Source organism: Sphingomonas sp. UYAg733 (assembly GCF_054057355.1).
The window spans coordinates 221,296-333,372 of the sequence record NZ_JBSRZE010000001.1 but is presented as its reverse complement, the minus strand read 5'-3'; the positions used below and the strand labels follow the sequence as shown (position 1 = coordinate 333,372).

The following is a 112,077-nucleotide window of genomic DNA, read 5'->3' as shown; positions in this document are numbered from 1 at the left end:
TAAAGCATGCCGAAGAACAGGTAGAACAACGGGCTTGCCGGCACCATGCGGCTCAGCCCGGCCAGCCCCGACCCGAACAATTCGCGGCCCAGCCCGACGACCATCGCAACCGTCAGGACCGCGCCGATGATCGTCGGCCAGCGACTCTTGATCGTCTTGAGCGGCTCGAGCCCCGCCAGATCGGGGGCGAGCGGCAAGGAAGCCTCGGCCATGCTCGTGCTCATCGAAGCTCCGCGTGTTGAATTCGCCATCAGGAAACGTCCGCCGTTGCCGCACAGTTCCGAGACGTTGCCGCGCGCACTTAGCCGTAAGCTTACCGCGCTGCAACATTGTGCGCGACAAAGCGAATTCAAGAGGAGGCAAAGCCAACACGAGGCGAGATCGAGACGCGTCAGGCTTCGAATTCCTTTGACGCCTGTCAGGGTCTCGGGGATTTGTCGCATCCGATGTCCGCCGCTCCGCCCCCCAACGCCCGACATATCCTGACTTATGCCCAATCCTGGCGCGGCGGCGGGGTCGAACGCGTGCAATTGCGGCTGGCGCACGACTGGATCGCGGCGGGCCGGCGCGTCACGCTGGTGATCGGCGACTCCAGCGGGCCGCTCGCGACCGAATTGCCCGATGGCGTGACAGTGATCGCGACCGGGTCGGCCGACTATCGCCAGTTGCTGAGCGCCATGCCCGCTCTGGTCGACCGGGTTAAGCCGGACCTGATCTTCTGTCCCGGCAACCATTATACCAGCATCGCCGCCTGGGTCCGGTTGCGGCTCGGCCGTGCCTGTCCACCGATCGTCGCCAAGGTATCGAATGCGCTGGTCCGGCCCGACCAGTCCTTTCCGGTCGCGCAGGGTTATCGCCTGTGGCTGCGCCTGCATCCGCGGTTCATCGCCCATGTCGTGGCGATGACCCCGGCGATGGCGGTCGAAGCCGCCGCCGCGATGGCGATGGCGGCCAACCGGATCAGCGTCATCGCCAATCCGCCGGCGCGGTCCATTGCCGGGGCGCCCCTGCCCGACCTGCCGCAAGGACGCTTCATCCTTGGGGTCGGCCGGCTCGTACCGCAGAAACGCTGGGGCCGGCTGATCGACGCGCTGGCGCGCCTGGCCGATCCGGCGATCAATCTCGTCATCCTTGGCGAAGGCGAAGGACGTGCGGCGCTGGAAGCGCAGATCGCTTCGCTCGGCTTGGGCGCTCGGGTCCGGCTACCCGGCCATGTCGCGGACCCGCTGCCGGTGATCGGACGCGCGGCGCTGGTCGCCCTGGTTTCCGATTTCGAAGGCGTGCCGGGCGTGCTGCGCGAGGCGCTGGCGCTGGGCACGCCGGTCGTGACGACCGAATCGAGCGTCGCGGTGCGCGAGATCGTCACCGAACCGGCACTCGGCATGATCGTCCCGGCGGGCGATCCGGCGGCACTGGTCGGGGCGCTCGATCATTGGCTCGTCCCCGGCCGGATCCGTCCCGAGCCGGTGCCGCAGCCGGGCGAAAATGCCAGTGATGACTATCTGGCGCTATTCGACGGGCTGTTGGAACGGGCGAGTTTCAGGCCGCCGGCTTGAACCGATCGGGATGTGCCGCCGCAATCTCGGCCACAGCCGCCGCCGCCGCGTCCGCCGCGACCAGTTTCGGATAGGCTGCGAGATCCATCTCCAGCCGTCGCGCATTGTACATCTGCGGCACTAGGCAGACATCGGCAAGATCGGGGGCATTACCGCCGAGGAATGGCCCGTCGCCCGCCATTTGCTCCAGCGCGACAAAACCCTCGTGGATCCAGTGCCGGTACCAGTCATCACGCGCGGCCTGGTCGGCACCGAACTGGCTCTGCAGCCGCTTCAACACGCGCAGATTGTCGATTGGGTGGATGTCCGCGGCGATAACCAGCGCCTGGGCGAGCACGCGTGATCGTGCCAGCGCGTCATGCGGCACCATTGGCGGGTCGGGATATTTCGCGTCGAGATAGTCGATGATCGCCAGGCTCTGCGTCAGCATCGCACCGTCGATCTCGAGCGTCGGCACGAACCCTTGCGGATTGCGCGCCAGATTGTCTGGCGCGCGGTGCAGTCCTTCGAGCAGCGCGATGTCATGCCGCTCATAGGCGATATGCTTCAGATTGAGCGCGATGCGCACCCGGTACGACGTCGAGGAACGCCAATAGTCATGCAACCGGATCATATCGCCGCCTCCGCCGCATCCTCTTCATCGGAGCGTTCCGAACTGCGTTCGAGCGCGACCTTGATCATCGCGGTCATCGGATCGGCCAGCGCCAGCCCCATCACGCCGAACAGCGCGCTTGCCAGGATCTGCGCGCCCAAGGTCAGGGCCGGCGGCAGATCGACGGTGCGCTTGGCGACCATGGGAATGACGACATACCCATCGAACGTCTGCACCGCAAAATAGGTGAAGATCGCCCATAGGCCGGTATCCACCCCGGCGCTGAAGCCGACCGCGACCATCAGCACGCCGCTGACGAAGGCGCCGATATTGGGGATGAAGGCAAGAATGCCGGTGATGATACCGAGCAGCAGTGCCATCGGCACGCCGCCGACCGCCAGCACGATCCAGGTCAGCACGCCTTCGAACGCCATGCCCGCGAGCCGCCCGGCGAGCAGGCGCCGCATCGTCACGCCCATGCGCTGCAGCGTGATCGCGAATTCGCGCCGGTTATCCATCGGGATCATCCACTGGACGCCGCGTTCATAGACCTTGGGATCCATCGCCAGGAACAGGCCGATGATCAGCACCATGAACAGGCTGGTCAGCGCGCCCGCCGCGGTACCGACGAATGAGGTGAGCCGGCCGACCGAGCCCATCGCCTGCTGCAATATGCTGTTGAGATCAGACCGACCGGGCATTACGCCCATTTGCGACAGCCACGCCGTGGCGCGATTGAATTGTTCGATCAGAGTCGATTGCAACTGCGTGACCTGCTGCACGACCTGGACTCCGGTCATATAGAATGTGCTCGCCAGGAAGGTAATGACCAGGATAACAACGATCATCAATCGCCAGCCGCGTCCGATCTTGAGGATCCGGCCGAGCAGGCGGACGCCGCCGTCGAGCATCGCGGCGAATACCAGCCCGGCGAAAATGATCAGCAAGGGCTGGATCAGCAGCACGACCAGTGCCATCGCCGCGGCGAGGCCGAGCCACACGCTGGCGCGCTTGAATTCGGCGCGAACCAGCGGGTCGCGAACTTCATGCGGGCTCGCTCCCTGGACGACGTCGACGCTGTCGTCGTTCATTTCTTTTCTTCCCGGGGGTGCAACGAGGTACCCGCCCGGCCGGACCGGAACGAACCCCACCAGGTGAGCGGATTCCAGGTCGCGTCACCGTCCAATGAGAAGGTGATGAATTCGGCACGCCCGCCGAGATATTCCCACGGCACCGAGCCACCCAGGCCCTGCGCGTCCAGGCTGAACCGGCTATCCGAACTACGATCGCGATTATCGCCCATCAGGAAGACATGTTTCTCCGGGATGGAGATGGGACCATAATTATCGCCCTGGCTGTGCGGCTCCAGGTCGACGGTGTCATAGCTGCGGCCGTTGGGCAGTGTTTCGGTGACCAATGGCAGCCGGCAATAGCTTTTCCCGTCAGCGCCGTCTTCGCGGGCATCGGGATATTGCTGGGGGTCGCACGTCGCATTGGTATCGATGGGAATGCGTATGTCGTGTAACGGTCCGCGCTTCACCGCAACGTCGTTGAGGAACACTACGCCGTCTCTCACCTCCAACCGATCACCGGGCAGACCGATGATCCGCTTGATATAATCGGTCTTGGTGCCGGGCGGCGTCACGATGACGACGTCGCCACGCTCCGGCAAACGACCGAACAGCCGCCCGTGGAAGAAGGGCAGCAAATGGAAGGTCGGCGACACGAACGACCAGCCATAGGGATATTTGGTGACCACCAGCCGATCACCGACGAGCAGGCCCGGCAGCATCGATTCGGATGGGATATAGAAGGGCTTGGCGATGAAGCTGTGAAAGCCGAGCACAGCAAGGACGAGCCAGACGATGCCCTTTATTTCTTCCCACCAATTGGTGCGCGGCTTGGGCTTCGGCCCGGCTTCAGCTGCCACCGGCTCATTTGCGTTCAACGCCAACTCCTCGGCCGCCATAATCGTCCTTGCCATTACTCGTCGTTAACGGGGATAGCCTCAATGATCACAAAGGCCTGCGCCCAGGGATGATCGTCGGTCATCGTCAAATGTACCGCCGCGACGTGGCCCGCAGGGGTTAACGCGTCAAGTCTCGCCTTCGCTCCGCCGGTCAGCGCCAGGGTCGGCGCGCCCGACCGGGCATTGACCACGCCGATGTCCTTCATGAACACGCCAGCCTTGAATCCGGTACCGACTGCCTTGGAATACGCTTCCTTGGCGGCGAAGCGCTTGGCCAGCGTGCCCGCCTTGGTGAACGGCCGCCGTGCCGCCTTGGCGCGCTCGACCTCGGTAAAAACGCGTTGTTCGAACCGCTCGCCGAACCGGTCCAGTGACGCCTGGATGCGCTCGATGCTGCACAGGTCGGAGCCGAGCCCGATGATCACGTTCCAGCTCCTCCCCGGCACGGGGAGGGGGACCAGCGAAGCTGGTGGAGGGGGTGGGCCGGTGGCGTTTCGCTTGCGGAGCGCGCCCTCCACCACCCACTTGAAGAAAGCGGGCGGTCCCCCTCCCCGTGTCGGGGAGGATTAAGTTGCCCGCTCATCGCGCCGCGTCTATCGCCGCGCGCATCCGGCGAACCGCTTCGCCGAGGCCGACGAACATCGCCTCACCGACTAGGAAATGCCCGATATTCAGCTCGCGTATCTGCGGAATCGCCGCCACGGGCGCGACATTGTCATAGGTCAGACCATGCCCGGCATGGACCTCGATCCCGTTCTTCGCCGCCAGCGCCGCCGCATCGGCCAGGCGGCGTAACTCCTCGGCCTGCGCCTCGCCCTCCAGCTCGGCATAGCGGCCGGTGTGCAATTCGACGACCGGCGCACCAAGACGAATCGCGGCCTCGATCTGGCGCGCATCGGGTTCGACGAACAGGCTGACCCGGATATTGGCCCCCTTGAGACTGGTCACCAGCGGGGCGAGATGATTGTGCTGCCCCGCCGCGTCGAGCCCACCCTCGGTGGTGCGCTCCTCGCGCTTCTCGGGCACGATGCACGCGGCATGCGGACGATGACGCAGTGCGATCGCCAGCATCTCGTCGGTCGCCGCCATTTCGAGATTGAGCGGAATGGTCAGCTGTTCGGCAAGCCGCGCGATATCATCGTCGGTGATGTGGCGACGATCTTCGCGCAGATGCGCGGTGATACCGTCCGCGCCAGCCTCTGCCGCGAGCAGCGCCGCGCGTACCGGGTCGGGATACCCCGCGCCGCGCGCATTCCTGACCGTTGCGACATGGTCGATATTGACGCCCAGACGGAGATGATCGCTCACGCCGCGCGACTCCCTGGCTTGATCGCCGGGATCGCTGCAAGTTCAGACGGCAGCGCGTCAGCGGCATATGTTGGTACCTCGAGCCGGATCAGCGGAAAAAAGGGCACGCCGAGATCGGCAGCACCGTTCGAACGGTCGACCAAAGCCGCCGCGGCAATTGTTTTACCCCCGGCGCGGTCGATCGCGGCGATCGCCTCACGCGACGACAGACCGGTGGTCACCACATCCTCCATCATCAGCACGCGCGTGCCTGGCGTTAGGCGGAAACCACGGCGCAGTTCGAAAACACCCTCGGGCCGTTCGAGGAACATCGCCTCGACCCGCAATGCGCGCGCCATCTCATGCCCGGCGATCACCCCGCCCATCGCCGGCGACACCACCGCCTGCACCGATTCGCGAAGTTCGTCAGGCAGTTGCGCGGCGAGCGCTTCGGCCAGCCGCGCGCCGCGTGCCGGATCCATCAGAACCCGCGCGCATTGCAGGTAGCGCGACGAGCGCAGGCCCGACGACAGAATGAAATGCCCCTCGAGCAGCGCCTCGGCAGCGCGGAATTCGGCGAGAACCTGATCTTCGGTCATGGCTGATGCCCTTTCGTCGCGGCTCAAATAGGGGGGAGGACACCCCGAGCGCAACGCTATGGTCAAAAAAGCCTCTCACAAGCTTGAGACACGCGAGGGTCGCGCGTATAGGCCCGTCACAAACGGGCGTATTCTCGCCCAGCGTCACCTTTCCAACAGGGGGTGGCGTGTTCGTCCGGTCAAGATTTTTGGGCCAAGATTTTGGGGATGACGACACTGATGCGTATGACGGGGTTGAAATCAATCGTACTGGCGGCAGGCTTGCTGCTGGCAGGTGCCGGCCATGCCGCACCGCCGACCGTAACGGCGCCAGTCGCCCCGGCAGTGACCGCGCCGGCAGCGGGCCCCGCGACTGCCAAGCCGACCGATCCGGCCCTCGCGCAGGACGGCGCGCCGATCATGGCCCCGACCGCAGGCATCGGCCAGCCGGTCGATGGCCATTGGGGCATCCAGCCGCAGGTTACCAAGAATGGCCAAACCGCGCATTGGTTTCACGATGCGATTCTGGTCCCGGTGATCACCGTGATCTCGCTGTTCGTGCTCGGCCTGCTGTTCTGGGTGATGTATCGCTACCGCGCGGCGGCCAGCCCGGTGGCCTCCAAGACCTCGCACAACACCTTTATCGAGATCGTCTGGACATTGTTGCCGGTGGTCATCCTGGTGCTGCTCGCGGTGCCGTCGATCGGCTTGCTCCAGGCACAATATAAACCGGCGCCGACCAACGCGATCACGCTCAAGGCAATCGGCAACCAATGGTATTGGTCGTACCAGTATCCCGACAATGGCGGATTCGAAGTGACCGCCAACATGCTCAAGGAAAAGGGCGATGCCGCCGCAGGCGAGCGTTTTCGCACCGATGCCGATGGTCCCCGCCTGCTTGCCGCGGACAATCGCGTGGTTCTGCCGGTTGGTGTGCCGATCCGCCTGATAACCACCGCCAACGACGTGATCCATAGCTGGGCGGTCCCCGCCTTCTGGATCAAGCTCGACGCGGTTCCCGGCCGCCTGAACGAGACCAGTTTCACGATCGACAAGCCCGGCGTTTATTTCGGCCAATGTTCGGAACTGTGCGGGGCGCGTCACGGCTATATGCCGATCGCGGTCGAGGCGGTGACCCCGGAACAGTTCGCGGCCTGGGTCAAGGCCAAGGGCGGCACGCCCAAGGGTGCCAAGCCCATTGCTGCGGCACCGACCGCAGCCCCAGCCGCAACCGACGCAGCGGCAGTCGCCAACACCACGGGTCCGGTCGAGAATGCGAGCCTGCCCGCTCCCACCACCACTCAGGGCGCGACGGCTAACCCCGCCGGCGCCGGCACCGGACGCTAAGACATGACCGATACCGCCATTCATTCGTCCGCGTTCGACGCGCACGGCCACAGCCACGATCACGCGCATGACGCTGATCACAAGCCCGGTTTCTTTGCGCGCTGGTTCATGTCGACCAACCACAAGGACATCGGAACGCTCTATCTGATCTTCGCGATCACCGCGGGGATCATCGGCGGCTCGATCTCGGGGCTGATGCGCGCCGAGCTGATGCATCCGGGCATCCAGTATCTCAGCACCTGGGTACATTATCTGCCTGGTGGCGAAGCGGGTCTCGATCACTCGCTGCATCTGTGGAACGTGCTGGTCACCGCCCACGGTCTGATCATGGTGTTCTTCATGGTCATGCCGGCAATGATCGGCGGCTTCGGCAACTGGTTCGTGCCGATCATGATCGGCGCGCCGGACATGGCCTTCCCGCGCATGAACAATATCTCGTTCTGGCTGCTGGTGCCTGCCTTCACGCTGCTGCTCGCATCGCCCTTCTTTGGCGGTGCCGGCAATGGCTGGACGCTTTATGCGCCGCTTTCCACCTATGGCGAGCCCGGGCCATCGACCGACATGGCGATCCTGTCGCTCCATCTCGCCGGCGCCAGCTCGATCCTCGGCGCGATCAACTTCATCACTACCATCTTCAACATGCGCGCGCCGGGCATGACCCTACACAAGATGCCGCTGTTCGTGTGGTCGGTGCTGGTCACCGCCTTCCTGCTGCTGCTGGCACTTCCGGTGCTCGCGGCCGCGATCACCATGCTGCTGACCGATCGCAATTTCGGCACGACCTTTTTCGATCCGGCGGGCGGCGGCGATCCGATCCTGTATCAGCATCTGTTCTGGTTCTTCGGTCACCCCGAAGTGTACATCATGATCCTGCCGGGCTTCGGCATCGTCAGCCAGGTCATCGCGACCTTTTCGAAAAAGCCCGTCTTTGGTTATCTCGGCATGGCCTATGCCATGGTCGCGATCGGCGTGGTCGGCTTCGTCGTGTGGGCGCACCACATGTTTACCACCGGCCTCAGCGTGAATACCAAAATGTATTTCACCGCCGCGACGATGGTCATCGCGGTGCCGACCGGGATCAAGATCTTCTCCTGGATCGCGACGATGTGGGGCGGCTCGCTCAGCTTCAAGACACCGATGCTGTGGGCGATCGGCTTCATCTTCATGTTCACCGTCGGCGGCGTGACCGGCGTCGTGCTCGCCAATGGCGGCGTCGATGATTACATGCAGGACACCTATTATGTGGTGGCGCATTTCCACTATGTGCTGAGCCTCGGCGCGGTGTTCAGCCTGTTCGCGGGCTTCTATTACTGGTTCGCAAAAATGTGGGGCAAGAACTATAACGAGTTCCTCGGCCAGCTGCATTTCTGGGTGTTCTTTATCGGCGTGAACGTGATGTTCTTCCCGATGCACTTCCTCGGCCTGCAGGGCATGCCGCGCCGCATGCCCGACTATACCGACGGCCTTGCCCATTGGAACTACATCGCGACGGTCGGCTACATGATCATGGGCGCCTCGATGATCATCTTCTTCATCAACCTGTTCTGGTCGCTGGCCAAGGGCAGCAAGGCGGCGGACAACACCTGGGGCGAAGGCGCGACGACGCTGGAATGGACGCTGTCCAGCCCGCCGCCATATCACCAGTTCGAGACGCTTCCGGTGATCGACGACGGCGGTCATCACTGAGACCGACGACCCTTCGAACAGTGAAACGCCCCGGTGATGAGCCGGGGCGTTTGCTTTTGGGGCATTGCGGAGACGGGCCGGGCAAGGAAGTCGCTGACCAGATTGCACTGGCCGCGGAGGGTGTACGGCGCCTCGAGCGCTAGGACATGTCGTCGTCCGGGAGACCAGCGGAAGAGAAAGGCATTTGAACGGTCCAGCCCAGTGCCATGTAGAGCGCCCGCCCCTCATCGGTCGCGACGAGAATCTGGCGCGAATGGCGTGATCGCCGCTCTCCGCTCAGTGCCGCCATGACGATTCGGCCAAGGCCGAGGCGGCGATGCGCGGCATCGGTGATGATCCGGTCGTACACGAACACCCCGTCCCATTCAGCGGCAAAGCCACTCGCCGCGAGGTCGCCGGAATCAGCCAGGATGCGAACTTCGATGATCGGGCCGCTCGCATCGATCTCGATCCGGTAGCCGGGTGGCAACGACGTGGTGTGGGGCGTAGGCGCCGCGTCGCAGGTCATCACATAGCCGACGGGAAGAAGCCGCCAGTGCGGCGGGAGTATCGCTGCGAGTTCTTCCGGCGACCGGCACAACTTCAGGAAGATACGCGGACAGGTGATCGACCGGCCTAGGTCCACCAACCCTGGACCAGGCCGCGCGAAGACATATCGCGTTAATTCCGCGGGCAGATTGGTATCGAGTCTCAGGCCACCGCGATCGGGGACCGGTTGCGGCAGCCCCCTCCCGACGGATCGGGCGCGCAGCCAGGAATCGATCAGCTCCGGATTCGGTGCATTAGGGTTAGATGGCATGCCGGAAAACTAGGATCGCGCGTCATCCGATGCAATCGCCGTGCTGGCCAGGACGACTGAACCGAGACGCGAACGCAGCACTTTCCCAAGTTCGTCCGGCGGCCTATAGGCGCAGGCAATCATGACCGCCGCGACGACTCTCCCCCCGCCCGCCGACTGGCGCGACTTCCTGGCATTGACCAAGCCCCGGGTGATGAGCCTGGTGGTGTTCACCGGCCTGTGCGGCATGCTCGCCGCGCCGGTGACGATCGATCCGGTGCTCGGTTTCACCGCCATCCTATGCATCGCGCTCGGCGCGGGCGCGGCGGGCGCGCTCAACCAATGGTATGAGGCGGATATCGACGGGGTGATGAAGCGCACTGCGGGCCGGCCCCTGCCTGCCGGGCGTATGGACCGCCAGTCGGCGCTGCATTTCGGCGTCGGGCTCGCGGCCTTCTCGGTGATCCTGATGGGGCTGGCGCTCAACCTCGTTGCCGCCGCGATCCTGAGCGCATCGATCCTTTTCTATGTTTTCATCTACACCATCTGGTTGAAGCGCCGCACGCCGCAGAACATCGTCATCGGCGGCGCTGCCGGCGCCTTCCCGCCGCTGATCGGCTGGGCCGCCGCGACCGGCAACATCGCGATCTTGCCGATGCTGTTGTTCGCGCTGATCTTCCTGTGGACGCCGCCGCATTTCTGGGCGCTCGCGCTGTTCATGAAGACCGATTACGCCGCCGCCGGCGTGCCGATGTTGCCGGTCGTCGCGGGCGAGCGCACCACGCGCGTGCAGATCGGGCTTTACACTTTGCCGATGGCGGCCGCGGCGATCGCGCCCTGGCCATTCGGCCAGGCGGGCGCGCTCTACGGCATCGTCGCGATCGTCACGACCGCGGCGTTTGGCGCGATGGCATTGCAGGTCGCTCTCCGCACCACCGGTGCCGGCGACACAATGCGTCCCGAAAAGCGCCTCTTCGCTTATTCGATCCTCTATCTCTTCATTCTCTTTGGCGCGCTTGTCGTCGATCATTGGATTTGATCCATGCCTGAACAGATTCCCCCGACCGACAAGCTGATCCGCGCGCGCCAACGCTCACGCGCGACGGTCATGGGTCTGATCCTTGGCGCGCTCGTCATCCTGGTATTCGCGATCACCATTGTGAAGATAAAGGCGGGGATGCCGCATTGACACCCCCGGTCCGCACCGCGTTGCTCGCCGTGCTCGGTGTGTGCTTCATGACCGGGCTCGGCTTCGCCGCCGTGCCGCTGTACAGCATGTTCTGCGCCGCGACCGGACTGAACGGCACCACGCAGCGCGGGCTGGTCGCGCCGGGCGCGGTGACCGGTGCAGGCGCGGGCCGCATCCAGATCGACTTCGACGCCAATGTCAGCCCCAAGCTGCCGTGGAAATTCTCACCCGAGCATCCATCCGAAACGGTCGATGTCGGCGCGCGCGACATGGCGTTCTTCACCGCGACCAACACTTCGAACAAGCCGATCACCGGCACCGCGACCTACAATGTCACCCCGGCGCAGGCAGGCAAATATTTCACCAAGATACAGTGCTTCTGCTTCACCCAGCAGACTCTGAAGCCAGGTGAGACGACGCGCATGCCGGTGATCTTCTTCGTCGATCCGAAAATACTCGATGATCCCGACGCGAAGGACATCAAGACGATCACGCTCAGCTACACGTTTTACGCGGTGGATTCCGGCGACGCGTCGAGCTAGAGCAATCCGAAATCAACTGACAACCGCCTGACAGGGGACCGACGCATGGCCGGCGCCAAGAACCACGATTACCACATCCTCGCACCGGATATCTGGCCGATTGCCGGCGCCTTCTCCGCGCTCGCCATGGCGGCAGGCGGCATCATGTGGATGCATGGCGGCCATGTCGGCAAGCCCAATGGCGGCGGCATCCTGTTTTTTCTCGGCGTGGCCGGCGTGCTGACCACGATGTTCAGCTGGTGGGCCAATGTCATCAAGGAAGCGCATCAGGGCGATCATACGCCGGTCGTGCAGCTTCACCTGCGCTACGGCATGATCCTGTTCATCGCCTCGGAGGTGATGTTCTTCGTCGGCTGGTTCTGGGCCTTTTTCGACTTTTCGCTCTTTCCCGCAGCGGTGCAATATGCCGATGGCGCGACGAGCGTGATCGCCGACGCCGCCGCTGGTGCCGCGCATTGGCCGCCCAAGGGCATCGAAGTGATCAACGCGTTCCAATTCCCGTTGCTCAATACCCTGATCCTGCTTCTGTCGGGCACGACGGTGACCTGGGCACATCACGCGCTGATCCAAGGTCAGCGCGGCGGCGAGAAGACCGGCCTATGGGGTCTGATCGGCGTCGGCAATCGCGATGGCGTGCTCAAGGGCCTGTGGATCACCATTGTCCTCGGCCTGCTATTCTCTTCGATCCAGGCTTATGAATATTCCGAAGCGCCCTTCCCTTTCAAGGGAATCAACTATGGCGCGTCGTTCTTCATGGCGACGGGTTTCCATGGTTTCCACGTCCTGATCGGCACGATCTTCCTGATCGTCTGCCTGGTCCGCGCCTATAAGGGCGACTTCACCCCCCGCCAGCATTTCGGCTTCGAGGCCGCCGCCTGGTACTGGCACTTCGTCGACGTGGTGTGGCTGTTCCTGTTCGTCACCATCTATGTGTGGGGCGGCTGGGGCGCACCGATCCACGGCGGATGAGGGAGAGCTGGCACCTTGCGCAGGTCAATGTCGGGCGGTTCGTAGCGCCGCCCGGCGACCCGCGCGTCGAGCCTTTCATGGCAGCACTCGACCGGGTCAACGCCATCGCCGACGCGTCGCCGGGTTTCATCTGGCGGCTGCAGGACGATAGCGGCAACGCTACCGCGATCCGCCCGACATCCGACCCGCTGTTCGCCGTCAACATGTCGGTATGGCGCGATGCCGATGCGCTGTTCGACTATGTCTATCGCAGCGCACACACGCCGATCATGGCGCGGCGGCGCGAATTCTTCGATCGTTTCGACGGCGCCTATCAGGCGCTGTGGTGGATCTCCGCCGGCCATATTCCAACCATAGACGAGGCATTGGGGCGACTTTGGCGGCTTGATCGCTATGGCCCGACCGAACAGGCCTTCACCTTCAAGGCCCGCTTTCCCGTACCGGGCGAAACTGGCGTGCCGATCGATCACCAACCCGATCCCTGGTGTGTCGGTCGCGCCTGACCTCGCCTCGGCGCCGACGCCCGCTCAGGTCGCGGTCAAGGGATTGTGCCCGCGCTGCGGTGCCAAAACACTGTACGCCGGCCTCGCCGCCTTCGCGCCCAATTGCCCGAACTGCGGACTCGACTTCGACAGCTTCAATGTCGGCGATGGGCCGGCGGCGTTCCTCACGCTGATCCTCGGTGCGCTGGTCGTCGCGATGGCGATCACGACCGAATTGACGCTGCATCCGCCGCTCTGGCTGCATATGCTGATCTGGATCCCGATCACCGCGGCGGGCGTGGTTGGATCACTGCGCGTCGCCAAGGGCGCGCTGATCGCGCTGGAATATCGTAACGCCGCGCGCGAAGGTCGCATCAAGGGCGATGATTCATGAAGCAGATCCCGATCGTCGCGACGATCGTCGTCGGCCTGGCCATCGCGGTCATGATCGCGCTCGGCATCTGGCAGCTGCAACGTAAGACCGAGAAGGAAGCACTGATCGCGCAATATGCGACGAACAGCACGCTGCCGCCGATCGCTTTCCCCAATATCCCGGTCAACGATGCGCTGCTGTTCCGCAAGGCGGGCGCCTTCTGCCTGCAACCGGTCGGCTGGACCAACCGCGCGGGCCGCAATGCCAAAGGCGGCACTGGCTGGCGCCAGATCGCGCGGTGCCGCACTGGCGCCGAGGGGCCAGGTCTGACGGTCCAGATCGGTCTTGCGCGCAAACCCGATGCCAAGCCGACCTGGACCGGCGGCGAAGTGCATGGCTACATCACCCATGCGCCGGACGATCAGCCGCTGATCCTTTCGCTGTTGGGCCCATTGATCGGCGGGGCGCACCCCAAGACCCTGATGCTAGTCAGCGACACGCCGCTCGCCGGGCTTGATGCGAATCCCGAACCGGACTTGTCGGCGGTGCCCAACAACCATCTCGCTTATGCGGTGCAATGGTTCCTGTTCGCCGGAATCGCCGGCGTGATCTATGCGCTGGCACTCAGGCGGCGGATGCGTGGTGACAAGAGCGCCTTGTGAGTCGTCGCACACGCCGCTAGTCGCCAAGCCATGCGCTATATCAGCACCCGGGGTGCGGCACCCATTCTCGATTTCCAGCAAGTGACGCTGGCCGGTCTCGCCAGCGATGGCGGGCTCTATCTCCCCGAAAGCTGGCCGACACTGTCGCGCGAGGCGATCTCGGCGATGCGCGGCATGTCCTATGTCGACACCGCCGTGACCGTGATGGCGCCGTTCGTCGCCGGTGTGCTCAGCGACGAGGAACTGCGCGACCTGTGCACCCAGGCCTATGGCCGCTTCTCGCATGCCGCCGTCACGCCCTTGGTCCAGCTCGACCAGCGCCACTGGCTGCTCGAGCTGTTCCACGGCCCCACGCTCGCCTTCAAGGATGTCGCACTGCAGCTGCTCGGACTGTTGTTCGAACGCTTTCTCAGTGGCTCCGACAAGCACATCACCATCGTTGGCGCGACCTCGGGCGATACCGGCTCGGCGGCGATCGATGCGCTGGCCGGGCGCGAAGGTGTCGATGTCTTCATGCTCCACCCCAAGGGGCGCGTGTCCGATGTGCAGCGGCGCCAGATGACCGCGGTGCTCGCGCCCAACATCCACAATATCGCGATCGACGGCAGCTTCGACGACGCCCAGGCGCTGGTGAAGGCGATGTTCAACTCGCCCGACTTCTCCGGCCGCTTCGCACTGTCGGCAGTCAATTCGATCAACTGGGCGCGCTTGATGGCGCAAATCGTATATTATTTCTACGCGGCCGTCCGGCTCGGCGCGCCCGAGAATCCGGTCGCCTTCTCCGTGCCGACGGGCAATTTCGGCGATGTGTTCGCCGGTTATGTCGCAGCGAAGATGGGCCTGCCGGTCGCCAGACTGATCGTCGCGACCAACGTCAACGACATCCTCCACCGCGCGTTGGCCGATGGCGATTATTCGCAAGGGACCGTCGTGCCGACGCCGAGCCCGTCGATGGACATCCAGGTGTCGAGCAATTTCGAACGCTTGCTGTTCGATCTCGGAGGTCGCGATGGCACCGCGCTTGCTGCGCAGATGGCGGGTTTTGAAGCGACCAAAGCGATGCGCCTGACCAATGCGCAGCGTGAAAGTGGTGCGGGCCTGTTCGCCAGCGACCGCATCGATCTCGACGACATGTCGCTGGCGATGCGCTGGGCATGCGAGAAGTCGGGCGAGGTGATCGACCCGCACACCGCGATCGGCCTTGCCGCCGCGCGCCGCGCCGACCTCGGCAACATTCCGGTGGTGACGCTGGCTACCGCGCATCCGGCCAAGTTCGGCGACGCGGTCGAGCGCGCGACCGGCTTGCGGCCTGTCCTGCCGGCCCGAATCGGCGACCTGTTCGAACGGCAGGAACGCTATGACAGCCTGCCCGGCACGTTCGACGCGGTCACCGCCTATATCGCCGAGCGGGCCGTGGCTGTTTAGGCATGAACCTCACGACCCTGATCGGCGAGCCCTGGGCGGATTATGGCCTGATCGATTCAGGGCATGGCCGCAAGCTCGAGCGTTATGGCCGGTTCCGCTTCATCCGCCCCGAGGGGCAGGCGCTATGGGCGCCGGCGAGCGACGACTGGCGCGCGCAGGGCGAGTTCGTCCCCGGATCCGATGAGGATGGCGGCGGGCGCTGGGAATATAATGAGCCCGTGCCGCGCGAAGGCTGGCCGCTCAAATGGGACGGCGTCACCTTCACCGCGCAGAACACGCCGTTCCGTCATCTCGGTTTCTTCCCCGATATGGCGCCAGTGTGGAGCTGGATGCGTGAACAGGTCGCGGGAATGGAGGCACCGGAATGCCTCAACCTGTTCGGTTATACCGGGGTCGGCACGCTGGCGATGGCCGACAAGGGTGTGAAGATGGTCCATGTCGATGCGTCGAAGAAATCGGTCGAGGCGGCACGCGCCAACGCCGCGCTGTCGGACATGAGCGACAAGCCGGTACGCTGGATGACCGACGACGCGACCAAGTTCGTCGCGCGCGAGGTACGGCGCGGGCGCCGTTACGATGGCATATTGCTCGACCCGCCCAAATATGGCCGTGGCCCCGAGGGCGAGGTCTGGAAGCTGGAAGACGGCCTGCCCGGGCTGATCGCCGATTGCCGCAAGCTGCTCGATGCCGATTCGCGCTTCCTGTTTCTCACCGTCTATGCGGTGCGCATGTCGGCGCTCGCGATCGGCGAGTTGCTGAGGCAGGCGTTTGCCGATCTGGGCGGGACGGTCGAGGCCGGCGAGCTGGTGGTGCGGGAAGAGGCGCGAGGCTTGTTGCTGCCGACGGCGATTTTCGCGCGGTGGAGCCGGTAGACCGTACTTCCCATCCCGCAAGCGGGAGGGGAGTAGAGTGTCGTCAATCCATTCCCGCCTTTATCGCCGCGCCCGCCACGAATGGCGCGCCGGCAAGCAACACCAAGCTGACCGCCGCGAGCAGCTTGACCGCGCCTTCGCCTCCTTCGATCGACCCTGCGCCGAAGATCAGCAGCGGCACGGCGAGGGGTAACATCACCAACCCCGCCACTGCACTCGCCCCGCGTACACCCGCCACCAGCGCCGAGGTCGTCACCGCCAGCGCTGCCAGCCCGGGCGTGCCGATCAGCAGCCCCAGTTCGACCGCTAGCAATGTCTCCGGCGACAGGCCGAGCAATCCGGCGGCCACGACCGAAGCGAGCATCAAAGGCGGGCCGAAGCTGAGCCAATGCGCGACTATCTTCGCCGTCGCGATGGTCGCCATACTCACCCCGCGCACCGCGAGCTGATCGAACATCCCGGCTTCGGCATCGGGTGCGACCAGTCGTTCGACCGGCAACAGCGCGGCAAGCAGTGCCGCCGCCCAGATCACCCCGCCGCCGACGCGTGCAAGCAGTGCCGCATCGGGGCCAATCGCGAACGGGAAGAGGATCGCGACGAGCAGGAAGAAAGCGACCACCAGGGTCACGCCGCCACCCGCCCAGGCACGGCGCAGATCGCGCAGGATCAGCGCGGCGATCATGCTACGCCGCCCAACATGATCGGCTGCGCATCCGGCACCGCGATCGGCAAATGAGTCGCGACGAGCACGATCCCGCCGCCGGCGCGGTGCGTCGCGATCGCCGTCTCGAGCAGGGTGATCGCCCCGCTATCCAGGCCATTGGCCGGCTCGTCGAGCAACCAGATCGCCGATCCACTCGCCGCAACCCGCGCCAGTGCGGCGCGGCGGCGCTGACCGGTAGAGAGCAGGCGGACCGGCACATCGGCAAGCGGCGCGAGATCGAACGCCGCGAGTGCTTCGGCCACCGCGTCAGATTGCCCGTCGATCGACGCCCAGAACCCGAGCGCCCGCGCCAGAGTCAGGTCGGGATCTAGCGCGCTCGCTTCAGTCAGCAAGGCCCGTTCGCCAGTGACTTCGACCCGGCCCGCCGCCGGTGGCAACAAGCCCGCGGCGACGCGCACCATGCTCGACTTGCCGACCCCGTTCGGGCCAGTGACCAGCGCCGCATCGCCCGCGTCAAGCGCGAACGACAGATGCTCGAACAGCATCCGCCCGCCGCGCCCGCACGTCACACCATCGAACGCGAGCGCGGCACTCAAGCCGCCGCTTCCTCCAGCGTGTGCATGTCCGCGTCGGACAAGCCGAAATGATGGCCGATCTCATGGATCATGACGTGCGATACCAGTTCGTCGAGCCCGACCCCGGTCTCGACCCATTCCTCCAGGATCGCACGGCGATAGAGATGAATGCGGTCGGGTGGCGAGCCCGATTCCATCGATGACTTCTCGCCCAGCGGCCGACCATGATAAAGGCCGGTCAGGTCGAGCGGATGTTCGATACCGAGCGCGTCGAGCGTCTCCTCATCGGCCAGATCCTCGACGATCAGCACGACATCGCCGAGATGCACGCGGAACGCCTCCGGCAGGCTTTCCAGCGTGCGCAGCGCAATGTCCTCGATCGCTTTCGCGTCGGGCGCCCGGAAATCCTTGGGGTTGGGTTGATCGGGTGTGGCCATCGGCTATGCCATAAGGCCAAGGCGCACGCGGCGCCAGCAGGAGGCAGACGTGACGATCGAACCGCTCAGCGAAGAGGACCGCGCCGAAGCGCTCGATGCGCTCGACGAGTGGGACTATGACGAAGCGCGCGACGCGATCACGCGCACCATCACCTTCGCCGATTTCAGCGAGGCGTTCGCGTTCATGACGCGCGTCGCGCTGCTCGCCGAAAAGGCCGATCATCACCCCGAATGGTCGAACGTATGGAACCGGGTCGAGATTTTGCTGACCACGCACGACGCCGGCGGCCTGTCGCATCGCGACGTCGATATGGCCGAAGCGATCGACGGGTTGGTTTCCTAGATCCTGCCTGCTGGGGAGGATTCATCGCCCCGCCATGCCCCGGCGCATCATCTTGCGCAGCTTGCCGGGCATCCAGCGTGCGGCAAACGCCATGCGGTGGGCGGTCTTGCCTACATAGGTATGGACCTTGTCGCCATGCACCGCATCCCAGGCGGCCTGCGCAACGGTGTCGGCGGAGGTCAGCTCGAGCCCGGCCCCGGTCACTGTTTCGCGGATCGAGCGGTTCGAACCGCCAGCGGGCGAGTTGAGCAGCGGCGTTTCGATAAAGGCCGGCACGATGGCGCGGACCTTGATCCCGTCGGCCGCCCATTCGCCGTCGAGTGCCTCGGTCAGCGCGCGCACGCCGAACTTGGTCGCCGAATAGGGCGCGAGGCCCGCCGAGCCATAGATTGCCGACGCGGAAGCGGTGTTGAGCAGGCAGGAGCCGGGCGTCTTGACGAGATAGGCATGACCGATCTTCGCGCCGTTCAACACCCCCATCAGGTTGATCGAGACGGTGCGGTCCATATCCTCGAAGCTCATCTGCGCGATCGGCCCGCCGGTGCCGATCCCGGCATTGTTGAACAGCACGTCGAGCCGACCGCCGGTGGTCGCGGTGAAGGCGTCAAGGCTGGCAACCCAGGCGTCACGATCGCGCACATCCATCGCATAGGTCGCTGCCGTGCCCCCCGGCAGCGACGCGGCGGTTTCGGCCAGGCCGGTCGCGTTGACGTCGGCCAGCCCGATCCGCCAGCCACGCGCGGCGAACAATTGCGCCGTGGCGCGACCGATGCCCGAACCGCCGCCGGTGATGAAGATCGCCTTTTGTACGCCCTCGGTCATCGTTTCCAGTTCCTCGCCAGATGCTTTCCGGCACCCACCGTGCCACAAGATCTCGGCCGCAAGGTATGCTGAACCATGCCCGCCGGAACAAGCGCCTTCGTTGACGCGCACGCCGTCCTCCCGCACACATACCCCATGTCAGCAACGCCCACGCCCGGTCCCTCGGTCAGCTTTGAAGGCATTGCCAAATCCTATCCCGGCGGCACGCTTGCGGTCGACAATGTCACGACCGAGATCGCGGCGGGCAGCTTCGTCGCGCTGGTCGGCGCATCGGGGTCGGGCAAATCGACCCTGCTCAAGATGATCAACCGGCTGGTCGAGCCGAGCGCCGGAAGTATCGCGATCGGCGGCGAAGCGGTCGGATCGATCGAGCCCTACGCGCTGCGCCGGCGGATCGGTTATGTGTTCCAGAATATCGGCCTGTTCCCGCACCTGGGCGTGGCGGAAAATATCGCGATCGGGCTGAAACTGTCCGGGCAGAACGACAAGGCGACCCATATCGCGCGGGTGACCGAGTTGCTCGATCTGGTCGACCTGCCCGCCGCGTTCGCCACGCGCATGCCCGACGAACTCTCCGGGGGGCAGCGCCAGCGCGTCGGCGTGGCGCGGGCGCTCGCAACCGCGCCGGGACTGATGCTGATGGACGAACCATTCGGCGCGCTCGATCCAGTCACGCGCGATCAGCTCGGCACGGCGATCCGCGCGCTGCACGACCGGCTTGGCCTGACCACGATCATGGTCACGCATGACATGGCTGAAGCCTTGCTGCTGGCTGACCGCGTCCTGGTGATGGAGGCGGGCAAGATCGTCGCCGACGCCACACCTCGTGAGCTGCTCGCCGGCAAGGGCGGCGCAGCGGCCGATGCGCTGGTCGCGGTGCCGCGCGAGCAGAGCCGCCGCCTGATCGCGCTGGAGCGTGGCGCATGAGCGATCCGTTCTTCGACGCCTTTGCGCGCGTGCCAGACTTGCTCGCCGCGCATCTGTTGCTCGCCGCCTCGGCATTGTTGCTGGGTCTGGTGATCAGCCTGCCGCTGGCGATCTGGTCGGCGCGCCGGCCCGCTGTCGCACGGATCGCGCTTGGTTTCGCGAGTCTGGTCCAGACGATCCCGTCGCTGGCGCTGCTCGCGCTCTTCTATCCGCTGCTGCTGTCACTCTCGGTGCTGGTCGGTGGCGGTATCCCCGCGCTCGGCTTCCTGCCCTCCTTGCTCGCGCTGACACTCTACGCATTGCTGCCGATCCTGCGGAACGGAGTGACGGGGCTGACCGGGCTCGACCCGGCGGTAATCGAAGCCGCAGACGGGGTCGGTATGACCGCCTGGCAAAAATTGCGGCTGGTCGAGGCTCCCCTGGTCGCGCCGGTGCTGATGGCCGGCATCCGCACCGCCGCGGTGTGGACGATCGGCGCGGCGACGCTCTCCACCACGGTCGGCCAGCCGAGCCTCGGCGACCTGATCTTTGCCGGACTGCAGACGCAGAACTGGGCGCTGGTCCTCGCCGGCTGCCTGACCGCGGCGGCGCTTGCGCTGGCGGTCGACGGACTGCTCGGGGTGATCGAGCACGGCATCGCGGCGCGCAAGCGGCGGCGCGTATGGATCGCTGCGGCGCTGCTCGGACTTGGCGTGCTCGCCGCGCTGGCGCCGATGTGGCCGCGCGGCGGCGACAGGGTTGTGGTCGGCGCCAAGGGTTTTTCGGAGCAATATATCCTCGCCCGGCTGATCGGGCATCGCCTGGAGAAGGCGGGCTATGCGGTCGAATATCGCGAAGGCCTGGGATCGGTCGTCGCGTTCAACGCTACGGCGGGCGGCGATGTCGATGTTTATGTCGATTATTCCGGCACGATCTGGACCAACGAGATGAAGCGCAGCGACGTGCCGCCGCGCGCGGCAATCGTCTCGGGGGTCGGGGCATGGACCGCGCAACAGCACGGCGTGCGCCTGCTCGGCAGCCTGGGCTTCGAGAACAGCTATGCGTTTGCGATGCGCAGCGACGACGCGGCGCGGCGCGGGGTGACGAGCATCGCCGATCTGACCGCGATCGCGACGACGCTCAAGCTCGCCACCGATATCGAATTTCTCGAACGGCCCGAATGGGCGGCGGTGCGCAAGGCATACGACCTGCGCTTCGCCTCCACGCAACCCTATCAGCCGACTTTCATGTACCGCGCACTGGCGAGCGGCACGGCGGATGTCATTCCGGCTTTCTCCTCCGACGGGCGGATCGCCGCGGACAAATTGACGGTACTGGCAGACCCCAAGGGTGCGATCCCCGGTTACGATGCGATTCTGCTGCTCGCACCTCGCCGCGCACAGGATTCGCGCTTTGCCGCCGCGCTGCAGCCCCTGGTCGGTCGCGTATCGGTCGATGCAATGCGCGAGGCGAATTACATGGTCGACCGTGATGCCGACAAGGCGTCGCCCGAAGCCGCGGCGCGTTGGCTGGAACGCAAGCTCGGGCTGTGATCAGTTGAAGCGCAGGCCGATCCAGAACGTCTGCGGCGTGCCGTAATCCATCGATCCGCCGGCGTTGCGGGTGACGACGGTCTCATCGAACAGATTCTCGACCCGCCCGACGATCGAGACATGCTTCATGATCGGCAGCCGCGCGGTCGCATCGACGGTCAGCGCGTCGTGCAGCACATCCGTCTCCAGATCATCCTCGAACTGCGCGCCGACATAACGCACCGTCGCCGACAGAGCCGGGCCGCTCGACGGCGACCAGCCAAGTGTCGCGCTGGCTGAATGGCGCGGGCTCTGCGCCGGGGCGAAGCCATCGAGTCCGGCCGAAATGCCCGACGCCTGCACCTTGCTGTCGCTGAACGCATAGGCAGCGTCGAAACGAACCGCCCCAAACCGCATGTCGGCGGTCAGCTCGATCCCCTTGGCGACGATCGCGTCCACATTGCGACGCTGACGCAGATTGGGCGCGATGGTGACATTGGCGATCGCATCGTCGAGCCGGTTGTAGAATGCGGTGAGCCCGATCGACACGCCATTTAGCGGCTTGAAATCGATCCCGGCCTCGACGCCCTTCAGCTTTTCCAGCCCGAGATTTTCGTTTGCCTTGGTGACGATCGGAAACACCACGAAGGGGCGATAGAGTTCGTTGAGTGTCGGCAAGCGGAAGCCGGTATAGCCCGCCGTGCGCAATGCCACCGCATCACCCGCGCGGAACAGCGCACCGACCCGGCCGGTGCCTTCGAAACCATCACGATCGGCAAAGCTGTTGTCGATGGTCGAAAGTCCGATAACACTCCGTTCGCGGAAGAAACCATCGGTAATGGTCCAGCGATCGCCACGCACGCCGCCGGTCAGCACCAGATTGCCGATCGACCAGTCGTCCTCGACGAACAGGCCCGTCGTGCTGGTCCTGCCGCCGGCATTGCGCCGCGTCGTAACGGTCACGCCGCTATAGGCATCCTCGAACAGCTCGCCCTCGGCCAGCCGCGCGTCGATGCCAATGCGCAGGACATGATCCAGCCCGACTGGCGGACGAATCTCGACCTTGCCGCCGATCCCGGTCGACGGCGTATTGCGTTGGTCGAGCGTCAGGCGGAAACTGGTCGCGCTGATCACCTTGTTGGAAAAGTTGCGCGCTTGGACATAGGCGAGCGCATCGACTTTCCAGGCACCGCGATGGACCAGTCTGATGCTCGCATCCTGACCCTGCGAGCTGCTGTCCGCGCCGGTGAAACGCAAGCTACGGTTGTCGCCGAACAGGAGCCCGCGGAATTGCAGATCGGTCTTGGTATCGAGCGGTGCGACGGTGCGTAAGCCAGCCGACCAGTCGCGATAGCGCGCCCGCGCGCTTGCCGCGACACGCTGCGCCGGCGGTGTGGTGAAGAAACCGTCGCCGCGCTCGAACCGGCCCGATAGTGTCGCGTAACCGCCATCGAGGTCGGGCGAGACATTGCCCGACACGCTCATCGCATTGTCGCTGCCGTAGAATGCATCGCCCGAGACAAAGGGCAAATCGCGCCGCGTCGCGCTGACCAGTTCGATCGTGCCGGCGACCGCGCCCGCGCCGAACGGGCCGGAGCCGCCGCCGCGCGTGATGCGCGCGCCACCGAGCCGGTCGCCGACCAGTGCGGTGAAGGGCACATAACCGAAGAACGGATCGGCGATCGGCACGCCGTCGAGCAGCACCAGGGTTCGGCTCGACGCATTGCCGCCGAGCGAGCGCAGGGTAATGCCTTGCGCCGACGGGTTGGCCGAACGGCTGTCGGAGCGGCGGAATTGCTGGAAACCGGCCACATCCTTCAACACATTCTCGACCCGGCCAGAAGCCTCGTCGGTCAACCGATCGCGGTCGATCACCACCGACCCATAAGCCGGCGTTCCCGGCGGCAGCGGCAGGCCAGTGCCGATCACTACGATATCGCCCGTATCCGACGCGATCGGAATGGGGGCCGGCGCCGAAGCGTGACCGGCACTTTGCTGCGCTACGGCAGGCAGCGGGACGATCAAGGCGATCAGAGGCAGGCTGAACAGACGGAGCATGACTTGCGGCGATCTTTCGGGGTGGCCTTCGAGCCGTTCGAACAGCGGAAGCAGATGCCCTTAGCGAGTATCCAGCCGGTCGTTGCAGGAAAAGGCGATCACCGAAACACAATTGCGATTGCAGTTTACGCAATCATGGTCGCATTTTTCGCACTTGCTAGATTTTGCGCTGCACTGCACAAAGACGGTGCCTTTCAGGCATCCTCTCCTAAAACTTTCAAAGGTCAGCCCTTCGGGGCTGGCCCTTTTTTTTGTCGATGCTTTCCGCTACGCATAGCAACGCTGTCGTCACGTCGAACAATAAAAAATGTTCGTGGAGCGGAGCCCGCCGGAGAACCCGGCAACGGCGCGATTGCAGTGTGGGGGATCGAGCTGCCCGGGGCGCTCTCCCCCATTTCTCCGGAGTATGACAGTTTTGCGTCGAAAACCGGCCGTTCGTCCCGATGGTTGGACCTGTTATGCGCCGTGAAAGTGGGCCTCGCCGACCCTTTACGTCATCGCATCCCGGTCCCAACGTGCGGCCATGCAACGTCGCGACTCGGCTCCGGGGCCGCGGCTCGGAAGGGTGAATCGATATGACGACGCTGGTAGTGACCTATCCCGTCAAGGACGGCGCCACGTTCGACGCGCGTTATTATGTCGCGCGTCACATTCCGCTGGTGCGCGAAAAATGGACTCAATACGGACTAACCAGCGCGCGAGCGCTAATCCCCGAGGTGCCCGGCGCGGCTTATTACGCCATTGCGATCCTCGATTTTACCGACGCCTCAGCCGCAGACCGGGCGATAGGATCGCCGGAGGCCCCCGACGTGATGGGCGATGTCGCGAACTTCACCAATCAATCTGCGGTCGTGACACGCTGCGTCGAACGCTGACCTGCCGCCCTCGGAAAGGAGGGAATAGCCTGAAAACCCAACCACGCCTGGCACGGCGACCGATCAATCGGCGAAAAGCAGCACCGGGGTTTCGAGATATTTCTTCAGACCCTGGACGAAACTTGCCGCGTCCCATCCGTCGACCACGCGATGATCGCAGCTGATCGACAGGTTCATCAGTTTCGCGCGGCGGATCTCGTCGCCGTCAAAGACTGGGCGCTCGACGATCTTGTTCGGCCCGATGATCGCGACTTCGGGCCGGTTGATCACCGGGGTCGTCGCGATCCCGCCGAGCGGGCCGAGCGACGTGATCGTCAGGGTCGAACCCGACAATTCCTCGACCTTCGCCTTGCCGGTGCGCGCAGCCTCGGCCAGGCGGGTGATCTCGGTCGCGAGCTGCCAGACATTGCGATCCTGCGCATCGCGGATCACCGGGACCATCAGGCCAGCCGGGGTCTGGGTCGCCATGCCAAGATGGATCTGGCCGTGGCGCGTGACTATGCCGGCCTCGTCGTCATAGCGTGCGTTGATCATCGGGAAGTCGGGGATCGTCTTGCAGATCGCCACGATCAGCAGCGGCAGCATGGTCAGTTTGGGCCGGCCGCCGCGATTGTTGTTGAGGTCGGCGCGCATCTCCTCGAGCGCGGTCACATCGATTTCGTCGACATAGGTGAAGTGCGGGATAGCGCGCTTCGATGCGGCCATGTTCTCGGCAATTTTCCGACGCATGCCGATGACCTTGATCGGCTCGTCAGCGCGGGCATTGTTCGCATGCGGGGCCTGATAGCCCTGACCCGAACCATAGCGCAGAAACGCATCGAGGTCCGAATGGCGCACACGGTCGCTGTCAGTCTTCACCTGTATGAGGTCGATACCGAGATCGGCGGCACGGGCGCGCACTGCCGGTGAGGCAAGCGCATGGGCGACCACCTTGGGTTCCTCCCCGGCACGGGGAGGGGGACTGTTCGCCACTTCCGGCGAATGGCGGAGGGGGGTGTCCACGGGTGAAACGTTGCTTGGCACGCCCGCTCCACCAGCTTCGCTGGTCCCCATTCCCGTGCCGGGGAGGATATCTTCTTCCGAGCCGGGATTTTCCGCGCCCATCTGCTCAGCGACATCCTGCGCCAGTTCGGCACGCGCAGCGGCGTCGTTCGCCGGCGCGTCATCCTCGGCGGCGTCGGTTTCGATCACGACCAGCGGCGATCCGATCGACACCTGGTCGCCGACTTCGCCAGCCAGCTCGATCACCGTGCCCGACACCGGCGATTCCATCTCGACCGTTGCCTTGTCGGTCATCATGTCGGCCAAGCCCTGGTCTTCCTCGACCCGGTCGCCGATTTTTACATGCCACGCGACGATCTCGGCCTCAGAAATACCTTCGCCGATATCGGGTAATTTGAATTCGAAGCGTGCCATTACGTCCTCATCACTTTCTTAAGCGCCTCGCCGATCCGCACCGGCCCGGGAAAATAAGCCCATTCCAGACTGTGCGGGTAAGGAGTGTCGAAGCCGGTGACACGCTCGATCGGCGCTTCGAGATGATAGAAACAACGTTCCTGCACCAGCGCCGACAGTTCAGCGCCAAACCCGCCGGTGCGCGTCGCTTCGTGCACGATCATGCAACGGCCAGTCTTCTTGACCGACGCCTCGATCGTCTCGATGTCTAGCGGAACCAGGGTGCGCAGATCGATGATCTCGGCATCGACGCCCGCATCGGTCACCACCGCCATGCACACATGCACCATCGTGCCGTAAGCGAGGATGGTCAGTGCATCGCCGGCGCGCACGATCTTCGCCTTGCCCAGCTCGATCTTGTAGTAACCGCTCGGCACCTCGCCCGCCGGATGCTTCGACCAGTTTTGTGCCGGGCGATCCCAATGGCCGTCGAACGGGCCGTTATAGATGCGCTTGGGTTCGAAGAAGAGCGTCGGATCATTGTCCTCGATCGCCGCGATCAGCAAGCCCTTGGCGTCATACGGGGTCGATGGAATCACCGTCTTAATGCCCGAAACATGAGTGAAGATGCCTTCGGGGCTCTGCGAATGCGTCTGCCCGCCAAAAATGCCGCCGCCAAAGGGCGAGCGCACCGTGATCGGCGAGGTGAATTCGCCGGCCGAACGGTAGCGCAGCCGCGCCGCTTCCGAGACGAGCTGGTCCAGCGCGGGATAGATGTAATCGGCGAACTGGATTTCCGGTACCGGGCGCAGGCCGTATGCGCCCATTCCGACCGCGACGCCGATGATGCCGCATTCGGTGATCGGCGTGTCGAACACCCGGGTCTTGCCGAATTTCTCCTGCAAGCCGGCGGTGGCGCGGAACACGCCGCCGAAATAACCGACATCCTCGCCCATCACGATCACGTCGGGATCGCGCGCCATGACCACTTCCATCGCGGAATTGATCGCCTGGATCATGTTCATGCGCACGGTGGCGCCTTCAGGTGCGTCAACCGGGGTTGCGGTTTCCATCGTCTCGCTCATTTCTTGCGTGCCCAAGGCCGGCCCGAGGCGGTTTCTTCGGCAAGCATCTGCGCCTGTTGCTCGCGTAGGTGCCAGGGCATCTCCTCGAACACGCCGTCGAACAATGTGTCGAGCGGCTGGTGCAGACCATGACCGAGAATGCCGTTCTGCTCGGCTTCCTTCTGCGACGCCTTGACCTGCTCGGCGAGCTCCTTGTCCTGCGCGACGTGGCGTTCCTCGTCCCATTCGCCGATCGCGATCAAATGATCCTTGAGGCGTTTGACCGGATCGCCGAGCGGCCATGCGGTCGGCTCGCCTTCGGAGCGGTACTGACCCGGATCGTCGGAGGTCGAATGACCTTCCGCACGATAGGTGAAATGCTCGATCAGGGTCGGGCCATGATTGGTTCGGGCGCGTTCGGCCGCCCAGGCGGTCGCGGCATAGACCGCCAGTGCGTCGTTACCATCGACGCGCAGGCCGGCGATGCCATAACCCACCGCACGCGCCGCGAAGGTGGTCGATTCGGCGCCGGCAAAACCCGAAAAGCTCGAGATCGCCCATTGGTTGTTGACCACATTGAAGATCACCGGCGCGCGGTAGACGCTGGCGAAAGTGCAGGCGGAATGGAAATCGCCCTCCGCGGTCGACCCCTCGCCGCACCATGTCGCCGCGATTCGCGTGTCGCCCTTCGCAGCGGAGGCCATCGCCCAGCCCACGGCTTGCGGATATTGCGTCGCGAGATTGCCCGAGATCGAGAAGAAACCAGCTTCCTTGACCGAATACATGATCGGCAGCTGCTTGCCCTGCAGCCGGTCGCCCCGGTTCGAATAGATCTGGTTCATCATGTCGACCAGCGACCAGCCGCGCGCAATCAACAACCCCTGCTGACGGTAGGAAGGGAAGCACATATCCTCATAATCGAGCGCGAAGGCGGCGGACACCGCGACGGCCTCTTCCCCGGTGCACTTCATGTAGAAGCTGGTCTTGCCCTGGCGCTGGGCACGGAACATGCGCTCGTCGAATGCGCGGACCAGGGCCATGGAGCGTAGCATCGCGCGCAGCGTGTCCGGCGACAATCGCGGGTTCCACGGGCCGACCGCCTGATTCTCATGGTCGAGCACGCGGACCAGATCGTAAGCCAGGTCGATAAAACTGTCGGCGGGGTCGGCGATGTCGGGGCGGCAGACCGAGCCGGCGGCCGGGATCGTCACCTCGGTGAAGTCGACCGTATCGCCGGGGCGGAACTTGGGCTCCGGTACGTACAGCGATAACGGCTTCAAATTGGCGCGCGGACTGTCGCCTGCCATGTTCTCTCCACTTCTGTCGGCGTACCCCAACCGCAACAATGGTCTGGAGTAACGCGCGGAATCGATTCCAGACCTTGTTATAAAATTTCAACGGCCTTGGCGAGGGGCCCGCTGTGCCGATCGTGACGATCCGTTAACCAATTGGGTCGCATTTTGGTCTCGGAACGATACGCATCATGTATATGGCCCCGATCGTCGCCGCGAAAGCGCCCGCCTCGACTACCGCTCGCCGCGTCGTCGGTGCGATAGTCCTGCCGTTGTGCGCCGCAGTCATGCTGCCGTTTCTCGCCGTCTATGCGCTTTATGCCGGCACCGTGCTAGCGTTGCGCGCGATCCCCAAGACGCCCCGCGCCTTGCTCGACGCGGTCGATTACGCCGGTTCGGTCGCGCTCGGACGCTGACCCGCATGCGGGCCGTGCTGGATCATCCGGCGTTCGGCCAGCTCGTCCGATTCGTCATCGCTGGGCTGGGCGTTACCGCCTTCTCGATCGCTGTTTACCTTGTTTATGCGATGCTGCTCCAGGTCGAGCCGCTGATCGCCAATATGGTCAGCCATGGCGCGGGTGTTGCGGCGGGTTATGCGGTGCATAGCCGCTGGAGCTTCCGGGGCGATGCGCGGCATGGCGATGTGACGATCCTGCGCTTCGTGCTGGTATCGGGCGTCGCGTTTGCGCTCAATTCTGTGTGGGTGTGGCTGGCGACTGGTGTGCTGCATGGGCCAGTCTGGTGGCCGGTCCCGGCAATGCTGTTCGTTACGCCGTTCGCGAGCTTTGCGCTCAACCGGTATTGGGTTTTCAAGCAGATTTAGCGTTTTCCGGTGTTGGATGGTGTCAGCCAAATCGACCCAATTCAAAAGACTCCAAGTTCTAAACGGTGACTTGCTCGCCCAGCTCCAGCACCTTGCCCGGCGGGATTTTGAAAAAGTCGGTCGGGTCGCTGGCATTGCGCTGCAAGAACATGAAGATGCGGTCCTGCCATAGCGGCATACCCTGTTTCGCGGCGGGTTTGATCGTGTTGCGGCCAATGAAATAGCTCGTCTTGGCCGGGTTCATCGGCATGCGCAGGCCCGATGGCGCAAAGCCAAGGTCGTTCGGCACGTCGGGCGAATCCATAAAGCCATAGGTAAGGATGACGGTCGCGAAATTCGCATCGACCTCGGTCGTCGCCACGCGCTCCTCATCGGGTACGTGAGGGCGGTCGGCGGTGCGGATGCTGACCACCAGATTGCGCTCGTGCAGCACCTTGTTGTGCTTCAGATTGTGGAGCAGTGCGCCCGGCGCGCTGCTCGGATTGGCGGTGAGGAAGATCGCGGTGCCCTCGACCCGCTCCGGTGGGCGGCGCGACAGCGCCGCCGCGAGATCGGCGAGCGGCACGCTCTGGCGCTGTTCGAACATGCGCACGATGCCGCGACCACGCACCCAGGTATAGATCAGCAGCGCGATCATTGCAGCGACCACCAGCGGCACCCAACCGCCCTCGATCACGCGCAATATATTCGCGCCGAAGAAGACCAGGTCGAGCGCGAGAAACGGCGTGACGACGACGATCGCAACGCTGCGTGACCAGTTCCAGTGGTGCCGCACGACGATATAGGCAAGGCAGGTGGTGACGACCATCGTGCCGGTCACCGCGATGCCGTACGCGGCGGCCATCGCCGATGAGCTGCGGAACTGGGTGACCAGCACCAGCACGCCGGCGAGCAACAGCCAGTTGATCGAGGGAAGATAGATCTGTCCCGAATGCCGCGCCGAGGTCTGGCGCACGCGCAGCCGGGGCAAAAGGCCGAGCTGGATTGCTTGCTGAGTCAGCGAATAGGCGCCGGTGATCACCGCCTGGCTGGCGATCACCGTCGCCACCATCGACAGGCCGACCAGCCAGGGACGAAATTGATCGGGCGCCATCAGAAAGAACCAGTCCTGATTGTGGAAAGGTGTGCCGGCCGCCTGTGCCGCCTCGAGCGCATTTAGCGCGAACGCGCCTTGGCCAAGATAGTTGAGCGTCAGCGCCGGGAACACCAGCGCGAACCAGCCGAGCTGAATCGGCAGGCGACCGAAATGACCCATATCGGCGGTCAGCGCCTCGGCGCCGGTAACGGTCAGAAATACCGCGCCGAGAACGAACAGGCCGGTCACCCCGTGATTGGCGAGGAAGAAAGCGCCATAATGTGGCGATGCGACGCGCAGGATCGAAGGCTCGTCGGCGATATGCCACAGGCCGAGCCCGCCGATCGCCAGGAACCAGATAATGCACACCGGCCCGAACAGTTTGGAGACGCGCGCCGTACCGCGCGACTGGATCACGAACAGCGCGACGAGGATGATGATGGTCAGGATCAGGATGCGCCGTTCGTCGATCATCGGGCCGATACCGGGCAATGTGCGCAATCCCTCGACCGCCGACAGCACCGACAGCGCGGGCGTGATGATCGCGTCGCCGTAGAAAAGCGACGCACCGGCCGCGCCAAGCACGAGCGCGATCAGCGATCTTTTGCCAAGCGCACGCCGCGCCAGCGCGGTCAGCGCGAGCACTCCGCCCTCGCCCTGATTATCGGCGCGAGTCAGGAACAGCACATATTTGATCGTGACGACGAGGATCAGCGACCACAGGGCAAGGCTGAGCACGCCGAGAATCTCACTCGCCTCGACGCCGTCGCGCGCGGTCTGCCCGAGCGCTTCGCGGAACGCATAGAGTGGACTCGTGCCGATATCGCCGAAAACCACACCGATCGCGCCGATCGCGAGCGCGACGGTCGCCGGTCTAGAAATGTCGGACCTGGACATAGAGGAATGCCCGGATGCGTCTTTACCGGAAGACATTACGTCATTGGCCTGTCGTTGGGACGGCGCGCTCTACGCTTGTTGCATCGCAGCGCAAGCGATTTTCGCGCAACCCGTTGAACATGGAGCCGTGTCGCGTCATAGCAATGACATGGTTCCCTTTTCGTTCGCTGGCCATGACATGTTTGCGCTCGCGCAGGGCGCATTGTTCTGGCCGGCGCGGCGTGCCTTGCTCGTCGCCGACCTGCATTTCGAGAAAGCGAGCTGGTTCGCCGCGCGCGGCCAGATGCTCCCGCCCTATGACTCGATCGCCACGCTGAGCGCGCTAACCGCAGTGGCGGAAAGCACGCAAGCGGCGGAAATCTGGTGCCTTGGCGATAGTTTTCACGATTCGGCCGGATGCGACCGGTTGCCGGCCGACGCGTCGGCGATGTTGCGCACGCTGACCGCGACACGGCGCTGGACCTGGATCACCGGCAATCACGATGTGGCGCTGATCGATCGTTGTGGCGGTGAGGTGATCGATGAAGCGGTGATCGACGGGCTCGTGCTGCGCCATGAAGCCGAGCGAAACGAAGCGCGGCCCGAGCTGTCCGGTCATTTCCACCCGAAGTTCCGCGTCACCGTACGCGGTCGCCATGTGTCGCGCCGCTGCTTCGTCGCGACCGCGACCAAGCTGATCCTGCCGGCTTTCGGCTCACTGACCGGGGGCCTCGACGCCGATCATCCGGAAATAGTCCGCGCGATCGGCCACGGTGCCGAGGCAATGCTGCCGGTGGATAACCGAATGCTGCGCTTCCCGTTGGCGGCCTGATACTGGTGCAGGACAGGTCCTGGACGAAGGACCTCTTACATCGTTCGGCCATTCCTCAGAGCATGGAACATCATGTCAGATGCATGCACGGGGTTTTGGACGCGTAGCGATCCTCGTTCCGACAATAAGAAAGAGCGAGCCTGCATCGGTCAGGCAGAATGCCCGACCATATCCTGTGCAATGCTTGAATCGCTGCGAGGGACAGAATCGGGAGGATGGAGCGGCGAGAGATATGGGACACCGGTAATGTCCCGTTTCTCAGGCCGCCGCCTCTCAACCAAGCGGTATAGTTCCTTATATATCAGATGCTTGATATAAGATACTCGGCGCAGGCCGGTGCCACGACTTAAGGAGATATGGGACACGCGGCGGTCCCGAAGTCGATCGGGCTTTGGCGCGCCAGATGTCATTCCAGCGAGTTTCCGATGTGGCTTTGCTCCAAGCGATCAGCTCGGCGCGACATGAATCGGATTGACCGCCCGGTGCTCTAGCGCGCGAGCGACGGGAACCCCGCCTTGAACGCCGCGAGCTTTGGCTTGTCGATGTTGACGATGTACGGGTGAGTCGGGTTACGGTCGAAAAAATTCTGGTGATAGGCTTCGGCCGGGAAGAAACCCCCGCTCTCCAGCTTCGTCACCACCGGCTTGGAGAACACCTTGGCGCGACCGAGCTGCGCAATATAAGCGGCGGCGACCGATTTCTGCGCGACGCTCTGCGGGAAGATCGCCGAGCGATAACTTATTCCGGTGTCCGGCCCCTGTCGATTGAGCTCGGTCGGGTTGTGCGCGATCGAGAAATACACCCGCAAAAGCGTGGCGTAGCTGATCTGTGCGGGATCGTAGACGATCTTGACCGCCTCGGCATGACGAGTCGTCTCGGTCGATACCTGATCATAGGTCGCGGTCGCCGCAGTCCCGCCGGCATAGCCCGCAGTCACGTTGCGTACGCCCTTCACATGTTCGAACACCGCCTCCATGCCCCAGAAACAGCCCCCGGCCAGTACTGCGGTCTGCAATCCATTGGCCCGGGGTAAATCCTGTGCCGCTGCCGGGATCGGCACGGCGCGTTCGGCATTGGCGATGCCACACGCGCTGAGCGTGGCGGCAAGCGCGGCTGCGATGGTGAGTCTGTTCATGACATCCGCCTCGTAGAGGGCGCCAAGAAGCGCGCCGTTAAAGTCATATACGAAGCGGTCGGCGATAAGGTTACACCGGGCAGCATTTCAGGAACGCGACGGCGTACCGCTCGCGGCTTAGCGCGAGGCGTGCGCGCCCGTCGTGATCGAGCTCGCGATCGGATTCGCGGGGGTTTCGATATTGGCTGGCTGGAAGCTGAAAACGCCGACCGCGCCCAACGCGAAGCCGCCGATGAACTGCCACAGAAACCCTGACTTCAGGATGCTACGCATGATCTCACCTCTTGGGCCTGTCGTCGCACCGCGCAGGCAAAAAACCCTGATGACAAACCCGTCAGGAACGGGCCGTCGGAAATGCGAAGATCGGGAGTGGCCCGACCCTCTGCAATGCGGAATTACGAAACCCAGCGTTAACGCCCGCTGGCCGTTCCGTTCATCCCATGTTCGTCTGGGGAAGACGGAGCCGCAATTCGATTACCGTACGGCTGCGCAAGCCGTTTGGATGCGTTCGCAGGCTTCGCGAAGCAAATCCTCCGACGTCGCATAAGAAATACGCATCGCCGGCGAGAGGCCGAACGCCGCGCCCTGCACCGCCGCGACCTTCGCATCGTCGAGCAGATAAGCGACGAATGCCTCATCGGTATCGATTAGCTTGCCCTTGGGCGTGGACTTGCCGATCAGCGCGGAGAATTCGGGATAGACATAGAATGCGCCCTCCGGCCGCGGGCAAGTGATGCCATTGGCCTGGTTGAGCATCGACACGACCAGGTCGCGGCGCGACTGGAACTTGGCGGCATTGTCCTTGAGGAATGCCTGATCGCCGGTCAGCGCCGCAACCGATGCGGCCTGCGCGATCGAACACGGGTTCGAGGTCGATTGCGACTGCAGTTTGGCTATTGCCTTGATCAGCCAGGGCGCGCCGCCGGCGAACCCGATCCGCCAGCCGGTCATCGCATAGGCCTTCGAACAACCGTTAGCAGTCAGCGTACGATCGTAGAGCGAAGGACAAACCTCGGCGATCGTGGTGAATTCAAAGCCGTCATAGATGATATGCTCATACATATCGTCGGCGAAGATCCACACATGCGGATGCCGTTCGAGCACCTCGCCCAGCGCCTTCAGTTCGGTGCGCGAATAGGCGGCGCCGGTCGGGTTGGACGGCGAATTGAGGATGACCCATTTGGTGCGTGGCGTGATCGCCGCCTCGAGCTGCTCCGGGGTCAGCTTGTAGTTTTGCTGCGACCCCGCCTCGACGAACACCGGCGTGCCGCCCGCAAACAGCACGACATCGGGATAGCTGACCCAATAGGGTGCCGGAATGACCACCTCGTCGCCGGCGTCGATCGTCGCGACCATCGCATTGAACAAGGTGTGCTTGCCGCCGGCGTTTATGGTGATCTGATCGCGCGCATAGGTCAGGCCGTTGTCGCGCTTGAACTTGAAGATCACCGCGTCCTTCAGCTCGGGCGTGCCGTCGACATTGGTGTATTTGGTTTTGCCCTCGCGGATCGCCTTGATCCCGGCTTCCTTGATGAACTCCGGCGTGTCGAAATCGGGCTCGCCGGCGCCAAGACCGATCACATCGACGCCTTCGCGCTGCAGCTCCTGCACGCGCGACGTGATCGCGAGCGTTGGCGAGGGCTTGATACGGGCGAGCGCGGCGGATGGCTGCATGGGAACGAACACCTCTCGTGGGAGCGGCTCTTGGGCGAGCGGCGGGGCTATAGCCCGCGATTGTTCGCTTTCGCAACCGCAACAATCGCCGGAATCAATCCACGCAATGCATTGCCGAGCAGGAAACCGCCGGCGAGGTCGGCAGGACTTAATTCTCCCTCCACCGCACGGCCGCTGGCGATCAGGTCGGCGCGCAGCACACCGGGCAATAGTCCGCGCGACAGCGGGGGCGTAACCAGCACGCCGTCGCGCTCGACAAAGATCGAGGTGAAGCTGCCCTCGGTCAGGAAACCGGCGGGATCGGTGAACAGCACCTCATCCTGTCCGGCACGACGGCGCGCCGCATCGTAGAAACCGCGGTCACTGGTCTTATGGCACAGTCGAAAATCCTCCGGCGCGACGGGCAGCGGTACGATCGCCACCTGCATCGGGTCCGTCCTCGGCTCCGGCATCGGCGACACCTCGATCGCGATCGCACCGCTCTTCGCCAGCAACAGCCGCACCCGGCGCGCGCTCCGCAGGCGGAAGGTCGCGGCCTGGAGTTCGTTGCGCGTGGCATGGCGATCGAAGGTGAAGCCGAATCGTTCGGCACTCGCCTTCATCCGCGCGAGATGCCCCTCGAGCCGTTGCAGGCCAATCTCCGGATCGAACGCCATCGTCTCGATCAGATCGAAATCGCGTTGGCCCGCGGTCAGGAAGGCTCCTTTGGCCAGGCTCTCGTCCCATTCCTCGTCAGCGCGCGAATCGGCGACGATACCGCCGCCCGCGCCGAACATGGCGTAGCCACCATCTCCTTGAATCAACAAGGTTCGAATGGCGACATTGAACATCGCATCGCCATTCGGGTCGAACCGTCCGATCGATCCCGTATAGGCTCCGCGCCTGTCATGCTCGATCTCGGTAATCGCCTGCATCGCGCGGATTTTGGGGGCGCCGGTAATCGAACCGCACGGGAACAACGCGCCCAGCACCTCGATCGCGTCCCTGCCCTCGGCCAGGTCGGCGGTGACGGTAGAGACCAGCTGATGAACGGTCGGATAATTTTCGACATGGAACAATTGCGGCACCGCGACGCTGCCGGGCCGCGCGACGCGCGACAGATCGTTGCGCATCAGATCGACGATCATCAGATTCTCGGCGCGCTGCTTGGCGTCCGCGGCGAGCCTCTCTGCCAGTGCGCGGTCATCCTCCGGCGTGACGCCCCGTCGCGCCGTGCCCTTCATCGGCCGGCATGTCAGCTTGCCCTGTTCGGCGGCGAAGAACAATTCGGGTGACAGCGACAACAGCATGTCCGTCCCGGTATTGACGACCGCGCCATAGCCCGCCCGGGCACGCCCGCGCAGTTGCGCGTAAAGCGCGAGCGGATCGCCCGCATAGGGAACGCGCGAGCGATAGGTGAGGTTCGCCTGATAAATGTCGCCAGCCGCGATCAGGTCGAGGACCTGGGCGAGTTGCCCATCATAGGTCGCGCGATCGATCCCCGGCACCGGCAACCCGACCCAGGCACCCGCCGGATCTGGCAACAAAGCGGGCACATCGCCCGGCGCAATCTCCTCATATCCCTCAAAAAGCCCAAACCAGAGCAACGGCGTCATATTGCCGAGCTCACCGAGTACCGGCTCAAATGCGGCGCCTGCCTCATAGGACAGGAAACCCGCCGCATGGAGTCCGTCATCGCGCGCGCCGCGCAGATCGGCCAGGGCGGGCAACACCATAGCCGTCTCATACGTCTCGATGACCCGCACCGGTGCGCGATAGAGCCGCGCCGGCGCACCGCCGTCACGAGCGTCATCGAGCAGGACAAAGGGGACGTCGATCGGCATAGTCGCCGCCCTGTAGAGCGAAAACGGGGCGATGTGCCAGTGTGGGTGCCAGTCCGTCCCGCCGATCGCCGCCGGCGCGACCGGATCGGTCAATCGCGTGCCAGCTTCTCGGCAAAAACCGCGTTACGTTGCCAAAGATCGACCACTCAAGATTGACTGGCCGCAAAGGCGCGACCATTTCGGGGCCATGGCCAATCCACCAATGCGTGCCGCGATCATTCCCGTCACACCATTACAGCAGAATTGCACCTTGCTGTGGTGCACCGCCACGATGAAGGGCGCGTTCGTGGATCCGGGCGGAGATCTGCCTAAGCTCAAGGCGGCAGCGACTCAGCACGGCGTGACGGTCGAGAAGATCATCCTGACCCATGGCCATTTCGACCATTGCGGCGAGGCCAAGCCGCTCGCCGAGGAGCTCGGCATCCCGATCGAGGGACCGCACCGCGACGACCTGTTCCTGCTCGAAACGCTGGCCGAGGACGGCGCGAAATACGGCATCATGGGCGGCAAGGCGTTCGTTCCCGACCGCTGGCTGGCCGAGGGCGACACGGTTATCGTCGGGGAGCTGACCTTCCACGTCTATGAAACGCCCGGCCACACGCCGGGCCACGTCATCTTCCATCACCCCGAATCGAAACTCGCTTTGGTCGGCGACGTTTTGTTCCAGGGATCGGTCGGCCGCACCGATTTCCCGCGCAGCAATCATGCCGATCTGCTCAAATCCATCGCCACCAAATTATGGCCGCTGGGCGACGACACCGCCTTCATCCCCGGGCACGGTCCGATGAGCAATTTTGCCCATGAGCGCGCCTACAACCCGTTCGTCAGCGATTCCGCGCTCGCCGAATAAGACGTTTGCTGCCGGCGCCGCGGCGCGAGCCCGGCGAGGAAAATCCGCTCCTCCGCTTCAACCGGCCGGAGCGACCACTTCGACCGGATCGTTGGCGGGGGCATGCTCCATTGCGATCAGCGGCAGCGCGATGGCGTAACCACCCAGGCCGAGCAACAGCAGGAATGTCACCAACGTGCCGGCCATCCGTGCATATTTCAACCCGTCCATGCCAAGCGGGTGGGCGACGCGAGCGAGCAGGAACAACGTGCTGGCGACCCATAGCCAGGTCGCTGTGCCTGCGGTGAATTCCAGCAGGCCGATCAGGATGACGATGAAGGGTGCATATTCGACGAAATTGGCCTGGGCGCGCATACGGCAGATCAGCCGCTCGTCGCCGCCATCGCCGATGCTGACCTTGGCCGTGGTGCGCACCTGACCAACGCGAATCGCCAGCCATAGCGCGATCAGCGCAGCCCCACCCGCGGTCACCAAAGTGACCGGCAGCATCACCATTCCCATCGACAATCTCCCCCTGATCATATGAGGGCTGACCCTGCCAGTCCGCGCACAAGCTTGCAACGCCGTGCGGAATCGCTATAGGCGCAACGCTTCGCGACGTGTCCGGCCGCCGGTGCCACCTGCGGTCGACCTTATCCGTCGGTTGCGCGGTGCCTGTGACGGGCTTATCGCAGTTTGATCCAGACAAAGGTTTCGCCGAAATGGCCGTCCCCAAGAGAAAAACCACGCCGTCGAAGCGCGGCATGCGCCGTTCGCATGATTCGCTGCCGATCGAATCATATCAGGAATGCCCGAATTGCGGCGAGCTTAAGCGTCCGCACAATCTGTGCGGTTCGTGTGGCCATTATAATGGCCGCGAGATCGTTTCGGTCGAAGGCTGACCACGGCTTCACTTCGGAAGGGGGCAAGCGACGTGTCGAACAGCTCCCGGATCGCCGTCGATGCGATGGGCGGCGACAAGGGGCTGGCAGTGATGCTGGCCGGCGTCGCGCGTGCGCGTCGGCTCTTTCCCGAGATGCAGTTCATCCTTGTCGGTGACGAGACCGCGATCCGTGATGGGTTGCTCAGTCACCCGAACCTGACCGCGCATTCCGAGATCGTCCATGCGCCAGAAGTCGTCGGGTCGAGCGAAAAGCCCGGCCAGGCGCTGCGCCGCGCCAAGAAGACATCCATGGGAATTGCGATCGACATGGTCAAACAGGGCCGCGCCGCCGCTGCGGTGTCGTCGGGCAATACCGGCGCGCTGATGGCCATGGCGAAGGTGTCGCTGCGCATGATCCCCGGCATCGACCGCCCTGCGCTCGCCGCCTTGCTGCCAACGCTCGGCGACAACGACGTGGTCGTGCTCGACCTCGGCGCCAATACCGAATGCGACGCCCGCAATCTCGTACAATTCGCGGTGATGGGCGCCGCCTATGCGCGCACCACGCTCGACCTCGCGTCCCCGCGCGTCGCACTGCTCAATATCGGCAGCGAGGATCAGAAGGGCACCGACGAGATTCGTGACGCCGCGCGCGACCTCAAGGCCGCGACTCACCTGCCGATGACCTTTTCAGGTTTCGTCGAAGGAGACCAACTGTCGCACGGCGATGTCGATGTGATCGTGTGCGACGGTTTTTCGGGTAATATCGCGCTCAAGACCGCCGAGGGCACCGCGCGCTTTGTCGCCGACCTGCTCAAGCGTGCTTTCCGCAGCTCGATTCGCTCCAAGATCGGTTTCCTGATCTCCAAACCGGCGACCGAGCTGCTGCGCCATCATCTCGATCCCAACAATCACAATGGCGCGGTGTTTCTCGGGCTCAACGGCTTGGTCGTGAAAAGCCATGGCGGCGCCAACGAGGTCGGCGTGGCGACGGCGATCGCTGCAGCCGCCAAGATGGTGCGCGACGACCTGACCCGCCGCATCGCCGAGGATCTCGGCAATTTCGAGGCCAAAGCAGCATGATCCGCAGCGTCATCACCGGCACCGGATCGGCCCTGCCCACCCGTCGCGTTTCGAACGCCGAACTGGCCGAGACGGTCGACACCACCGACGAATGGATCGTCGAGCGCACCGGCATCCGTTTTCGCCATATCGCCGGCCCCGACGAGACCACGGCGACGCTCGCGGCCGATGCGTGCCGCGCCGCGCTGGGTGCGGCGGGCCGCTCGGCACAGGATATCGATCTGATCGTGCTGGCCACCGCCACGCCCGACCAGACCTTTCCGGCGAGTGCGACCAAGGTCCAGGCGATGCTCGGCATCGACGATTGCGTGGCGTTCGACGTCGCCGCGGTCTGTTCGGGGTTCCTTTACGCACTGCAGGTCGCCGACAGCATGATTCGCGCCGGCGCGCACAATCGCGCGCTGGTCATCGGTGCCGAGACGTTCAGCCGTATCCTGGACTGGGAGGACCGCACGACCTGTGTCCTGTTCGGCGACGGCGCCGGCGCGATCGTGCTCGAGGGTGAGGAGGGAACCGGCGAACGCGGCATCCTCGCCACCAAGCTCCACGCCGATGGCCGCCACAACGAACTCCTTTATGTCGATGGCGGTCCCTCGACCACCGGCACGGTTGGCAAGGTCCGCATGAAAGGCCGTGAGGTATTCCGCCATGCGGTGGTCAATCTAGCCACGGTGATGGGCGAAACGCTCGCCGCCGCCGGCTTGACCTCGGACGAAGTCGACTGGGTCGTGCCGCATCAGGCCAATGCCCGTATCCTCGACGCCACTGCACGCAAGCTCGGCCTGGCTCCAGAAAAGGTCGTGGTCACGGTCGATCGGCACGCCAACACCTCCGCCGCCTCGGTGCCACTCGCGCTCGACACGGCGGTGCGCGACGGGCGGATCAAACCCGGCCAGTTGATCGTGCTCGAGGCGATGGGCGGCGGTTTCACCTGGGGTGCTGCGGTCGTCCGACTCTAGGGTCGGAATCCAGGCCCATACGTAACAAACACTTGCCTGTTTGTGACGCTAGCGTCACAAGCCCCTTTCCGTCTGTCCGATCATTGTGTTAGGCAGACTTTCTGCCACGCTATGGGGGAAGGGAAGTCGCATGGCGCCTGCCGGTACGCTGACAAGGGCCGATCTGGCCGAATCACTGCATCATCAGGTGGGGCTGTCGCGCGCCGACTCGTCCAAGCTGGTCGAACAGATTCTCGGTCATATGTGCGAATCGCTCTCCAAGGGCGAAAACGTCAAGATTTCGGGCTTCGGAACCTTCGTGCTGCGCGACAAGGGCGAGCGCGTCGGGCGCAATCCCAAGACCGGGGTCGAAGTGCCGATCGCGCCGCGCCGCGTACTCACTTTCCGCGCAAGTCAGATGATGCGCGACCGTATCGTCAGCGGTAGCTGATCGTATCATGGCGGTCGTCTCCGAAAAGGCGGCGGGCGCGTTCCGGACGATTGGTGAACTGTCCCGCGAAACGGGCATTCCACAGCATATCCTGCGTTATTGGGAAACGCGCTTTCCGCAATTGCGCCCGTTGCAGCGCGCCGGGCGCCGCCGCTACTACCGCCCCGACGACGTCGCACTCGTGCTGCGGATCAACGCATTGCTCGACCAACAAGGCTATACGATTCGCGGCGTCCAGCAGATGCTGTCGACGGAGCGCAAGCGATCCGGTGGTGAAGGCGAGGACACTCCGGGAGGCAGCGCCAATCTCGATCAGGTGAAAGCGGTCCGCGATCGCCTGGCACGGGCGCTGCGCGAAGATCTGCCCTGATCGTTAGAGCGTTCTCGAACTAATCGAAAACCGCCCAACCATCATTCGCCCTGAGTTTGCCGAAGCCCAAGCGTTGCGCATGCCCTTCGACAAGCTCAGGGCAAAATCCCCGAGCGCGGCGCGAGGCCTGTGGCGAGCATATCGGCGATCACATCGGCCACCGCCTCGGGCGAGACATCCTCTTCCCACACGCCGTAGCGCAGCCCGAGAAACACGTTCATCCCCATCACTGCCCACGCATGGACCTCGGATACGTCGCCACGCACTTCGCCACGCATTGCCGCCGCCTGGAGCCGGCGGGCGATTCGATCGGCGGTGGTCGCATAATGCAGACGGAAGCTTTCCGGATCGACGAATTCGGCCTCGTCGATGATCCGGTACAATTCCTTGTGGCCACGCACGAATTCGATGAAGTGCAGCAGCCCGGCGCGCTCGGCGGCAATCTGGTCCGGTGCGGCGCGAATCAGTGGCGCGACATGGTCACGGACCTGATCCGACATGTCGCGCACCAGCGCCCGGAACACCGCGTCCTTCGTATCGAAATAGGTGTAGAAACTGCCCAGCGCGACACCCGCGCGGCGCGTGATACCGCTGACCGACGCTTCGTGAAAACCGCGTTCGCCGAATTCCAGCGCCGCCGCGTCGAGGATCGCGCGCATTGTCTTGCGACCGCGCTCGGTGCGCGGCGCCTTGCCTTCGCCCGCCGCGCTGACCGCGCGATCATGGCCTTCGACCTGTGCAGGCGTTGCTCTTTCGCCACGCTCGACCGGCATTATTTCTCTCCCCCGCAAGTCCAAGTTGAAACCTGGTTCAGGTTTCAGTATAGCCTCCCGGATCGGTGCACAACCCGGGACGAACCGGGACGCGACAGCGCGGCGCCATTAGGAGGGGAAGAACATCATGTCACGCCTTTACGCCGCACGCACGCTACTCAACGCTGGCGTCGCGATCGCCGCGCTTATCGCCCCATTATCCATTGCGCCCGCTTTCGCTCAGGACGCGCCTGCCGCCGACGAGCCACAGGTTAAAGACTATAGTGATGGCGATATCGTGGTAACCGCGCGGCGCCGCGAAGAGCGGCTGCTCGACGTGCCGGTCGCGATCACCGCCTTTACCGGCGAGGCGCTCGAAAAATCTGGTGCGATCGACATCACCGACCTGTCGAACGTGACGCCCAACACCACGTTCGAAAATTCACGTGGCACCAATTCGACGCTGACCGCCTTCATCCGCGGCGTCGGCCAACAGGATCCGGTGCCCGGCTTCGAAGCCGGTGTCGGCATCTATCTCGACGATGTCTATCTCAACCGTCCGCAGGCGTCGGTACTCGACATCTATGACGTCGATCGGATCGAAGTGCTGCGCGGGCCGCAGGGCACGCTCTATGGCCGCAACACGATCGGCGGCGCGATCAAATATGTCACCAAGCGCCTGCCTGACGATTTCTCGGTCAAGGTGAAGGGCTCCTACGGTTCGTATCAGCAAGCCGACGGCATTCTGTCGGCGAGCGTACCGATCGGCGACATGCTCAAGATCGGCGGATCGATCGCGCGACTATCGCGCGGCGGCTTTGGCGACAATCTCAATCTCGGCATCGAGAATTACAATAAGGACGTGTACGCGGCGCGCGGCACGATCGAGTTCCAATCGCCCGACAAAAGGCTCTTTGTGCGGCTGACCGGCGATTTCACCCATGACAAGTCGAACGCGCGCAACGGCCACCGGTTGATCACCGGCCTGCTGACCGGCGCGCCGGTACTGAGCAATGTGTACGACACCCGCGCCGGCCTCAATCAGCCGCGCCAGGACGTCCAGGCCGGCGGCGGGTCGATGGCGATCACCGCCGAACTCACCGACAATGTAACGCTGCGCAGCATCAGCGCGTATCGCGAGGACCGCTCGAACGCGCCGATCGATTTCGATTCGCTGCCCTCGGCCGATGTCGATGTGCCCGCAGTTTACCGCAACAACCAGACCAGCCAGGAATTCCAGCTGCTCTATACCAGCGACAAGCTCAACGGCATTGTCGGCGCCTATTATCTCGGCGCCGAAGCCTCGACCGCATTCGATGTGATATTGGGCACGACGGGGCCGCTTATCGGCATTCCCGGCCTCAACGCGTATACTGCGGGCAATGTCCGGACCGAGACGATCTCCTTCTATGGCGACTTCACCTATGACTTCACCGACTGGGTCAGCCTGACGCTCGGTGGCCGCTACACCAACGACCAGCGCAAGTCGCGTGTGCTCAAACAGACCAAGGCGGGTGGCGCCTCGCCGCAGTTCGGCGGCACCGCGGTGATATTGTCGACCCAGACCGATTTCCGCGGCGAAGCGACCTATAAGCGCTTCACCCCGCGTGCGTCGCTCAGCTTCAAGCCGATGGAAAACCTGCTCGTTTACGGATCCTTCTCGCAGGGGTTCAAGGGCGGCGGCTTCGATCCGCGCGGCGGTGGCAACGTCGCTCCCGACACCAACCGCGACGGCGTGCGCAGCTATCAGGAGATTTACGATTTCCTCTCGTTCGACCCCGAAACCGTCAACACCTATGAAGTCGGAATCAAGGGTTCGGCATTCGACCGCCGCCTGACCTTTGCGCTCGACGGTTTCTATTCGCAGTATAAGGACGTCCAGATTCCCGGCTCGATCGGCGTCGATGCCAATAATGACGGCATCTTCGAAAGCTTTGTCGGCGTGACCACCAACGCCGCCAAGGCGACACTCAAGGGCATCGAACTGGAGACCATGGCGGTCCTGTCGCGCGATTTCGCGGGCGCCGGCTCGGCGATCACGCTCGCTGGTACGCTGGGCTATATCGACGGCAAATATGATCGCTTCATCGGCACGACCGGCGCCGACATCTCGAATGTCCGCGTCATCCAGAATACGCCGGACTTCACCGGATCGGCGACGCTCGGCGCGGTGCTGCCGATTGCCGGCGGCGAACTCAGCGCCTCGACGACCTATTCCTATCGCAGCGAAACGCATCAATTCGAGACGCGCAGCCCGTTCCTCGATCAGCCCGGCTACGGCCTGCTCGACGCGAGCATCGTCTACAGCTTCGGCGACGACAAATACTCGATCGGCGTGCACGGCAAGAACCTGACCAACGAGCGCTATATCACCTCGGGCTATCAGTTCCTGACCACCGGCATCGACGGTACACCGGTGCGCACCGGTACGGGCAATGTCGTCCCCTCGCTCGGCCGCGAAGGCACCGTCACAGCCTTTTACGGCAATCCGCGCCAGGTTTTTGCGACCTTCACCGCGAAATTCTGATCCGGCGTTTCTTTTAAGAGGGGGATGGAACCGGGCGCTCGACACGGTACGAGTGTCCGGTTCTTTCTATCGGGGAGTGGCGCGATGGCGACGAAGACACCGGCAACCAAGTCGCGTTACCCATCCGTCGTGCTGGCGATGCTGCTGCTCGTCTATATCTTCAATTTCCTCGACCGGCAGATTCTCGGCATTCTGGTCCAGCCGATCAAGGCCGATCTCGGCCTGACCGACACGCAACTCGGCGCGTTGGGCGGGATCGCCTTCGCGATGCTGTATTCGACGCTCGCCATCCCGCTCGCTCTGCTTGCCGACCGCACCAGCCGCAGCTGGGTGATCACGGCCTCGCTGACGGTGTGGAGCGGCTTCACCGCGCTGTGCGGCATCGCCACGGGCTTTTGGCAGTTGTTCGCGTTCCGCCTCGGCGTCGGTGTCGGCGAGGCGGGCGGCGTGGCGCCATCCTATGCGCTGATCGCGGACTATTTCCCGCCGGAACGCCGCGCTCGCGCGCTGGCGATCTATTCGCTCGGCGTTCCGATCGGGCTTGCAGCGGGGACCTTGCTCGGCGCGTATATCGCCAACCATGTCGACTGGCGTGCGGCATTCCTGCTCGTCGGCCTCGCCGGAATCATCATCGCGCCGATCTTCCGCCTTGTCGTGAAGGAGCCGCCACGCCCCGCCGCGCCCAAGGGTGCCGCCCCGATTTCCGCCGTGTTCGCGGTCCTCGCGAAAAAACCAAGCTTCTGGCTGATGGCTTTTGCCGCCTCGATGAGCTCGATGGCCGGTTATGGCCTCGCGTTCTGGGTACCATCGGTGTTGATCCGCAGTTTCCACTTCGACCTCGCCACCACCTCCTATTATTTCGGCTCGCTGCTGCTCATCGGCGGGGTGGCTGGTGTGTTCCTCGGCGGCGTGCTGGCCGATCGGCTGGGCAAGACCGATCGCGGTTTCTACGCCAAGCTTCCCGCCTTCGCCTGGCTGATCACCGCGCCGCTGTTCATCGCCGGCTTTCTTTCGCCGTCACCGGTGGTCGCCTGGGCGTTCTTCCTGATTCCCAACGCGCTCAATATATTGTGGCTCGGGCCGCTGGTCACCGCCGTCCAGCATCTCGTGCCGGCGCATATGCGCGCGACCGCGTCGGCCAGCTTCCTGTTCATCAACAATTTGATCGGCCTGGGCGTCGGATCATGGCTGATGGGCCGAATGTCCGATTACATGACGCCGCAATTCGGTAATGAGGCGCTGCGTTATTCGGCGATCATCGTGGTCTGCTTCTACTTCGTCGCAACGTTGCTCGCCTTCCTCGCGATCAAGCCGCTGCGGCGCGATTGGGTGGACGAACCGGCGGCTTGAATCACCGCTCGCGCGTCGCGGCGAACTTCACCTTGGGATAGCGGTCGGACACGTAACCCACGTCCCACGCCGTCTTGGCGAGATAGACCGGGTTGCCATCGCGGTCCTTGGCCATGGCGTTGCGATTGAGGTCCATGAACGCCTTGAGATCGGCGGGATCCACCGCAGAGATCCAGCGCGCGGTGTCGAATGGCGCCATTTCCAGCCCCGCATCGACCTTGTATTCCGCCTCGAGCCGACTGAGCAGCACCTCGAGCTGGAGTTGGCCGACCACGCCGACGATCCAGTTGGAGCCGATCTCGGGATAGAAGACCTGCGTAACCCCTTCCTCCGCCATGTCGTCGAGCGCCTTGCGCAGCTGCTTGGTCTTGGTCGGATCCTTCAGCGCGACACGGCGCAGGATTTCCGGCGCGAAATTGGGCAGCCCGGTGAAGCGCACATCGGCCCGCTCCGACAGCGTATCGCCGACGCGTAACGTGCCGTGATTAGGGATGCCGATGATGTCGCCGGGGAAAGCCTCATCGGCGAGCTCGCGGTTCTGCGCGAAGAACAGGATCGGCGAATGGATCGCGATCGGCTTGCCATGCCCGGTCGGGGTCAGCTTCATCCCGCGTTTGAACGTCCCCGAACAGAGCCGCATAAACGCGATCCGGTCGCGATGGTTGGGGTCCATATTGGCCTGGACCTTGAAGATGAACCCGGTGACATCGGCGCGGTTCGGCAAAACGGGGGCTGGCTCGGCTGGTTGCGGGCGCGGGCCCGGTGCGTGCTTGCCGAGCGCGGCGATCAGTTCCGCCACACCGAAATCCTTCAGCGCGGAGCCGAAATAGACCGGCGTCAGGTCACCTGCACGATACGCCTCGACATCGAAGCCGGCATAGCCGCCCATCGCCAACTCCGCCTCGTCGCGCAGCGTCGCGAGACCGCTTGCGGAAATGGTCTGCGCCAGTGCGGGGTCGTCGAACCCGGTAAAGGGAATGGCCTTGCCCATGAACTCGCGCGATGGCCCCTCGGGCTGGCTCAGCGTGTTGCCGTGCAGGTCGTACACACCTTCGAAATCGCTGCCCATGCCGACCGGCCAGCTCATTGGCGTGACGTCGAGTGCCAGCACATCGGCGATCTCGTCGAGCAACTCGAACGGCGGCCGTCCCTCGCGATCGACCTTGTTGACGAAGGTGATGATCGGCACCGAGCGCAATCGGCACACTTCGAACAATTTGCGCGTCTGCGCCTCGATGCCGCGCGCGGCATCGATCACCATCACCGCGGAATCGACCGCGGTCAGCGTGCGATAAGTATCCTCGGAAAAGTCTTCATGCCCCGGCGTATCGAGCAGGTTGAAGGTCAGCCCGTCCTTCTCGAACGTCATCACCGACGACGTGACCGAAATGCCGCGCTGCTGCTCGATCTTCATCCAGTCGGAGCGCGCGCGCCGGTTCTGTCCGCGCGCCTTCACTTCGCCGGCGAGATGGATCGCACCGCCGAAATAAAGCAATTTCTCGGTCAGGGTGGTCTTGCCGGCGTCGGGATGCGAAATGATCGCAAAGGTGCGCCGGTCGGAAATGGGATCGGAAATATGGTCGGAACTGGTCGTCATCGCGACCCCCTACCCGGTCGCCCCTCGTGAAGTCGAGAGACGATGGCTCAGGGCACCAGCGTCACGCGCAGCACGATATGCCGCTCTGCGCCGGGCGCGAGCTCGAATATGCCGGGCTTGGCATAGAAATCGCCGTCATAGCCTTCGGGATCGGCAATGCCGTGCCACGGCTCGACACAGACATAATGGGCTCCCGGCTTGGTCCAGACGCCGAGCTTCGGCGTATCGGGAAATTCGATATCGAGCGTAGGCCCGCTCGCGCCGCCATAGGTCAGACGTTGTGACTCGATCGGATCCCACACCAGCGCATCATGCTCGAACAGCGCATCGCGCAAGGCGAGCTTATTCCCCTCGACCGGCGATTCCCGCTCCCCTGCAGCGATGAAGCCCGCTTCGGTGACCTGCTTCAGCCGCCCCGGCTCGTCCTGTTGGAACAGGATGCGGTGGTCGGCGCGATCCACGCCATAAGGCAGCGGCCAGGCAAAGGCTGGATGCCACCCGAAACTGGCCGGCATCGCGACCTCGCCGGTATTGCCGATGCGCGCGGTCATGGTCAGCGTGGCATCGACGATCGCAAAGTCGATTTCGAGCAGGAAATGGAACGGATAATTGTCCTGCGTCTCGCTGCTGTCGACCAGCCGGAACGTCGCGCGCGCTGCCTCTTGCCGCACCACCGCGAAGGTCGACCGGCGCGCAAAGCCATGTTTCGGCATCGGATACTCGACGCCATCGACGCGGATCACGTCATCGCTCACCCGCCCGACGATCGGGAACAGGATCGGCGCGTGCCCGGTCCAGAACGCCGGATCGGCATCGGTCATCAGGTCGCACCCCGCGGCATCGCGCAGCCAGTTCAGCTCCGCGCCATAGGGATCGATCGCGGCGGAAAGGCCGTCGCTGGAGATTTGAACGAGCGTAGTTTCAGTCATGCTCTACCTTATCCGTTCGCGTCGAGCGAAGTCGAGAAGCCAGTTCCAGCTATCACTGTCTCGACGTCGCTCGACACGAACGGACGTGGAGCAATCACCCTCGCAAACTGGCCCCAAGCTTGGCCGCCGCCGCGACGACCTTGTCGGCGATCGCCTTCAGTTCTTCGTCGGTGAAGCTCTTCGCGCTCGGCTGCAGCGTGATTTCGACCGCCAGGCTTTTCCGCCCTTCCTCGACGCCGGCACCGGTGAAGACATCGAACAGCCGCGCGCTGGTGATCGCCGCCTTGTCCGCTCCCCTGATCGCACGGACCAGCGAGTCGGCGGCCAGATCGGCGGGCACCAGGAAAGCGAAGTCGCGCGTTACCGCCTGCAGCGCGGGCGGCGCATAGGCCGGACGCATGAAACCACCCGATACCTTGGCGCCGCGCTTGGGTGGGATGGCGTCAAGATACAGCTCCACTCCGGCGACCGCGCCGTCAAGGTCGAACGCCTTGAGCACCAGCGGATGGATCATGCCGAACGCGGCGAGCACCGTCTTCGGCCCGAGCCGCAGCGTGCCCGACTGGCCTGGGTGCCAGGCATCGCCAGCCTCTCCGAACACCTGCAGATTATCGACCGGCGCGCCCGCAGCGGCAAGCAGCGCGAGCGCCTCGGCCTTGGCATCGAACGCATCGAAGCCCGCCGCCTTGCCGCCGCGCCAGCCACGCGGGCGGGAATTGCCGGCGAGGATCACGCCCAACGTCGGCCGCTCGGCATCGGCCAGATAGCGACGCCCAACCTCGAACAGGCGCACACTCGGTTGTCCGCGCTTGAGGTTACGCGCGGCGGCCGACATCAGCCCGGCGAGCAAGGTCGGCCGCATCACCTTCAGGTCTTCGCTGATCGGATTGGCGAGGCTCCACTTACCCCCGCCGAATGGCGCGGCTTCGGCTTCGGAAAGAAAGCTCCACGTCACTGCTTCGTCGAAGCCACGCGCGGCGGCGGCGCGGCGGACGCGGCGTTCGAGCTTCTGTTCGGGCGTCGCAGTCGGTTTCGCTACGCCGGGCAGACGCTCCAGCGGCGTCGATGGCACGTTATCAATGCCCTCGATGCGGATTACTTCCTCGACCAGGTCGGGATAGCCCTCGACATCACGGCGCCAGCTCGGCACGCCAACCTGCCAGTCGGCCGAGACGGTGAAGCCAAGGCTTTCGAGGATCGCTTTTTGGCGCTCCGGCGCGACTGCAAGGCCGCCAAGCGTTTCCGCCCGCGCAGGATCATAGGAGATGGTCCGCGCCTCGACCGGCGGCGTCCCGCCACGGGTCACCTTGCTTGCCGTCCCTCCGCAAATCTCGGTGATCAGCCGCGCGGCAATGGCGATGCCGTCATCGAGGAACGCCGGATCGACGCCACGCTCGAACCGCTGCCGCGCGTCACTGGTCAGGCCAAGTTTCTGCCCGGTGCGCGCGATATGGTGGGGATCGAAATAGGCGCATTCGATCAGCACTTCAGTGGTCGTATCCGACGCACCCGAATGCTCGCCGCCCATGATGCCGCCGATATCGTGCACCTGAGTGTCATCGGCGATGACGGTCATGGTTGCGTCGAGCGTATAGGTCTTGCCGTTGAGCGCCAGCACCTGCTCGCCGTCCCGCGCCCGGCGCGCGACCAGCTTGCCGGTCAGCGTCGTGCGGTCATAGACATGCAGCGGTCGGCCGAGATCGAACATCACATAATTGGTGATGTCGACCAGAGCCGAGATCGGCTTCTGCCCGATCGCCTTCAGCCGCGCCTGCATCCACGCCGGCGCCGCGCCATTGGTCACGCCCGACACGGTCTGACCGAAGAAAGCGGGGCAGCCTTCGGGATCGTCCGTACCGACTAGCGGCCCGTCACCCTCGCCGGTCACCGCATCGACCTTGAGCGGCTTGAGCGTGCCCATGCCCGCAGCCGCAAGGTCGCGCGCGATGCCGCGCACGCCCATGCAATCCTGTTTGTTGGGCGTGACGCTGACATCGATCACCGGATCGTTGAGACCGGCATAATCGGGATAAGGCGTACCGATCGGCGCATCGGCGGGCAGCTCTATGATGCCGTCATGATCGTCACCCAATTCAAGCTCACGCGTCGAACACATCATGCCGTTCGAGACCACGCCGCGAATCTCGGCGACCTTCAGCGTCATGTCGCTGCCCGGCACATAGGCACCGGGCGCGCCGAACACGCCGATCAGCCCGGCGCGGGCATTGGGCGCACCGCACACGACCTGCATCGGTGCCCCATTATTGAAATCGGGCCCGGCATCGACCGACAGGATTTGGAGTTTGTCGGCTTGCGGATGACGCTCGGCGCTCAGCACCCTGGCAACCTTGAACGCGGCGAGCTTCTCGCCCGGATTCTCGACGCCTTCGACTTCGAGGCCGACGCGCGTCAACGCTTCGACGATCGCATCGAGCGAAGCGTCGGTATCGAGATGCTCGTGCAGCCAGCTCAGCGTGAACTTCATGCCCCCACTCCCCCGCTCAACGTGGGCACGTCGAGGCCCGAGAACCCATAATGCTTCAACCAGCGCGCATCGCCGTCGAAAAAGGCGCGCAGATCATCCATACCGTATTTGAGCATCGCCAGCCGGTCGATTCCGCAGCCGAACGCGAAACCCTGCCATTCGTCGGGATCATAGCCGCCGGCGGCGATCACCTTGCGGTGGATCATTCCGCTGCCCAGCACTTCCATCCATCCATCCGAACCGCCGATCACGCGTTTGCCATTGACCAGGCTGTAACCGACATCGACCTCGGCAGAAGGCTCGGTGAAGGGGAAATAGCTCGGGCGCAGCCGCAGCACGACATCGTCGCGCTCGAAAAAGGCGCGCAGGAAAGTCTCCAGCGTCCATTTGAGATGGCCGAGCGTGATGCCCTTGTCGATCACCAGTCCTTCGACCTGATGGAACATCGGCGTGTGCGTCGCGTCGCTGTCCGAACGATAGGTACGGCCCGGCGCGATGATGCGGATCGGCTTGTTTCCGCCCGCCGCCTGCATCGCGCGGATCTGCACCGGACTCGTGTGGGTGCGAAGTAGCATCCGCGAGGAACCTAGCGCGACCGGCGGCGAGCCAAGCTCGCCGTCCGATGACGGGCTTTGCCCGTCGCGGGCAGTGCTCCCCTCCGATTGCGCCGGGAAATAGAAGGTGTCGTGCATTGCCCGCGCCGGATGCGTCTCGGGAATGTTGAGCGCGCTGAAATTATACCAATCATCCTCGATCTCCGGACCGGTCGCGACCGCAAAGCCCAGATCGGCGAAGATTTCCGCCAGTTCGTCCATCACCTGGCTGACCGGGTGGATCGTCCCCGCAGGCAGCGCATCCGCCGGCAAGGTCATGTCGATCGTTTCGCGCGCAAGCCGTGCGTCAAGCTCGAGCCGTTCGAACATCGCCTTATGGTTGGCGATCGCGGTGGTCACCGCTTCGCGTAACCCCTGAATCTTCGGCCCCTGCACCAGCCGTTCGCCGGGCGACATGCCGCCCAATGTCTTGAGCAGCCCGGTCACCGCGCCCTGCTTGCCGAGCGCATGGACGCGCACCGATTCGAGCCCTTCCAGGCTGCCCGCCGCATCGATCGCGGCGAGCAGGTCGCGCTGCATGTGGTCAAGACTGGTCGTCTGATCAGGATCGGTCATGCGGGTCTTCCATTGCTGGTCAGGTCGATCGCCCAGGTGATGAGCGCACCGTCTTCGGGATCGTCGCGCGTACCGGTTCGAACGAAGCCGTTCTTGTCGAGCACACGCTGCGAGCCCGGATTGTCCACGCTGGTCTCAGCGGTCAAGCTGGAACGACCATGGCTACGCAGCATCGGCAGCAATATGGCGATCGCGCGAGTCATTACGCCGCGCCCCTCATGCGTGGGCGCGATGCCGTAGCCGATCTCGTACCTGCCATCGGTCGATTGCTTGGTGAAGCTGATCATGCCCACAACCTCGTCGCCATCGGCGATCATCCAGGCGACCGGGTGATCGCTGGTCGTTGCGACGCCCTTGGTGACGTCGCGCAGCATCGCCGTCATTTCGGCCGGGCCGATGCTGCCTTCGCACTGGATCAGCCCATCGGCACGCACAGGCGATTCGCCGAGCAGCCAGGCGAAATCCTGGTCGATCATGGGGTGCAGATTGATCATGAATCTCGATTCCCAACGAAAAGGGCGCGGAAGGCATAGCCTCCCGCGCCCCAAATCCGGTCGCTACAGGTCGCCTCAGGCGGCCTGGGGCAGAGCCGCCTTCGCCTGAGCGATGATCGCGCTAAACGCCGCGCCTTCGTGCATCGCGATGTCGGCCAGGACCTTGCGGTCGAGATCGACGCCGGCGAGTTTCAGGCCGTGCATGAACGTGCCATAGGTCAGGCCTTCGACGCGGACGGCCGCGTTGATTCGCTGAATCCACAGGGCACGGAACGAGCGCTTCTTAACCTTGCGGTCGCGATACGCATATTGTCCGGCCTTCTCGACGGCCTGACGGGCGATACGGATGGTGTTCTTGCGACGGCCGTAAAAGCCCTTCGCCTGTTCGAGAACCCGCTTGTGCTTGGCATGGGTGGTTACACCCCGTTTGACGCGTGCCATTGTCTAATTCCTTCCGCTCAACCGAGACCGTAAGGCGCCCAGGCCTTGACCGCGGCCGTATCGGCCTTGGACAATAGCTTGGTGCCGCGATTCTGGCGGATGTACTTACCGTTGTGATGCAACAGGCGGTGACGCTTGCCGGCAACGCCGTGCTTCAACAAACCGGTGGCAGTGAGCTTGAAGCGTTTTTTGACGCCGCTCTTCGTCTTGAGTTTGGGCATTTTCGTCTCCTTATGAACGCGACGATTTATGAACAGCCACGGCAGCCCATACCGGCCGGGCAGTTCCTCTTACTCGCGAAAGGCGGGCGCATAACCGGGAGTCGGCGCAAATGCAACCACCGGGAACGATTTGGTGCCGCCGGGCGCTTGCATAGCCGATGACCGAAACCGATGAACCCGTAACGACCCCAGCCGACATCGTGCCGGAGACCGGCGCGGCGCCAATAGTCGAATCGGCCAAGCCAATTGCGGCGACGCCCTGGTACAGGCGGCGCTACCGCAAACACACCCCGCTCGGCTGGATCGGGCGTATCTTGCTTGGACTGCTGGTCGCGATCATATTGGCCTGGGCGATCCTGTTCATCACCAAGGGACGCTTCCTCAAACATATTTTCGAATCGATCGCGAGCCGATCGGCCCATCGCGAGGTCAAGGTCGCGGGCGATTTCCAATTCTATTTCAATCCCATCAACCTCAAATTCTACGCCGAGGGACTGAGCGTCACCAACCCGGACTGGGCGCGCGCCGGCGGCGGCCCGGCCAATTTCTTCGAGGCAAAGCGGATCGATGCGCGCTTCGCACTCGTGCCGTTCGTGTTTCGCGGCGTCAAACGGGTCAACCGCCTGGAGCTTGATGGCGCAAAGGTCGATGCCGAATGGGACAAGGCACGTCAGCGCAACAGCTGGACGTTCAGCGAGGGCAGGGGCAAGCCGCTCGAGCTGCCGCTGATCCGCAGCGCCACGATCAGCGGCACGCAGATCCGCTACCGCGACCCGTACATGCAATTGTCGGCCGATGTGACAATCGAAACCGCCAAGGCGGCCGACAGCCGCTTCGCCAGCGCGATCCGCTTCAACGGTACCGGCGGTGCGCGCGGCACGCCGTTTACGATGACCGGGGCATTGCTGTCCCCCAACGCCACAGTCACCGGGGGCGAGAATCAGCTGCTGGTTCATATCGATGGCGCGCGGACCAAGCTCGACATCGCCGGCACCCTGCCCGGCGCGACCGAGCTCGAAGGATCGAAGCTGCGGGTTACGGCGCGCGGACGCAATCTGGCCGATCTGCTGGCGGTGATCGGCGTGGTGATCCCGGAAACGCGCACTTACACACTCAAATCGGCGCTGACCAAGGCCGGCAATGAGTGGCGCTTCACGCGTCTCGGCGGGCATTTCGGCGACAGCGATATCACCGGTTCGCTAACCGTGAAGATGAAGGAACCGAGAATATTGCTGACCGCGACGCTGGCAACGCGCAAACTCGACATTATCGATGTCGCGCCGTTCATCGGCTATAATCCCGACCTGATTGCGGCCAAGGGTGCCGCAGGCGCGATCACCACAGTCGGAGGCACGCCTCGATTGCTGCCCGACGCCAGACTGCAGGTCGAGGCACTGCGCAATTTCGATGCCGATGTCCGCTACACTGTGCGTACCCTGCGCGCACGTAGCCTGCCGGTGTCGAACATCGCGCTGACGCTGAAGCTCGACAGCAGCCTGCTCACTTTGTCGCCGCTCACTTTCGTAATGGCGCGCGGCAACGTCGCGTCGGACATCATCATCAATGCGCGTCGCGCGCCAGTGATCACCGACTATGATATCCGCCTGTCACCGACGCCGCTCGGCGTGCTGCTCGCGGGCTGGGGTGTCGAAGAATCGGGCACCACCGGTACTGTCAAGGCACGCGCGAAGCTGAGGGGCGTCGGCAATACCGTGCACGACTCGCTGAGCAACGCGAACGGACGGATCGCGGTGATCCTGCCCAAGGGCAGTTTCTGGACGCGAAATATCCAGCTGTCCGAACTCGATCTCGGTACGTTTGCGTACAAGATGTTCCAGGGCAAGCTGAAGGAACCGGTGCAGATCAATTGCGGACTGATCGGTTTTACGGTGCGCAACGGCATCGCCGCCGCCGACCCGATCCTGATCGACACGCAGAAGAATGTGATGATCGGGCGCGGCGGGTTCAGCTTCCGCAACGAAGCGGTCGATGTCGCCTTCCGCGCCGATGGCAAGAAGTTCAGCCTGATCTCCGCCCAGTCTCCCGTCGCGATCGGCGGTTATTTCGCGGCCCCCGCGATCAACCCGATCAGCCCCGAACTGGTCGGTCGCGCCGGTGCCGGGCTCGGCCTGAGCCTGCTCGCGACGCCGCTCGTCGGCGTGCTCGCCTTCGTCGATGTCGGTGACGCCAAGTCGGCGGCATGTGGTCCGATCCTGTCGGGCGCGCCTGCCAAGGCGCAGCTCACCACCAAGGGCAAGCCACGCGACGATGTCGGCAAGGGCACCACCGCCAAGGCCGAGAACGGCAAGAAATCGGACGCGGAGAAGAAGGGCGAGAAGAAGAAGTTCCTGGGGATCTTCTAATTCCTCCCTCGCTTCAGCGCGTGGCGGAGGGGGCGCTCTCCACGGGAGCAGCGTTTGCGGCTCCTCCATCGGTTCCCGAAGGAGGAATTGGAGTTAGCTGTGGCCCCGGCACCTCAGTGCTTCAAGGATTTCCTCGACCCGCGCCGGATCGCCCGCCGCGATCACCTCTCCGATACTGTCGACGGTCAGCGGGTCGCCCGACCAGTCGCACATGCGCCCCCCCGCGCCTTCGACGATCGGTACCAATGCGGCGAAGTCGTGCAGTTTGAGCCCGGCCTCGACCACCACATCGAGCCAGCCGCTGGCGACGCCACCATAATTATAGCAGTCGCCGCCCAGCACCGTGCTCATCACACCGGCTTCGAGATGTTCAAAGGCATGAAGCTGGCCGTCATCGAACAGCGCCGGCGACGTCGTCGCGAGCAATGCCTGAGCGAGATCGGGGCAGCGCCGCGTCTTTGCCGGCCGGCCATTGAACAAGGTCGGACGGCCGATCACGCCGAGCCAGCGTTCCTTGAGGATCGGCTGATCGAGCACGCCCAGCACCGGCCAGCCATCGGCGACCAGCGCGATCAGCGTGCCGAAGATCGGGCGGCCGGAGATGAAGGCGCGCGTGCCGTCGATCGGATCGAGCACCCAGGCACGGCCGCTGGTCCCTTCGCGCACGCCATATTCCTCACCGATGATCGCATCGGCCGGATATGAGGTTTCGATCAGCTCGCGCATCGCGCGTTCGGCGGCGCGGTCGGCCAACGTCACGGGCGAAGCGTCTGCCTTCGCCTCCAGGCCGTGAGGCTCGCGAAAATAAGGGCGGATCGCCGCGCCCGCCGCGTCGGCAAGGCGGTCGGCAAAGGCGATATCGGATGGGGAGACGCGCATCGCCCTCGCCTAGCTTTCTCGATCGCCGACCGCCAGCCGCGAATCGAGACTCGCATCCGTAACAAACGACTGGCATCACGCCGCGATGCACAGTCTTGCCACCGCTCCCATCCTGACATTGCTGGCCGTCGCCATGCCGGCCGCCGCCCAGCTCCGCCCGCTGGCCGAGCCACCGGCGTCGGCCGCGGCGGCCCGGGACGGGGTCGAGGTTTTCCTGATCAACGAGGGCCAGGTCGCGCTTCCCGCTACCGGTCCCGATACGATCGACACGGTGGCGAAGGACGGCACGACGCTGCGCCTGGTCGCGGCACCAGATGGGCAGGCGACAGTGCCGCCCGGCGGCTTCGTCCGCGTGCATTACCGCCTCGCCGCTGCCCAGGTCACCGCGACGACGGCCAGCACGAAGGTGGCGGTGCCAGCAACGGACCGCGGGCCGGAGACGCTGGCGCGCGGATCGACCGGTACCGCAGCCGCGCTGACCGACCGAATCGGTCCCTATGAGCCGACCTATGGCGTCTATGGCCCGGGCGATGCTGGCGCCAAGATGCAGTTCAGCGTAGCGATCAGGCTGTTCGGCGATGAGGACGGCCTGCGGTTCAAAGGCGCCTATACCCAGACGATGTTCTGGGCGCTCGACAAGCCGTCGGGGCCGATCCGCCCGACCACCTACAGCCCCGAACTGTTCGCCGAACTGCCGCTCGATCAGTCGACGATCCTCGGACTGGGGTATCGTCACGATTCGAACGGCGAGGCGGGCGGCCAGTCGATCGACGTCAACCGCTTCTTCGTGCGCGCGACCAGGTCGTTCGACCTGGGCGACCACTGGCGCTTCGAGCTGACACCGCAAGCCTGGTTCTACGCGAGCCGGGTGGGTCGCGGCACCGATCTCGACCGCTATTGGGGTTATACGTCGCTCAGCGCCTCGATCGCCGAGACCGATGGGCTGAAAGTCGCGGGCACGCTGCGTGGCAACCCAGGCACCGGCAAGGGCGCGGGCGAATTGTTCATATCCTACCCCCTCACCAGAGTCGGCCCGGTGGGCCTTTACCTCTTTGGCGAGGCCTTTACCGGCTATGGTGAAGCGCTCAGCCGATTCGACAGCAGCGACAGCCATGCCCGCGTCGGTTTCGCCTTCACGCGTTAAGATGGTTTTCGATAAGGCCGCGTGCAGCATTGCTCGATACGGTATCGTTACGGTCAGTCACTCGTTATTAGCAGTTCAACATTATCAGCCATGCCAACGGAAAGTCGCATCACAAGCGACGTGAGTCGCACGCGAAGGTGATCAGAGGCAAAGAGGCGGGCATGACGGGCGTAAATACACAGCGGGTGGCGGACACCGTTGACGCATCGACCCAGCTATTCTGTCGGGTGGGCGAGTTCCTGCGCGACAATCATCTCAGCCCCGATCCGCTTCATTATGCCTTTGCCCATCGTGTTCTTACCGACACTCGCGGGCCGCTGGCCCGGGCAGTCGCGCACCTCACCGATGGCGGCGTCAGCCTGTCACGGCGCGACATCGAGAATCTCGGCGGCGAGATCGGCGCGCTCACCGCACCGACCCCGACCGAAGCGATCGCGCTTGCCAAGAGCGACGGATTGGTCGCGCAGACCCTGTTACAGGTCGAAGGCTTTGCCGATATGATGCAGGCGATGCGCGACGACACCGAAGGCTTCGGTCGCGACCTGGCGGCGAGCGCAGACGAGATCCGGCGCAGCCATGAAACGGTCGCCGTCGATGAGGTGGTGCGCATCACGACGCGCATGCTCGATCGTGTGAATGTCGCGGAAACCCGGCTCGAAGCGGCGACCCACGAAGCGGCAGAGCTGCGCGCCAAACTGGAAGAGGCGCGCGACAACGCGCGCCGCGATCCGCTCACCGACCTGCCCAATCGCCGCGCGGTCGAAGAAGCCTATGCGGCGAAGGCGACCGCCGACGAACAAGTCTGCCTGGCGGTGTGTGACATCGACCATTTCAAGACGGTCAATGACCGGTTCGGCCATTCGATCGGCGACCGCGTGCTCAAGGCGATCGGCGAGGCGCTGCGTCAGGCCTGCGAGGGACATATGGTCGCGCGTTATGGCGGCGAGGAGTTCGCGGTGCTGTTCGTCGGTATCGAGCGCGAGGCCGCGCTGGCGACGCTTGAAAATGCGCGTGAAGCCGTCGCATCCAAACGCTATCGCTTGCGCGAATCCGACGAGCCGCTGGGCGCTGTCACTTTCTCCGCCGGGCTGACCATCGCGAAGCCGGAGGAGGTGTTCGGCACGGTGTTCGCCCGCGCCGACAGGCTGCTGTACGCCGCCAAGGACGCCGGCCGGAACCTGAGCAAGACCGGCTGATCGCGACCTGCCAATCATTGGTGCAGAATGCTGCGTAATTTGGCAAGAGATGCGATGTTCAGCGGCGTAAAAACCTAATATCCTTGAAATACAGACAGTTATAAAACTGGCACGCTCCCTGCAATTCCCTTTGCATCGGTGGCCGGATGGTCCGGATCGCCGAACCAAGGGAGTAAATACCATGTCCGTCCGTTTCGAAGCCTTCCAGCGCGTCGCTTTCTCGCTCGTTGCCTCGCTCTTCGTCGCCGCCGTGATGATCAGCGCCGCAGTCCCCGTCCTTCCGGTTGCATAACCGGAACGACAACCATCCGACCAATACCGGGACCAGATAAATGACCCGCAGCATCTTCCTCGGCGTCGCCTCCTTCGCGATGACCGTTCTCATGATCCTCAGCCAGGGCGCCGCAACCGGCGCGAACATGATCAGCTGAGCGACGGCAGGCCCGGCAGGGCGCGCGATCGGGCATCCGACGCCGCGCCCTTACCGGCCCCAATATACCGCAAGCGGTATAAGCACGGTATTCCAGCCCCTTTTTCGTGTAAGACGGGGCGCGGGCGTCTCGCCCCGAAGGAGAGCCGTGATGGCCAAGAGCCAGAAGAAATCCAACAAGGAAGTCCGCAAACCCAAGGCCGAAAAGGTCAAGACGATTGCCGCCAACAGCTCGACCAAGGGCAAAGCGGTCGAGATGACCACGATCAAGAGCTGATCGGCGCCTCGGGTATGACCGATGGCGACGACGAATTCGTCTATGACGAGGCGAGCGGCGAGTGGATCAGCGCGACCGACGCGCGCACCAAGGCTAGCAACAATGCTGTCGAAGTACGCGACGCGGTCGGCAATCTGCTCGCCGATGGCGACCAGGTGACTCTGATCAAGGACCTGACCGTCAAGGGCGCCGGCCAGACGTTGAAGCGAGGCACGCTGATCAAGTCGATCCGACTGACCGGCGATCCCCAGGAAATCGATTGCCGCTACGAAGGCATCAAGGGCCTCGTACTGCGTGCGGAGTTCGTCAAGAAACGATGAGCGATGGCGCGAACGGCGGGGATGCATTCTCGCACCTGCGTATGCTCTTTCTATCTTCCATAGAATCGACATACGGTCGCTGTTCGATCTTTCATCCTGGGACATCGTGCACTGGCGCGATAGGCTGATGCCGACGAACGCGCGACCCGGTCTCGCTAGCCGTCACAACTGCGATGCCCGATTGGGAAGCTGATGATTTTACGACATGCTGCTCAAGCGGCTGGATCAGGTTGCGTGCCGTCCGACTCCCCGATCTGCACTGCCTGCCCGCTCAGCCCGGATTGCCCCTCGGCCCGTTGACAGCCCATGCGGCGCGCCGGCACTGACGGCGCAACGAGAAGGAGCACCGATGACCGACATCAAGCTGCATCCCGGCTGGCTCGAACCGCTGCGCGCCGAATTCGACAGCCCGTACATGCACGCGCTGAAAAGCTTCCTGGTCGCGGAAAAGGCGGCGGGGACGCGGGTCTTTCCGCGTGGCGAGGAGTGGTTCCGCGCGCTCGACCTGACGCCATTACAGGATGTGCGCGTCGTGATCCTCGGCCAGGATCCCTATCACGGCGAGGGGCAAGCGCATGGGCTGTGCTTTTCGGTCAAGCCCGGCGTCCGGACGCCGCCATCGCTGGTCAATATCTACAAGGAACTGGCGAGCGATCTCGACATTGCGCCGGCCCGGCATGGTTTCCTCGAACACTGGGCACAGCAGGGCGTGCTGCTGCTCAATGCGGTACTGACGGTGAGGATGGGCGCTGCCGCCTCGCATCAGGGGCGCGGCTGGGAGAAGTTCACCGATGCGGTGATCCGGCTGGTCAATGCGCAGGACCAGCCGACAGTGTTCATGCTGTGGGGGTCGCATGCGCAGAAGAAGGCGGCATTCGTCGACAGCGTGGACCGCGGCGGGCGCCATCTGGTGCTGAAGTCGGTGCATCCCTCGCCGCTATCCGCGCATGGCGGGTTCTTCGGCAACCGGCACTTCTCCAGGGCAAATGCGTTCCTCGAAACGCATGGCCGGACGCCGATCGATTGGGCACTGCCCGCGCTTCCAGCGTGAAGCGGGCCGGATGATCGGTTGGAGGTGACAACCAATCGCGGTGCATTCCATCATATTGACCTGAACGTCAGCGATCTGGTGGCGGCAGGGCGGTCTATGGGCCAGTGCTCGAGTTTCTCGGCCATGCCTGCGTCAAGGATGGCGACAAGGGATGCGAGTGGGATTTGGAGATCGAGGGGCGTGGCGGGCGGAGCGAAGGCGGAGTTGAGGCGTTGGCGGCATTCCAGATTGGAAGGAGAGAAAGCCGTGCCCAAGACCCTGTCCGACATTGCCGAGAGCATGCGCGATATCGATTTCGCGATGCTGTCCACCCTTACCGATGGCGGCGCAATCGGGGCACGTCCGATGAGCAACAATCGCGACGTCGACTATGACGGCGACAGTTTCTATTTCACCACCGACGATACGCGGATGGTGACCGACATCGCCGCCGATCCCAAGGTCTCGCTGAGTTTCCAGGGCAAGGCCGGGATGCTCGGCATGCGGCCCTTCTTCGTCGCGATCGAGGGCCACGCGGCGCTGATCCGCGACAAGGCGCAGTTCGAGCGGCATTGGACCAAGGGGCTCGATCGCTGGTTCAAGCAAGGCATCGACACGCCGGGCCTGGTGCTGATCAAGGTGCGGGGCGAGCGAGCGCATTATTGGGACGGCGAGGACGAGGGCGAAGTGATGATCAAGGCCGGAGCCGGCGCTCCGGGCTGAGCGCCTGAGCAAGCGCGGCGGAGAAGGAGAAGCGGGATCGCCGCTTTCGCGGTGATGACCGTGGCGGGTTGGTCCAATGCTATTCTGCTCCAGCTTCTGGAGAACTGACCCTGTCACGATAGCTACGGCCGTTGAATCGCATTTCCGGGAGAGGCCTGTTCCGAACCACCGACACTGATTTGGAGACCTTACGCGATCAGCAAAGCCGGATCGGGGAGCGACGCGATCAGGTCGGCCGGGTCGGCACCGATCGCGCGTGCGACCGCGCGGAGTTCTTCATGCGTGATCGGTTCGCCTCGTTCGATGTCGAACAGCCGGGCGACCGATATGCCGGTCCTCGGGGCAAGCTGATCGAACCGCACAAGCGCCTGCAAGCGCCACGCGCGAAGCCAGGGATCGCCGGTCGCGACCCGCAGCGCGACCGGATGGTCCGGTGCCAATCGCGACCGGGGCCCAGGCGCTGGCTGTTGGTCTTTTCCGCGCATCACTGCACCGCGAACAGCGTCAGTTGCCCGACGGGGCTGGTCAGAACCGCCTTCGCTTCGAGCGCCGCGTCGACCGCTTGCCGATAATGAATTGTACGGCACCGCTCCGCTTCGTCGAACCCCGTCGGCGCCCAGTCTTCGGACGGATAACAGGCGTCGTAGATCGCGCGAGCCGCCGCACGCAGGTGCAGATCGTGCTGCATTCCAACTCCATAGATGACGAATCACCGCAGGTTCGGTGAGTCGCCAATTAGAACGGAAAGAGAACATTGGGCAAGGGCGAATTGGTCGATCAGCTGTCACGCGACGCTTCGACCAACTGCCCGATATAGTCTTGCAGCGTTATTTGACCGCGGATCGGTGCCTCGGGCTGTTCGTAATCGCCGTCGAGCGTAATTCCGGTCATGCGCGCATAGGAATCGGCGGCGCGGTCGGAAAAGCCGAGCGCCTTGTATCCCTCAACCCATTGTTCGCGCGGCGTCGCGACCGCCTCGACCGGCCTGCTCAGCGCGGCCGCGAAGGCGGCGGCGACATCGGCGGAGGAATAACCCGCCGGCCCCTCGACATAATGGATGCCGGTGCGATCGTCGGCGACCAGGCGCGCGGCCTGCTCGCCGAGATCCTGCGGCGCGACCATCGGCAGCTTGAAATCGACCGGATACATGGTGTGGACGACGCCCTCCGCGCGCGCTGTTTGCAGTGCGGCGTCCCAATTGCTGAAATAATAGGCGGCGCGAATGATGCCGGCGGGGATGGCTTGCGCCTTTGCCCCCTGCTCCAGCGCATGGAGCGTGTTGAGATCACCGAGCCGGTCACCGGCCTGTGCGCCATAAGTCGATTCAACGACGATCTTCTCCAGTCCCGCGCCATCGAGTGCGGCGAGGATCGCGGCGACGGTGCGCTTCTCCTGTGCATCAGTGTCGGTTTTGGGGTCGGCCGGGGGATTGAGCAGGAAAGCGCGCGTGCCGGTGGCAAGGACGCGGCGCAGTGCGTCGGTATCGAGCACATCGGCGACCGCAACCTTCGCGCCCGCCCGTTTCAGATCGTCCGCCTTCGCTTCCTCACGGGTGACGATGGTGACTGGCTCGCCTCTGGCCAGCAGCGCCTTCGCCGCCGCCGACCCGACATGGCCCGTTCCGCCAAGGATGATGTGCATAAATCCGCTCGCGCCATGGACAAGGTTCAACCAACGCGATGCCCGCGCTGCGGTTCCTGGAAACGGCGGCGCATTGCGGTCAGTCAGCGCACGCGCCCTGCGGAGGGCGCGGCCGACGCGGGTCAATCGGGTTTCAAAATCCCCTCATCCGCCAGCATGCGGGCGAATGTCTGGTCGGTGACATAGTCGATGAAGCTGTGCCTCAGGCGCGGCGGATCGGTGTAATATTGCCGCATCATGCCACCATAGGCTTCTTCGTCGATCGCCCGCCCAACCTCCGGATTAAGGCCGAAGGTCGTGGGATTGAGCCGCGACCCCAGGCCGAGAAATTTCCGCAGCACCGGATCACCGGTATTGATCGTGTAGCGGAAGCTTTTGACATCGGGGAGCGGGCGAAGCTTGCGGCACCCCTGATTGCGATCGAGCCGCTCCTGCTCGCTCACGTCGCAGAAATCGATCCGCCCGACCGCGGCGGCCATCAGCAGGATATGGAGACGGTTGTTCCGGCCGGCGACCGGCGGTTTCGGCGTCAGCAAATGCCTGTAATCGTCCCCCCATGCTGCGGTCGCCTTCTCGGTCGCGTCCCGAAACTCCCTGGAATAGACCGGATCGCCCAGCGCCGAGAGAATGACCGAGGCGCCCCGGCTATGCGCGATGAGATAGATTTCCTGGCCGTGAAACTGATCCAGCACCCGGCGCAGGCCGCGCGAACCGGCAAGCTGGCTGTTGCCGACGGCGTTGAACCAGATCTTCGCCCCGAAGATGCCCTTGCCGGTCAGACCATCCCAGTAGAAACGCAGCACGCCGTCATCGGGCCGCAGATCGAGCATGGCCTTGATCTCGTTAAACGGCGGGTCGGCCTCGGCGACGGAATTGTTATAGCCATGAACCAGGATGAAGATGCGCTTCTTGCCGCCGGCAAAGGCGCGGAGCTGCGCCAATTGCCGCTTCTCGTCGGATTCGATCAGCGCGCGGAAGCCGGGATTTGGTTGAAGATAGGTTTCGCCCAACAGGCTGGCGGCCTTCCACCGGCGTGGCCCGCGCCACGTGTCGCATGGCTGCGCGCGCGACCCGAAATAGCCACACCAGCCGGTCGGATAAAAGCTGCCATTGGGATCGACAAAGACTGCCGCGTCGGCCGGGGCGGCACCCGCCCGGTCGTCCGCATAGATGAAGCGTCCGGCGGTCGGGAAGACGTGGCCATAACAACCCGACAGCGCCAACGCCGCCGCGACGATCATCCAGACGCGAATGGCACGCTGCATATCGGGAACCCCCTGGTCAGATGAAACCGTGATACCGCCCGACGTCAATCCGGGTCGGCACCAATTCAGTGATACGGGTCGGCCGGTTCGGGCGACATGATGGTTTACGGCATCTTTACCGCGCCAGCCGATAGTTCCGACGGGCCGGGACGGGAACGAGGGGGCGGGGAATCGATGCGATCGACGATATCTACCGGTCGCATACTCGCCCGACCGCAGCAATGGTTGCGGCAATTGGCCCGGCAATGGTCGCCGCCGGTGCCGGTCGATGTGTGCGACAACATGCTCACATTCCAGTTCAGCAGCATCCACCGGCAGATCCCGACCCTTCATCTCGCCGCACTGATCAACATCGTGATCGTCGATTATGTTCTGTGGCATCAACACACACCCGTTCGCTATTATGGCTGGACCGCCGGGGTGGCTCTGTTCAGCCTGTTCCGTATGGTCATGTGGCATCGCCGGCGTGACGCGGGCGGCAATTCCGCAGCGCTGTCCCGTTTCCTGCGCGGCACCAACATCGCCGCTACCGGATCGGTCGCGCTGGTCAGCGGCTTCAGTGCGTTCAGCTATGCAGGTGGCGGGCTCGATTTTCCGCTGCTCATCCCGATTTCGCTCGCCTTTGGCGCGTTCAGCATCGCGCATTGCCTGGCGCCATTGCGCTTCGCATCGATCGCCGCGTTGCTGGTCGGGATCTTGCCGACCGCCATGGTCATGTTCGTATCGGGTAATTTCATGGCGATGGTGCTGGCGGTGAGCATGACCAGCGTTGCGCTGCTCAAGATCGGTTTCCTGCGCGATTACCACCGCCAGATGGTCGCGATGCTGGTGCTGCACCGCCGCGTCGAAACGCTGGCCAATGCCGATACGCTGACCGGCCTCGCCAACCGGCGCGCGATTTGCGAGGCGATCGAGGATGCGCTGGCGGATGCCGAGGCGCGCGGCGACAGCGTGACCGTGGCGCTGGTCGATCTCGACGGGTTCAAGGCGATCAACGATACGCATGGCCATCATGTCGGGGATGCGCTGCTGCGGGTCGTCGGCGAGCGGCTGACCGAGCATGCCGGACCGGGCGCGAAGGTCGGTCGGCTTGGCGGCGATGAATTCGTGCTGATGCTGCGCGAGAAAGCGACCGCGCTGTCGATCGACGCGCGGCTGACCGGAGTGATTGCCCGGCTGTGCCAGCCGGCGCAGATCGAGGAGCTGACGATAAAGGTTTCGGGCAGCCTGGGCTTCGCCTCGTCCCCGGCCGGCGGGCGCGATCTCGATACGCTGCTGCGCGCCGCCGATGAAGCGCTTTACGCCGCCAAGCGCAGCGGCAAAGGTCGCGCGCTGAGTCACACGGCGGCGCGGCGGGCGGCCTGAACAAGACATCTTCGCCCACCTCGCCATGACCGGTGCTATCGTTGGATCACCGATCGGCGAACTGCACGAGATCCCATAAATTACCGTAGAGATCCCTGAACACCGCGACCGTCCCATAGTCATAGGTCGCGGAGTCGCGCACCCATTCCACCCCGGCGGCGCTGAACGCGGCATGATCGCGCGCGAAATCGTCGGTGGCGAGGAACAGGAAGACGCGGCCGCCGGCCTGATCGCCGATGAACGGCTCCTGCACCGGCTGCGATGCACGGGCGAGCAGGATAGTGGTCGCATCCTCGGGCGCGCCGGGTGGGCGGATAGTGACCCAGCGCTTGTCCTGCGCGGGTTGATAGGTGTCCTCGACCAGGGTGAAACCGAGCCTGCCGACATAGAAAGCGAGCGCTTCGTCATAATCGCGGACGACCAGGGCGATATGGGCGATATGGGGCATGGCCGATTTCTAGCATGACCATTTGTTCTTTATCAGGCCCGACATGGATTTTTTGGCGGATGGCGCGGGCGACGCGAGCCCCCGGCAAGATCGAATTCCGGTCCGGGCCGCGACCCGAATTGACCCCCGCAGGTGCCGTGACCACAGGCAGCGCAGCACGGTAATGACGCCGATCCCGCTCTGTTGACGGACTATCGCGCGAGGCCAGGCGCGCTGAGGGACACGCCGGAGCGGTAATACCGCTTGACCGGATTTCGCCGGAAGCGGGTAATCGATGCGCAGTCACCGTGGCTTCGGTTCGACACCAGGCGAGCAGGTGCCTTGCCTTCGTGATTTGACGGGCTGAGCCGGATGTGAAGCCTGAGCGGTGCGTTTGCATGCTTGCCGCGATAGCGACGGTCGAGCAGCTTCTGAATCGAGCCGTGCGAATGGGGAGCGGAGAGATATGTTACACCGGATTGTGTCATATTTCGGCGCGAGGCGAATAAGCTACCTCATTGATTTTGCTAATGATTACAGCGCAACTAGTTTTCCCGTGTGTCACCCGAGGGGTGCGGTCAACGTGCGAAGGCGCCAGAAATTGAACGGCATTTCGCCGTGACGCCAAGCGCCACACGAGGAGAACTATCCAATTAAATCATTTTATATCAATGCTATAATAGGGAGCGTTAAAGCCATTCGCGCTCAGGAATGCGAAGCCGGCGTAGCCTGTCGCTGGGAAGCGCAATCAAATTGAATGCATTGCATACAATGTATGCAATGAATGCATTGACTGCATTGATGGTATTTTTTCGGACTGTTGCCGCTTCTCAGTCTCGTTAACCCGTACCCTACAACCAACGCTTTGCCGCGCATCTTGCCGCAAGTCTAAGCATCGGTGAACGAGCAACGCGGCTTCAGCTGTTTGCCTTCCGGTCTGCCGGACAATCCGCCTTTCTCGTTGATTGAGCCTCTCACAGGCCCGGGGCGGCTCAGCGCACGCGAGTCTGGCCATGGCGCTTCGCACACTATCTGAGGAACGGTGACAATGAGTGGACTGTGTCGCCGTAATTCCGTTGCATCTTGTACAGCATTTTGTACAAACCCCTCAGGAGATTTCCATGCACTCACTCAGCTTTTCCGATACTCGCGCGAATTTGAAGGCGGTGATGGACCAGGTGGTTGCCGACAAGGCGCCAATCGCCATTACGCGGCAAAAGGCCGAAGGCGTGGTGATGATCTCGGCGAGCGAATGGGCATCGATCGAGGAGACGCTGTACCTGCTGAGCTCACCAAAGAATGCCGAGCGGCTGCTGGAGGCAGTGCGCGGGCTGGAAACCGGCAAGGGCGAAGAGCATGAGTTGATCGAGCCGTGAAGCTCGTCTTCTGGCCGACGGCCTGGGAAGATTATCTCCACTGGCAAGGCGATGACCGAAAGACGAGCGACCGGCTGAACGCGTTGATCAAGGAATGCATGCGCGACCCGTTTCGCGGCACGGGCAAGCCGGAACCTCTAGCGGGTAATCTCAGCGGCTGGTGGTCGCGACGGATCAACCGCGAGCATCGGCTGGTGTATCGGGTGACGGGCAAGGGTGAGACACAGGCGCTCGAAGTGGCGCAGTGCCGGTATCATTATTGAGGCCCGCAGGAATTGAATGGAGTGTCACTGTAATTTCCACTGTAATTCCCGCCACATCGCGGGTCAGCTCAGTTCCCCGGCCGCTAGCTTCGCGCAAAGCAATGCCGTGGCGTCGTCGATCGGAAACGCGCAGTCGATCCGCAGCTCGTCCAGCGTTATGTCCAGCGGAGCCGCGAATGTGGTGATTGTCTCGAAGAAGCGCAAAGGTCCTGCCGGACTCCTAAAATCGAGAGTGAGAACTGGTTCGGCTTCTACTCCGACACTGCGAAACCGCCACTGTTGGGGCACGCCGGGGTAGGCCAACAACTCCGTCAACAACCGCTGAGCCTGATCGTCCCCAGGGACTGTAGCGATATGATCGTGCAAGCGCCTAAGGAAGCCAGTTGCGACTTCGACCCAGTTCGCAATTACCGGTCGGAACTCTTCCGGGTCGAAAATTTGCCGTAGAAGATTGCTATGCCGGCTCTCACGTCCCTGCATTACAAAACGGTTTACGTTCATAGCGGCGTCATTGGCACCCAGCACGTCAAATTGGCGGTTGAGGACGAAGGCCGGATACGGGTTCTGATGCCGCAGGATCAGATCAACTGCTTCGCGCATGCGATCCAACGCCGGCACGGCGAGATCCATTTCGCCAAATTGCGGCGCGAAGCCCGCAGCAAGGAGCATTGCATTGCGCTCGCGTAAGGGGACCAAAAGCGCATCGGCGAAGCGTCCGACTGCTTCGCGAGACGGCTTGGCCTTCCCTGTTTCCACAAAGCCAAGATGCCTGGCAGACATTCCGCATTCGAATGCCATGTCGATCTGACTCATGCGACGCGCCCGGCGCCATTCACGCAGCAAAACACCGATCGGTGGATAGCGGCCATTGCCCAACGCAGGCTGGATCATCCCGCGCGCCCTCCCATAATTAATGCGGCATCCTCAATATCCAGATCCGCCCACAATATTACAACGACCTGGCAGGTAGTTGAAAAACGCAGGTTGTACTGCGAGGCCTCGATCACGCAATTGGAGAGATGATCTATGAAAACGGCTTATTTGTGCTTTGCGTTGCTCACCACCACCGCAATCGCTGGCCCGGCATGTTCGGCTGATCGCGCAACCGGACTCGACCCCCAGCATCAGGCGCTTGCCGATTTGGCGGGATCGTGGAAGGTCAAGCAATCATTTTGGACCACCGCTGAGACGGCGCCCAAGGTCGATGCGGGAACGGCCTACTTTAGCATGGTTCTCAACCGCCGACATTTACGACAGACCCTTCGTATTGCCGACGGTACGAATTTCGAGGGCTTGGGCTATATCGGCTATGACAACGCTTCCGGCGATTACTTCAGCACATGGATGGATATCAATTTCCCGGGACTTGTGATCGCTCGGGGACAGTTCGATCCGGCATCCAAGGCCTATGTCTTTCGCGGCATCATGACAGCATCGACCCCGGGAGCCAGCGCCATCCCCGTCCGCGAGGTGATGACCATCATTGATGGAAACCACTTCAAGTACGAGTATTTCGAAGTGCATGACGGCAACGAGGCATTGACGGTCCGGTTGGAATATTCGCGCGCGGGCCGCAGGGCGAAATAATGAGACCTGTGCGCGGAGCGTCTCTGCGAGCTAGCTAGCTGGAGCGTCGTGACGTTCAACCCACAATTTGAATCCTGGCCGACCTTTAGCAGAAAGAAGGGGGTTGAAGATTTGGACATCGAGTTACCCTGCCGCCGGCAAGTAAATCTCCCCGCCCTTCTCCTTGAACACCTCGCTCATCTCCGCCATGCCCTTTTCGGCCTCCGCGTGCGTGGTGCCATTCGCGAAGGCCGCGCGGTCGCCGTCCGCTTTCTTCTCCGCATCGCCCGCCGCGATGAACGCATCCGCCGGCTGGTTCTGCTTGGCCGCAAAATCCCGCACCTCCTGGGTGATCTTCATCGAGCAGAATTTCGGGCCGCACATCGAGCAGAAATGCGCGGTCTTGGCGCCTTCGGCGGGCAAGGTCTGGTCGTGATATTGCTCCGCCGTGTCGGGATCGAGGCTGAGGTTGAACTGGTCGCGCCAGCGGAACTCGAAGCGGGCGCGTGACAAGGCGTCGTCGCGCATCTTCGAGGCCGGGTGGCCCTTTGCCAGATCGGCGGCGTGGGCGGCGAGTTTGTAGGTGACCACGCCGACCTTCACATCGTCGCGATCGGGAAGCCCCAGATGTTCCTTCGGCGTGACGTAGCAAAGCATCGCGGTGCCGTACCAGCCGATCATCGCGGCGCCGATGCCGCTGGTGATATGATCGTAACCGGGCGCGATGTCGGTGGTGAGCGGCCCGAGTGTGTAGAAGGGCGCCTCTCCGCAGACCTCGAGCTGCTTGTCCATATTCTCCTTGATCTTGTGCATCGGCACATGGCCGGGGCCTTCGATCATCACCTGAATGTCGCTCTTCCACGCGCGGTGGGTAAGTTCGCCGAGCGTGTAGAGTTCGCTGAACTGTGCTTCGTCATTGGCGTCGGCGATGCTGCCGGGACGCAGGCCGTCGCCGAGCGAATAGGCGATGTCGTACGCCTTCATAATCTCCGTGATCTCGTCGAAGCGTTCGTAGAGGAAGCTTTCCTTGTGGTGCGACAGGCACCATTTCGCCATGATCGATCCGCCGCGGCTGACGATGCCCGTCACGCGCTTTGCGGTCATCGGGATGTAAGCGAGGCGCACGCCGGCATGGATGGTGAAATAATCCACGCCCTGTTCGGCCTGTTCGATCAACGTGTCGCGGAAGATTTCCCAAGTCAGATCCTCGGCCACGCCACCGACCTTTTCCAGCGCCTGGTAGATCGGCACGGTGCCGATCGGCACGGGAGAGTTGCGGATGATCCATTCGCGCGTGTCGTGGATGTTGCGGCCAGTGGACAGGTCCATCACCGTGTCCGCGCCCCAGCGGATCGACCAGACCATCTTGTCGACTTCGTTCGCGACGTTCGATGCGACGGCGCTGTTGCCGATATTGGCGTTGATCTTGACCAGGAAGTTGCGGCCGATCGCCATCGGTTCGGATTCGGGGTGGTTGATATTGTTGGGGATGATCGCGCGGCCGCGCGCGACCTCATCCCGGACGAATTCGGGGGTGACGTAATCGGGGATCGACGCGCCGAAATCCTGGCCGTCGCGGATCAGCGCTTCCTTCATCTGGGCGCGGCCCATATTTTCGCGGATCGCGACATATTCCATTTCGGGCGTGATGATACCGCGCCGGGCGTAATGCATCTGGCTGACATTATGGCCGGCCTTGGCGCGCAGCGGGCGTTTCACCACATTGGGGAATTGCGGCACGCCGGCGGAGCGGTCGGGGCCGGACAGGCCGTTATCCTCGGGACGGGTTTCGCGTGCGTCATATTCCTCGACATCGCCGCGCGCGACGATCCAGTCGCGGCGCAGCTGACCGAGGCCGGCATTGATGTCGATCAGCGCCCTGGGGTCAGTATAGGGGCCGCTGGTGTCATAGACGCGAAGCGGTGGCTCGCTGCACGACGGGTCGAGCATGATCTCACGCATGGCGACGCGCAAATCGCCGACGTGAATCTTGCGGCTGCCGCGAATTGGGCCAGTGGTAACGCCTATTTCGGTACGGGCGGGAATGTCGGCCATGGTGTTCGCTCCAAATGTTCGGAGCGAGGACACGGATTTCGCGAGGCGAATGCCGCTCCCTCCCTCCGCCGGCTTTAACCGGATCAGGTTCGGCGGGTCATGGCATCAGCCATATCTCAGCTACTCTGGCGTAGCCCCCCGGGGATGGCGCCGGTCTAGCAGATTACGGCGGCAAGGGAAGCGCGACTGGTCGGATGGCATCATGGCTCGCGAAGAAGGGGTTCGCGCAGAAGACCCCGAGTTGCCCGCTCATCCTGCACGGGCGCACCGACCCTGAGGACAGAGTCGTTGGCGCAAAGCCATCAGCGCCAACAGCCGCATCGCCGCGTCCTCAGCGGCTCTGCGCGAACCCTCCGACGGCGTCGGTAGTGAAGCAAGTCATCGAAACATGACAAAGAAAAGGCCGCGCGGTCGTTGAACCGCGCGGCCGGGGAGAAACAATCAGCGCGTCGTCAGAACCCGGTCGGGCCCACGCCGTTCGCGCTGCTGGTCTTGATCGTGCCGTTAAGGCCGGCGGGGAAGAAGCCGCCGCCAACCACCGAAGCCTGATTGAGATAGACGATATTGAGCACCTGTCCGACCGAACGCGAATAAGCGAGACCGGTCGCGTCGGCGGGCACGATGTTCGACGTCGTCGCGTCGCCGATAATGCCCTGATCCTTGTCCTCGGCGGTGCCGTCCAGCATGTCGCGCGCATCGGAGATCTTGCCGGCATCGGTGCGCAGGGTCGGCGTGGCGATGCCCTTTTGATACAATACGGTGCGGACCAGGCCGGCATGATAGGCCTCCGCCGCGAGCAGGCCCGCCGCCGCCTCGACATAGGTCTTGCTGGTGATCAGGCGGGCACCGCCCTTATAGGCGGTGACGCCGACATCTTCGAACAGGAAGGCGCCGAGCAGGAACGCCTCGTCACTGGCATAGGGATCGAACGTGGCGGTCGGCCCGATCACCCCGGCCGCGCGAGCGGCCGCAGTGAAGGCGCCGGTCGCGCCACCATCGATGTTGATCGCCGGTTGCGCGACCACCGCCGTGCCCAGCACCGAGCGCAGGAAGGTGACGTGCGCCAGTTCGTCGGCGGCGATTTCCTTGGCATATTGCTGCACCAGCGGATCGGTAAAGGTCACCTGGCGTCCGCCGGTGACGACGCCGGCGGTGCCGTTGCCGGTGATCAACGTGGCGGCAAGACCGGCGCCATTGGCGGCGAATTGATAGAATTGCGCCTCGAGATATTCGAGGTTGAGTGCGAAGTTCAACACATCGGCATCGGTCGCCGTCGGTGTGCCCGTCGAAGTGGCGGTCGGTGTCGGGGTCGGGGTGCCGGTCGCGGTTGGCGTCGGAGTCGGGGTGCTGTCATTGCCACCGCCACAGGCGGCGAGCAGCGAGCTGGCGCCCGCCGCCATGGCAACGCCACTGGCCTGGCGGAGGAACACGCGGCGTTCGGTGCGGCGCAGTTCGCCGGCTTCCAGAACCTTGATCAGTTTTTCGGTATCGGTCATCGGGTCAACTCCCCTGAATTCTGTATGATCGCCTGGGCGGTCGGTCGGATCGGCGGCAAGTCTATGCGCTTGCGCTGGCCGCGCTCGTCTTGATCTTGCCGTTGAGGCCGGCAGGGAAGAACCCACCCGCCGTCGTCGCCGCCGACGTCAGATAGACAATGTTGAGCACCTGGCCGGTCGACCGGCTAAATGCGAGACCGTTGCCGTCGAGCGGCACGATGTTCGACTGAAGCGCCGCACCGGTGCCGGTCGGCGAGATCCCCTGATCGAAATCCCTGGTCGCGCCGGTACCGTCAAGCACATCGCGCGCGTTGGAGATGGCATCGGCACTGGTGCGCAGCGCCGGCGTGTTCAGCCCCTTGGCGTAGAGCACGGTGCGGATGATCGATGCGTGGTACGCCTCGACCGCGAGGATGCCGGCGGCCGCCTCGAGATAATTCTTGTTGATGATCAGCGGTGCCGCGCCCTTGTAGGCGGAGACGCCGACGTCTTCGAAAATAAAGGCGCCGAGCAGGAAATTCTCGTCATTGGCATAAACGTCGAAGCCGGCGCCCGCGCCGACCAGCCCGGCGGCGCGCGCCGCGTTGCTGAACGCGCTGGTCGGGGTGACGCCGATGTCGATCGCAGGCTGCGCAACCGCGGCCGACTCGAGCTGAGCTCGCAGGAAGCGGACATGCGCAATTTCGTCCTGGGCGATTTCCCTGGCATATTGCGCGACCACGGGATCGGTAAAGTTGACCTGGCGTCCGCCGGTGACCGCGCCTTGCGTCCCGGTGCCTTCGGCGCCGCCGGGAGCGAGGTCGGCGTTCGCCAGCCCGGTGCCGAACACCGCATAGCTGTAGAACTGCGCCTCGAGATATTCGAGGTTGAGCGCGAAGTTGAGGACATCGCCGTCGGTGAAGGTCTGTGCCGTGGCGATGCCGCCAAGCGTGATCGCCGAGGCGCCAGCGCCTGCAACCGCCGCCGCGCCGAGTGCTGCCTTGAAGAATTCACGCCGGTCGTTGCGCCGTTCCACACGGGAATCGAACGCCTCGATCAATCGCTCATTTGTGTCGGTCATGGGCACGAACCTTCCCTTTGATTCTTCATACAGGCGCGCTGTGATGGCTGGCGGGTCTTTGGGCAATAGCTGCGATTACATCCGTTACGATGGTCCGGTGTCGCCCCCAAGCATGACGCGACACTGGCTGATCCGATCAACCAGCGCAACCAGATACGATGCCGATCCATTGATTATATGACGTTTTGACCGAGGCCATCCCGCATAAGGGCTTTTGCATCACGCCAAAAAAAGGGCCGCGCGTTCGCACGCGCGGCCAGGTGAGGGTGTATGATGATCGGGAAGGATCAGGGTTGTGCGGTGCTCGTGGCGATGCGGCCGTTGACGCCGCCCGGGAAGAAACCGCCGCCGACCGTCGCCGCCTTAGTCAGATAGACGATGTTGAGCACCGCACCCGGCGTCCGGCTATAGGCCAGGCCGTCGCTGTCGGTCGGCACGATGTTCGATTGCGTCGCGTCGCTCGCGTTGACGATGCCCTGGTCGTCGTCGCTCGCGCCATCGAGGCTGTCGCGCGCATTGGAGATCTGTCCCGCCGCAGTGCGCAGCATCGCGGTATTCATGCCCTTGGCATAAAGCACGGTGCGGATCAGACCGGCATGATAGGCCTCCGCCGCGAGGATGCCGGCGGCCGCCTCGAGATAGACCTTGCTGGTCAAGAGCGGCGACGCGCCCTTGTACGCGGTGACGCCGACATCTTCGAAGATGAACGCACCGAGCAGGAAGTTCTCGTCGCTGGCATAAGGGTTGAACACGCCTGTGGGACCAACCACGCCGGCCGCGCGCGCCGCAGCGGTGAAGGGCCCGTCCGCCGCGCCCGAGATGTCGATGCCAGGTTGCGCGACCGCCGCAGTGCCGAGCGCACTTCGCAGAAAGGTGACATGGGCGATCTCATCGCGGGCGATTTCACGGGCATATTGTTCGACCACCGGATCGGTGAAGGTCACTTTCTGCCCGCCGGTCGCCGCGCCCTGTCGCCCGGTGCCGCCCAGCATCGCCGCCGGAAGGCCGGTGCCGAACGCAGCGTAGGAGTAGAATTGCGCCTCAAGATATTCGAGGTTGAGCGCGAAGTTGAGGATATCGGCATCGCCGATCGCGCCGGTCGCGGTCGGTGACGGCGTCGGCGTCGGTGAGGGCGTCGGCGTCACCATGCCATTGTTGTTGCCGCCGCCGCACGCGGAAAGCAGCGATGTGGCACCCAGCGCGAGCGCGCCGCCGCCGGCATATTGGATGAATTTGCGCCGTTCGTCGCGGCGGCGGTCACTGGCTTCGATGACCTGTAGAAGCGTTTCACTATGTTGCATCGGATATCTCCCTGAAGGACGAGCTGCGCGCGGATCAGTTCGCGGCGCTGGTCCTGATCGTTCCGTTGACGCCGGCGGGGAAAAAGCCCCCCATCGCAGCGGCGGTGTTGGTCAGATAGACGATGTTGAGCACCTGGCCCGTCGTCCGGCTGAACGCGATACCGTTGCCGTCGAGCGGCACGATATTGGATTGCACCAACCCGCCGACGGTTTGCGGGGAGATGCCCTGATCGAGATCCATCGTCCCATCCAGACTGTCGCGGGCGGCGGAGATCGCATCGGCCGAGGTGCGCAGCGACGGCGTCGCGATACCCTTGGCATAAAGCACGGTGCGCACCAGCGAGGCATGGTACGCCTCCACCGCGAGCAATCCGGCGGCGGCCTCGAGATAGGCCTTGTTGCTGATCAACGGCGCCGCGCCCTTATAGGCGGTGACACCGACGTCTTCGAAAATGAACGCGCCGAGCAGGAAATTCTCGTCGGTCGCATAGACGTCGAACGCGGCGCCGGCACCGATCAGTCCGGCGGCACGCGCGGCGTTGCTGAACGCGCTGGTCGGCGTAACGCCGATATCGATCGCCGGCTGAGCCACGGCCGAGGCGCCAAGCTGCGAGCGCAGGAATTCGACATGGGCACGTTCGTCGAGCGCGATCTCCTTGGCATATTGCGCGACCAGCGGATCGGTGAAGGACACCGCCCGACCGCCGGTAACTGCGCCCTGAGTCCCGGTGCCGGTCAGGCTGGTGCCGACAAGCCCGGTGCCGAACACGGCGTAATTGTAGAATTGCGCTTCGAGATATTCGAGATTGAGTGCGAAGTTGAGCACATCGGCATCGGTCACGCTTTGCGCCGTGGCCGTGCCGGCCAGCGTCAGCGCCGAAACCCCCGCACCGGCCACCGCCGCGGCGCCAAACGCCGTTTTGAAGAAATCACGGCGCTCGTTGCGCCGCTCGACCCTGGCGTCGAACGCCTCGATCAGTTGCTGACTAGTCTCGGTCATCGGCATGGGCCTCCCTTTAGATTTGTCGTGCTTTGGGTCGTCGCGCGTCGGCGTAGGATTCGTCTCGCAAGCGTAAGTGTTCGCGCCGAGCGAACGGCACGAGGCAAACCATTGGATCATTTGCGAAAACAGTTACGGCCGCGCCGGTTGTCCGGATGCGCGGCCGATTAAATAAATTTAGGATTTTGTCGGTTCGGTGCCAAAATGCGCCGTCCGCGCATTTCAACAGCTCCTTCAGAGCAGGTACTTCATCCTGATCTGCTGTTCCTCGCTATCACCAGTCAGGGTGAAGCGTGCCGCCGAAAAACGTGGTGGGCCGAAGGCGATCGCCGGATTGCGCGAGAAGCCGAAACCTTCGCGCGGGATGCCGACAAAGGTGTCGAGTTTCTTGTTGCCATTCTCGTCATGGATCACGGCGACCGCATAGTCGCCGCGCGGCAGCCCGGCGAACAGGATCGCCGGCGCATCGGCACGGACCGAGCGGGTCACCGCGCGGGCATCATCGAGGCAAGCGGGGAAATTCTTCGGATCGGCGGTCAGGCAGATGCGGAGCATGCCCTTAGCCGAGCGCAGCCTGGCGATATCGACATGGAGGTCGGCAACCGGCATCGCGCCGGGCAGCAGGCTAACCAGGACCAGGGCGACGCCGATCCGCCGTGCAAATCGCCGGGTGGCGAAGCGGTGTGCAAGTGCGATGGTCTTACCCTTATCGTTTGCCAAAATGTCCAACCCCCCGGTCGGTGCCGCACATCCGGTCCCAGAACCGGAAATAAAGCCCGTAATTGCATCTATACTGCTCATGGTGCCGCTGGTGGTGGCTGGCGGTGATAAGCCAGGCCCCGAGCGACCCCCGCCACATGAAGCGCGGGAAAATCTCCCAGCCCATATGATTGGTGACCCCCATAACGGTCATGATCGTCAACACTAGCCCAAGTGCGGCGACATGGATCGGAATCGCGAAGACCAGTAGCGGAATTACCACAGCGCCGGTCAACGCCTCGTACGGATGGAACGCCATCGCCGCCCAGGCGGTGGGTGGGCGGCTGGCATGATGCACCGCATGGGCGATGCGGAACGGGCGCGGCCGGTGCATCCAGCGATGCGTCCAGTAAAACCAGGTGTCGTGCGCGAAAAGATAGAGCAGTACCGACAGCGGCAGATACCAGAGCGGCCAGGCGTGGAGATCGCCGTAGATCACCGTCCAGCCGCGATTCTGCCAGCCCCAGGCGACGACCCCCGCCGGGATGCCATAGATTGCCGCGGACGCGAGGCTCCATAATATCTCGCGCCGGATCTGCGGATCAAGGCCGGTATAAAGGCCGGGCGAGCGCCAGCGAGTGGCGAGCGCAAAGCCGCCACTGACGATCAGATAGCGCACGCCGACGATCACCGTCATGGCGATGGCGGAGAGCAGTATGGCGAAGAAGACGGTCATGCCGCGCCCTTATAGCCGGCTGAACATATACGTCACGCGATCAGCGCGGCACAGTCCATCGCGATCTGTTCGAGTGCTTCGCGCGGCGCGCCGGCCCGCGCACGGACACTGAGCGAATGAATGACCGAGGCGACGATCCGAGCATCGGCCGCCGGACGCGTGCTGCCGGCCGCAGTGAGCAATTCCTCGATCCGGCGATCCTCCATCGCGAGAAACCTGGCGAGTGCCTCGCGGACTTGAGGGTCAGACGCCGATTCCGTGCTCGCGGTGCTCACCGCGAGGCAGCCCGATGGACCTTTCTCGCCCGACAGATAGCCGTCGATCGTGAACATCAGCATGATTTCGACCAGCGTGCGTACGCCAAGCTGTTGTGCCGCGATCGCGTCGAAACCGCGTTCGGCGCGATCGGAGACTCGCGCCAGCGCCGCGAGATAGATCGCGCGCTTGTCGCCGAACGCCGCATAGAGACTGGGCCGCGCCAGGCCCGTCGCATCGACCAGATCATCGAGCGAGGTCGCAGCATAACCCTGGGTGCGGAAGCGCTCGCTCGCGGCCTTGAGCGCGATCTCGGGATCGAAACCGCGTGGACGACCGCGGGACCGGCCTTTGACACCAGAGTTGACTGGGGATTCAGACAATTATGTACCATTTCGCAAAGAAATCATTGACGCGCTTATATATTATGCGAAATGGTACAGAAATCAACCAAGCCCTGGGAGGCCGCCATGAAGCTGTATTTCGTTCCCTTCGCCTGCTCGCTCGCCACGCGCATCGCGGTCGAGGAAGCCGAGCTCGATGCCGAGTTCGTTCAAATCCTGCCGAGCAGAGTCCTGCCCGACGGCCGTCCGTTCTCGGCAGTCAGTCCGATGGATTATGTCCCGGCGATGGAGACATCGTGTGGCACCGTGCTGAGCGAGGGCGCGGTGGTGCTGACCTATATCGCCGATCTCGCCGCAGAAGGCGTGCTTGCGCCGGCGCCTTATACCGAGGAGCGCTATCAGATGATGCGCTGGCTGAACTTCGTCGCGAGCGAGGTGCACAAGGGTGTGTTTTCGCCGCTGATGACGAGCACGTCGAATGAAGGCGCGCGCGAGTGGGCGTTGGGCATGCTGCCCAAGCGTTTCGACCTGCTTTCAAGGCAGCTCGAAGGACAGGATTATCTGATCGGCAGCTTCAGCGTCGCCGATGCCTATCTGCTCGCGGTGCTCAACTGGTGCGAGCATGCCGGGGTGCCGATCAAGGATTGGCCGGTGCTCAACGCGTGGCGCGCAAAGATGCGGACCCGGCCATCGGTCGCCCGCGCGATGGCGGCCGAGATGCCGTTGCTGCAGGCGGCGTGAACCGAAAAGGGCGGCGTCACTTCTTCTTCGCGCCGCCCTTTTTCGGGTCCAATTTCTCAATCCTGGTGCCATTGACGTTCCACACAGCATCGTCGGGGGTGCCGACAAACATTGTCTGGCCCGACCAGAGCGAGAGATAGACGTGCATCTCGGTCGGATGCGGGTCGAGCAGGTGCGTCATCCATAATCCCTTCGTATCGTCCGGGCTATCGAGCGTCAGGCAGCTCTTGCTGAAATCGCGCACCGCCAGCAGCTTGCCGTCGGGTCCGATATCGACCTCATGATGACCGCCGGCGGGATAGGCGTCCCGCTTCATCATCGGCGTCAGCAGATAAACCGGAATGATATCGCTGCCCAACCGGGGCGGCAGGGTGACGGTGTTGAAGGGCCGCTCGACACAGGCGCCAAAGGGTTGGGCCGCCGCGACATCATGCGCCGCCGCCATGCGCAACGCCCGTGCCGACAGGCTGCGGTCGCCGGTCGCGTCGGGCATGCGATCGGTGACCACCTTACCATCCCGGTAGTCGGCGACATAGATCGCATAGGGTGTCGTATTGCGCAGGCCGTAATAGGTGACGGTCAGCAGGTCGCCAACCGGTTCGACCACCCAGCCGCGGATCGCGCGCATGACGTCCTGAGGCAGCTTGCGTGCCAGCATCGCATCGGTGGTGTGCCAGGCCGCCTGATCAAAAGCATAGATTTCCGCGCCGCGCGCCGCGACGGTCGCGAGGTCGGCGGTCTGGATGACCGGTGGTTTGCCAGTTTCCTCGGCATGCGCCGGTTGGGCCAATATCACGGCGACCAGCGCCAGCGTTCCGAGTCCAAACAGGCGCATCGGCAATCTCCCCGGCACATTTACTAACACAGCCGGCGCGACCGGCAAGGCACGTGATTCGCGAGCGAGCGGATGTGCGAAGACGCAACAGCGGCACATATCGCATCGCACACCGCCCAATTCCGCGCTTGCGCAGGGGCGTGGATCGGTTAGGCGCTGACGCATGGCGACGATTATTCCGTGCGATGTGGCGATCGTCGGCGCGGGGCTCGCCGGCGGACTGATGGCGCTGGCGCTGAAGCGCCGGCATCCCGACCTCGACGTGCGGATCGTCGAGGAGAGCGGGCGCATCGGCGGCAATCATGTCTGGTCTTTCTTCGCCAGCGATGTCGCCGATAGCGACCGCTGGATCGTCGCGCCGCTGATCTGTCACGGCTGGAAATCCTACGACATCGCTTTTCCGGCGCATGCCCGAACGCTGGCCAATGGTTATTATTCGATCGAGTCCGAACGGCTCGACGCAGTGGTCCGCGCGGCGCTACCCGAAGACGCGCTGATGACGGGCCGCAAGGTGATCGGCACCAGCCCGCGCGCGGTTGTGCTGGCGGACGGAGACCGAGTGGAAGCGAAGGGCGTGATCGACGCGCGCGGGCCGGGCGACCTCGGGCTGCTCGATCTCGGCTGGCAGAAGTTCCTTGGGCGGGAATTCGACCTTGCCGCGCCGCACGAGCTGACGCGACCGATGGTGATGGATGCCACGATCGAGCAGATCGACGGTTATCGCTTCGTCTATTGCCTGCCCTTCGCCGCAACGCGGATGTTCGTCGAGGACACCTATTACAGCGACGGCCCGACGATCGATCGCGAGGCGCTTGGCGCCCGTATCGACGCTTATGTCGATGGCAGAGGCTGGCAGGTCGATCGTGTCGTGCGCGAGGAAACGGGTGTCTTGCCGGTCGCGATGGGCGGCGATTTCGAGGAATATTGGCGATCGGGCGGCAACCAGGTCGCCAAGACCGGCATGCGCGCGGGGCTGTTCCATCCGACCACGGGCTATTCGCTGCCCGATGCGGTACGGCTTGCCGCGCTGGTCACGGAATCGACCGACCTGTCAGGCGGCGCGCTGCACGATCTGACATATCGCTATGCCCGGGCGCGGTGGCGTGAGCGCGGCTTCTATCGGATGCTCGACAAGATGTTGTTCCGCGCCGCAGAGCCAGCGGAACGTTACCGGATACTCGAGCGCTTCTACCGGCTGTCGCCAGCGCTTATAGGCCGCTTTTATGCAGGACGTTCGACCATGACCGACAAGGCGCGTATATTGATCGGCAAGCCGCCAGTACCGATCGGCCGCGCGATCCACGCCATCATCGGCAGCCAGCCCCGGAAGCGTCGATGAGCAGCGCGCCACCACGGTCCGCCATCGTCATCGGCGCCGGGTTCGGCGGGCTCGCGCTCGGCATCCGCCTGCAATCGGCCGGGGTCGACACGACCATCGTCGAAGCACGCGACAAGGCCGGGGGGCGTGCCTATGTCTGGGAGAAGGACGGCTTCACCTTCGATGCCGGGCCGACCGTCATCACCGACCCGCCGTGCCTGCAGGAATTATGGGCGCTGACCGGGCGCGACATGGCCGAGGACGTGACGCTCGCCCCGGTATCGCCCTTCTACCGGCTCAACTGGCCCGATGGTGTCAGCTTCGACTACACCAATGACGATCAGGTGCTGAACGCCGAGATCGCCAAGCTCAATCCCGAGGATGTCGCGGGATATCGCAAGTTCCTCGATTACTCAGCCGGCGTGTTCAAGGAAGGGTATGAGAAGCTCGGCCATGTCGCGTTTCTCGACTTCGCCTCGATGATCAAGGCAGCGCCGGCTTTGGCCAAATATCAGGCCTGGCGGTCGGTCTATTCGATCGTATCGAGCTTCGTGAAGGACGAACATCTGCGCCAGGCGCTCTCGTTCCACACCTTGCTGGTCGGCGGCAACCCGATGACCACCAGCGCGATCTATGCATTGATCCACAAACTGGAACGAGACGGCGGCGTTTGGTTCGCGATGGGCGGCACCAACAAGCTGATCGCCGGCATGGTGGCGCTTTTCGAGCGGCTCGGCGGCAAGCTCCGGCTCGACGATCCGGTGACCAGCATCGAGACGTTGGGCGACCGCGCGACTGGTGTGACCACGAAAGCCGGTTGGGTCGGCACCGCGGATATGATCGCATGCAATGGCGACGTCATGCACATCTATCGCGACCTGCTGAAGACCTCACGCAGCGCGCAGCGGACCAAGGCGAAGCTCGAACGCAAACGCTATTCACCCTCACTGTTCGTGGTGCATTTCGGGATCAAGGGCACCTGGCCGGGGATTCCGCATCACATGATCCTGTTCGGGCCGCGTTATAAGGGCCTGCTCGCCGACCTGTACGATACCGGCATCCTGCCCGAGGATTTCTCGCTCTATCTCCATCACCCGACCGTCACTGACCCGTCGCTGGCGCCCGACGGGCATTCGACCTTTTACGCGCTGGCCCCGGTGCCGCACATGGGCAAATTCCCGGTCGATTGGGAAGAAGTCGGGCCGATCCTGGAAAAGCGCATCCTCGATGAGGTAGGGCGGCGGCTGATCCCCGACATCCACGAGCGGATCGTGACCAAATTCCATTACGCCCCGAACGATTTCGCGGCGGACCTCAACGCGCACCTCGGCAGCGCGTTCAGCCTGGAGCCGATCCTGACGCAGAGCGCCTGGTTTCGTGTGCACAACCGCGACGATCATATCCCAAACCTATATTTCGTCGGCGCGGGAACGCATCCGGGTGCCGGAATCCCCGGCGTGGTCGGCAGCGCCAAGGCGACCGCGGCGCTGATGCTGGAAGGCGCGAAGTGATGATCTCCGCAATCCTCCCCAAACGCCACGCCGCTTGGCACGTCCCCTCCACCAGCTTCGCTGCTCCCCCTCCCCGTGCCGGGGAGGATTATTCATGAAACGCCTTGCGATCTATTGCGGCTCCGCCACTCCCGCCGACCCGGTCTATATCGAGTCCGCGCGGGCAGTCGGGCGTTTGCTCGCCGAGCGCGGTATCGGTGTGGTGTACGGTGGCGGGCGGCTCGGGCTGATGGGTGCTGTCGCCGATAGCGCGCTGGCGGCGGGCGGTGAGGTGATCGGTATCATCACCCAGGCGCTGGTCGATATCGAGGTCGCGCATCGCGGTTGCACCGAATTGCATGTCGTCGACACGATGCACCAGCGCAAACAGGCGTTTACCGATCTGTCCGACGGTTTCGTCAATTTGCCCGGCGGGACCGGCACGATGGACGAGCTATGGGAAGCGATGAGCTGGGCACAGATCGGCTATCATGCCAAGCCGATCGGGCTGCTCAACGTCGCGGGCTATTACGATCACCTCATCGCCTTTTATCGCAAAATGGGCGAGGTCGGTTTCCTGCGGCCGCAGCATCAGGGTTTGCTGATCGTCGATACCGGTATCGAGGCGCTGCTGGCCAGGATGGCAGAGAGCCAGCCGATCGAGGCGATCACCAAGATGAGCGCGTCCGATCTGTGAGCAGCGCCCCGCCGCCACGAACATTTCCTTTCCCGCGTAAGGGGTAGGAGGTGAGCGCAGCTCTCCCCACCCGCGACGCGATCGTCGCCACCGCGCAGGAATCGATCGCGCGCGGATCGAAGAGTTTCGCCGCCGCCAGCAAATTGTTCCGCCGCCCGACGCGCGAGCGGGCCTGGCTGCTCTATGCCTGGTGCCGCGCGTGCGACGATATCGCCGATGGGCAGGATCATGGCCATGACATGAGCGTGGTGACCGACGCGCCCGCCCGGCTCGTCCGGCTGCGCGCGTTGACCGAAACGGCGCTGGCCGGTGAATGGATCGGCGATCCCGCGTTCGATGCATTGCGCATCGTCGCGGCCGAGACACGACTGCCGCACGGTTTCGCGCGCGACCTGATCGAGGGTTTCGCGCTCGACGCACGCGACTGGCGGCCGCGGTCCGAGGCTGATCTGTACAAATATTGCTATCATGTCGCGGGCGTCGTCGGCTGCATGATGGCGGTGATCATGGGCGTGTCGCCGGACGACGAGGCGACGCTCGACCGCGCTTGCGACCTGGGCATGGCATTCCAGCTGGCCAATATCGCACGCGATATCGAAGAGGATGATCGGGTCGGCCGCTGTTATGTGCCCGAGGAATGGCTGGTCGAGATGGACATGCCGCCGGGCCAGCACATGAAGCCGCCATTCCGGTCGCGGCTGGTGATCCTGGCGCAGCGGCTGGCGGATCGCGCCGCGGGATTCGAGGCGAGCGCGCGAGTCGGCACGACCAAGCTCGACCTGCGATCGGCCTGGGCGGTGCTGGCGGCGGCGGGAATCTATGGCGCGATCGGACGCGCGGTCGCGGCGGGCGGCGGGCATGCCTGGGACCACCGGGTGACCACGTCCAGCGCAGCGAAAATCGGCTTTATCGGTCGGGCGCTGGGTGAGGCAATGCGGCGTCGCGCGCTCTACCCGCCCGCGCCACGCGATCCGGCCTTGTGGACGCGGCCCCGCCGATAAGGCGAAGGGCGCGTTAACCTCCATTGGTCACCTGCTGCTTACCCGTGCGCGGCATCGCTCGCAGCGTGACCATGCTTTCCCTCCGCCTGTCCCGCGCGCTTGCGCAGGGACGCGCTGTCCGACCCGAACCACCCAGCCGGGCGGCACTGCTCGCGTCGCTGCTGCGCAAGCGCGCCGCCGCGCACAATGTCGGCGCGCAGGATCTCGAAGCCCTGCTGCGTGACCAGATTCTCTGGTCGCTCCCGATCGAAGCGGGGGCTATCGAAGCCGGACCGATGGAAGCGGGGGCGATGGAAGCCGGGTCGATCGAGCGCGAACCGCATTCAGCCTAGTAAAGGTTCGCCAGGATAGGGTTTGTGATGGAGCCGCCCGGCGACCCATCCGCCGAGCAATGGCATGACGATCGCACAGCCCTGCATCCATAGCGGATGCGGCAACAAGATGATGTTGACGATGCCGCCCAAGGCCACCAGCAGTGCGACGATCCAGCCCGACCAGCGCCAGTCCGAAATCCTCAGCGCCAGCCAGGCGCCACCGAATGCGGCCAGGAGCCAACCCGACACTATCAACAGCTTCGCCGGCAGCGGCATGCCCGCCATGATCGCTGCGGTTGTTTCCGGATCGGCGATGTCGAGTTCGCCCGACAAGGGATAAAGCGTCCCGGCGAACCAGTCGATCAGCGAGACGATCGCGATCGCGGCGATCGCGCCAAGAACGGCGCCCAGCAACTTCTTCATGACAAGGCCCCCAGCGCGCGAACGATGGAGGCCCGTATCATTTCGGCGCTTGACGGCCAATCAGCCTTGAGTGTCGCGACGGCCCTTGTTCTGGACCATGCGCTGTCCATTCGCGCGGCATGCGGCGCTGACCACCGGATAATCGATATCGCTGTTGCGACCGAGTGCCGCGGGCATCGCCGCCTGGCATTGCTGGATCGTTTCATAACGCGCCGGCTCGACCCGAGCCTCCGCGCAATTCGCGCTGCCGTCCGCACATCCCATGATCGCCATAACGTAGAACAGGGGTTCCATGTCTCTTCTCCCGTATCGACAGTTTAAAGCGATGAGCCGCCCTTCTTGTTCCGTGAATCGATTTCGCGGGGATTGACCTTTTATGGGACGGGCGGGCGGACTACATGTCGTCCCGATGCCCCCAATGACCGAACCGACTTCCCGAGAGCGCCCGCTCCTGCCGACGCTCAGACGGTTCCTGCCTTATCTCTGGCCGGCCGATGCACCGGCGCTGCGTTTGCGGATCGTGCTGGCCATGACGCTGGTCGTCGTATCGAAGGTCGTGCAGGTCTATGGCGCACCGTTCGCGCTGCAAGGTGCAGTCGACGGCATGGCCAAAGGCGATCGCAGCGCGACCACGCTGATCCTTGCCCTGGTCATCGGTTACGCCGCTGCGCGCTTCGGGTCGGTGCTGTTCGACAATCTGCGTAACACCGTGTTCGAACGCGTCGGGCAGGATGCAACCCGGCGGCTGGCGGCGACGGTGTTCCGCCATCTGCACCAATTATCACTGCGCTTCCATCTCGAGCGGCGCACGGGCGCCGTCACCAAGGTGGTCGAGCGCGGTACCAAGAGCATCGATACGATGCTTTATTTCCTGCTCTTCAACATAGCGCCCACTGTGCTCGAACTGGGCATGGTGCTGGGCATTTTCTGGACCAAGTTCGGCGGCTGGCTGGTGACAGCGACGCTGATCATGGTCGTCGTCTATATCGCCTTTACCCGCGCAGTGACCGATTGGCGCGCCGCGCTGCGCACTCAAATGAACGACCTCGACACCGGCGCGGTCAGCCATGCGGTCGATTCATTGCTCAATTTCGAAACGGTCAAATATTTCGGCGCCGAAGAGCGCGAGGCACGCCGCTATGATGGAGCCATGGCGGCCTATGCCGGCGCGGCGGTGCGCAGCGAGAATTCGCTCGCCTGGCTCAATATCGGCCAGGCGCTGATCACCAATCTGATGATGGCGTTCGGCATGGGGCTGATCGTGTGGGGATGGAGCAGCGGGCGCTTCACCGCCGGTAACGTCGTGCTCGTCTCGACTCTGCTCGCTCAGCTGTTCCGGCCGCTCGACCTGCTTGGCATGGTCTATCGCACGATCCGTCAGGGCGTGATTGACATGGGCGCGATGTTCGACCTGATCGATACGCCGTCCGAGGTGGTCGATGCGCCGGGCGCGACGGCGCTGGTGGTCGGCGCGGGACATGTGCGGTTCGAGGATGTGCGGTTCGGTTATGATGATCCCGAGGATGGCGGTCGCGTCATCCTGAAGGGCATCGACCTCGATATCCCCGCCGGGCACACGCTGGCGGTGGTGGGGCCGTCGGGGGCGGGCAAGTCGACGCTCGCGCGGCTGATGTACCGGTTCTACGACTTGACCGGCGGGCGGATCACGATCGACGGGCAGGATATCTCGCAAGTGACCCAGACGAGCCTGCGCGCCGCGATCGGCATCGTGCCGCAGGATACGGTGCTGTTCAACGACACGATCGGTTACAATATCGCCTATGGCCGCGAGGGCGCGGATCAGGGCGAGATCGAAATGGCGGCACGCGGTGCCGCGATCGCCGGGTTCATCGAGGGCCAGAGCGACGGATACCGGACGCGGGTCGGCGAGCGTGGCCTGAAATTGTCGGGTGGCGAGAAGCAGCGGGTGGCGATCGCCCGCACCTTGCTCAAGAATCCGCCGATCCTGATCCTAGACGAGGCGACCAGTGCGCTCGATAGCCGCACCGAGGGCGAGATCCAGGATACGCTGGAAGCAATCTCCGCACGCCGCACGACGATCGTCATCGCGCATCGGCTATCTACCGTGGTCAATGCCGATGAGATCGTCGTGCTCGAGGCGGGCCAGGTGGTCGAGCGCGGCAACCATGCCAAGCTGTTGCGCAAGGGCGGCCTTTATGCCGAGATGTGGAACCGCCAGGCACAAGAGCGCGCCGATGAGGACGGCGTGCTGGCGGCGGAGTAGGCCGGACGTTGGTTTTCACGGACCGATTTCTAACGCCTGTCGCGACGTGCTGCTGTCGTCCGTCGACAGATCGACAGGTGAGCGGGTAGGAAGCGCCCAATGTCACGTGACCCCCTGCCCATCCTGCAATCCACTTTCGGCTTTCCCGAGTTTCGCGGGGTGCAGCGATCGGTGGTGGATCGCGTGCTGGCGGGTGAGAATACGCTGGCGGTGATGCCGACCGGCGCAGGCAAGTCGCTTTGTTACCAATTGCCCGCCGTGACGCTTCCCGGCACCTGTGTGGTCGTTTCCCCGTTGATCGCGCTGATGCACGACCAGCTGCGCGCGGCGTCGGCAATCGGCATTCGCGCGGCGACGCTGACTTCGGTCGATACCGACCAGATGGAGACGATCGCGCGTTTCCGGCGCGGTGAGCTCGATCTGCTTTATGTCGCGCCGGAGCGCGCGTCGGGGGAGAGTTTCCGCAACCTGCTGGGCCAGGCGCCGCTCGCCTTGTTCGCGATCGACGAAGCGCATTGCGTTTCGGAATGGGGCCATGATTTCCGGCCCGATTACCGGTTGCTGCGCCCGTTGCTCGATCATTTCCAGAATGTCCCCCGGCTCGCGCTGACCGCGACCGCCGATGCGGTGACGCGCGCGGACATTCTCGATCAGCTCGGCATTCCGCGCGAGGGCATGATCGTCGCCGGGTTCGACCGGCCCAATATCCGCTACATGATCAGCCCGAAGGACAATACGACGCGGCAGATTGCCGACCTGATCGCCGAGCAGCCGGGGCCGGGCATCGTCTATGCCCAAACGCGCAAGGGCGTGGAGCAGCTCGCCGAGAAGCTCGCGGCTACGGGGCGGGCCACGCGGCCCTACCATGCCGGACTCGAGCCGCATGTGCGGTCGCGCAACCAGGCCGATTTCGTCGCCAGCGAGGATATGGTGATCGTCGCCACGGTCGCGTTCGGCATGGGCATCGACAAGCCCGATGTCCGCTTCGTCGCGCATGCCGGTATGCCGAAATCGATTGAATCCTATTATCAGGAGACTGGCCGTGCCGGCCGCGACGGCGATCCTGCGATCGCGCATTTGTTCTGGGGCGCGGAGGATTTCGCCAAGGCACGGCAGCGCATCTCGGAAGTAGAGCCGCACCGCCAGGCGGGCGAGCGCACGCGATTGAACGCGCTCGGCGCGCTGGTCGAGACGGCGGGGTGCCGGCGACGCATCCTGCTCAAGCATTTCGGCGACGACAGTCCGGAGAATTGCGGCAATTGCGACAATTGCCTGACCCCGCCAAGTGCGGTCGATGCGACCGAAGTGGCGCGCAAGTTCCTTTCCGCGGTGTTCCGCACCGGGCAGAGCTTCGGCATGGGTTATATCGAGAGCATCCTGACCGGCCAGTCGAGCGAGCGCAGCCTGATGAACGGGCATGAGGCGCTCGGCGTGTTCGGCATCGCCGCCTCGCCTGAAGAAGCCGCGCTGATCAAACCGGTCGCGCGCGCTTTGCTGCTGCGCGATGCGCTGCGCGCCAATGATTTCGGCGGGCTGGAGTTCGGCCCCGGCGCGCGTGGCATCCTCAAGGAAAACGACACGGTTTCGCTGATCATCCCGCCCAGGCGCGAGCGGCGGCGACGTGGCGGCGGCAGCGGTGCAGTGGCCAATCCGACCGGCGATCCGCTGTTCGAAGCATTGCGCGCCAAGCGCCGCGAACTGGCACAGGAGGCGAGTGTACCGCCCTATGTCATTTTCCACGATTCGGTGCTGCGCGAGATGGCGACACTGCGCCCTGCCAGTATCGGCGCGCTCGGCGGCATCTCGGGCATTGGTGCGCGCAAGCTCGAGGCTTATGGCGATGCGTTCCTGCAGGTGATCCGGGAGGAGGCATGAAAGCGACGATATTGTTCGCAAGCGTGGCACTCTGCGCCTGCTCGACCGAGCCGCAGCCAGGCAATGCGATGGCGGGCAAGGCGCGCGCCGCACCGATGGTGCATAACGAAGCGGTGATTATCGCGCCGAAAGTTTCACCGACACCGTTCGCACCCACAGCCGAAACGGACCCCGCCTTCAACGAACAACAGCTCGTCGCCTATCCCAAGGCGCGCGGGCTGCCCGGCGATGTGCAGCACTTCATCGCACGCTATGAGGATTGTCAGCATTGGGCGGGCGAGGAGCCCTATGACGCGGAGCGCGGCAACGAGATTTCGGCGGCGATCGAGGAGACATGCCGTGGAATCGATGCCAAGCTGCGCAAACTGACAACTCGATACCGATCGTCGCCGGATGTCGCGGCGACACTGGCCAGGTATAAAACGGTGGGATCATGACCTTACGCAAAATCGACGACAGCATTTCCGTCGCGCCGCAGATCGCCGCCGCCGATATGACCGAGATCGCGCGCGCGGGTTTCACCGCGATCATCAACAACCGGCCCGACAATGAAGATGCCGGCCAGCCCGAAGGCGCGGCGATCCGCGCGGTCGCCGAGACGCTGGGCCTGCATTATACCGAGATCCCGGTGACCCATGCCGGCTTTTCGGGCAATCAGGTCGATGCGATGGTGACGGCGCTGGAAGATGCGGGCGGTCCGGTGCTGGCCTATTGCCGATCGGGCACGCGATCATGCAATCTCTGGGCGCTGGCTCGGGTCAAGATGGGCGACCATCCCGACACCGTCATGGCGAAGGCGGCGGCCACCGGATACGACCTGACCGGGATCCGTCCGCTGCTTGATGCGCTGGCATCGGGCAGATGAACTGGATCCAGCTTGGCGGCAGCCTGATCGCGGTCCTCGGACTCGCCGGAATCGCGCATCTGCTCAAGCTCGGCGAAAGCCGGATCAGTGATGCCGCCAAGGCGCGCGAGATGGCCGAGGACATGCTCGCCGGGTTCGAGGCACGCGCGGCGATCGTCAGCAGCGACGGTAATGCCGCACTGGTCGCCGGCAACGGCGCGATCGCTGTCCTCAAGCGCCATGGCGCGAAGGTTGCCGCGCGCCGCCTGCTCGCCCCGCTACACATCCGCCCGGCGATCGAGGGCGTCGAGGTCGAGACGGGCGAACGGCTGTTCGGCCGGGTCATCTTGATCGGCGTGATCGATGAAGATGTGCGCGGACTGGAAGCGTCGCTGACAAGAGTGTAAGCAGGCCGATATGGATTGGCATTTCCTCGTCAGATACGACCCGGTCACGTACGCCGTGCCCGGCTTCGTACTGCTCGTGCTGATCGAAATGATCGTTGCACGACTGCGCGACCGGACCCGTTATGAGCCGCGCGATACGCTGACATCATTGTCGCTTGGGTTGGGCAGCTCCATGGCCGGCGCGCTGACCGCTGGCATCGCTTTCGCCATGGTGGTGTGGGTTTCGCAGTACCGCTTCTTCGAGATCGATTATGCCTGGTACTGGTTCGTGATCGCCTTCGTGATCGACGATCTGGCCTATTATGTATTCCACCGTATGGCGCATCGTGTGCGCTGGTTCTGGGCGAGCCATGTCATCCATCATTCGAGCCAGCATTATAACCTGTCGACCGCACTCAGGCAGACCTGGACCGGGTTCATCAGCCTCGGCTTCATCTTCCGCCTGCCGCTTGCGTTGATCGGTTTCCCGCCGGCGATGCTGGTGTTCGTCGCGGCGATCAACCTGATCTACCAGTTCTGGATCCATACCGAGGTGATCGGGCGCATGCCGCGCTGGTTCGAAGCGGTGATGAACACGCCGTCGCACCACCGCGTCCATCATGCGACCAATGCGCGGTATCTCGACAAGAATTATGCCGGCGTGTTCATCATCTGGGACCGGATGTTCGGCACGTTCGAGCCGGAGCGCGACGATGATCGCCCGCGTTATGGCATCGTGCACAATCTCGGCAGCTTCAACCTGATCTGGGCCGCGTTCCACGAGTGGATCGGCATCGCCAGGGACGTATGGGCGGCGCCCGGCTGGCGCGCGAAGATCGGCTATATGGTTATGCCGCCGGGGTGGAGCCATGACGGCAGCCGCGACACATCGGAAATCATCAAGGAGCGCTGGCTCGAAAAACAGCGCCGAGCGGGGGATGCGCAGTGGAAGAAGCCGATATCGTCGTCGTCGGAGGAGGATCTGGCGGGAGCGCCGCCGCAGGCCGCCTGAGCGAAGACGGGAAATATACCGTCGCCTTGCTCGAGGCGGGTGGCCGCAACACCGGTTTGCGCACCCGTATCCCCGGCTTCCTCGCCTTCCAGACCGACAAGACCAACTGGAAGTTCGAAACCGTGCCGCAAGTCGGCCTCAACGGCCGGCGCGGTTTCCAGCCGCGCGGCCGCGGGCTTGGCGGATCGAGCGCGATCAACGCCATGCTCTATCTGCGTGGTGCTGCGTGGGATTACGACAATTGGGCGGCGATGGGCTGCCCCGGCTGGTCCTATGACGAAGTCCTGCCCTGGTTCAAAAAGGCCGAAAGCAACGAACGCGGTGCGGACGATTTCCACGGCGGCGATGGCCCCTTGCGAGTCAGCGAGCAGCGTTCGCCGCATCGCGGCAGCCTGGAGTTCGTCGAATCCGGCCGCAATCTGCAGATCCCGGCGAATGAGGATTTCAACGGCGCGCGGCAGGAGGGCATCGGCCTTTACCAGGTGACGCAGCATGGCGGCGAACGCTGGAGCGCGTCGCGAGCCTATATCGAACCAGCCAAAGAGCGCCGCAATCTCGAAGTCCTGACCGATGTCATCGCAGAACGCGTTTTGTTTGACGAAGGCCGCGCCTGGGGCGTCGCCTATCTGCAGGATGGTCAGGAGAAGATCATCAAGGCGCGCCGCGCGGTGGTGCTCGCCGGCGGTGTGTTCGGTACGCCGCAATTGCTCATGCTGTCGGGAATCGGTCCCGGCGCGCACCTGAACGAGCATGGCATCGCGGTGCGCACCGACCGTCCCGCGGTCGGCACCAATTTGCAGGACCATGTCGATTATGTCGCGGGGTTCGAGACCAAGGGCAGCTATTTCATCGGCGGATCGCTGGCCGGCACGCTGAAATCCGCCGGCGCGGTGATCGAATGGTTCCGCCGGCGCACCGGATCGATGACCACGCCCTATGCCGAGGCCGGCGGCTTCCTGACGCTCGATCCCAAGTCGCCCGCGCCCGACATCCAGTTGCATTTCGTGCCGGTAGTGCTGGAGGATCATGGCCGTACCAAGCTGAAAAGCCATGGTTTTTCCTGCCATGCCTGCGTCCTGCGCCCCGAAAGCCATGGCAGTGTGACGCTGCAATCGATCGATGCGCGGACCGCGCCGCTGATCGACCCCGCCTTCCTGACCGACCGGCGCGACGTGGACCTGATGATGAAGGGGGTGCGCGCGATGTACCGTATCCTCGAAACGCCGCCTTTGGCCAATCACAAGGGCAAGGATCGTTATCCGATCGACCTGCAGAACGACGAAGCGCTGGAGCGGCTGATCCGCGCGCGCGCCGACACCATCTATCACCCGGTCGGGACGGCACGGATGGGATCGGACGATCTGGCGGTGTGCGACCCAAAGTTGCGCGTGCGCGGGGTCGAAGGTCTCTATGTCGCTGATGCCTCGATCATGCCCAAGCTGGTGTCGGGCAACACCAATGCGCCGTCGATCATGATCGGCGAGCGCTGCGCCGATTTCGTGAAGGCCGATCTCGCCTGAGGCGCTAGGGACGCCGCATGGACAAGAAACTCTGGGGTAGGATCGGCCTTATCGCGACCGTATGTCTGGTGCCGGGCGGCATGATCATCGGCGCGACGATCGCCGCGCGGCGCATGAAGCGGCAAGCCGATCTGAAGGCAACCGAGACCGAGGTTGGGCCGGTCGAACCCGAAGCGGAATCCGGGGAGTGAGGATCGCATCCACACATAAGCAGCGCCCATAAAAAAGGGCCGGTGCGTTGCCGCACCGGCCTGAGGTCGTCCGCAGGAGGAACATGGTTTGGAAACCGGCCTCCCCCGAAACCGGCTCCCAATCTCGTCAGTAGTTGTAGGCGCGTTCGCCGTGTTCGTTGATGTCGAGGCCTTCCTGCTCGACTTCAGCGCTCGGGCGGAGGCCAAAGGTGTGCTTCAGGATCAGGAACAGGACGAGCGAGACCCCGCCCGACAGCAGCAGCGTGACGCCGACTGCCTTGGCCTGAGTGATGATCTGAGCACCCATGTCATAGGTGCCGGCGACTGCGGGAATAACGGTGAAGTCCATGAAGCCCTGACCACCGAACGCCGGATTTGCGACGATCGCGGTGCCGAGGGCGCCGATGATGCCGCCGACGCAGTGGATGCCGAAGACGTCGAGCGTATCGTCATATTTGAACTTCCGCTTCACCGTGGTGACGAAGAAGAAGCAAACGATCGACGCAACCGCGCCGAGCAGAATCGAGGTCATCGGGCTGGCGAAGCCGGCAGCCGGAGTGATCGCCACCAAGCCGGCGACCACACCCGAAGCGGCACCGAGCAGCGACGGCTTCTTGTGGATGATCTGTTCGATGATCGCCCACATCGCGCCCGCAGCGGCGGTTGCCGTCATCGTGTTGATGAAGGCGAGAGCGGCAAACTTGTTGGCTTCGAGGTTGGAGCCAGCGTTGAAGCCGAACCAGCCGACCCACAGCAGCGATGCGCCGATCATGGTCATGGTCAAGGAGTGCGGCGGCATCGGCTCGGTCTGGTAACCGACACGCTTGCCGATCACCAGGCAACCCATCAGGCCGGCGATACCCGCATTGATATGCACCACGGTACCGCCAGCGAAATCGAGCGCGCCAAGACCCCAGAGATAGCCGTGATCGTCAGGCAGGCCGGCGGTGAAATCCGGACCCGGCCAGTACCAGACCATGTGAGCCATCGGGAAGTAGACGAGCGTCAGCCACGCCACCACGAAGATGATCAGCGGCGTGAACTTCACCCTTTCCGCAAAGGCTCCGACGATCAGCGCCGGGGTGATCATCGCGAAGGTCATCTGAAAGACGACGAAGACAGTCTCCGGCAGATAGACGCCGTTCGAGAAAGTCGCGGCGAACGTGTTCGCATCGACGCCCTTAAGCAGGGCCTTGGAGAAGCCGCCGACGAAGGGGTTGAGGCTGCCGCCATTGGTGAAGGCCATCGAATAACCCCAGGCGCACCACACGAGGCCAGCCACGCAAACGATCGTCAGCACTTGCATCAGGACCGACAGCATATTCTTGGTGCGGACCAGGCCGCCGTAAAAGAGTGCGAGGCCAGGCACCGACATCATCAGCACAAACGCCGCCGAGAGCAGCATCCATGCCACGTCGCCCTTGCTGACCATCGCGTCGGTCGGCACGACGGCTGCCGTCGCGGCGGCCGCCGCGGGCACCGCTTCGGCTACGGCCGAAGCGGCATTGGCCCAGGCAGGCATCGCCGCAAACAGCGCGAGTCCCGCGCCGGCGGCAAGTTTCAAACCATGCTTCATCATTACCCCCTTCATCACAGCGCTGTCTGGTCGGTTTCGCCGGTGCGGATGCGCACCGCTTGCCCGACGTCGAGCACGAAAATCTTGCCGTCACCGATCGCGCCGGTGTTCGCTGCGGCCTGCACCGTTTCGACCACGCGCGCGGCGAGGTCGGACGCGCAGACGATCTCGATCTTGATCTTAGGCACCATGTTCGTGCTGTATTCGGCGCCGCGATAGATTTCGGTCTGGCCCTTTTGTCGGCCAAAGCCCTTCACTTCGGTCACGGTCATGCCCGCGACCCCGATTTCGGTGAGCGCTTCACGCACTTCGTCGAGTTTGAACGGCTTGATGATTGCTATGACGAGCTTCATTCGCGCCCCCTTCCATTGTCCCGGAAGCCACACAGCAATGCTCGTGCCAGAGTCGAAACGACACGGAATCGCGGGCGAATCGCGCTGAATCGCGTCGCCGGGGATTAAGCAGAGGTAAAAATTTGTGCAGTTGCGAAGGGATGCCTGAGAATCAGGCAGCGGACTCCACGATCGCCCTTGCTGTCGCCAGATCGTCTTCATCGACCATTACGCGTACCGCGATGAACAGATAGCTCCCGTCACTGATACTCGCCTCGCCATCGAAAGCGATCGCGACGACGCCTTCGGAGTCGAGTCGCCCGATCAGGATATGCGCTTCGTTGCGGTTGAACCGGCCGAGTTCGACAAGTGCCATCAAAACGCCGCGCGGGTCGGATTGCGCACCGGTAAACCGTCGATGCTGACGGTGCGGATGGCGTATTTGCCGAAGCGCGCCTCATCGGTCGATGCTGCGTGATATTTGCTGAGTGTCTGGCGCTCCCGCTCGAAGCTCATATGCGGCACGCCCCAGCCGCATGAAGTCTGCGCCTGATCGATGGCGATCTCGAAAATCTGACGCGTACCGGGGAGCAACGTGAAGTTCGCGGCGAGTTCGGCCCAGCGATCGTCCTGCGGCAGGATCGCCGTGCCCCGGCCATAGAGGCGGAAGATCAGCGCGGGATTGTCAAAGGCGCAGAACATGATCGTGATGCGTCCGTCGGCGAACAGATGCGCATTCGTCTCGTTGCCCGAGCCCGCGACATCGAGATAAGCGACGCGCTTGTTATCAAGCACACGGAAACAGTCCATACCCTTGGGGCTGAGATTGATCCGCGCCTCGGGCGCGGTGGTGGCGACGAAGAATAGCGGCTGGCGCGCGATGAAGGCGCGGTGATCGTCGGTCAGTGCGTCGAAGAATTCGGCCATGTCATGCCCTTTCGCTCGCGCGCCCAATAGCAAGGTTGCGCCTAGACTTCGCGGGGAATCCGCGGCCGGCCGAGCGGGCATTCGAGCGCCCTGCGGTCCCAGCCGCCAAGATCCGCGGCCGCGTCATAGGTCGAGCGGCAAAACGCGAGCAGCGCCGCGTCGGGATCGGCGGCGGCGCGCACGGCATCGTAGGAAAGCAGAAATTCGCCGAGATCGGTATTGAACTCAGCCTCGGCCGGCCCGACCCCGGCATCGGCATAACCCGGCGGCACCGGATAGGCATAAGCGTAGAAGGAAGCGTGCGGATAGGCGTCACTGCCCGGCCAGAAACCGACACTCGATTCCTCATGGCTATAAGCCTCGCACGCCACCGCATCGGGCAGGCCCGGCACGCCGCCGGGATGGTGCGGCGCGTCACGGCCCGAAAAGCGCGTCGAGGCGAGATCGAAACTGCCCCAGAAGAAATGCGTCGGACTCGCCTTGCCGAGAAAGCCGGTGCGGAATTCGCCAAGCACATGCGTGATACGGATCATCGCCCGCCAGAAATCGCGCACCGCATCGGCATCATAGGGGCGCTCGGCATGATCGTCGACAAAGGGCACGGGATCGGGCATCTCGCTGGGCTTGGGATCGAAGCTGCCCGTCACGCCAAGCTCGGCAAGTGCCGTCATCACGGCCCTGTGGAATCCGGCGATCGTGCCGGCAGCGAGCGGGACGTTGCGGACTTCCCCATCGCTCGTCGCCAGCACGACCCAGTCGGCGATGAAATCGAAGTCGATCTGCAGGATGCGCTCGCCACAGGGGATCGACGAGGTCGAAAGGCCGCGCGCGGTGAGATAAAGCGGGACATGCCAGCTATGGTTGAGCCACGGCGTCAGTGCGAGTCGGACCTTGCCGATGATCTGGGTGCGCAGTTGCAGGCCAATCGCGGTCTCGCGCCAGGCGTTCCAGTCCAGCGCGGGCCATGACGTCATCACGATAATCCCTCATCGATTCGGCGGCACAGCGCGGCCCGGTCGGGTATCGTGATGCCGATCTCCCGTTCGATAACATCGCAAATCTCCGCCGCGCTGCCCAGCCTGCGGCGTTCGGTTGCGCCACCGCTATGATGGATCGAATAATCGAAGTTGCGCAACGCCAGGCGCCGGCCAGGTGGCGCGATGGAGCAGGCCAGGCCGAACACGAAATGCGATTTCGGGCTGGTCGACATATACCAGCTGGGCAATTGGTAATCAATGTCCGCCTGAGGCTCGAGCGTGAAGCGATAGGTTGGCAGCCATTCGCCAGCGATGCTCACTTGCTGGACCCAATAGTCCCCATCGCGGATCAGCCGGAACGGCTCATGCGGCGTCGTCTGTTCGATATCGGCGACCAAGTCGAGCACACCGGTCAGTACATTGCCGCCAAATCCCGCATCGACGATCGCCGGGCCACCGGGCAGATCGACCCGCAACACCATATGCGTGCGCGGCGTGATGGCGTCCGGTGGCGCGCGCCACAATACGCGCGCGGCGAGTCCGGTGACGATGAAGCCAAGCGCCTCCAGCGCGCTTTTCAGGATCAGGTTATGTTCGAAGCAGAATCCGCCCCGCGCCCCGGTCAGCAGCTTGGCGGCCAGCGCTTCGGGCGCAAGATCGACCGCGCGACCCATTAGCGGATCGAGACCCTCGAACGGAATGCGCGCGGTATGTGCCGCAACGATCGCGGCGAGCGCGGTACGGTCCGGCACCGACGGCGCCGCGATCCCGATGCGCCGCCAATATGCGGCGAGCGCGGCGGGTGCGAAGGTCAAACCGCCGTGCCGCCAATCGTCAGCCCGGCGACGAGCAAAGTCGGTTGTCCGACGCCAGCGGGCACGCTCTGCCCGCCCTTTCCACACATGCCGATGCCCTCGTCGAGCGCGAAGTCGTTACCGATGCCCTCCACCCGGGTCAGGCAGGACGGACCGTCGCCGATCAAGGTCGCGCCCTTTATCGGGGCGCCGAGCCTGCCATTCTCGATCTTGTACGCCTCGGTGCAGCTGAACACGAACTTGCCAGAGACGATATCGACCTGGCCACCGCCGAAGCTCTTGGCGAAGATGCCCGACTTAACACGGCTCAGCAATTCGGCGGGATCGTCCTTGCCGCCGCGCATGAAAGTGTTGGTCATGCGCGGCATCGGTGCATGGGCGAAGCTTTCGCGGCGGCCATTGCCGGTCGGCGCGACGCCCATCAGCCGCGCGTTGAGCCGGTCCTGGATATAGCCTTTGAGGATGCCGTCCTCGATCAGGATATTCTCCTGCGTCGGCGTTCCTTCGTCATCGATCGACAGCGAGCCGCGACGATCGGCGATCGAGCCGTCATCCACGACGGTAACGCCGGGCGCGGCCACGCGTTCGCCGATCCGGCCGGAAAAGGCCGATGTACCCTTGCGGTTGAAATCGCCTTCCAGCCCATGGCCGATCGCTTCATGCAGCAGAATACCGGGCCAGCCGGGGCCAAGCAGCACGGTCATTTCTCCGGCTGGCGCGGCGACCGAATCGAGATTGACGACGGCTTGCGCCAGCGCCTCGTCGATCGCGCGGTTCCAAGTCTCGGGCTGCATCAGCTGATCATAGAGATAGCGCCCGCCCAGGCCGAAACTGCCGGTCTCACGCCGGCCATTCTGCTCGACCACGATCGAGACGTTGAGGCGTACCAGCGGGCGGATGTCAGTCGCGACAAAACCGTCGGCGCGGACGATCTCGACCACGCTCCACGTCCCCGAGAGCGAGACCGAGACCTGCGCGACGCGCGGATCGCGCGCACGGGCGGCAGCATCGATCGTCTGGCACAAATTCACCTTGTCGGCGAAGGGCACGAGGTCGAGCGGATCGGCGTCGGTATAAAGATGCCGGTTAGTGCCCTGGGGAGGGCCCGCTTTGGGTCCGGTCGACGGGTCGATCAACGCCATCGTCTCGGCGGCGCGGTTGATCGCCGCCGCGCTCAATTCATTGGCATGGGCGAAGGCGGTGGTCTCTCCCGACACGGCGCGCAGGCCGAAACCCGAATGCGTATCGTAGCTCGCGGTCTTCAGCCGGCCGTCATCGAAGCCGAACGCCTCTGCCTTGCGATACTGGAGATAAAGCTCGCCATCGTCCGCCTGGGACAAGGCTTGCGCGGTCAGGCGCTGCGCCTCTTCGGGTTCGAGCTGGCCGGCATGGTAGAGAAAGGTGCGGGGGTCTGCGGGACTGGTCATGCCCCGCAATATAGGAGCGTTAGAGGCTCGCGCCAGACGCGATATCGGGAAGTGCCGCTTGATCGGCGCCATCGGCCGGCCCACCGATCAACACGAAACGCCGGTCGCAATAGCCGCAATCGACATAACCATGCTCGTCGATCTGCAGCCAGACGCGCGGATGACCGAGCGACGCGCCGCCCGGAATATCGGTCGCGCCGTCACAGGCGACACGGGCATGGCTGACGCGGAGGGTTTCGGGTGGGGCGATCATGGGTTGCGGATAGCAAGGTGACGAGTTTCCGACAATCCTCTCTGGCACAGGGAGGATTGAGGTTGGCTGGCTCTGCGCCTATCGCAGCCACATGACCGAAGCCGCCATCTCGATCACCAATCTGTGCAAGACCTATGCGGGCGGCAAGCGCGCGCTCGACGATGTGACGCTGGATGTCGAGCGCGGCAGCATCTTTGGACTGCTCGGGCCGAACGGCGCGGGCAAGTCGACCCTGATCAATATCCTTGCCGGGCTGGTCAACAAGACCAGCGGCAGCGCGTCGATCTGGGGCTTCGACATCGACCAGCACCCGCGCAATGCCAAGGTGTCGATCGGCATCGTCAATCAGGAAATTCTCTTCGACCCCTTCTTCACACCAGTCGAGACGCTGGAGATCCAGGCCGGACTGTACGGCGTCCCCAAAGCGAAGCGCCGCTCTATGGAATTGCTCCGCGCGGTTCATCTGGAGGACAAAGCCAACGCCTATGCCCGCACCTTGTCAGGCGGCATGAAGCGCCGCCTGATGGTGGCCAAGGCGATGGTCCATACGCCGCCCGTGCTGGTGCTCGACGAACCGACCGCCGGGGTCGATATCGAGCTTCGCCAACAGCTCTGGGCCTATGTCCGCCAACTCAACGCGCAGGGCGTGACGGTGGTGTTGACCACCCATTATCTCGAAGAGGCCGAACAGCTGTGCGACCGTATCGCGATCATTAATCACGGCAAGGTGATCGCCGACAAACCGACCCGCGAGCTGGTCGGTATGGCGACCGAGAAGCTGGTGGAAGTGACGGTCGATCGTGACGTCGTGACGCCGCCCGATGCCGTGTGTTTCCAGAAGATCGAATTGAAGGGCAACCGGACACTCGCCATCACCTATCGCAAGGACATCGCCAATGCAGGCGAAGTGCTCGCGGCGGTGCAGGCAGATGGTTATGGCATCGTCGATGTCTCAACCCGGGAAGCCGATCTCGAGGATGTGTTCCTGAACCTGACGCGGGCGTCGAACGCCTAATCAGCGGTGCTTGCTTGCAAGCGGTAAAGGATTTGAATTGTCACAAACCGCACGAACGCCTTTAAGGCGGGCGAATAGGAGAGTGACTTGTCCGGCACCGACCATCAAAGCGACGTCCTGATCATCGGCTCCGGCGCGGCCGGGCTGACCGCCGCGCTCAATCTCGCCGACCGGTTCAAGGTGACGGTGCTCGCCAAGGGCGGGCTCAACGAGGGGTCGACCGCCTGGGCGCAAGGCGGGATCGCCGCAGTACTCGAACCCGGCGATACGTTCGAAAGCCATATCGAGGATACGATGATCGCAGGCGCCGGCCTCAACGATCGCGCCACGGTCGAGTTCGTGGTCGAAAGTGCGCCTGCAGCGATCGAACAACTCGCGGCTTTGGGTGTCCCGTTCAACATGGATGGCGACGCCCGGCACCTGACCCGCGAAGGCGGGCACAGCCATCGCCGCATCGTCCATGTCGATGACGCGACGGGCTGGGCGGTGCAGGAAGCGCTGCAGCGTGCCGCTGCCGAACATCCCAACATCACTTTGGTCCCCGATATGGTCGCGATCGACCTGGCCACCGGGCGGCACGAGGAACGCTATTCGGGTTCCGGCCATGTGTGGGGCGTCTATGCCGTCAACCGCGCGACCGGTCGGGTCGAGCTCTACACCGCCCGCGCGACGATCCTAGCGACGGGTGGCGCAGGGCGAACCTATCTCTTCTCTACCGCGCCCAGGGGCGCGACCGGCGACGGTATCGCGATGGCGTGGCGCGCGGGATGCCGCGTGTCGAACATGGAATTCATGCAGTTCCACCCGACCTGCCTGTACAATCTCGAGGTCAAGAATTTCCTTATTACCGAAGCGGTGCGCGGTGAGGGCGGTCATTTGTTGATCCCCGGCGCCGATGGAAAAGGTGGGGGCTATCGCTTCATGCCCGATTTCGATGCGCGCGCCGAACTCGCGCCGCGCGACATCGTGGCGCGCGCGATCGACCATGAAATCAAGCGGCTCGGGCTCGATTATGTCCATCTCGATATCAGCCACAAAGGCGCCGATTTCGTGAAAGAGCATTTCCCCAACATCTACGAAAAGCTGCTCGGCCTCGGCATCGACATGACCAAGGATCCGATTCCGGTCGTGCCCGCGCAGCATTATACCTGTGGTGGGGTGGTCATCGATCTTGACGGCAAGACGGATCTGCCTGGGCTTTATGCCGCCGGCGAGTGCAGTGAATCCGGCCTGCACGGCGCCAACCGTCTCGCCTCAAACTCGCTGCTCGAATGTTTCGTGTTCGGCGAGGCGGCGGCGAAGCATATCAACGCGCATTGGGACGAACTGCCCGCACCGCCGCCGATCCGCGCCTGGGACGAAAGTCGGGTCGAGGATTCGGACGAGGAAGTCGTTATCAAGCAGAACTGGACCGAGATCCGCCGCTTCATGTGGAACTATGTCGGCATCGTCCGCACCACCAAGAGACTTGAGCGCGCGCAGCATCGCATCCGTCTGCTGACCGAGGAAGTGAATGATTATTATGGACATTTCCGTGTCACGCCGGACCTGATCGAGCTGCGCAACCTGCTTCAGACCGCCGACCTGATCGTGCGCTCGGCGTTGCACCGCCATGAATCGCGCGGACTGCATTACACCCTCGATTATCCCGAAATGCTGCCCGAAGCGATCGACACGGTTCTGATCCCGTGAAAAGTCGCGTGGAGAGTCAGTGGCTTGCCCTGGATAGTTACGCGACCGCCCCATCGCGTATCAGCGGCGCTTCACCGCAATCTTGCCCATCAGGGATTTCGCAACAAGATTATGGTTATAAGGTTACATGCTCGGGGGCGGGGCATCATGTGTGACTGAACAACTCTTTACTTCTGGCGTGTTGAATTCGGGGTGGGGCCGATTGGCGGCGGTCGCGTTCGTCGCTGTATTGGCCGCGTCGTGCAGTACCGCCATACCCCAGTCGCGCCCCCAACCACGTGTCGCTGCCGCGCGCGCGACGGCGCCGGTGCCAGCACCCTATCAAGTCGTCGTTCCCGTTCCACCATCGGCCCCCCTTGCGGTGACCGCGCCACAGGCGTTGGTCGCCAACATTGAAGCACTTGGCCGTGGCTTCAACGGTCGGGTCGGCATCGCGGTGCGCTCGATCGACAGCGGCTGGAGCGTGCAGAGCAATGGCGGCATCCTCCTGCCGCAGCAGAGCGTGAGCAAGCTGTGGGTGGCGATGACGGTGCTCGACCTGCGCGATTCGGGGCGGCTCAAGCTAGACGATCCGGTCACGGTCAAGCCGGAGGATCTGACGCTGTTCCATCAGCCGATCGCTGCGCTGGTCAAGGCCGAGGGTTATCAGACGACGATCGGCGGATTGCTGCAGCGTGCGCTGACGATGAGCGATAATACCGCTAACGACCGGCTGCTGCGTTATGTCGGCGGCCCGCGCGCGGTGCGCGCATTCATCGAGCGCAACCAGCTCGGCGATATCCGCTTCGGCCCCGGCGAGCGGTTATTGCAGGCCAAGACAGCCGGGCTCGCCTGGAAGCCCGAATATGCCTTTGGCAACGCCTTCACCCGCGCGCGGGCGAGCCTGCCGCAGACCGCGCGGCTGGAGGCGTTCGAAAACTATATCACCGACCCGCCCGACGGCGCCGCGCCGATGGCGATCGCCGGTGCACTGGCCAAGCTCAAGCAAGGCCGGCTGCTTTCGCCCGATTCGACCAGCTATCTGATCGGCACGATGGAATCGTCCAAGACGGGCAAGATGCGGCTGCGCGGCGCGGTGCCACAGGGCTGGACGTTCGGACACAAGACCGGCACCGGCCAGGACCTTGCCGGACGTACAGCGGGGTATAATGATGTCGGCCTGCTGATGGCGCCCGACGGCAAGAGCTACGCCCTTGCGGTAATGATCGGCGACACGCCCAAATCGATCCCCGAACGCCAGGCGCTGATGCAGGCCGTCGTTGCGGCGGTGGTGGTCAACCACCACTAGTTCGAGCGCAAGCGGCGGGGTGGCGTGCGGCGGGCGCCGTGCGATTCCGGCCGTCATGGACTGTAAAGAGATCGAAGCGCGGATCGCCGTACAGGATTGGCCCGGGACGGACGCCGCACTCGATGCGGGCGGCTGTGCGCTGTTGCCCGGCCTGCTCGATGCCGAAGCCTGTGCCGCCATCGCCGCCAGCTATGACGACGACGCGCTGTTCCGCAGCCGGATCGTCATGGCACGGCACGGCTTTGGCCGCGGCGCTTATGGCTATTTCGCTTATCCGTTGCCGCCGGTCGTCGCGACGTTGCGCGCGGCGCTGTATCCGCGGCTGCAGCCGATCGCCAATAGATGGGCCGGGCGGCTGGGAAGCAATGTCCGCTTCCCCGACGATCATGACGACTTCCTTGGGCGGTGCCACGCGGCGGGACAAAGGCGACCGACGCCCTTGCTCCTGCGCTACGGGGCCGGCGATTATAACTGCCTGCATCAGGATCTGTATGGCGAGCATGTCTTCCCGCTGCAGATCGCCATCCTGCTGTCGCGGCCGCTACTGGATTTCACCGGCGGCGATTTCGTGCTGACCGAGCAACGCCCACGCATGCAGTCGCGCGTCGAGGTGGTGCCGCTCCAGCAGGGCGACGCGGTGGCCTTCGCGGTCAACCATCGTCCGGTGCGCGGCGGGCGCGGCGATTACCGCGTGACGATGCGCCACGGCGTCGCCACCTTGCGCTCGGGTGCGCGGCACACATTGGGGATCATCTTCCACGACGCCGCCTGAGCATCGAAACGGATGTCGGCCAAGGGACTAGCTAAAGGCTTTGTGCCGTCCGCTGGTTGGGCTATTCCCCCGCCATGCCTCATCTCTATCTTGTCGATGGTTCCGGTTATATCTTCCGTGCCTATCACCGGCTGCCGCCGCTGACCAATATCCATGGCGAGCCGGTCGGGGCGGTCTATGGTTACACCACGATGCTGTGGAAGCTCGTCGACGAACTACATAAGGCCGACGGCCCGACGCACATGGCGGTGATTCTCGACAAATCGAGCCACACCTTCCGCAACGAATTATACGACAAATACAAGGCACAGCGGCCGCCGCCACCCGAGGACCTGGTCCCGCAATTTCCCATGATCCGCGACGCGACGCGCGCTTTTTCGCTGCCGTGCATCGAGACCGAGGGGCTGGAAGCGGACGATATCATCGCCTGTTATTCGAAAGCGGCGCTGGCGCAGGGCTGGCTGGTCACGATCGTCAGTTCCGACAAGGATCTGATGCAGCTGATCGAGCCGGGGCTCGACCTGTACGACACGATGAACAACCGGCGGCTCGGGCCCGAGCATGTCCAGGAGAAATTCGGGGTCGGGCCAGAGCGACTCGGTGACGTGCTCGCACTGATGGGCGATAGTGTCGACAATGTCCCGGGTGTGACCGGGGTCGGTCCGAAGACAGCGTCCAAGCTGATCAACGAACATGGCGATCTGGAGGCCGTGCTGGCCGCCGCGCCGTCGATGAAGCCGGGCAAACTGCGCGACAATCTGATCGAGCAGGCCGATATGGCGCGATTGAGCCGCGTGCTGGTCGAACTGAAATGCGATGTGCCGTTGCCCGAGCCGCTCGACGATCTGGTCCTGCAGGGCATTCCCGATGCGCCGCTGCGTGCGTTCCTCGAACATCACGGCTTCAAATCACTGATCGCCAAGCTATCGGCGGTGGCCGATGCGCCGGTCGAGGCACCGAAGACGGTACCACTCGTTGAGGACCCGCCGTGCGACCATGATGGGTACGAGACGGTGATCGATACGGCCGCACTCGACGACTGGATCGCCGCAGCACAGCACCAGGGCTGGATCGCTATCGATACCGAGACCACCGGGGTCGATGCCACACGCGCCGAACTGGTCGGGGTGAGCATGGCGCTGCAGCCCAACCGGGCCTGTTACATCCCGCTCGCGCATGGCGGCACCGACATGTTCGCCGAGGTACCGGTGCAGATCGACCGCACTGTCGCACTCGCGAAGCTCAAGACCTTGTTCGAGGATTCGAGCGTCCTGAAGATCGGGCACAATCTTAAATATGACATGATCGTGCTCGGCCGCGCTGGCCTGGACGTCGCGCCATTTGACGACACGATCGTGATGAGCTTCGATCTCGATGCGGGTCTGCACGGGCACGGCATGGATGAACTGGCCGCGACGCACCTGTCGCACAGCTGCATCGCATTCAAGGACGTGGTCGGCACCGGCAAGACGCAGCGCGGCTTTGCCGAGATCGATCTAAAGGCGGCCACGCGCTATGCCGCTGAGGATGCCGATGTGACCTTGCGGTTATGGCGGCGGTTCAAGCCGCGCCTGCCGGCGGAACAGGTCACACGGGTCTATGAGATGGTCGATCGCCCGCTGATCCCGGTGATCGCACAGATGGAGCGGCATGGCATCAAGGTCGATGCGGCGAAACTGTCGCAACTCTCAACCGAGTTCGCACACCAGATGGGCGCGCTTGAGGTAGAGATCCATGCGCTGGCCGGCGGTGCCTTCACCATCGGTAGCCCCAAGCAACTGGGCGATGTGCTGTTCGAGCGCATGGGCATCAAGGGCGGCCGCAAGGGCAAGTCCGGAATCTATTCGACCGACGTCAACGAGCTCGAACGGATTGCCGCCGACAAGGATTCCCCGGGCAAGGACATCGCGCGCAAAGTGCTCGACTGGCGCCAGCTGTCCAAGCTGAAATCGACCTATACCGATGCGCTGCAGGCGCAGATCAACCCGGCGACGGGTCGCGTGCATACCAGCTATTCCCTGACCGGCGCGCAGACCGGGCGGCTCTCGTCGACCGACCCGAACCTGCAGAACATCCCGATCCGCACCGAGGTCGGACGGCAGATCCGCGACGCCTTTGTCGCCGAGCCGGGCAATGTCCTGCTCGCCGCCGATTATTCGCAGATCGAGCTGCGCCTCGCCGCGCATATGGCCGACGTCCCCGCACTGAAGGCGGCGTTCGCCAATGGCGACGACATCCACAGCCTGACCGCGCAGGAATTGTTCGGCGAGGTGAACCGCGACACGCGTGGCCGTGCCAAGACGATCAACTTCGCGATCCTCTATGGCATCAGTCGCTGGGGCCTGGCCGGCCGGCTCGACGTTACCGCGGAGGAGGCGCAAGCGATGATCGACCGCTATTTCGAGCGCTTCCCCGGGATCAGCAACTATATCGTCCAGACCACCGAAGGCGTGCGCGAGACCGGCTATACGACCACCCTGTTCGGCCGGAAGACGCACTTTCCGCGTATCAAATCAAAGATCCAGCATGAGCGCCAGGGCGCCGAGCGCGCGGCGATCAACGCGCCGATCCAGGGCACCAGCGCCGACATCATCAAGCGCGCGATGGCGCGGATGGGGCCGGCCTTGCTCGAAGCAGGGCTGCCCAATGTGCGCATGCTGTTGCAGGTGCATGACGAACTGGTGTTCGAGCTGCCCGAAAATGATGTCGAAGCGGCAAAATCGGTGATCGAGCGTGTCATGGCGACCGCCGCCGAACCGGCGGTGTTGCTGAGCGTGCCGCTCCGCATCGAGATCGGAACCGGGAAGAGCTGGGGCGCGGCACATTGACCACAGCGACGGGCGACATCGATGATCTCAACGCGCTCGCCAAGGGTGGGCGGACCAACATCATCGGGTTCCTGCTGCGGCTTGCAGCGCGCTTGCCCTTCCTGTTCATCGCCGGCCGCGTCTATGGCCCGGAGACGGTCGGGCGGTTTGCGATCGCCGTGGTGGTGGTCGAGCTCGCCGCACTGCTTGCGACGCTCGGGCTGAAGCGCGGCCTGGCACAGGCATTGTCCGATACCGAGCGCCCGCATGTCCATGTCGTGTGGGACGCGATGGCGGTGGCCTTTGTCGTCTCGCTGATCGCCAGCGCGATGCTGATCCTGTTTCCCGAAGTGATGTACCCCAATACGCCGATCACCGGGATGGACCGGTGGCTGCCGTGCATCATCTTCGCCGCCGCCTGGTCGGATGTCAGCCTTGCCGCGCTCGCCTATCGTCGCAACGTCAAGGCGACGGTGACCGCGCGAGCGATCGTGGAGCCGTGGACGATCAGCGCCGCAGCCTGGGCCTTCTCCTTCTATTCGCTGCGCGATGGGCTGGTCCTGTCCTACATCCTTTCGATGGCCGCGGCACTGGTCGCGTCGCTGATCCCGTTCGTGCGCAGCTATGGCATCCCGCATGGCTGGAAACCGCGCGTGCGCCCACTACTCGCGCTGGCCGGGCGCAACATGCCACTGGCCGGCGCCGATGCGGTCGAATGGGGCACGCGCAACGTCGATCGCTTCATCCTGGGCGTGATGTTTGAACCCAAGGTGGTCGGCATCTATTATATGGCACAGCAGGTCGCTTCGATCCCGGCCAAGCTCAAAACCAGTTTCGACCCGATCCTCGGCCCCGTTGTCACCACCGCGCTCGCGCGCGACGACCGCGAGGCGGTGGCGGCCCAAGTCAAGCAGGTCGGCTTCTGGATCATGGCGGCGCAAGTCGGACTCGCGCTGATGGGGTCAATCCCCGGCGAAGCGGTAATGGGCGTGGTCGGGCCCCAATTCGTCGCCGGCACGGCGGCGCTCGCCTTCTTGTTATCAGCAGAGGCGGCCGCATCGACGGGCGCGGTGTGCGAGAGCGCACTGGTCTATATCGCGCGGCTGAAGAACCTGCTGATCTCGCTCGGCATGCTGTGTTTCCAGATCGCGCTCAGCTTCGCGCTGATCTTAGCAATCCGAAATGAAGGCTGGCCGGTCAATTATCAGGCGGCGGGTCCGGCGATCGCGCTGCTGCTGTCGGTCAGCCTGACCTCGGTGATTAAATCGAAATTCCTGTCGCGCCTGCTTGGCGCGGGCGTCGCCGGCTGGCGCTGGCCGTTGCTATGGGCGGCGCTGGCCGCCGGGCTGGTCGGCAGCGCCTTCACCGCACTGCCCAAAAGCTATGAATGGGCGGAGGCGGCGATCGGCATCCCCGCGATCTGCGCGACCTATTTGTTCGTGCTTTTCAAATGGGCGTTCGGCCCGTCGGATCGCGCGCTGTTTCGCAAGATTCCCAAAGCGGGCCCCGAATCGGCCGAGGGCGCGCTGCCGGTCTAGGCCGGCGCTAACGGCTCGTTATCTCGGCGTCCTTCGCCGCGATTGCCTTGGCCGCATAGGCGGGAACGGCTGCTGCGTGGGTTGGTACATGCCATGTCGCCACAGCATGGCCTGCCGCGCGCGCCGCGAACCGGGCCGCTGATGATGAAGCTTCGCGTGCGGCGGCGTGGGATCCGAGCGAAAGCTTGCGCACCTCGGCCAGGCTGAGTTCGCGCTGTCCGGTTGCCCAGTTGCGGATCGCGTCGATCGCCATGCGCGGTCGGCCGTCGTTCGGGTGCGCAGCTTCGAACAGCAGCAAAACGGCTTCCGCTTCGCATGTCGCGGCCAAGGCAACATCCCGGTGTCGGTCCGAGTTGCGCTGGATGGGTTGCCGATCACCGGAGTCCGTGGGGCCTTCCACCGTCATCCCGAACCCGCCTCTCGATCTGCTGCCTGTTATATGAAGGCCGATCTGACTTAGTGCCGGAAGTGGCGCATGCCGGTGAAGACCATCGCCAGGCCCGCCTCATCCGCCGCCGCAATAACTTCGTCGTCACGGATCGAACCGCCGGGCTGAATGATCGCGGTCGCGCCCGCCTCGACCGCGGCGAGCAGGCCGTCGGCGAAGGGGAAGAAGGCGTCCGAAGCAACCGCCGAGCCGATCGTGCGCGGCGTCGTCCAGCCCGCCTTGTCCGCCGCATCTTTCGCCTTCCAGGCGGCGATGCGCGCAGATTCGAGGCGATTCATCTGGCCCGCGCCGATCCCGGCGGTCGAACCGTCCTTGGCGTAGACGATCGCGTTCGACTTGACGTGCTTGGCGACGGTCCAGGCAAAGCGGCAGTCGGCCAGTTCCGTCGGGGTCGGTGCGCGCTGCGTCACCACTTGCAGTTCCGGCGTGACGCCATTGTCACGCGTCTGGACCAGCCAGCCGCCGGTGATCGACTTTGCCTGCAACCCGGTCCGCATCGCATCGGGCAGGTCGCCGGTGAGCAGCAGGCGCAGATTCTTCTTAGCCGCGAAGATCGCCAGCGCCGCTTCATCGGCATCGGGGGCGACGACCACTTCGGTGAAGATGCCCGAGATCGCCCGCGCGGTCGCTTCGTCGAGCCGGCGGTTGAGCGCGATGATGCCACCAAAGGCCGATACCGTGTCGCACGCGAAGGCGGCGGCATAGGCCTCTTCCAATGTCGGAGCCGAAGCGACCCCACACGGGTTGGCATGCTTGACGATCACCACCGACGGCGCGGCGTCGCGAAACTCGGCGATCAGTTCAAGCGCAGCATCGGCATCGTTGAGGTTATTATAGCTCAGTTCCTTGCCCTGCACCTGCCGCGCCTGGCCGATACCACGCGCGTGCGGGGCGATCGCGGTGTAGAAAGCAGCGGACTGGTGCGGGTTTTCGCCATAGCGCAGCGATGCGCTGCGCTTGAGCGTGATCGGCAGCGTTTCCGGGAAAGCCTCGCCCTGATCGGCGAAACCGAACCAGCTGGCGATCATGCCGTCATAAGCCGCGGTCGCGGCAAAGGCGCGCGCGGCAAGCCGCTTACGCAAATCGATCGTCGTCGCGCCGCCCGATGCATCCATTTCCGATATAAGTTCGGTATAGTCGGCCGGATCGGTGACGATCGCGACGAATGCATGGTTCTTGGCTGCCGAGCGCACCATCGACGGGCCGCCGATATCGATATTCTCGATGATCTCCGGCCGGTCGGCGCCCTTCGCGACGGTCTGCGCGAACGGGTAGAGGTTGACGATCACCAGATCGATCGCGCCGATATCATGTTCGGCCATCGAGGCGACATGCGCGGGATCGTCGCGCACCGCGAGCAACCCGCCATGGACCTTGGGGTGGAGCGTCTTGACCCGACCGTCCATCATTTCGGGAAAACCGGTCAGGTCACTGATGTCCCGCACCGCGAGCCCCGCATCACGTAGCGTTTTGGCGGTGCCGCCGGTCGAAACCAGTTCGACGCCGTGACGAGCCAGCGCCTGGCCGAGATCGATGATGCCGGTCTTGTCCGACACCGAAAGCAGGGCGCGGCGGATGGGAATGCTGGTCATGTCGGCTCCGGAAAAAAGATCAGTTGGCGCGTTTGAATGCCCAGTTGACGCTGGACCCGCCAGCGGGGGAGTCGCCTGTGATGACGAGCTGGGAAGTCGATTGTGGGCGGCCCTCGGCGTCGATCCACAAACTGTCCTCGATCGCCAGCGTCCCGCCACGGCAACGATACTGCCACAGCGCCCCACCGGGCATACGCAACAACGCGGCCATGCCATCGGCGGTCGGCGAGACCTGTACGCCCTGGCCGAGATGGAAGCGAATCGCAAAGGCGGTCGCAGCGGTCTTGCGGCGCTTACCCTCGGGGAGCAGCAAATCCTCGCCACGCAGTTCGCGGCCATTGCCGGTCAGCACCAGCTGGCGGCGATGGACGAAGCCGAAGCGCCGCGCATAGCCGTCATGGCTCGCCTCGATCCGGCTACCGGCATCGCTCTCCTGCCGCGCCAGTTCGACCTCGGCGACACCGCGCCCAAGCGTGCCATCGGGATGGATCGCGGTAGAATTGCTATCGCCGACGATCAGTGTCGAATGCGCGGCGGTGGTACGCAGTCCATCGGCAAGCGCAGCGGGCAGTTGCACCACGGCGGTGCGCGCGCCGCCGCAATTGACCACCAGCCGGTGCGGGCCGTCGGAGAATTCGAACGCGAGGGTCGAGGCGCAACCGCCCTCGACCAGCCGCGCCACGGGCGGCGGTGCCGCATCCATGATCAGTACCGCCGAACCAGCGGCGAGACGTTGATAGCCCCAGTCGCGCGCCTGGCGCAGCGATCGTGCGCGCACCCCTGTCGCTTCGATGATCTGCGCGAGCGTCTCACCCGACACCGCACCGCCGCCTTGCCAGCTCGACAATCCTTTGTCGCCATGACAGACACCGAGCAGCGCCGGGACCATGCGGTTGAGCACTTCGAGCAACGCGGCGGGCGGTTCCAGCCGGCGCGAGTCATAGGTTTCGCGCAGCATCGTCAGCAGCATGATGATGTCGAGCTGTGCGAGCGGTGAGCGGGCGACACTGCCGCCGTCGTCGAACACCGACGCCGACAGCGCCCTGACCAGCGCCGCCTCGGTCGACGAGCGGCGCGCATCGCCGCCGGCGATCAACAGTCCCGCCGCAACCACACCGCACAAGGCGGCGATGCGTGGCGCGCCGGGCGCCATCTTCTCCGCGCTGCGATCGATATGCCGTGCGCCGCGCGCGAGCGTATTGAGCAGCCGGCTCCGATAAACCAGGTCGGTCGACGACAGGACCAGCGGCGCGTGTGCGGTCCAGAACAGAATGCGCCGGCCCCAGAGATCGGCGCGCCAGGCCGGCTCGCTGACCGTGTCGGCATGTACATCGAGCCAGCGGCGCATCAGCCCCTCCGCGATCGGCGTCGCCTGCGCGCGCGTCGCAACCGTCGACAGATCACGCAGCCAGGCGAAGCTTTGCACATGGTCGCCAAGCGCGCGAGAATAGTCGGGCTTGCTCAGGTTGATCGCATCGATCGGCCGAA

116 protein-coding genes, 1 pseudogene and 1 riboswitch (2 of these 118 cut by a window edge) are annotated in these 112,077 nt (G+C 63.9%); of the genes and pseudogenes, 58 read left to right on the top strand and 59 right to left on the bottom strand.

Annotation, left to right across the window (positions count from 1 at the left end):
* Positions 1-224: the start of a hypothetical protein gene (locus ACVWZA_RS01775; protein WP_457309430.1), read on the bottom strand. The gene continues 703 nt to the left of window position 1, outside the view; the window shows 224 of its 927 coding nt (coding positions 1-224); it begins with the start codon at positions 222-224; the stop codon falls past the left edge of the window.
* Positions 225-446: 222 nt separating this feature from the next.
* Between ACVWZA_RS01775 and ACVWZA_RS01770 the strand changes: the two genes are divergently transcribed.
* Positions 447-1,556, top strand: coding sequence for a glycosyltransferase (locus ACVWZA_RS01770; RefSeq protein WP_457309429.1), 1,110 nt, complete (start codon positions 447-449; stop codon positions 1,554-1,556).
* On the opposite strand, the gene maiA is transcribed toward ACVWZA_RS01770, so the two are convergent.
* The 6 genes from maiA to pyrE all read right to left on the bottom strand — a co-directional run bounded on the left by maiA (position 1,540) and on the right by pyrE (position 6,003).
* Positions 1,540-2,169 carry a maleylacetoacetate isomerase gene (maiA, locus tag ACVWZA_RS01765; protein ID WP_457309428.1) on the bottom strand — a complete coding sequence of 210 codons (630 nt, stop codon included), beginning with the start codon at positions 2,167-2,169 and terminating at the stop codon, positions 1,540-1,542. The genes ACVWZA_RS01770 and maiA overlap by 17 nt on opposite strands.
* Positions 2,166-3,239, bottom strand: coding sequence for an AI-2E family transporter (locus ACVWZA_RS01760; protein WP_457309427.1), 1,074 nt, complete (start codon positions 3,237-3,239; stop codon positions 2,166-2,168). The genes maiA and ACVWZA_RS01760 overlap by 4 nt, the downstream gene beginning before the upstream one ends.
* A complete protein-coding gene (gene lepB, locus ACVWZA_RS01755) occupies positions 3,236-4,132 on the bottom strand; it encodes a signal peptidase I (RefSeq protein WP_457309426.1) in 897 nt (298 codons plus the stop codon). The genes ACVWZA_RS01760 and lepB overlap by 4 nt, the downstream gene beginning before the upstream one ends.
* A complete protein-coding gene (acpS, locus tag ACVWZA_RS01750; RefSeq protein WP_457309425.1) occupies positions 4,132-4,542 on the bottom strand; it encodes a holo-ACP synthase in 411 nt (136 codons plus the stop codon). Before acpS ends, lepB begins: the two co-directional genes overlap by 1 nt.
* A gap of 154 nt (positions 4,543-4,696) precedes the next feature.
* Positions 4,697-5,425: a pyridoxine 5'-phosphate synthase gene (locus ACVWZA_RS01745; protein WP_457309424.1), complete on the bottom strand. Its 729-nt coding sequence runs from the start codon at positions 5,423-5,425 to the stop codon at positions 4,697-4,699.
* The gene (gene pyrE / locus ACVWZA_RS01740; protein WP_457309423.1) at positions 5,422-6,003 is read right to left on the bottom strand and encodes an orotate phosphoribosyltransferase; all 582 of its coding nucleotides are present in this window, start codon (positions 6,001-6,003) and stop codon (positions 5,422-5,424) included. Before pyrE ends, ACVWZA_RS01745 begins: the two co-directional genes overlap by 4 nt.
* 207 nt (positions 6,004-6,210) lie before the next feature.
* On the opposite strand from pyrE, the gene coxB reads away from it, so the two are divergent.
* Together coxB and ctaD are read left to right on the top strand one after the other, a co-directional pair.
* Positions 6,211-7,329, top strand: coding sequence for a cytochrome c oxidase subunit II (gene coxB / locus ACVWZA_RS01735; protein WP_457309422.1), 1,119 nt, complete (start codon positions 6,211-6,213; stop codon positions 7,327-7,329).
* A gap of 3 nt (positions 7,330-7,332) precedes the next feature.
* Positions 7,333-9,015, top strand: coding sequence for a cytochrome c oxidase subunit I (gene ctaD / locus ACVWZA_RS01730; RefSeq protein WP_457309421.1), 1,683 nt, complete (start codon positions 7,333-7,335; stop codon positions 9,013-9,015).
* 139 nt (positions 9,016-9,154) lie between these two features.
* Here the strand turns inward: ctaD and ACVWZA_RS01725 are convergent, their stop codons facing one another.
* The gene (locus ACVWZA_RS01725) at positions 9,155-9,523 is read right to left on the bottom strand and encodes a GNAT family N-acetyltransferase (RefSeq protein WP_457309420.1); all 369 of its coding nucleotides are present in this window, start codon (positions 9,521-9,523) and stop codon (positions 9,155-9,157) included.
* Between the two features lie 412 nt (positions 9,524-9,935).
* Between ACVWZA_RS01725 and ACVWZA_RS01720 the strand changes: the two genes are divergently transcribed.
* From ACVWZA_RS01720 to ACVWZA_RS01680, 9 genes are read left to right on the top strand one after another with little or no spacing between them, the layout of a single operon-like run.
* Positions 9,936-10,832 (top strand): heme o synthase, encoded by an 897-nt coding sequence (locus ACVWZA_RS01720; protein WP_457309419.1) that lies wholly within the window; start codon positions 9,936-9,938, stop codon positions 10,830-10,832.
* Positions 10,833-10,835: 3 nt separating this feature from the next.
* Complete coding sequence (locus tag ACVWZA_RS01715; RefSeq protein WP_457309418.1) at positions 10,836-10,982, top strand: hypothetical protein; 147 nt, start codon at positions 10,836-10,838, stop codon at positions 10,980-10,982.
* Positions 10,979-11,524 carry a cytochrome c oxidase assembly protein gene (locus ACVWZA_RS01710; RefSeq protein ID WP_457309417.1) on the top strand — a complete coding sequence of 182 codons (546 nt, stop codon included), beginning with the start codon at positions 10,979-10,981 and terminating at the stop codon, positions 11,522-11,524. Before ACVWZA_RS01715 ends, ACVWZA_RS01710 begins: the two co-directional genes overlap by 4 nt.
* Positions 11,525-11,569: 45 nt before the next feature.
* The gene (locus ACVWZA_RS01705; protein ID WP_457309416.1) at positions 11,570-12,493 is read left to right on the top strand and encodes a cytochrome c oxidase subunit 3; all 924 of its coding nucleotides are present in this window, start codon (positions 11,570-11,572) and stop codon (positions 12,491-12,493) included.
* The gene (locus tag ACVWZA_RS01700; protein ID WP_457309415.1) at positions 12,490-12,996 is read left to right on the top strand and encodes a DUF3291 domain-containing protein; all 507 of its coding nucleotides are present in this window, start codon (positions 12,490-12,492) and stop codon (positions 12,994-12,996) included. Before ACVWZA_RS01705 ends, ACVWZA_RS01700 begins: the two co-directional genes overlap by 4 nt.
* Positions 12,971-13,369, top strand: coding sequence for a DUF983 domain-containing protein (locus ACVWZA_RS01695; RefSeq protein WP_457310044.1), 399 nt, complete (start codon positions 12,971-12,973; stop codon positions 13,367-13,369). Before ACVWZA_RS01700 ends, ACVWZA_RS01695 begins: the two co-directional genes overlap by 26 nt.
* Complete coding sequence (locus ACVWZA_RS01690) at positions 13,366-14,010, top strand: SURF1 family protein (RefSeq protein ID WP_457309414.1); 645 nt, start codon at positions 13,366-13,368, stop codon at positions 14,008-14,010. Before ACVWZA_RS01695 ends, ACVWZA_RS01690 begins: the two co-directional genes overlap by 4 nt.
* Before the next feature lie 30 nt (positions 14,011-14,040).
* The gene (gene thrC / locus ACVWZA_RS01685) at positions 14,041-15,435 is read left to right on the top strand and encodes a threonine synthase (protein ID WP_457309413.1); all 1,395 of its coding nucleotides are present in this window, start codon (positions 14,041-14,043) and stop codon (positions 15,433-15,435) included.
* 2 nt (positions 15,436-15,437) lie between these two features.
* Positions 15,438-16,307 carry a class I SAM-dependent methyltransferase gene (locus ACVWZA_RS01680; RefSeq protein WP_457309412.1) on the top strand — a complete coding sequence of 290 codons (870 nt, stop codon included), beginning with the start codon at positions 15,438-15,440 and terminating at the stop codon, positions 16,305-16,307.
* A 43-nt stretch (positions 16,308-16,350) separates the two neighbouring features.
* On the opposite strand, the gene ACVWZA_RS01675 is transcribed toward ACVWZA_RS01680, so the two are convergent.
* Genes ACVWZA_RS01675 through ACVWZA_RS01665 form a run of 3 tightly spaced genes read right to left on the bottom strand, consistent with a single transcriptional unit; the run spans position 16,351 to position 17,983 of the window.
* Positions 16,351-16,989: a heme exporter protein CcmB gene (locus ACVWZA_RS01675; RefSeq protein ID WP_457309411.1), complete on the bottom strand. Its 639-nt coding sequence runs from the start codon at positions 16,987-16,989 to the stop codon at positions 16,351-16,353.
* Positions 16,986-17,567 (bottom strand): heme ABC exporter ATP-binding protein CcmA, encoded by a 582-nt coding sequence (ccmA, locus tag ACVWZA_RS01670; RefSeq protein WP_457309410.1) that lies wholly within the window; start codon positions 17,565-17,567, stop codon positions 16,986-16,988. The genes ACVWZA_RS01675 and ccmA overlap by 4 nt, the downstream gene beginning before the upstream one ends.
* On the bottom strand, positions 17,564-17,983 hold the full coding sequence (locus tag ACVWZA_RS01665) for a metallopeptidase family protein (RefSeq protein ID WP_457309409.1): 420 nt from the start codon (positions 17,981-17,983) through the stop codon (positions 17,564-17,566). Before ACVWZA_RS01665 ends, ccmA begins: the two co-directional genes overlap by 4 nt.
* A gap of 49 nt (positions 17,984-18,032) precedes the next feature.
* Between ACVWZA_RS01665 and ACVWZA_RS01660 the strand changes: the two genes are divergently transcribed.
* Positions 18,033-18,326 carry a 4a-hydroxytetrahydrobiopterin dehydratase gene (locus ACVWZA_RS01660; protein ID WP_431583796.1) on the top strand — a complete coding sequence of 98 codons (294 nt, stop codon included), beginning with the start codon at positions 18,033-18,035 and terminating at the stop codon, positions 18,324-18,326.
* Positions 18,327-18,347: 21 nt separating this feature from the next.
* On the opposite strand, the gene ACVWZA_RS01655 is transcribed toward ACVWZA_RS01660, so the two are convergent.
* Positions 18,348-19,148 carry an SDR family oxidoreductase gene (locus tag ACVWZA_RS01655; protein ID WP_457309408.1) on the bottom strand — a complete coding sequence of 267 codons (801 nt, stop codon included), beginning with the start codon at positions 19,146-19,148 and terminating at the stop codon, positions 18,348-18,350.
* Positions 19,149-19,391: 243 nt separating this feature from the next.
* Between ACVWZA_RS01655 and ACVWZA_RS01650 the strand changes: the two are divergent.
* Together ACVWZA_RS01650 and ACVWZA_RS01645 are read left to right on the top strand one after the other, a co-directional pair.
* A pseudogene (locus ACVWZA_RS01650) lies at positions 19,392-20,075 on the top strand (ATP-binding cassette domain-containing protein); the annotation flags it as partial.
* The gene (locus ACVWZA_RS01645) at positions 20,072-21,607 is read left to right on the top strand and encodes an ABC transporter permease/substrate-binding protein (protein WP_457309407.1); all 1,536 of its coding nucleotides are present in this window, start codon (positions 20,072-20,074) and stop codon (positions 21,605-21,607) included. The pseudogene ACVWZA_RS01650 and the gene ACVWZA_RS01645, both read left to right, overlap by 4 nt.
* Here the strand turns inward: ACVWZA_RS01645 and ACVWZA_RS01640 are convergent, their stop codons facing one another.
* Positions 21,608-23,644 carry a TonB-dependent receptor plug domain-containing protein gene (locus ACVWZA_RS01640; protein WP_457309406.1) on the bottom strand — a complete coding sequence of 679 codons (2,037 nt, stop codon included), beginning with the start codon at positions 23,642-23,644 and terminating at the stop codon, positions 21,608-21,610.
* 575 nt (positions 23,645-24,219) lie between these two features.
* On the opposite strand from ACVWZA_RS01640, the gene ACVWZA_RS01635 reads away from it, so the two are divergent.
* A complete protein-coding gene (locus tag ACVWZA_RS01635) occupies positions 24,220-24,519 on the top strand; it encodes an EthD family reductase (RefSeq protein ID WP_457309405.1) in 300 nt (99 codons plus the stop codon).
* Between the two features lie 63 nt (positions 24,520-24,582).
* On the opposite strand, the gene ACVWZA_RS01630 is transcribed toward ACVWZA_RS01635, so the two are convergent.
* The 3 genes from ACVWZA_RS01630 to ACVWZA_RS01620 are packed head-to-tail and all read right to left on the bottom strand — an operon-like array spanning position 24,583 to position 28,285.
* Positions 24,583-25,935 carry a dihydrolipoamide acetyltransferase family protein gene (locus ACVWZA_RS01630; RefSeq protein WP_457309404.1) on the bottom strand — a complete coding sequence of 451 codons (1,353 nt, stop codon included), beginning with the start codon at positions 25,933-25,935 and terminating at the stop codon, positions 24,583-24,585.
* Entirely contained in the window at positions 25,935-26,939 is a 1,005-nt protein-coding gene (locus ACVWZA_RS01625; protein ID WP_457310043.1) for an alpha-ketoacid dehydrogenase subunit beta, read from the bottom strand. The genes ACVWZA_RS01630 and ACVWZA_RS01625 overlap by 1 nt, the downstream gene beginning before the upstream one ends.
* A 56-nt stretch (positions 26,940-26,995) precedes the next feature.
* Positions 26,996-28,285, bottom strand: coding sequence for a thiamine pyrophosphate-dependent enzyme (locus ACVWZA_RS01620; protein WP_457309403.1), 1,290 nt, complete (start codon positions 28,283-28,285; stop codon positions 26,996-26,998).
* 176 nt (positions 28,286-28,461) lie between these two features.
* On the opposite strand from ACVWZA_RS01620, the gene ACVWZA_RS01615 reads away from it, so the two are divergent.
* Positions 28,462-28,686 (top strand): hypothetical protein, encoded by a 225-nt coding sequence (locus ACVWZA_RS01615; RefSeq protein WP_457309402.1) that lies wholly within the window; start codon positions 28,462-28,464, stop codon positions 28,684-28,686.
* Between the two features lie 5 nt (positions 28,687-28,691).
* The gene (locus tag ACVWZA_RS01610) at positions 28,692-29,093 is read left to right on the top strand and encodes a GtrA family protein (RefSeq protein WP_457309401.1); all 402 of its coding nucleotides are present in this window, start codon (positions 28,692-28,694) and stop codon (positions 29,091-29,093) included.
* Positions 29,094-29,151: 58 nt separating this feature from the next.
* On the opposite strand, the gene ACVWZA_RS01605 is transcribed toward ACVWZA_RS01610, so the two are convergent.
* On the bottom strand, positions 29,152-31,065 hold the full coding sequence (locus tag ACVWZA_RS01605) for a potassium transporter Kup (protein ID WP_457309400.1): 1,914 nt from the start codon (positions 31,063-31,065) through the stop codon (positions 29,152-29,154).
* A 148-nt stretch (positions 31,066-31,213) separates the two neighbouring features.
* Here ACVWZA_RS01605 and pdeM point away from each other — a divergent pair, with 148 nt between their 5' ends.
* The gene (pdeM, locus tag ACVWZA_RS01600) at positions 31,214-31,876 is read left to right on the top strand and encodes a ligase-associated DNA damage response endonuclease PdeM (protein WP_457309399.1); all 663 of its coding nucleotides are present in this window, start codon (positions 31,214-31,216) and stop codon (positions 31,874-31,876) included.
* Between the two features lie 487 nt (positions 31,877-32,363).
* Here pdeM and msrA read toward each other — a convergent pair whose 3' ends face one another.
* The 4 genes from msrA to pabB all read right to left on the bottom strand — a co-directional run bounded on the left by msrA (position 32,364) and on the right by pabB (position 36,508).
* Positions 32,364-33,011, bottom strand: a complete 648-nt coding sequence (gene msrA, locus ACVWZA_RS01595) for a peptide-methionine (S)-S-oxide reductase MsrA (RefSeq protein WP_457309398.1) — start codon at positions 33,009-33,011, stop codon at positions 32,364-32,366.
* A gap of 117 nt (positions 33,012-33,128) precedes the next feature.
* The gene (locus tag ACVWZA_RS01590; RefSeq protein ID WP_457309397.1) at positions 33,129-33,284 is read right to left on the bottom strand and encodes a hypothetical protein; all 156 of its coding nucleotides are present in this window, start codon (positions 33,282-33,284) and stop codon (positions 33,129-33,131) included.
* A 201-nt stretch (positions 33,285-33,485) separates the two neighbouring features.
* Positions 33,486-34,685, bottom strand: coding sequence for a pyridoxal phosphate-dependent aminotransferase (locus ACVWZA_RS01585; RefSeq protein WP_457309396.1), 1,200 nt, complete (start codon positions 34,683-34,685; stop codon positions 33,486-33,488).
* A 47-nt stretch (positions 34,686-34,732) separates the two neighbouring features.
* Positions 34,733-36,508: an aminodeoxychorismate synthase component I gene (pabB, locus tag ACVWZA_RS01580; protein WP_457310042.1), complete on the bottom strand. Its 1,776-nt coding sequence runs from the start codon at positions 36,506-36,508 to the stop codon at positions 34,733-34,735.
* Positions 36,509-36,695: 187 nt separating this feature from the next.
* Between pabB and ACVWZA_RS01575 the strand changes: the two genes are divergently transcribed.
* Positions 36,696-37,358, top strand: coding sequence for an MBL fold metallo-hydrolase (locus tag ACVWZA_RS01575; protein WP_457309395.1), 663 nt, complete (start codon positions 36,696-36,698; stop codon positions 37,356-37,358).
* A gap of 57 nt (positions 37,359-37,415) precedes the next feature.
* On the opposite strand, the gene ACVWZA_RS01570 is transcribed toward ACVWZA_RS01575, so the two are convergent.
* Positions 37,416-37,853: an MAPEG family protein gene (locus tag ACVWZA_RS01570; protein WP_457310041.1), complete on the bottom strand. Its 438-nt coding sequence runs from the start codon at positions 37,851-37,853 to the stop codon at positions 37,416-37,418.
* Positions 37,854-38,059: 206 nt separating this feature from the next.
* Between ACVWZA_RS01570 and rpmF the strand changes: the two genes are divergently transcribed.
* The 5 genes from rpmF to ACVWZA_RS01545 all read left to right on the top strand — a co-directional run bounded on the left by rpmF (position 38,060) and on the right by ACVWZA_RS01545 (position 41,062).
* A complete protein-coding gene (gene rpmF / locus ACVWZA_RS01565) occupies positions 38,060-38,239 on the top strand; it encodes a 50S ribosomal protein L32 (RefSeq protein WP_034157833.1) in 180 nt (59 codons plus the stop codon).
* 32 nt (positions 38,240-38,271) lie between these two features.
* Complete coding sequence (gene plsX / locus ACVWZA_RS01560; RefSeq protein ID WP_457309394.1) at positions 38,272-39,303, top strand: phosphate acyltransferase PlsX; 1,032 nt, start codon at positions 38,272-38,274, stop codon at positions 39,301-39,303.
* Positions 39,300-40,262 carry a beta-ketoacyl-ACP synthase III gene (locus ACVWZA_RS01555; protein ID WP_457309393.1) on the top strand — a complete coding sequence of 321 codons (963 nt, stop codon included), beginning with the start codon at positions 39,300-39,302 and terminating at the stop codon, positions 40,260-40,262. Before plsX ends, ACVWZA_RS01555 begins: the two co-directional genes overlap by 4 nt.
* Positions 40,263-40,392: 130 nt before the next feature.
* Positions 40,393-40,692 carry an integration host factor subunit alpha gene (locus ACVWZA_RS01550; RefSeq protein ID WP_457309392.1) on the top strand — a complete coding sequence of 100 codons (300 nt, stop codon included), beginning with the start codon at positions 40,393-40,395 and terminating at the stop codon, positions 40,690-40,692.
* A 7-nt stretch (positions 40,693-40,699) separates the two neighbouring features.
* Positions 40,700-41,062, top strand: a complete 363-nt coding sequence (locus ACVWZA_RS01545) for a MerR family transcriptional regulator (RefSeq protein ID WP_457309391.1) — start codon at positions 40,700-40,702, stop codon at positions 41,060-41,062.
* Positions 41,063-41,157: 95 nt separating this feature from the next.
* Here the strand turns inward: ACVWZA_RS01545 and ACVWZA_RS01540 are convergent, their stop codons facing one another.
* Entirely contained in the window at positions 41,158-41,835 is a 678-nt protein-coding gene (locus tag ACVWZA_RS01540; protein WP_457309390.1) for a TetR/AcrR family transcriptional regulator, read from the bottom strand.
* A gap of 127 nt (positions 41,836-41,962) precedes the next feature.
* Between ACVWZA_RS01540 and ACVWZA_RS01535 the strand changes: the two genes are divergently transcribed.
* Together ACVWZA_RS01535 and ACVWZA_RS01530 are read left to right on the top strand one after the other, a co-directional pair.
* Positions 41,963-44,341, top strand: a complete 2,379-nt coding sequence (locus ACVWZA_RS01535) for a TonB-dependent receptor (RefSeq protein ID WP_457309389.1) — start codon at positions 41,963-41,965, stop codon at positions 44,339-44,341.
* Between the two features lie 84 nt (positions 44,342-44,425).
* Positions 44,426-45,691, top strand: coding sequence for a spinster family MFS transporter (locus ACVWZA_RS01530; protein WP_457309388.1), 1,266 nt, complete (start codon positions 44,426-44,428; stop codon positions 45,689-45,691).
* Between the two features lies 1 nt (position 45,692).
* Here ACVWZA_RS01530 and ACVWZA_RS01525 read toward each other — a convergent pair whose 3' ends face one another.
* The 7 genes from ACVWZA_RS01525 to rpmI form a co-directional block, all read right to left on the bottom strand.
* Entirely contained in the window at positions 45,693-47,288 is a 1,596-nt protein-coding gene (locus ACVWZA_RS01525) for a peptide chain release factor 3 (protein WP_457309387.1), read from the bottom strand.
* Positions 47,289-47,335: 47 nt separating this feature from the next.
* A complete protein-coding gene (locus ACVWZA_RS01520; protein WP_457309386.1) occupies positions 47,336-48,217 on the bottom strand; it encodes an aldose 1-epimerase family protein in 882 nt (293 codons plus the stop codon).
* Between the two features lie 94 nt (positions 48,218-48,311).
* Complete coding sequence (gene pheT / locus ACVWZA_RS01515) at positions 48,312-50,702, bottom strand: phenylalanine--tRNA ligase subunit beta (RefSeq protein WP_457309385.1); 2,391 nt, start codon at positions 50,700-50,702, stop codon at positions 48,312-48,314.
* Complete coding sequence (gene pheS / locus ACVWZA_RS01510) at positions 50,699-51,835, bottom strand: phenylalanine--tRNA ligase subunit alpha (protein WP_457310040.1); 1,137 nt, start codon at positions 51,833-51,835, stop codon at positions 50,699-50,701. Before pheS ends, pheT begins: the two co-directional genes overlap by 4 nt.
* A gap of 32 nt (positions 51,836-51,867) precedes the next feature.
* Positions 51,868-52,365: a GNAT family N-acetyltransferase gene (locus ACVWZA_RS01505; protein ID WP_457309384.1), complete on the bottom strand. Its 498-nt coding sequence runs from the start codon at positions 52,363-52,365 to the stop codon at positions 51,868-51,870.
* 75 nt (positions 52,366-52,440) lie between these two features.
* Positions 52,441-52,806, bottom strand: coding sequence for a 50S ribosomal protein L20 (gene rplT / locus ACVWZA_RS01500; protein ID WP_034157821.1), 366 nt, complete (start codon positions 52,804-52,806; stop codon positions 52,441-52,443).
* A 17-nt stretch (positions 52,807-52,823) separates the two neighbouring features.
* Positions 52,824-53,027 carry a 50S ribosomal protein L35 gene (gene rpmI, locus ACVWZA_RS01495; RefSeq protein WP_183110210.1) on the bottom strand — a complete coding sequence of 68 codons (204 nt, stop codon included), beginning with the start codon at positions 53,025-53,027 and terminating at the stop codon, positions 52,824-52,826.
* Positions 53,028-53,185: 158 nt separating this feature from the next.
* On the opposite strand from rpmI, the gene ACVWZA_RS01490 reads away from it, so the two are divergent.
* Positions 53,186-55,390 carry an AsmA family protein gene (locus ACVWZA_RS01490; RefSeq protein WP_457309383.1) on the top strand — a complete coding sequence of 735 codons (2,205 nt, stop codon included), beginning with the start codon at positions 53,186-53,188 and terminating at the stop codon, positions 55,388-55,390.
* A 93-nt stretch (positions 55,391-55,483) separates the two neighbouring features.
* Here ACVWZA_RS01490 and hisN read toward each other — a convergent pair whose 3' ends face one another.
* Positions 55,484-56,269, bottom strand: a complete 786-nt coding sequence (hisN, locus tag ACVWZA_RS01485; protein WP_457309382.1) for a histidinol-phosphatase — start codon at positions 56,267-56,269, stop codon at positions 55,484-55,486.
* A gap of 85 nt (positions 56,270-56,354) precedes the next feature.
* Here hisN and ACVWZA_RS01480 point away from each other — a divergent pair, with 85 nt between their 5' ends.
* From ACVWZA_RS01480 to ACVWZA_RS01455, 6 genes are all read left to right on the top strand, one after another.
* Entirely contained in the window at positions 56,355-57,413 is a 1,059-nt protein-coding gene (locus ACVWZA_RS01480) for a phospholipase A (RefSeq protein WP_457309381.1), read from the top strand.
* A gap of 161 nt (positions 57,414-57,574) precedes the next feature.
* Complete coding sequence (locus ACVWZA_RS01475) at positions 57,575-58,609, top strand: GGDEF domain-containing protein (RefSeq protein WP_457309380.1); 1,035 nt, start codon at positions 57,575-57,577, stop codon at positions 58,607-58,609.
* A 581-nt stretch (positions 58,610-59,190) separates the two neighbouring features.
* A complete protein-coding gene (locus ACVWZA_RS01470; protein ID WP_267134676.1) occupies positions 59,191-59,316 on the top strand; it encodes a hypothetical protein in 126 nt (41 codons plus the stop codon).
* Positions 59,317-59,330: 14 nt separating this feature from the next.
* Complete coding sequence (locus tag ACVWZA_RS01465) at positions 59,331-59,636, top strand: alkylphosphonate utilization protein (protein ID WP_457309379.1); 306 nt, start codon at positions 59,331-59,333, stop codon at positions 59,634-59,636.
* Between the two features lie 349 nt (positions 59,637-59,985).
* Positions 59,986-60,687 (top strand): uracil-DNA glycosylase, encoded by a 702-nt coding sequence (ung, locus tag ACVWZA_RS01460; RefSeq protein WP_457309378.1) that lies wholly within the window; start codon positions 59,986-59,988, stop codon positions 60,685-60,687.
* Between the two features lie 246 nt (positions 60,688-60,933).
* Positions 60,934-61,389, top strand: coding sequence for a pyridoxamine 5'-phosphate oxidase family protein (locus tag ACVWZA_RS01455; protein WP_457309377.1), 456 nt, complete (start codon positions 60,934-60,936; stop codon positions 61,387-61,389).
* 188 nt (positions 61,390-61,577) lie between these two features.
* Here the strand turns inward: ACVWZA_RS01455 and ACVWZA_RS01450 are convergent, their stop codons facing one another.
* From ACVWZA_RS01450 to ACVWZA_RS01435, 4 genes are all read right to left on the bottom strand, one after another.
* Positions 61,578-61,829 carry a helix-turn-helix domain-containing protein gene (locus ACVWZA_RS01450; RefSeq protein ID WP_457309376.1) on the bottom strand — a complete coding sequence of 84 codons (252 nt, stop codon included), beginning with the start codon at positions 61,827-61,829 and terminating at the stop codon, positions 61,578-61,580.
* A 44-nt stretch (positions 61,830-61,873) separates the two neighbouring features.
* Positions 61,874-62,077: a hypothetical protein gene (locus ACVWZA_RS01445; RefSeq protein WP_457309375.1), complete on the bottom strand. Its 204-nt coding sequence runs from the start codon at positions 62,075-62,077 to the stop codon at positions 61,874-61,876.
* Positions 62,078-62,166: 89 nt separating this feature from the next.
* On the bottom strand, positions 62,167-63,030 hold the full coding sequence (locus ACVWZA_RS01440; RefSeq protein ID WP_457309374.1) for an NmrA family NAD(P)-binding protein: 864 nt from the start codon (positions 63,028-63,030) through the stop codon (positions 62,167-62,169).
* A gap of 122 nt (positions 63,031-63,152) precedes the next feature.
* On the bottom strand, positions 63,153-64,295 hold the full coding sequence (locus tag ACVWZA_RS01435) for an alpha/beta hydrolase (RefSeq protein ID WP_457309373.1): 1,143 nt from the start codon (positions 64,293-64,295) through the stop codon (positions 63,153-63,155).
* A 174-nt stretch (positions 64,296-64,469) separates the two neighbouring features.
* Between ACVWZA_RS01435 and ACVWZA_RS01430 the strand changes: the two genes are divergently transcribed.
* Entirely contained in the window at positions 64,470-65,660 is a 1,191-nt protein-coding gene (locus tag ACVWZA_RS01430; RefSeq protein ID WP_457309372.1) for a diguanylate cyclase domain-containing protein, read from the top strand.
* Positions 65,661-65,706: 46 nt separating this feature from the next.
* Here the strand turns inward: ACVWZA_RS01430 and ACVWZA_RS01425 are convergent, their stop codons facing one another.
* On the bottom strand, positions 65,707-66,108 hold the full coding sequence (locus ACVWZA_RS01425; protein WP_457309371.1) for a VOC family protein: 402 nt from the start codon (positions 66,106-66,108) through the stop codon (positions 65,707-65,709).
* Between the two features lie 1,100 nt (positions 66,109-67,208).
* Here ACVWZA_RS01425 and ACVWZA_RS01420 point away from each other — a divergent pair.
* Entirely contained in the window at positions 67,209-67,463 is a 255-nt protein-coding gene (locus ACVWZA_RS01420) for a type II toxin-antitoxin system Phd/YefM family antitoxin (protein WP_457309370.1), read from the top strand.
* Positions 67,460-67,726, top strand: coding sequence for a Txe/YoeB family addiction module toxin (locus ACVWZA_RS01415; protein ID WP_457309369.1), 267 nt, complete (start codon positions 67,460-67,462; stop codon positions 67,724-67,726). The genes ACVWZA_RS01420 and ACVWZA_RS01415 overlap by 4 nt, the downstream gene beginning before the upstream one ends.
* A 63-nt stretch (positions 67,727-67,789) precedes the next feature.
* On the opposite strand, the gene ACVWZA_RS01410 is transcribed toward ACVWZA_RS01415, so the two are convergent.
* Complete coding sequence (locus ACVWZA_RS01410) at positions 67,790-68,617, bottom strand: helix-turn-helix domain-containing protein (RefSeq protein ID WP_457309368.1); 828 nt, start codon at positions 68,615-68,617, stop codon at positions 67,790-67,792.
* Positions 68,618-68,752: 135 nt separating this feature from the next.
* Here ACVWZA_RS01410 and ACVWZA_RS01405 point away from each other — a divergent pair, with 135 nt between their 5' ends.
* The gene (locus ACVWZA_RS01405; RefSeq protein ID WP_457309367.1) at positions 68,753-69,313 is read left to right on the top strand and encodes a DUF1579 family protein; all 561 of its coding nucleotides are present in this window, start codon (positions 68,753-68,755) and stop codon (positions 69,311-69,313) included.
* A gap of 123 nt (positions 69,314-69,436) precedes the next feature.
* Here the strand turns inward: ACVWZA_RS01405 and thiC are convergent, their stop codons facing one another.
* From thiC to ACVWZA_RS01365, 8 genes are all read right to left on the bottom strand, one after another.
* Positions 69,437-71,347: a phosphomethylpyrimidine synthase ThiC gene (thiC, locus tag ACVWZA_RS01400; protein ID WP_457309366.1), complete on the bottom strand. Its 1,911-nt coding sequence runs from the start codon at positions 71,345-71,347 to the stop codon at positions 69,437-69,439.
* 43 nt (positions 71,348-71,390) lie between these two features.
* Positions 71,391-71,498, bottom strand: a riboswitch (TPP riboswitch).
* 301 nt (positions 71,499-71,799) lie between these two features.
* Complete coding sequence (locus tag ACVWZA_RS01395; RefSeq protein WP_457309365.1) at positions 71,800-72,843, bottom strand: ferritin-like domain-containing protein; 1,044 nt, start codon at positions 72,841-72,843, stop codon at positions 71,800-71,802.
* A gap of 61 nt (positions 72,844-72,904) precedes the next feature.
* Positions 72,905-73,903 carry a ferritin-like domain-containing protein gene (locus ACVWZA_RS01390; RefSeq protein WP_457309364.1) on the bottom strand — a complete coding sequence of 333 codons (999 nt, stop codon included), beginning with the start codon at positions 73,901-73,903 and terminating at the stop codon, positions 72,905-72,907.
* 287 nt (positions 73,904-74,190) lie between these two features.
* Positions 74,191-75,204, bottom strand: coding sequence for a ferritin-like domain-containing protein (locus tag ACVWZA_RS01385; RefSeq protein ID WP_457309363.1), 1,014 nt, complete (start codon positions 75,202-75,204; stop codon positions 74,191-74,193).
* Positions 75,205-75,238: 34 nt separating this feature from the next.
* Complete coding sequence (locus ACVWZA_RS01380) at positions 75,239-76,204, bottom strand: ferritin-like domain-containing protein (RefSeq protein WP_457309362.1); 966 nt, start codon at positions 76,202-76,204, stop codon at positions 75,239-75,241.
* 234 nt (positions 76,205-76,438) lie between these two features.
* Positions 76,439-76,924 carry a DUF2141 domain-containing protein gene (locus ACVWZA_RS01375; protein ID WP_457309361.1) on the bottom strand — a complete coding sequence of 162 codons (486 nt, stop codon included), beginning with the start codon at positions 76,922-76,924 and terminating at the stop codon, positions 76,439-76,441.
* Positions 76,911-77,639 carry a sterol desaturase family protein gene (locus tag ACVWZA_RS01370; RefSeq protein ID WP_457309360.1) on the bottom strand — a complete coding sequence of 243 codons (729 nt, stop codon included), beginning with the start codon at positions 77,637-77,639 and terminating at the stop codon, positions 76,911-76,913. Before ACVWZA_RS01370 ends, ACVWZA_RS01375 begins: the two co-directional genes overlap by 14 nt.
* Before the next feature lie 32 nt (positions 77,640-77,671).
* Positions 77,672-78,277 carry a TetR/AcrR family transcriptional regulator gene (locus ACVWZA_RS01365; RefSeq protein WP_457309359.1) on the bottom strand — a complete coding sequence of 202 codons (606 nt, stop codon included), beginning with the start codon at positions 78,275-78,277 and terminating at the stop codon, positions 77,672-77,674.
* Between the two features lie 87 nt (positions 78,278-78,364).
* Between ACVWZA_RS01365 and ACVWZA_RS01360 the strand changes: the two genes are divergently transcribed.
* Positions 78,365-78,979 carry a glutathione binding-like protein gene (locus tag ACVWZA_RS01360; RefSeq protein WP_457309358.1) on the top strand — a complete coding sequence of 205 codons (615 nt, stop codon included), beginning with the start codon at positions 78,365-78,367 and terminating at the stop codon, positions 78,977-78,979.
* 16 nt (positions 78,980-78,995) lie between these two features.
* On the opposite strand, the gene ACVWZA_RS01355 is transcribed toward ACVWZA_RS01360, so the two are convergent.
* Complete coding sequence (locus tag ACVWZA_RS01355) at positions 78,996-79,814, bottom strand: hypothetical protein (protein ID WP_457309357.1); 819 nt, start codon at positions 79,812-79,814, stop codon at positions 78,996-78,998.
* A 163-nt stretch (positions 79,815-79,977) separates the two neighbouring features.
* Here ACVWZA_RS01355 and crtY point away from each other — a divergent pair, with 163 nt between their 5' ends.
* The 5 genes from crtY (at position 79,978) to ACVWZA_RS01330 (ending at position 84,652) form a co-directional block, all read left to right on the top strand.
* On the top strand, positions 79,978-81,153 hold the full coding sequence (gene crtY, locus ACVWZA_RS01350; protein WP_457309356.1) for a lycopene beta-cyclase CrtY: 1,176 nt from the start codon (positions 79,978-79,980) through the stop codon (positions 81,151-81,153).
* Complete coding sequence (locus ACVWZA_RS01345) at positions 81,150-82,643, top strand: phytoene desaturase (RefSeq protein WP_457309355.1); 1,494 nt, start codon at positions 81,150-81,152, stop codon at positions 82,641-82,643. Before crtY ends, ACVWZA_RS01345 begins: the two co-directional genes overlap by 4 nt.
* A 94-nt stretch (positions 82,644-82,737) precedes the next feature.
* Positions 82,738-83,319 carry an LOG family protein gene (locus tag ACVWZA_RS01340; protein WP_457309354.1) on the top strand — a complete coding sequence of 194 codons (582 nt, stop codon included), beginning with the start codon at positions 82,738-82,740 and terminating at the stop codon, positions 83,317-83,319.
* 50 nt (positions 83,320-83,369) lie between these two features.
* Entirely contained in the window at positions 83,370-84,320 is a 951-nt protein-coding gene (locus ACVWZA_RS01335) for a phytoene/squalene synthase family protein (protein ID WP_457309353.1), read from the top strand.
* Between the two features lie 65 nt (positions 84,321-84,385).
* On the top strand, positions 84,386-84,652 hold the full coding sequence (locus ACVWZA_RS01330; protein WP_457309352.1) for a hypothetical protein: 267 nt from the start codon (positions 84,386-84,388) through the stop codon (positions 84,650-84,652).
* Here ACVWZA_RS01330 and ACVWZA_RS01325 read toward each other — a convergent pair.
* Both ACVWZA_RS01325 and ACVWZA_RS01320 read right to left on the bottom strand, forming a co-directional pair.
* The gene (locus tag ACVWZA_RS01325) at positions 84,644-85,057 is read right to left on the bottom strand and encodes a hypothetical protein (protein WP_457309351.1); all 414 of its coding nucleotides are present in this window, start codon (positions 85,055-85,057) and stop codon (positions 84,644-84,646) included. The genes ACVWZA_RS01330 and ACVWZA_RS01325 overlap by 9 nt on opposite strands.
* 60 nt (positions 85,058-85,117) lie before the next feature.
* Positions 85,118-85,351: a hypothetical protein gene (locus ACVWZA_RS01320; protein WP_457309350.1), complete on the bottom strand. Its 234-nt coding sequence runs from the start codon at positions 85,349-85,351 to the stop codon at positions 85,118-85,120.
* A 115-nt stretch (positions 85,352-85,466) separates the two neighbouring features.
* Here ACVWZA_RS01320 and ACVWZA_RS01315 point away from each other — a divergent pair, with 115 nt between their 5' ends.
* From ACVWZA_RS01315 to ACVWZA_RS01280, 8 genes are all read left to right on the top strand, one after another.
* A complete protein-coding gene (locus ACVWZA_RS01315) occupies positions 85,467-87,302 on the top strand; it encodes an ABCB family ABC transporter ATP-binding protein/permease (RefSeq protein ID WP_457309349.1) in 1,836 nt (611 codons plus the stop codon).
* A gap of 99 nt (positions 87,303-87,401) precedes the next feature.
* Positions 87,402-89,177, top strand: coding sequence for a DNA helicase RecQ (recQ, locus tag ACVWZA_RS01310; protein WP_457309348.1), 1,776 nt, complete (start codon positions 87,402-87,404; stop codon positions 89,175-89,177).
* Positions 89,174-89,614, top strand: coding sequence for a hypothetical protein (locus tag ACVWZA_RS01305; RefSeq protein ID WP_457309347.1), 441 nt, complete (start codon positions 89,174-89,176; stop codon positions 89,612-89,614). The genes recQ and ACVWZA_RS01305 overlap by 4 nt, the downstream gene beginning before the upstream one ends.
* A complete protein-coding gene (locus ACVWZA_RS01300; RefSeq protein ID WP_457309346.1) occupies positions 89,611-90,042 on the top strand; it encodes a TIGR01244 family sulfur transferase in 432 nt (143 codons plus the stop codon). The genes ACVWZA_RS01305 and ACVWZA_RS01300 overlap by 4 nt, the downstream gene beginning before the upstream one ends.
* A complete protein-coding gene (locus ACVWZA_RS01295) occupies positions 90,039-90,428 on the top strand; it encodes a hypothetical protein (RefSeq protein WP_457309345.1) in 390 nt (129 codons plus the stop codon). Before ACVWZA_RS01300 ends, ACVWZA_RS01295 begins: the two co-directional genes overlap by 4 nt.
* A 10-nt stretch (positions 90,429-90,438) precedes the next feature.
* Positions 90,439-91,419: a sterol desaturase family protein gene (locus tag ACVWZA_RS01290; RefSeq protein WP_457309344.1), complete on the top strand. Its 981-nt coding sequence runs from the start codon at positions 90,439-90,441 to the stop codon at positions 91,417-91,419.
* On the top strand, positions 91,353-92,939 hold the full coding sequence (locus ACVWZA_RS01285; protein ID WP_457309343.1) for a GMC family oxidoreductase: 1,587 nt from the start codon (positions 91,353-91,355) through the stop codon (positions 92,937-92,939). Before ACVWZA_RS01290 ends, ACVWZA_RS01285 begins: the two co-directional genes overlap by 67 nt.
* A gap of 17 nt (positions 92,940-92,956) precedes the next feature.
* The gene (locus tag ACVWZA_RS01280; protein WP_457309342.1) at positions 92,957-93,130 is read left to right on the top strand and encodes a hypothetical protein; all 174 of its coding nucleotides are present in this window, start codon (positions 92,957-92,959) and stop codon (positions 93,128-93,130) included.
* Between the two features lie 127 nt (positions 93,131-93,257).
* On the opposite strand, the gene ACVWZA_RS01275 is transcribed toward ACVWZA_RS01280, so the two are convergent.
* The 8 genes from ACVWZA_RS01275 to ACVWZA_RS01240 all read right to left on the bottom strand — a co-directional run bounded on the left by ACVWZA_RS01275 (position 93,258) and on the right by ACVWZA_RS01240 (position 99,437).
* Entirely contained in the window at positions 93,258-94,709 is a 1,452-nt protein-coding gene (locus ACVWZA_RS01275; RefSeq protein WP_457309341.1) for an ammonium transporter, read from the bottom strand.
* Between the two features lie 11 nt (positions 94,710-94,720).
* Positions 94,721-95,059, bottom strand: coding sequence for a P-II family nitrogen regulator (locus ACVWZA_RS01270; protein ID WP_187761459.1), 339 nt, complete (start codon positions 95,057-95,059; stop codon positions 94,721-94,723).
* Positions 95,060-95,210: 151 nt separating this feature from the next.
* The gene (locus ACVWZA_RS01265; RefSeq protein WP_457309340.1) at positions 95,211-95,414 is read right to left on the bottom strand and encodes a putative signal transducing protein; all 204 of its coding nucleotides are present in this window, start codon (positions 95,412-95,414) and stop codon (positions 95,211-95,213) included.
* On the bottom strand, positions 95,414-95,965 hold the full coding sequence (locus ACVWZA_RS01260; protein WP_457309339.1) for a pyridoxamine 5'-phosphate oxidase family protein: 552 nt from the start codon (positions 95,963-95,965) through the stop codon (positions 95,414-95,416). The genes ACVWZA_RS01265 and ACVWZA_RS01260 overlap by 1 nt, the downstream gene beginning before the upstream one ends.
* A 41-nt stretch (positions 95,966-96,006) precedes the next feature.
* Positions 96,007-96,939, bottom strand: a complete 933-nt coding sequence (locus ACVWZA_RS01255) for a DUF5996 family protein (protein ID WP_457309338.1) — start codon at positions 96,937-96,939, stop codon at positions 96,007-96,009.
* Positions 96,939-97,757, bottom strand: coding sequence for an arylamine N-acetyltransferase family protein (locus tag ACVWZA_RS01250; RefSeq protein WP_457309337.1), 819 nt, complete (start codon positions 97,755-97,757; stop codon positions 96,939-96,941). The genes ACVWZA_RS01255 and ACVWZA_RS01250 overlap by 1 nt, the downstream gene beginning before the upstream one ends.
* Positions 97,754-99,184, bottom strand: a complete 1,431-nt coding sequence (gene tldD / locus ACVWZA_RS01245; protein ID WP_457309336.1) for a metalloprotease TldD — start codon at positions 99,182-99,184, stop codon at positions 97,754-97,756. The genes ACVWZA_RS01250 and tldD overlap by 4 nt, the downstream gene beginning before the upstream one ends.
* Positions 99,185-99,203: 19 nt before the next feature.
* Positions 99,204-99,437, bottom strand: a complete 234-nt coding sequence (locus ACVWZA_RS01240; RefSeq protein ID WP_457309335.1) for a zinc-finger domain-containing protein — start codon at positions 99,435-99,437, stop codon at positions 99,204-99,206.
* 91 nt (positions 99,438-99,528) lie between these two features.
* On the opposite strand from ACVWZA_RS01240, the gene ACVWZA_RS01235 reads away from it, so the two are divergent.
* From ACVWZA_RS01235 to ACVWZA_RS01210, 6 genes are all read left to right on the top strand, one after another.
* The gene (locus ACVWZA_RS01235; protein WP_457309334.1) at positions 99,529-100,452 is read left to right on the top strand and encodes an ABC transporter ATP-binding protein; all 924 of its coding nucleotides are present in this window, start codon (positions 99,529-99,531) and stop codon (positions 100,450-100,452) included.
* A gap of 87 nt (positions 100,453-100,539) precedes the next feature.
* Positions 100,540-102,144, top strand: a complete 1,605-nt coding sequence (gene nadB, locus ACVWZA_RS01230; RefSeq protein WP_457309333.1) for an L-aspartate oxidase — start codon at positions 100,540-100,542, stop codon at positions 102,142-102,144.
* A gap of 229 nt (positions 102,145-102,373) precedes the next feature.
* Positions 102,374-103,432 (top strand): serine hydrolase, encoded by a 1,059-nt coding sequence (locus ACVWZA_RS01225; RefSeq protein WP_457310039.1) that lies wholly within the window; start codon positions 102,374-102,376, stop codon positions 103,430-103,432.
* Between the two features lie 55 nt (positions 103,433-103,487).
* Entirely contained in the window at positions 103,488-104,204 is a 717-nt protein-coding gene (locus tag ACVWZA_RS01220) for a 2OG-Fe(II) oxygenase (protein ID WP_457309332.1), read from the top strand.
* A 74-nt stretch (positions 104,205-104,278) separates the two neighbouring features.
* Positions 104,279-107,032, top strand: coding sequence for a DNA polymerase I (polA, locus tag ACVWZA_RS01215; RefSeq protein ID WP_457309331.1), 2,754 nt, complete (start codon positions 104,279-104,281; stop codon positions 107,030-107,032).
* Positions 107,029-108,549: a lipopolysaccharide biosynthesis protein gene (locus tag ACVWZA_RS01210; RefSeq protein ID WP_457309330.1), complete on the top strand. Its 1,521-nt coding sequence runs from the start codon at positions 107,029-107,031 to the stop codon at positions 108,547-108,549. The genes polA and ACVWZA_RS01210 overlap by 4 nt, the downstream gene beginning before the upstream one ends.
* Positions 108,550-108,556: 7 nt before the next feature.
* Here the strand turns inward: ACVWZA_RS01210 and ACVWZA_RS01205 are convergent, their stop codons facing one another.
* The 3 genes in view from ACVWZA_RS01205 to ACVWZA_RS01195 are tightly spaced (at most 50 nt apart) and all read right to left on the bottom strand, a layout consistent with a single transcriptional unit that may run on beyond the window.
* Positions 108,557-108,955: a putative immunity protein gene (locus ACVWZA_RS01205; protein WP_457309329.1), complete on the bottom strand. Its 399-nt coding sequence runs from the start codon at positions 108,953-108,955 to the stop codon at positions 108,557-108,559.
* A 50-nt stretch (positions 108,956-109,005) separates the two neighbouring features.
* Positions 109,006-110,589, bottom strand: coding sequence for a bifunctional phosphoribosylaminoimidazolecarboxamide formyltransferase/IMP cyclohydrolase (gene purH, locus ACVWZA_RS01200; protein ID WP_457309328.1), 1,584 nt, complete (start codon positions 110,587-110,589; stop codon positions 109,006-109,008).
* A 19-nt stretch (positions 110,590-110,608) separates the two neighbouring features.
* Positions 110,609-112,077: the 3' portion of a heparinase II/III family protein gene (locus ACVWZA_RS01195; RefSeq protein ID WP_457309327.1), read on the bottom strand. 262 nt of this gene lie beyond the right edge of the window; only the last 1,469 of its 1,731 coding nucleotides appear in the window; its start codon lies off the right edge, out of view; its stop codon occupies positions 110,609-110,611.

Bases quoted from the DNA above. Each gene is read 5' to 3' on its own strand.
- ACVWZA_RS01380 (WP_457309362.1), bottom strand. From the start codon at position 76,204: ATGACCGAGACTAGTCAGCAACTGATCGAGGCGTTCGACGCCAGGGTC.
- ACVWZA_RS01445 (WP_457309375.1), bottom strand. From the start codon at position 62,077: ATGCAGCACGATCTGCACCTGCGTGCGGCGGCTCGCGCGATCTACGAC.
- purH (WP_457309328.1), bottom strand. From the start codon at position 110,589: ATGACCAGCATTCCCATCCGCCGCGCCCTGCTTTCGGTGTCGGACAAG.
- rplT (WP_034157821.1), bottom strand. From the start codon at position 52,806: ATGGCACGCGTCAAACGGGGTGTAACCACCCATGCCAAGCACAAGCGG.
- ACVWZA_RS01300 (WP_457309346.1), top strand. From the start codon at position 89,611: ATGACCTTACGCAAAATCGACGACAGCATTTCCGTCGCGCCGCAGATC.
- ACVWZA_RS01715 (WP_457309418.1), top strand. From the start codon at position 10,836: ATGCCTGAACAGATTCCCCCGACCGACAAGCTGATCCGCGCGCGCCAA.
- ACVWZA_RS01590 (WP_457309397.1), bottom strand. From the start codon at position 33,284: ATGCGTAGCATCCTGAAGTCAGGGTTTCTGTGGCAGTTCATCGGCGGC.
- ACVWZA_RS01645 (WP_457309407.1), top strand. From the start codon at position 20,072: ATGAGCGATCCGTTCTTCGACGCCTTTGCGCGCGTGCCAGACTTGCTC.
- ACVWZA_RS01630 (WP_457309404.1), bottom strand. From the start codon at position 25,935: ATGGCACGCTTCGAATTCAAATTACCCGATATCGGCGAAGGTATTTCT.
- ACVWZA_RS01550 (WP_457309392.1), top strand. From the start codon at position 40,393: ATGGCGCCTGCCGGTACGCTGACAAGGGCCGATCTGGCCGAATCACTG.
- ACVWZA_RS01265 (WP_457309340.1), bottom strand. From the start codon at position 95,414: ATGGCACTTGTCGAACTCGGCCGGTTCAACCGCAACGAAGCGCATATC.
- ACVWZA_RS01260 (WP_457309339.1), bottom strand. From the start codon at position 95,965: ATGGCCGAATTCTTCGACGCACTGACCGACGATCACCGCGCCTTCATC.
- ACVWZA_RS01275 (WP_457309341.1), bottom strand. From the start codon at position 94,709: ATGATGAAGCATGGTTTGAAACTTGCCGCCGGCGCGGGACTCGCGCTG.
- ACVWZA_RS01605 (WP_457309400.1), bottom strand. From the start codon at position 31,065: ATGTCCAGGTCCGACATTTCTAGACCGGCGACCGTCGCGCTCGCGATC.
- pheS (WP_457310040.1), bottom strand. From the start codon at position 51,835: ATGCAGCGCGACCTGCTCGCCGCGATCGATGCGGCGGGCAGCCTGGAA.
- ACVWZA_RS01270 (WP_187761459.1), bottom strand. From the start codon at position 95,059: ATGAAGCTCGTCATAGCAATCATCAAGCCGTTCAAACTCGACGAAGTG.
- ACVWZA_RS01220 (WP_457309332.1), top strand. From the start codon at position 103,488: ATGGACTGTAAAGAGATCGAAGCGCGGATCGCCGTACAGGATTGGCCC.
- ACVWZA_RS01680 (WP_457309412.1), top strand. From the start codon at position 15,438: ATGAACCTCACGACCCTGATCGGCGAGCCCTGGGCGGATTATGGCCTG.
- pyrE (WP_457309423.1), bottom strand. From the start codon at position 6,003: ATGACCGAAGATCAGGTTCTCGCCGAATTCCGCGCTGCCGAGGCGCTG.
- ACVWZA_RS01655 (WP_457309408.1), bottom strand. From the start codon at position 19,148: ATGACCGAGGGCGTACAAAAGGCGATCTTCATCACCGGCGGCGGTTCG.
- crtY (WP_457309356.1), top strand. From the start codon at position 79,978: ATGGCGACGATTATTCCGTGCGATGTGGCGATCGTCGGCGCGGGGCTC.
- ACVWZA_RS01545 (WP_457309391.1), top strand. From the start codon at position 40,700: ATGGCGGTCGTCTCCGAAAAGGCGGCGGGCGCGTTCCGGACGATTGGT.
- ACVWZA_RS01395 (WP_457309365.1), bottom strand. From the start codon at position 72,843: ATGACCGATACCGAAAAACTGATCAAGGTTCTGGAAGCCGGCGAACTG.
- ACVWZA_RS01340 (WP_457309354.1), top strand. From the start codon at position 82,738: ATGAAACGCCTTGCGATCTATTGCGGCTCCGCCACTCCCGCCGACCCG.
- ACVWZA_RS01585 (WP_457309396.1), bottom strand. From the start codon at position 34,685: ATGCAGCCATCCGCCGCGCTCGCCCGTATCAAGCCCTCGCCAACGCTC.
- ACVWZA_RS01410 (WP_457309368.1), bottom strand. From the start codon at position 68,617: ATGATCCAGCCTGCGTTGGGCAATGGCCGCTATCCACCGATCGGTGTT.
- ACVWZA_RS01610 (WP_457309401.1), top strand. From the start codon at position 28,692: ATGCGGGCCGTGCTGGATCATCCGGCGTTCGGCCAGCTCGTCCGATTC.
- ACVWZA_RS01465 (WP_457309379.1), top strand. From the start codon at position 59,331: ATGACCGATGGCGACGACGAATTCGTCTATGACGAGGCGAGCGGCGAG.
- ACVWZA_RS01425 (WP_457309371.1), bottom strand. From the start codon at position 66,108: ATGCCCCATATCGCCCATATCGCCCTGGTCGTCCGCGATTATGACGAA.
- ACVWZA_RS01440 (WP_457309374.1), bottom strand. From the start codon at position 63,030: ATGCACATCATCCTTGGCGGAACGGGCCATGTCGGGTCGGCGGCGGCG.
- ACVWZA_RS01575 (WP_457309395.1), top strand. From the start codon at position 36,696: ATGGCCAATCCACCAATGCGTGCCGCGATCATTCCCGTCACACCATTA.
- polA (WP_457309331.1), top strand. From the start codon at position 104,279: ATGCCTCATCTCTATCTTGTCGATGGTTCCGGTTATATCTTCCGTGCC.
- maiA (WP_457309428.1), bottom strand. From the start codon at position 2,169: ATGATCCGGTTGCATGACTATTGGCGTTCCTCGACGTCGTACCGGGTG.
- ACVWZA_RS01555 (WP_457309393.1), top strand. From the start codon at position 39,300: ATGATCCGCAGCGTCATCACCGGCACCGGATCGGCCCTGCCCACCCGT.
- thiC (WP_457309366.1), bottom strand. From the start codon at position 71,347: ATGGCCGACATTCCCGCCCGTACCGAAATAGGCGTTACCACTGGCCCA.
- hisN (WP_457309382.1), bottom strand. From the start codon at position 56,269: ATGCGCGTCTCCCCATCCGATATCGCCTTTGCCGACCGCCTTGCCGAC.
- ung (WP_457309378.1), top strand. From the start codon at position 59,986: ATGACCGACATCAAGCTGCATCCCGGCTGGCTCGAACCGCTGCGCGCC.
- ACVWZA_RS01290 (WP_457309344.1), top strand. From the start codon at position 90,439: ATGGATTGGCATTTCCTCGTCAGATACGACCCGGTCACGTACGCCGTG.
- ACVWZA_RS01385 (WP_457309363.1), bottom strand. From the start codon at position 75,204: ATGCAACATAGTGAAACGCTTCTACAGGTCATCGAAGCCAGTGACCGC.
- ACVWZA_RS01505 (WP_457309384.1), bottom strand. From the start codon at position 52,365: ATGATCAATCTGCACCCCATGATCGACCAGGATTTCGCCTGGCTGCTC.
- ACVWZA_RS01420 (WP_457309370.1), top strand. From the start codon at position 67,209: ATGCACTCACTCAGCTTTTCCGATACTCGCGCGAATTTGAAGGCGGTG.
- ACVWZA_RS01675 (WP_457309411.1), bottom strand. From the start codon at position 16,989: ATGATCGCCGCGCTGATCCTGCGCGATCTGCGCCGTGCCTGGGCGGGT.
- ACVWZA_RS01540 (WP_457309390.1), bottom strand. From the start codon at position 41,835: ATGCCGGTCGAGCGTGGCGAAAGAGCAACGCCTGCACAGGTCGAAGGC.
- ACVWZA_RS01640 (WP_457309406.1), bottom strand. From the start codon at position 23,644: ATGCTCCGTCTGTTCAGCCTGCCTCTGATCGCCTTGATCGTCCCGCTG.
- ACVWZA_RS01620 (WP_457309403.1), bottom strand. From the start codon at position 28,285: ATGGCAGGCGACAGTCCGCGCGCCAATTTGAAGCCGTTATCGCTGTAC.
- ACVWZA_RS01635 (WP_457309405.1), top strand. From the start codon at position 24,220: ATGACGACGCTGGTAGTGACCTATCCCGTCAAGGACGGCGCCACGTTC.
- ACVWZA_RS01360 (WP_457309358.1), top strand. From the start codon at position 78,365: ATGAAGCTGTATTTCGTTCCCTTCGCCTGCTCGCTCGCCACGCGCATC.
- ACVWZA_RS01305 (WP_457309347.1), top strand. From the start codon at position 89,174: ATGAAAGCGACGATATTGTTCGCAAGCGTGGCACTCTGCGCCTGCTCG.
- ACVWZA_RS01705 (WP_457309416.1), top strand. From the start codon at position 11,570: ATGGCCGGCGCCAAGAACCACGATTACCACATCCTCGCACCGGATATC.
- ACVWZA_RS01345 (WP_457309355.1), top strand. From the start codon at position 81,150: ATGAGCAGCGCGCCACCACGGTCCGCCATCGTCATCGGCGCCGGGTTC.
- ACVWZA_RS01520 (WP_457309386.1), bottom strand. From the start codon at position 48,217: ATGACTGAAACTACGCTCGTTCAAATCTCCAGCGACGGCCTTTCCGCC.
- ACVWZA_RS01355 (WP_457309357.1), bottom strand. From the start codon at position 79,814: ATGCGCCTGTTTGGACTCGGAACGCTGGCGCTGGTCGCCGTGATATTG.
- ACVWZA_RS01435 (WP_457309373.1), bottom strand. From the start codon at position 64,295: ATGCAGCGTGCCATTCGCGTCTGGATGATCGTCGCGGCGGCGTTGGCG.
- recQ (WP_457309348.1), top strand. From the start codon at position 87,402: ATGTCACGTGACCCCCTGCCCATCCTGCAATCCACTTTCGGCTTTCCC.
- ACVWZA_RS01625 (WP_457310043.1), bottom strand. From the start codon at position 26,939: ATGAACATGATCCAGGCGATCAATTCCGCGATGGAAGTGGTCATGGCG.
- ACVWZA_RS01470 (WP_267134676.1), top strand. From the start codon at position 59,191: ATGGCCAAGAGCCAGAAGAAATCCAACAAGGAAGTCCGCAAACCCAAG.
- ACVWZA_RS01530 (WP_457309388.1), top strand. From the start codon at position 44,426: ATGGCGACGAAGACACCGGCAACCAAGTCGCGTTACCCATCCGTCGTG.
- coxB (WP_457309422.1), top strand. From the start codon at position 6,211: ATGACGACACTGATGCGTATGACGGGGTTGAAATCAATCGTACTGGCG.
- tldD (WP_457309336.1), bottom strand. From the start codon at position 99,184: ATGACCAGTCCCGCAGACCCCCGCACCTTTCTCTACCATGCCGGCCAG.
- thrC (WP_457309413.1), top strand. From the start codon at position 14,041: ATGCGCTATATCAGCACCCGGGGTGCGGCACCCATTCTCGATTTCCAG.
- ACVWZA_RS01490 (WP_457309383.1), top strand. From the start codon at position 53,186: ATGACCGAAACCGATGAACCCGTAACGACCCCAGCCGACATCGTGCCG.
- pabB (WP_457310042.1), bottom strand. From the start codon at position 36,508: ATGCCGATCGACGTCCCCTTTGTCCTGCTCGATGACGCTCGTGACGGC.
- rpmI (WP_183110210.1), bottom strand. From the start codon at position 53,027: ATGCCCAAACTCAAGACGAAGAGCGGCGTCAAAAAACGCTTCAAGCTC.
- ACVWZA_RS01615 (WP_457309402.1), top strand. From the start codon at position 28,462: ATGTATATGGCCCCGATCGTCGCCGCGAAAGCGCCCGCCTCGACTACC.
- ACVWZA_RS01255 (WP_457309338.1), bottom strand. From the start codon at position 96,939: ATGACGTCATGGCCCGCGCTGGACTGGAACGCCTGGCGCGAGACCGCG.
- lepB (WP_457309426.1), bottom strand. From the start codon at position 4,132: ATGGCAAGGACGATTATGGCGGCCGAGGAGTTGGCGTTGAACGCAAAT.
- rpmF (WP_034157833.1), top strand. From the start codon at position 38,060: ATGGCCGTCCCCAAGAGAAAAACCACGCCGTCGAAGCGCGGCATGCGC.
- ACVWZA_RS01535 (WP_457309389.1), top strand. From the start codon at position 41,963: ATGTCACGCCTTTACGCCGCACGCACGCTACTCAACGCTGGCGTCGCG.
- ACVWZA_RS01475 (WP_457309380.1), top strand. From the start codon at position 57,575: ATGACGGGCGTAAATACACAGCGGGTGGCGGACACCGTTGACGCATCG.
- ACVWZA_RS01690 (WP_457309414.1), top strand. From the start codon at position 13,366: ATGAAGCAGATCCCGATCGTCGCGACGATCGTCGTCGGCCTGGCCATC.
- ACVWZA_RS01760 (WP_457309427.1), bottom strand. From the start codon at position 3,239: ATGAACGACGACAGCGTCGACGTCGTCCAGGGAGCGAGCCCGCATGAA.
- ACVWZA_RS01720 (WP_457309419.1), top strand. From the start codon at position 9,936: ATGACCGCCGCGACGACTCTCCCCCCGCCCGCCGACTGGCGCGACTTC.
- ACVWZA_RS01325 (WP_457309351.1), bottom strand. From the start codon at position 85,057: ATGAAGAAGTTGCTGGGCGCCGTTCTTGGCGCGATCGCCGCGATCGCG.
- ACVWZA_RS01315 (WP_457309349.1), top strand. From the start codon at position 85,467: ATGCCCCCAATGACCGAACCGACTTCCCGAGAGCGCCCGCTCCTGCCG.
- pdeM (WP_457309399.1), top strand. From the start codon at position 31,214: ATGGTTCCCTTTTCGTTCGCTGGCCATGACATGTTTGCGCTCGCGCAG.
- ACVWZA_RS01370 (WP_457309360.1), bottom strand. From the start codon at position 77,639: ATGACCGTCTTCTTCGCCATACTGCTCTCCGCCATCGCCATGACGGTG.
- pheT (WP_457309385.1), bottom strand. From the start codon at position 50,702: ATGAAGTTCACGCTGAGCTGGCTGCACGAGCATCTCGATACCGACGCT.
- ACVWZA_RS01240 (WP_457309335.1), bottom strand. From the start codon at position 99,437: ATGATCGCCCCACCCGAAACCCTCCGCGTCAGCCATGCCCGTGTCGCC.
- ACVWZA_RS01480 (WP_457309381.1), top strand. From the start codon at position 56,355: ATGCACAGTCTTGCCACCGCTCCCATCCTGACATTGCTGGCCGTCGCC.
- ACVWZA_RS01280 (WP_457309342.1), top strand. From the start codon at position 92,957: ATGGACAAGAAACTCTGGGGTAGGATCGGCCTTATCGCGACCGTATGT.
- ACVWZA_RS01725 (WP_457309420.1), bottom strand. From the start codon at position 9,523: ATGACCTGCGACGCGGCGCCTACGCCCCACACCACGTCGTTGCCACCC.
- ACVWZA_RS01320 (WP_457309350.1), bottom strand. From the start codon at position 85,351: ATGGAACCCCTGTTCTACGTTATGGCGATCATGGGATGTGCGGACGGC.
- ACVWZA_RS01405 (WP_457309367.1), top strand. From the start codon at position 68,753: ATGAAAACGGCTTATTTGTGCTTTGCGTTGCTCACCACCACCGCAATC.
- ACVWZA_RS01700 (WP_457309415.1), top strand. From the start codon at position 12,490: ATGAGGGAGAGCTGGCACCTTGCGCAGGTCAATGTCGGGCGGTTCGTA.
- ACVWZA_RS01295 (WP_457309345.1), top strand. From the start codon at position 90,039: ATGAACTGGATCCAGCTTGGCGGCAGCCTGATCGCGGTCCTCGGACTC.
- ctaD (WP_457309421.1), top strand. From the start codon at position 7,333: ATGACCGATACCGCCATTCATTCGTCCGCGTTCGACGCGCACGGCCAC.
- ACVWZA_RS01430 (WP_457309372.1), top strand. From the start codon at position 64,470: ATGCGATCGACGATATCTACCGGTCGCATACTCGCCCGACCGCAGCAA.
- ACVWZA_RS01570 (WP_457310041.1), bottom strand. From the start codon at position 37,853: ATGGTGATGCTGCCGGTCACTTTGGTGACCGCGGGTGGGGCTGCGCTG.
- ACVWZA_RS01205 (WP_457309329.1), bottom strand. From the start codon at position 108,955: ATGACGGTGGAAGGCCCCACGGACTCCGGTGATCGGCAACCCATCCAG.
- ACVWZA_RS01390 (WP_457309364.1), bottom strand. From the start codon at position 73,903: ATGACCGACACAAATGAGCGATTGATCGAGGCGTTCGATTCCCGTGTG.
- msrA (WP_457309398.1), bottom strand. From the start codon at position 33,011: ATGAACAGACTCACCATCGCAGCCGCGCTTGCCGCCACGCTCAGCGCG.
- ACVWZA_RS01525 (WP_457309387.1), bottom strand. From the start codon at position 47,288: ATGACGACCAGTTCCGACCATATTTCCGATCCCATTTCCGACCGGCGC.
- ACVWZA_RS01770 (WP_457309429.1), top strand. From the start codon at position 447: ATGTCCGCCGCTCCGCCCCCCAACGCCCGACATATCCTGACTTATGCC.
- ACVWZA_RS01665 (WP_457309409.1), bottom strand. From the start codon at position 17,983: ATGGCCACACCCGATCAACCCAACCCCAAGGATTTCCGGGCGCCCGAC.
- ACVWZA_RS01235 (WP_457309334.1), top strand. From the start codon at position 99,529: ATGACCGAAGCCGCCATCTCGATCACCAATCTGTGCAAGACCTATGCG.